Genomic DNA, 112,588 nt, shown 5'->3' with positions numbered 1-112,588 from the left:
CGACCACATCACTCACGACTAGAACAAACAAGGAAATCAGCACAGCCATGTCCAATTCAAATGAGTACCATTGAAAAAAGAGGAATAAGCACAAGAGCTGGATGATTTTTTTCAGCACATTGGCAATTGCGATCTTCCCCATTTTCTGCACACCCATAAAGTAGCCCCTGGCGATTGAAGTAAAGGCGACAACAGGAATTAAGCCGATGACAATCCCTTTAATAAACGGGTGGTATGTATCAAATACCGGAATAAACGGAAGCGCAATACTAGCGGCGACAGTAGAAAAAGCAGTAAAAATGGCTGTCATTCTGAAAGCGTGCCTCAGCATGCTTTCATGAAGCTTAGGATTTGACTCGGCAATGAATTTAGAAATGGATATCGGCAGTTCCAGGCTCGCGATGACAATAATTAAAAAGATCGTGGGCAAAATACTCATGTAAAGCCCCATCCCATGCTCGCCAAGCTCCCGCGCCAAAATCATATTGACGACAAATTCAAGGCATTCAGCGAAAAAGGCGGCAATGGATAAAAGAATGATCCCTTTCACAAATCGATTCATGATGTCTCTCCTTGTCTCTTGTACTACCAACATCATATGAGACAAGTTCAAAAATTATTTTATTTTTACTCTTTATATGAAAAAAAGCACAGCTGAGACAAATTGTCTCTTCTATGCTTAGACGGCAAAAACGTGTCTGCCGATTTTTTCTACGATTTTTCTTGAACGAATCCAATTATCTGACGCTGTTTTCGGATTATAAAAGAATATGGCATCTGTTTCTCTATTTTTTGAGGACAGCGCTTCTTCGGCAGCTTCAATCGATTCTTTATCAGGCTTTTGGTTAATGCTCCCGTTTGCGACCGGTTCAAAGGCGTTTTTCTGATAAATAACTCCTCTTATCGTATCAGGAAAACCTTTTTTCTCCGTTCTGTTCAGTACAACGCTTGCTACAGCGACCTTGCCTTTATATGATTCTCCTTTGGCCTCTGCGTGAACGAGACGGGACAGCAACTCTTTTTCAGACTGTGTATATGTTTCTTTCTCATCATTTGTTTTGTTCGGTTTATCTTTCTCTTTCTTTTCAGTGTGTGCTGATAGCTTAATCGGTTTTATTTTCTTGTCCTTATCAGCAGACAGTGAAGGGAAAGATTCATTCGTATTTCGATCTATATGTGTAAGCCATTTCGCTTCTTCATGTTTTGTCTTCTTTGCGCTCAGTAGTGAAGCTTGTGTATGCTCAATTTTGGCTGCAGGCATGAAACAAAGAAGAAAAACAGCCAGAGCAGTGAATTTCGTTGTCATACAGTTTCCTCCTTAAAGTGCTCCAAAAAACACTTCATAACCTTAACAAGAGATCCATTCATTTTCACGGAAAAAGATTTTCCAACTCTCCCAAGGAGGTATCAGGATGGAATAAAGAGGATGACTCACTGCTTAATGGCAAAAAAACAGTCTGAAATTCTATAAATATTGTCAAATTAAAACATGTTTATCCATCTTTGACACTTTACATTTTATTTACGCCTGTTACAGACAGCTGTAATAAAAGGCTTGTATTCTGTCATATATGATAAAAAGGCTTCTCACGTATGAGAAACCTTCAGCTTCTTGGCTGTTCTAAGTATTGAAAGATAACATCTCCGCCTTGCTGGGCAATTCCTCGGAAATGTTTAAAATCATCTTGTTTAGATAACACGGCCCTGAAATCAAGAAAATGCTCTTTCTGGACTCTCAGTTCGTTTATGGCGCCGGTGCGCAGCTGTTCAATCATTTCTGTTATTTCTTCGGGACGCAACAAAAATTCCCCCCTTTTCTTTCTATCGACGAAAATCAATATATCATCTTTATAGCGACAGAACAATTCATAAGGGAGATAAAACTCCTTATCGCTTTACTTCTCAATGAAAATACTGCAAAATACTTTCAAAAGGCATTATTATGTTTAAAGGAGAGGAAGCTTGTGAAAATCGCTAAGGTTGGGAATGTCATTGAATTTAAAAACGGATTAACCGGTGTTGTTGAAAAAGTAAATGAGAATTCTGTTATCGTTGATGTGACGATCATGGATAACTATCGGGATCTTGAGTTAGATTCATTGACAGTTGTTAATCATAAAAATTATAAGATCATCAGAGACTCCTATTAAAACCTCCTTATTTCCACATTTATTCAAAAACTGCAAGACGGACAATTTAACACCTTACATATGAAATTCGCTTTCTCAAAAGCTGCCGGCCGGCAGCTTTTTTACATAAAAAACACCGATCATGAATCGGCGTTTTTGTCTATTTCCGTTATTTCTATATAGAACTCGCTGACGGCCCCTGGTTCGTACAGGTTGGTCAATGATGTTGAATAATTTGTCATTTCCCCCCGGAAGGCAAGATCGCGTTCCGGAACCTCGACATTAAACGTTTTTTCATACAACAGGACAGCGATATCATGGTAAGTCTCACTCGTAACGTTTAAGGTAAATGCAATTTTTCGCTTCGGCTCGCTCTCCTCTTGATATGCAGCCATTTCTAACGTTACATTGTTTAACCGCAATGTCTTCACTTTATATCACTCCTTTATAGTCCATGCATCTTAGCATACCTTAGCGAATGTTTACAATGAATCTGTTCTTAACGGTTATATGAACCAATTCATTCGAAAAGACACCTTTACAAACATACGTTCGTTAAATTATAATAAAACAGACGAGCTGCCATCCAGCATCCCGTCTTTTCATTAGAAAGCGGCGAGTGGAATTCCCCCCGGATTCGCTCGTCTTTTTTATGTAAAAACCCCCTCATTTCTGCGTACCTTGGCGCCTTGAATTTCCCCATCCTTTAATGAGAGCGGTCAATCAATTCTCATCATGTTTTTTAGATAAACCAGCATCCATTCAGGAAGTATATGAGTGTATGCTTTTAAAGTTCTAGTTTGCGCTTCTATATCGATCCTGAACAATTCTGAATGAAATGCAATAATCCTGCTATTAAGGTACATGTGTATGACTTAAATCATGGAAGCAGAATAAATTCAACACATCCGTAATTACTTGAAATGCGTACTTAACATAAGTTTGAATGTGTATTTCAAGCCCAATGTAATGCCTCGTATAGAACATTTCGGGAGAAGGGCCTATGGAATGCCCTCACTGTTTTACCCGCACTCGTAATAAACTCCTTTCAGTATGTCCATTTAGAGATTCATTGCAATTATCTTCGAATTTTGTTCTGAACTATAAATCATTATATATTTTTAAACACTGTATTCCAGACTGACACATCTTCTTGTCCAAGACTCCAGCTGCCAAGACCTTTCAGATTATATTTTTGAGCGAGTTTTATTTTTGCTCTGAGTGACTGTTCATTTTCAAACCATAATGTATATGTTCCCGAAGGCAACGGCCCCTTGTTATCGTGATTGACAGTAAAAATAGCTTTTGGAGATTGACTCTTGGTGTCAAAAATAATTGTCCCGCTATGCCTTTTTACTAATGAGTCAACAAGGTAAAGGGGAATGGCCTGAGAGGCAGATTGGCCTTCCATCCAGCAGCGGCCATAGAATGGCAATCCTAAAACTAGTTTTTGAGGAGAGATTTTTTGGGTCAGAACATATTGAATGGACTTTTCCACCCATCCTACACTTGCGGTAGGCCCAGCAAGGCGGCTTTCATCATAGGCCATAACCATAAGATAATCTGCATATTTAGCTAAATACTCGTAATCATATGATCCGTGCCAGCCCTTCGTCCAACCAAAAGGATTTGCCGCCACTGCAACTGATATTTCTTTATGTCTAGGAATACTTTCCCTTACCAATCTAACAAAATCTGTAAATAGATTCCGATCTTTTTCTGTAAGGTTTTCTATATCGATATTAACTCCGTCCAAATCCAGTTCTTCTATTGCATGAGAAATTTGTTTAGCTAAAAGAACTCGGTTCATTAATGCAAATCGTCCCAAATCCTGATCCCAATGATTGCTTAGAAAAGGAACTACTTTTAATTTTCTTCTATGAAGAGCTTTAATCACATCGGGATTAGCTGAACGGAGAAGTAATGATCCATCTTTTCTGATATAGAAAAAATCAGGAGACACAACATTTAATACTCCGTTCGTTTGATCAACGTGTTGAATAAAATCCCATCCTAATCCAGAATAGAAATAGCTCATTTGAAACATCTCATAACCCCTTCATCCCCAAAAATATCAAGTTCCCCACAAATAAAAAAATGAGGATTGTCATTTCAATTTGATTCGCTTCCGAAACCTCAAAGATTACCTTTCTCTTATCTTTATAATTTGTCCAGGATAAATTCTGTCTGAAGAAAGCTTATTAAGATTCATAAGTTGTTGTACCGGAATTTTAAAGGATTTGGCAATCGTCCATAATGTATCGCCGGATTCCACATGATACACTTCGTATGTTACGGGAAATTCCATATAACGAGGCGTTCTTTTTACTTTATTCGCTTGATTTCTTATTTTAGGTATTTTCCCCTTCATTCATATTACTCTCCTTTAGAATAATTTGTTATTAATATTTCTAAACAGTTTCTCTCTAATCTTAATGATTTGTCCAGCATATATTTGATCTGATTTGAAATGATTAAGCTCCATGAGTTGCTGCAGGGAAACATTATACTTCCTGGCAATTATTGATAATGTTTCACCGGGAGTAACATGATGGATCACGTATTTTTCTTTGAGAACATCTACATAATGAATGGTTTCCCCTAAGTTTCTTATAATTCCTCTGCTTTTTAGCACCTCAAGCATTCTCTCGGCTCTATGCCGATAGGAATCATTCTTTACAGCCTTTTTACCGTTTATCTGAATCTTTTTTCTCTCGCTATCATGATTCAAATAGTATTTAACCTTTTCCAAAGTTTCTTTTGGGGAGGAAGAAACGATGAGATCGCGGCCAGGTTTGAATTTATCTCGAACTGCTGGTGTATCCGATGTCAATAAAAACCCCCCGGAACCAAGAATCTCATAGGTGCGTTGCGTAAGTTGGCTTTCACAGTTTTGCAAACCGATAACGACTTTTGCTGAACTGTAAACTTTATATGCTTCAGTATAATCAAGGTATCCATGGATCCAATTGGGGGGAATTTCTCTTCCTATATATTTACTCATTTTTTCCCAGTTTCTCCCCCAAAAATCAATGCGAATACCCTTCCGTATAAGAGGACGAATAAGCGTTTTTAAAGAGGACGAACGGAACACTTCCGGATGTTCTTCAAGAAAATTAGGGTAAGCATTAGCCACCACTGCTATATCACAACTGTATTTTGCTAATGGTTTAATCTGGTGATGTATACTTTCGTGAAATGCAAAGTCTAAGTGAGCTGCTTTAATCCCCATGCTTTCATAAGTTTTACACAGAGAAGGCGTAACCGTGAAAACAAAATCTGGTTTCATCTTCTTAATTAACGGGATAGTAAAGTTTTGAGTGTGCAGCGGGTCTTCAGTTGCCCAATAAACGAGAGGGATATTCACCTTTTTAGTAGCGTTGCGAATCCAGGCCTGCTTTTCCCTTGAATGCTCTGGTGTCCATCCCATAGATACTATTAGATCTGGTTTAAATTCGTCTATCATTTCAGTGATATTTTCCCGACTTACAGGACCGGAAATCATTACGGTATGTCCTGCTTCCCTAAACCCATTCGGTAAACCATAGAGCCACATGGGATGACTCTCAAGGAAAAGAATTTTCACACATTTCCATCCTCTCTTTCACTTTTTAATGTCTACTTTATTGGTATGTATATGTAATATAACTTGTCGCGGTACTAGTCTATAAAAAAACGTTCAGGTGTGAGATCACGTGATAGCTTGTGTGGGATGCCCCACAAAAAAAGAAAGCAACCTACAACATATTTTCCTATGTGGTTATTCAGGACATAAGGATTCCTTTAAATATTTTCAAAAGTATTAGAATACAAGGACAGGGATATTATTTTTTATTAAAAGTCAAGAGCCCCCGTTACTTTAAGTACATTTATTCACAAAGTAATCTTTTTTACAGGTCATTTAGTGGTAGCCCCAGGAAAATGCGAATTTACAACGTTAATCAAATTCAAACATAAAAAAGTCGAATTCCCTGTCCTTTAAGGAAAACGACTTTTTTATGCGACTTCTTCAAGTAAATCCCCATTAACCTTTTTTGGGGACTATTTGTAATCTCTGCGCAGTGAAATTATACCTGTGCTAGCCCGCCATCTACGAACAATTCAACACCCGTCAAGTAACTGCTTTCGTCTGAAGCAAGGAAAGATACAGCGTTTGCTACTTCTTCAGGTGTCCCAACTTTTCCAGCTGGAACAGTATTTCTGCTATTTTCCAGTACCTCTTCAAGTGCATCACCAAAAAGCTCATCGTAGGCAGGTGTAAGAATACCTCCTGGACTAACCACATTTACACGGATTTCAGTACCTTTTAGGTCAAGAATCCAGTTGCGAACTAGTGCTCTTAATGCTGCTTTAGATGCTCCATATACACTAAACGCTGGGTTGCCAATTGATCCAGCAGTAGAGCCCGTTACAATAATAGAACCTACTTTGTCCGGGAATAGTGATAATGCTTTTTGAACAGTAAAGATGGTTCCTTTAACGTTAATGTCGAACGTTCTATCAACCTGCTCTTCGGTAATTTCACCTAATGGAAGGAAGTTGCCGATGCCTGCATTAGCAAAAAGAATGTCCAACTTACCTTTTTCCTGCTTTATAATGTCATATAGTTTGTCTAAGTCTTCAAGCTTAGAAATATCACCTTGAACACCGGTTACGTTCTTGCCAATTTGGTTAACAGCTTTATCAAGTTCGTTTTGTCTACGTCCCGTGATATAAACATATGCACCTTCGTTTACAAATTTTTGTGCTGTAGCAAGACCAATCCCACTTGTTCCACCCGTTACAAGCGCTATTTTACCTTCAAATTTACCCATACTTAACACTCCTTTTGAATTAATTTTATTTTATGTCTAGTACCTTTAAGTACTTGAAGAACAACTTACAAGATATAGTATCCTTCAGTAAGCACATTATCGGAAGTACCCACTTTTTTGTGATATAGTAACTAAAAAGTAATAAATGTGGAATGGAGAGCTTTAGACATGAAAAAAAAATTTAGTTGTGGGTTTGAAGTGACAAAGGAAGTTATTGGCGGAAAATGGAAAGGCCTTGTATTATACTTTTTAATGAATGGACCAAAGAGAACGAGTGAATTAAACCGCATTATCCCAAATATAACTCAGAAAATGCTGATTCAAACACTTAGAGAGCTTGAAGCCAGTGGACTTGTGAGCAGAAAGATGTATAATCAAGTACCGCCGAAGGTTGAATATTCATCCACTGAACTTGGAGAATCTCTTAAACCTATCTTACAGGAGCTCTGTCAATGGGGAAGCCATTATGCGGAGCAAGAGTATGCAGAAGGTGAATATGAAATTGTACAACCAGAACAACTAAGTTAGGATTGATGTAGCTGCTGAAGTAAATGCTAAACAACTTCAATACCATCACCTAACAGATGAAGAACAGTCAGAAATAAATCAGATATTCAATTTTGAAAGTGAAGTTCTAATAAGAAGTGTCGATTATATTCAGGAGAACTTTGATGAAATTCAAAAAAGAGCTGTTTCAAATGTTAAAGAGAAGATTCAGAAACTTAGCCAAAAAATAATGAAGATATTGATAATAATATTTAATGCCTATGATCTCTAGATAGGCATTTTTTCTTTCGGATAAAAAAGAAAAGACGTACAAATTGTACGCCTTAATCTGCTTCTGTACTATCAATTTTTCACTGCATAAAAGTCACAGTTCAGGTTGCACCTCAGGTCACACTTTTTAATAAAATTTCCATGAGTAGAGCCATTTTCAGGTTTGACTTTTCCCACTTTTATTGAGCTTAGTGCGGGTCACACTCCGGTCACAATTCGCTGTGACTCGGTCACAATTCCGCTGAAAATTAGCACTGAATGTTCGGATTTTACTGTGACTCCACTTCGTTTCACACTCCGTATCACACAACGGAATAATTAACGATTATCAATCGTCTCCGGATACAAGTCATGATTCATCATGCGGTACTCGGCCATTTTCTCATATTTCGTGCCAGGTTTTCCGTAGTTTGTGTATGGATCGATGGAAATTCCGCCTCTTGGCGTGAATTTGCCCCATACTTCGATGTAGCGCGGGTCCATTAATTCAATCAAGTCATTCATGATGATATTCATGCAGTCCTCGTGGAAGTCACCATGGTTTCTGAAGCTGAATAGATACAGCTTTAATGATTTGCTTTCAACCATTTTTTCATCAGGAATGTAGCTGATGTAGATTGTCGCAAAGTCAGGCTGCCCTGTTTTAGGACATAAAGATGTGAATTCCGGACAATTGAATTTTACAAAGTAGTCACGGTTTACATGTTTATTAGGGAAGGATTCCAGCACGTCCGGTGCATATTCGAACAAATAATTTGTACCTTGGTTGCCTAGCAATGTTACACCTTCTAATTCTGATTCTTTTCTTGTCGTCATGTTCATCTTCCTTTCTATTATACTCCGCGTTTGTTGCCCCATAACAGGGTGTGCAGCTGCGGGAGCACTCTGACGAGATTCAGCTCCGCATCGACAGCTACCTTATCAACAAGCGCTTCATATTTTCCAAGCAAATGTGCAATCAGTGACTGATCATCTGTCGTATGCACGTCATCATTTCCGACTTGTAAATAAAACGGGATTCCCGGATACCGCTTGTGCACAGTTTTGGCAAATTCCAGATCTTCATCATTAAAGATGACAACCTTCAAGCTGACAGCATGCTGTCTATCATTCTCTTGAAGTGAAGTTAAAATGTGGTCAAGCTTTTGAAAGTTCGTTACCATTTTTGAGCTTGGCGGTTTTGGAGAAATTGTCAGGTCATCAATCAGCGTAAACCAATCCTGATAAACGGTCCCTTGAGTTTCAAGCGCTGCACGGATGTTATTTTCCTTCAGCAGTTCAATAAAAGCATCCAGCTGTTTTAACAGAGCCGGGTTACCGCCTGAGATCGTCACATGAGAAAACGCGTCTCCCCCAATGTCCTTAAGCTCCGCAAAAATCTCCTCCGCCGTCATCCAGCGAATATCTTTTTTAGCAGACCCGTCCCAAGTGAAAGCGGAGTCACACCAGCTGCAGGAATAATCGCAGCCGGCTGTCCGGACGAACATCGTTTTCTGTCCGATCACCATGCCTTCTCCTTGAATCGTCGGGCCGAAAATTTCTAATACAGGAATTCCTTTAGCCATTCAAACCACCCTTTTTCGGACGGTAGACACAGTAGCTTGTCGGTGTTTCACGGACAAACACCTGTACACAGGTCGGCTTATTCTCCAAAGTGTCTAAATAAGCCTGTACGTTATCATAAATCGTTTTCGCCACGACTTCAGTTGTCGGCAGCGAATACCGGTCGTCCTGAGAAAAATCTTCATGATCATTTAATAGCGTGTGATCATAGTTTCCGTGCACCAGTTTTTTGAGTACGCTGAAATTGACAAGAAAGCCTGAATCGTCAAGTTCGTCGCCGGCAACGGTTATATTTACGGTATACGTATGTCCGTGAACCCTGCTGCACGCTCCCGCACTTTCCCGAGGGATAAAATGAGCGGCTGAGATATGCATGTCCTTATTCAGTTCAAACGAATAAGGATGCTGGGCCTGCGGATAAATTTGAGATAACAATTTATGCACGCTCTCCTTTCATCATCATATATTCTTCATAACCTTTTGAACGAAGGTGACATGCCGGACATTCGCCGCAGCCGTCGGCGATGATGCCGTTATAGCATGTCAGCGTGTTGTTTTTCACAAAATCCAGCGCGCCAAGCTCATCTGCAAGCTTCCACGTTTCCGCCTTATTGAGCCACATGAGAGGCGTGTGGATCACAAACGGCTTCTCCATCGCCAGATTCACCGTTACATTGCAAGATTTCACGAATTCGTCACGGCAGTCAGGGTAACCGCTGAAGTCTGTCTCGCAAACTCCTGTAATAATGTGGCGCGCGCCAATTTGGTAAGCCAGGATAGACGCAAAGGATAAGAATACCAAATTGCGGCCTGGAACGAATGTGGATGGCAGTTCGCCGTCTTTTACTTCTATCTCAATATCATTTCTAGTCAGGGCATTCGGTGCAAGCTGATTTAAAAGTGACATATCAAGCAAATGATTTTTCACACCAAGCTTTTCCGCAATGGATTTTGCCACTTCAATTTCCTGCGAATGTCGCTGATTATAATGAAAAGTCACCGTTTCGACTTCTTCGAATTCTTTTAAGGCCCACAGTAAGCATGTTGTGCTGTCTTGGCCGCCGCTAAATACGACAATTGCTTTTTCTTTTTTCATGATTCCTCTCCTTCTCCGCAATAAAAACGCCGGCGAGAGACATCGCTACAGCTAATTCACGCAAAAAAACACCTTTTTTCGGAAGGTGCTCTAGAAAAACATAAAAAAGGCCGTATCCAAGGATACAGCTCGTCCTTAGTTTTTTATAGAGGGTGTAGCTAGAACCTCTCCCGCATATCGCACGGATTTTCTTCAATTTTTTCACTTCTGCTATCTTACCATAATGATGTTTTTCTTGACAATAAAAAAGTCAGTCCCCGGTTCCTAGATCAATTACCGCTCTATAGTGACGGTTCGTTTCATTATATATATTTATAAACTGCGCCGCCGAGGAGCTTTTTTGCAAAGCAAAGCGCCTATGAAGGCCAGGCTCACATAGCCAAACAAGGGATAAATCGTTGAAATAAGCCTGCCGTACCCTATTTGGCTCGTAATATAAGCCGTGATCATAATGGCCGCAAAGATATATTTGCTTTTCACTGGAAGAAAGCTTTGCACTTGTTTTTCTAATCCATATAGATTACCGATAACTGATGTGAACACTTCTCCGAAAATAATGAGTAAATAAATCAAATGGACAGAACGTGCAAAGAGATAAACCACTTGCGCCATCGGTATATCATATAAAAATACATCCGGAAGAGTCGACAAAGACAGAAAACTCGCGGACAGCACAATCGTCAGCATCGTCCCTCCGATTAAAGCGCCTTTTTTGATCACTTTCTCCGAGGACATTTCATTCGCCAGCGGAACCAAAACTGCTTGGGCAAGCGATAAATTCAAAGCCCCGTAAGAAACAGCTGATAACAGCCAATCCCAGCGATGCGGCCAGACCCACTGAGCTGCGTTTCGTGATTCGCTGAATATAAAAGAGTCGGCCACTACAATCATTGAAAAGAGGATTAAAAGGGGAACAACAAACACATTGACACCGAAAATGCCTTTTACTCCTCTAGTCATCACAATTAAGCTCAGACCGATTGTAATAAGCATCCCAATCTGAGCGGACATCCCCAATTGTTCCTCAAAAAGCGCCCCTGCTCCTGAAAGCATGACAGATGTAACTCCGAGGAGAACAAACAGCATAAATACATTGATAATCCGCCCAGCCGCCGCCCCGAACAAAAAGATGTTCATTTCTTGATATGACTTGGCATTGATTCGCTTTGAAATGATCATCAGCTTGGCGCCCAGAAACGTAAACATTCCGCCGCTGACGAGAATGCCGAATAAACCGAACCAGCCGAACTTCAGAAAAAACTCAACAATTTCTCTGCCAGTCGCAAATCCAGCTCCGACTACTGTGCCGACATACACAAAAGCAAGCTGACTTGCAGACCCTTTTGATTGTTCCATTTCTTCCCTCCGAACGAACCGCAGTTTTGTCCATATATGCCTTTTTATAACCTATGAGACAAGTTCCTTGAAAAGACGAAGAAAACATGTTTTACTTTGTAACAAATCAAAAATTTTTTGTGCATAAGACTTGAAAGTCAAAGATAGTCAGAGTATACTGTTAATCAAAGTTGGTCAAACAAACCGGCCTTTTTTAAAAATCAATTGGTCAAAGATGGTCAAATGTTCAGTCTACTTTGAGCATATTGGTTTGAATGCCGTTAAGTTTGCCGTATACTAATAGTCAAAGAAGGTCAAATTCAAATTAAATAGACCTTTTTATTCACTTTCATTGGTCAAAGAAGATCAAATTATTAAGGAGGTTTTGGCAAATGCGTTGTCAACATTGTCATCAAAACGAGGCGACGATTCGCCTTAACATGCAAATAAATTCCGTTCATAAACAGATGGTTCTTTGTGAAACTTGCTATAACGAACTGACCCGTAAACCTTCAATGAGTATGGGTCCTCAATCTTTCGGATTTCCGTTTGAACAGGCATTCCAGCCGAAAGAACACAGCGCAGCAAAACAAAGCGGAAAAAAAGGGTTGCTTGATGAGCTGGCTCAAAATATTACAAACGGTGCTAAAGCCGGTCTCATTGATCCCGTCATCGGCCGTGATGATGAAGTGGCGCGAGTGATCGAAATTCTAAACCGCCGCAACAAAAACAATCCGGTTCTTATTGGTGAGCCGGGTGTGGGGAAAACTGCCATCGCTGAAGGACTCGCTTTAAAAATTGCTGAAGGCGATGTTCCAAACAAACTGAAAAACAAAGAGCTATATTTGCTTGATGTTGCATCCCTTGTTGCAAACACAGGGATCAGAGGCCAATTTGAGGAGAGAATGAAACAGCTGATCACTGAGCTGAAGGAACGAAAAAATGTCATTCTGTTCATTGATGAAATTCACCTTCTCGTCGGCGCAGGCTCTGCAGAAGGATCAATGGACGCCGGCAACATTCTCAAACCGGCCCTAGCCAGAGGCGAACTGCAAGTCATTGGCGCGACAACACTGAAAGAATATCGTCAAATCGAAAAAGATGCCGCGCTGGAAAGACGTTTTCAGCCTGTCATGGTGCAGGAGCCTTCAATTGAACAGGCTATCCTCATTCTGCAAGGGATTAAAGACAAATACGAGGCGTACCATGGCGTAACATTCAGTGATGAAGCAATCAAAGCGTGTGTCACTTTATCATCCCGCTACATTCAGGACAGACACCTGCCGGATAAAGCAATTGATTTATTAGATGAAGCAGGTTCAAAAGCCAACCTGTTAATTGATGAACTGAATGATGAGGATGCCGCTGAACGCTTAACTGCAATTGAAGCCGAAAAAACAAAAGCCCTAGAAGAAGAAAATTACGAACTGGCGGCAAAACTCCGTGATGAAGAACTCGCATTGGAGAAAAAACTGAACAGCTCCTCCGCTCATACCGCTGTCACTGTGGAAGCTGAGCACATTCAGGAAATTGTTGAACAAAAAACAGGCATCCCTGTCGGCAAACTGCAGGCAGACGAACAAACGAAAATGAAAGAGCTTGAAGCAAAACTTCATGAACGCGTGATTGGACAAGAAGCCGCTGTTCAAAAAGTGGCAAAGGCGGTAAGACGAAGCCGCGCCGGTTTAAAATCCAAAAACAGACCAGTCGGCTCCTTCCTCTTCGTCGGTCCTACCGGCGTTGGGAAAACAGAGCTTTCTAAAACACTGGCAGATGAATTATTCGGCACAAAAGACGCTATTATCCGACTCGATATGAGCGAATACATGGAGAAACACGCCGTATCTAAAATTATCGGTTCACCGCCTGGATATGTCGGCCATGAGGAAGCTGGACAATTAACTGAGAAAGTGCGCCGCAATCCTTACAGCATTGTGTTGCTGGATGAGATTGAAAAAGCACACCCAGACGTTCAGCATATGTTCCTGCAAATTATGGAAGATGGCCGTCTGACAGACAGCCAAGGCAGAACTGTAAGCTTCAAAGACACAGTGATCATCATGACAAGTAATGCGGGTGCTGGTGAGAAACAAACGAAAGTCGGTTTCCAATCAGATGACAGTGTCATCGAAGAACAAACATTGATTGATTCACTGAGCATGTTCTTTAAACCTGAGTTCCTCAACCGTTTTGACAGCATTATTGAGTTCCGCTCATTGGAAAAAGAACATCTTGTCAAAATCGTCAGCCTTCTTCTTGGAGAACTTGAAGAAACATTGGCTGAACGGGGCATTAGCTTGAATGTGACAGATGAAGCGAAAGAAAAAATCGCTGAGCTGGGCTACCACCCTTCATTCGGTGCACGTCCGCTTAGAAGAACCATCCAAGAATGGGTTGAGGATGAAATGACCGATCTGCTGCTTGATAATGGCGAGATCACAAGTTTTCACGTGATTTTAGAAGATGATAAAATCAAAGTGCGAGCGAAATAACAATCAGCGGTTTCCTTTTAGGAAGCCGCTTTTTTTTATACTTTCATACTCTTGACTTAGAAATTACCGTCCCTTCTCCTGAAGCGCTACTTCCCTTCATCCTTTACACTTTTTTTAAGGAGGGATGGAACATGTTTATATACAGTGAATATGTATTTCTACTATTATATGAATACCATCTGAAGGACAGCTTGCAAGCAAGCTGCTAATTTCAGTAGACCCTCGGGCTTTTCAATTGGAGAGCCCGTTTTTGTTTATTTCTCCCTTCTATGCCTCTTCCTTGAATATTTCATGAACAAATTCACAATGTCCCTAAAGTTCCGGGCACCAAAACCGATATTAACCATAGACAAGCTAGTAAAAAAGGATTTGGTGAAAACTATGGATAAAACTTCGTTAATCGGTATTATTCTTGCTTTTGTGGCATTGAGCGTCGGGATGGTTCTGAAAGGCGTCAGTTTCAGCGCCCTTGCAAACCCCGCTGCCATTTTAATTATTATCGCCGGGACAATCTCAGCAGTCGTTATTGCGTTCCCAACAAAAGAAATTAAAAAAGTGCCTACGCTGTTTCGAGTGTTATTTAAGGAAAATAAACAGCTCACAATAGAGGAACTCATTCCTATGTTCTCTGAATGGGCTCAGCTTGCACGCCGCGAAGGTCTGCTTGCTTTAGAAGCAAGCATTGAGGATGTAGATGATGCTTTCTTGAAAAACGGGCTCAGCATGGCTGTTGACGGGCAAAGCGCGGAATTTATAAGAGATATTATGACAGAGGAAGTCGAAGCAATGGAGGACAGGCACCAAGCAGGAGCCGCTATTTTTACACAAGCAGGAACGTACGCTCCGACACTTGGAGTACTCGGCGCTGTAATCGGGCTGATTGCCGCTCTCTCTCATATGGATAACACAGATGAGCTTGGACACGCCATCAGTGCTGCCTTTGTTGCCACACTTCTCGGTATCTTTACAGGGTATGTGTTATGGCATCCTTTCGCAAATAAATTAAAACGAAAATCAAAACAGGAAGTAAAACTGCGTGAGGTCATGATTGAAGGTGTTTTATCCGTTTTAGAAGGACAAGCACCGAAAGTCATCGAACAAAAGCTTTTAATGTATCTTCCTGCGAAGGACCGCTTGAAATTTGCAGAACAAGGAGAGGCGCAAAATGGCGAGAAAAAAGAAGAAGAAGCATGAGGACGAGCACGTTGATGAATCATGGCTCGTTCCTTACGCCGACATCCTTACTCTTCTCCTGGCATTGTTTATTGTGCTGTACGCGAGCAGCTCGATTGACGCAGCTAAGTTTCAAATGCTCTCAAAATCATTTAATGAAGTTTTTACAGGCGGAACCGGTGTACTGGACTACTCCAGTGTCACTCCTCCTGAAAACGAGTCAGACGGCATCGATGAAGTGAAAAAGGAAAAAGAAGAGAAAGAGAAAAACAAGAAAGAAAAAGAAAAAGCAGCTGATCAAGAAGAACTTGAAAATGTGAAGAGCCAGGTGGAAAAGTTCATCAAAGATAAAAAGCTGGAACATCAGCTGGAGACGAAGATGACTAGTGAAGGCCTTCTGATTACGATTAAAGACAGCATCTTCTTTGATTCTGGAAAAGCGACCATCCGTAAGGAAGATGTGCCGCTTGCAAAAGAGATTTCAAATCTTCTTGTGATTAACCCGCCAAGAAATATCATTATCAGCGGACATACTGATAATATGCCAATTAAAAATTCTGAATTCCAATCAAACTGGCATTTAAGCGTCATGAGAGCGGTAAACTTTATGGGGCTCCTGATTGAAAACCCCAAGCTCGATGCAAAAGTGTTCAGCGCCAAGGGTTATGGCGAGTATAAACCGGTGGCTTCCAATAAAACTGCGGAAGGCCGAAGCAAAAACCGGCGGGTTGAAGTTCTCATTTTGCCAAGAGGCGCAGCGGAAACAAATGAAAAATAGCAAAAAAGGAAGCCTTGTGACATATCAGGCTTCCTTTTTTTACTTATTATGAAACTGTTTTGCGTTTAATCCTACTCTTTTTAACATTTCGGTGCACATCTCTACCTCTTCTTCGCTTAATACGCTGATCATTTCATCAATTTCAGCAGCGTGATCAGGGAAAATATCGTTCAAAAGACCGATGCCTTTTTCAGTAATTTGCGCAAATGTCACTCGTCTGTCTGTAGGAGACGCTTTCCGAATGAGAAGTTCTTTTTGCTCCAGCTTATCTACAACGTATGTGATGCTCCCGCTAGCCAAGAGAATTTTATCTCCTATCTGCTGCAGCGGCTGATCACCTTTATGGTACAAAAGCTCTAGCACAGCAAATTCAGTCGGATTCAGCCCATGCTTATGAATATGCTTATTCATATGATCGTTAATAGACCGATACGCGCGCGACAGCACGATAAATAACTTCAGTGATTTTTCTGTCATGTCTCAATCATCCTTTTAGAAACCGTTACAGAGAAACATTAATAAACAAAGACCAAAATGTCAATAAAAATCTTTCCAATATTTCTCTTCTTTTTTAAAATGTAAGCATGCCAACACCTTTTTCTAATTTTTTTGGTTATTTTTTCTTATTAAAGAAGAAGAAACAATGATATAATACCTCTAATCAGGTGTATGTTGGAGCGATGCAAATTGAAAATACTAAAAGGCGCCTGCGGGAGAGTCAAACTTTATATCATACTGGTCGTGATTCCGGCAATCGTCATCAGCTTTTTCGTATATGAAAAAGAAAAAGATACAATAGCTGCAGAACATAAACAAGAAGCAAGTGTCCTGCTAAACCTTCACCGCAACAAAATCAATTATTTAATCGGAGAAACAATGGCGAGAATGACCTCCTTGTCCATCGCCATCGACAGACCGGTTGATATAAAGAAAATGCAGTCAATTTTGGAAAAGACCTTTGATTCAGAGCCGAGATTTTCCGGTCTCTATTTTCTCAATGCCAAAGGAGACGTCACCGCAAGCACAACCGAATTAAAAACGAAAGTAAACCTGGCCGACAGATCTTTTTTTACAAAAGCAAAGGAAACTAAAAAGACAGTCATTTCAGATAGTTATTCGAGCAGAATTACTGGTCAGCCAATTTTCACAATTTGTGTGCCTGTTTTGGACTCAAAACGAAATGTGACAGATTATCTTGTCGCAGCTATTCAAATTGATTATTTGAAAAATCTCATTAACTTGCTGAGCCCTGATGTTTATATTGAAGTTGTGAACCAAGACGGGAAAATGATTTTTGCGAGCGGACAAGCCTCTCATGCAGAGGATCAGAAACCTGTCAGCGGATATCTGGATGATATCAGCTGGAATATGAAAGTCTATCCGAACCCGGTCACAATAGAAGAACTGTCGAAAAGCCTTGTGCTTCCGCTTTCATGTATTATTGTTCTGCTGAATATCCTTTTTATTCTCGTGCTGTATTATTTGCTGAAGCGGCAGACCCAGCTGGAGCGCTCAGAAAACGAGGCGCAAAAATTAGAGCTGATCGGGACGCTTGCTGCCAGCACAGCCCATGAAATCCGTAACCCCCTCACCGGGATAAGCGGCTTTATTCAGCTGTTGCAAAAGAAATATAAAGGTGAGGAAGATCAGCTTTACTTCTCCATTATCGAACAGGAGATCAAGCGCATCAATCAAATAGTGAGTGAGTTTCTCGTTCTCGGCAAGCCGACAGCTGAAAAATGGGAGCTGAACTCACTTCAGGACATTATCGGAGAAATTATGCCGATCATTTATTCTGAGGGCAATCTATACAATGTTGAAGTCGAATTACAGTATTTAACCGAGCAGCCCTTACTCGTAAAATGTACAAAAGATCATATTAAACAAGTGATTTTAAATGTAGCAAAAAATGGCCTCGAGTCAATGCCTGAAGGAGGCAAACTGACGATCTCCCTAGGAGCTTTAGATAAAAAAGCCATAATCAAAGTTGTGGATAACGGCGAAGGGATTTCTCAGGAAATGCTGGATCACATCTTCCTCCCCTTTGTTACTTCTAAAGAAAAAGGAACCGGTCTCGGCCTTGTTGTTTGTAAACGGATTGTGCTGATGTACGGAGGCTCTATTCATATTGAAAGTGAAGTTCGAAGAGGCACAGAGGTGACGATCACCCTCCCCGTATCCGCATCATAGCCCCCCTGACCATGTCAGGAGGGTTTTTTATCTTCGTGATCGGGCATTGCCATTCGATTTGCTTGCTGGTCTTCCAGAAAAAAGGATTTTGATGAAACGCAACAGCATTTTCAAAAGCAAAAAAAACATAAAAAATACTAAAAAACCCTTTATACCTTCCGTGGCATCTAAAAACTCCATATTCCCTCTACCCGTCACCTTTTGCTGAATCTCAATCGCAAATACGATGACAATGATGACTGTAACAGTATAGATAAAGGACAAGGCTGTCATACTCCATTTAGAAAGCCATGTAAACACAGCGTGAGTGACGCCGAAAAAGAATATGCCAAAAATGCCGATCACCCAAAAATGCATTTCTTTGTCAGTTAAATGAATGCCAAATATTCCGCATAAGGAAATAAAAGCATCATGAAATTGATTGACCATTTCGGTAATGAGAATCGCCAGTTCCTTCATTAGTTCCCTCTTTCATATGAATTTTTTCCAGAAAAAAAGAGCGCTTCCGAAAAGCTCTCTCTTTATATATGCATCTGATAGGCCGCTATTTATTTGCATCATATGCTGGCATAACATCTCTGCGGGGCCACAAGCCTAATTTCTTTACAAGGCCTTGAATCCCTTGGGAATGTTCGTTTTCTTGCATAAGCTGATGATATTCATTTATTAAACAATCCAGCTCCTGACTGTGCCTGATCGTGTCATGCCCTGTAAATCCCTGCTTTCTAGCGGCATCTATCATTAACTTTCTTTTTTCATCAATAGACACCAACAATCTTTCTTGTTCAGAAGAACCGCCCATTCACTTCACCCCTCGCCGCTAAGAAATAGGAAACAAGTTTGATTGGGTTATTGTGCATTATTACAGATTATACTTTATTTGTAAACATATTTTCATTAAATAAGTTAATTTTTCAGGTATAATAGATATATTGATAGGATTAGAAGAACAATACCCAGGTGAAGAATATCTTAAACACGCCGCCAGGCAGGAGGTATGCCCAATGAAGAAAAAGAAAGCAATAATGCTCGGAGCGGCAGGCGGAAAAGCGATTTTAAAGAGGAAAAACCGAAAAAAATGTATCCAGCACATCACTACTTTTTTTCAGATGCTTCGCGATTGGCGAAATGGCGACTACCCTCGTTCACAGGTTAAAACACTTTTGCTGTTAACTGCCGCAATCCTGTATATCGTCATGCCGCTCGATATCATTCCAGACGTAATCCTCGGTCTTGGGTTCATTGACGATGCAGCTGTTTTAGGTTTGATTTGGACACTGATTAAAAAAGAACTGTCACAGTATGAAAAGTGGCGTTTGCAATAAATATATAAAGCCCCGTTCGATGAACGGGGCTTTCTCATGCTTATTGATTCACGCTGTCTTTTTCATAAATCGGAACCCAGCCTTCAGTTGTGACAAAAATTCTCACCGCGACAACTTTGCGGTCCTCCTGAAGCGTGAAGTAATGGCGGATATTCTCAGGCACGGAGATTAAATCTCCAGGGTTTAAACGGACATCAAAAAACGTGCCGTCCTTGCCTTGAATGACAAAAATACCGTGTCCGCTTACAATAAAACGAACCTCATCGTCTGTATGGTGATGCTCTCTTTTAAAGTTTTCAAGCAGTTCATCAAGTTTCGGATTGCTGTCTGACAATGAAATAACATCCTGTGCTTTATAGCCGCGGCGGGTTGAGATATCTTTAATTTCAGTTTCGAAGGTATCAAGAATTTGCTGTTTTTCTTCTTCTGTCAGGTCATATTTCTCTGAGAGATGTTCCGGAAGCTTCGTGATATCCCATTGCTCATAAATAACCTCTTGACTGTCCAGAAAGCTTGCCACTTCCTCTTGATTTTCAATCGTTGTATTTGCCTCATCATGAATTCGAATTGTAGCCATTTCAATTCCTCCTTTTATTTAACCAGCTGATGCTGGAGTGTTTTCAATTTCAAATGGTAGCTGAACAAAAATTCATACGCTTCAAGCACTCTTTTTGCCTCAAATGTTGTTTTCCCCCAAGCCGTAATACCATGATTTCGGATCAGAACAGCTCCTGAATCTTCTGAAATCTCTTCCGCAAACAGTGCCGCAAGCGTCGGGATATGTGCCGGATTTTCTATAATCGGAACGGTCACTTCTGCGTTCTCTTCCCACAAGCCGAGTGCTTTTATAATTTCCTGGCCTTTGAATGTGATTTTCTTTTGGTCTCCGTATAACTCTGAAATCACATTATTGTTTACCGTATGGACATGCAGGCAGCATCCGGCATTGGTTTTATTGTACAAATGTGTATGCAAAAGCGTTTCTGCTGACGGTTTCAGAGAATGCCCGCTTTCAGCAGGCTCTCCGTTTTGATCGACCAGCAGAAAATCTTCAACCGTCTCTTTGCGTTTATCTTTTCCGCTTGCAGTGACGAGAAATGTTAAAGGCTCATCTGTAACCTTAATTGACAGATTACCGCTAGTAGCCGGAAACCAATCTCTCTCTGCCAATTCCCGTTTTACTTCAGCGAGCTCTCGCCAGCGTTCTTGTTTTGCAGCCATTCCTGTACCTCCTTTACATTCTCAATTTCCTTTCTGATCTCATAAAAATCTTGATACGGAAGATGATTGAGGTTTTGCTCCCGACATTCGTTTAATAAATAATCCCTTGCAAAGCATAGGTCAGACAGCTTTGCTGCCTCCACATCTGTAACCGAATCACCGATCATGATGATATATTGGTTCGGTTCAGAAAGTTCATGGATGACCGACGGCTTACAGCACCCGCATTGATTGCTGCATGTGCCCTTGCAGGAATGAGGCCAGTCAATATGGATATAGTCATTGTCAAATGAAGCATGGTTGCAATAAATGCGGTCTTTATCCACAATGCCTTCAAGCAAAGGATATACAAAAAAGTCCATTCCACCGCTTATGACATAAAACGGAATCTCGTGCTCATTGATAAATGCTACAAATTCCCGAAAGCCTTCCCTGATTTTTGCATCTTCCAATACAAAACTTGTAATCTCTTCTTTTAAACGGCTGGGCAGAAGGCCGAACATCCGCCCGACACCTTCCTTGATCGACAGCGTTTTGGAAAGTACGCCGTCTTTTAATGCCACCCACTCTGGGGGAGCAAATGTTTTCATGATATTTATAATGTTGTCGTTCATCGTGATTGTTCCGTCAAAATCACAAATAATAAAAGGTTTTCGAGTCGTCATACGGCTTCAACCTTTCCCCATTTATCTAGCGCAAGCTTAAGATCCTTGCATTGTTCGGCTTTTTCATCAATCGGCTGGGCCTCTAGGACCGCATCAATAATGGCTCTGAACGCTCGCCCCCCGCCTTGGGCACCGTTCGGATGTCCATGTACGCCTCCTCCGGCGTTAATAATGTGGTCTATGCCGAAATCACGCATTAATAGCGGAACCATGCCGGGATGAATGCCTGCTGACGGAACCGCAAATGTTTGGTTAAAAGCATCCTCTCTCACACATTCTTCATGAATCGCCAGTGCATCTGCTCTTGGAAGCGCAACCGAACCATATGGAGATGGAAAGAGGCTGAAGTCAGCACCGCAATATCGGTTTAATTTTCCTAGTAAAAGAGCGTGAGAAAAACCGTAAAACGGAGAAGACGTAAACGCTCCGCTCACTGCTGGATGCGCCATAATCGGAACTGGGATTTCAGGATCTTCCGCAAGGCCTTGCATAACGTCCAAGCCGTAAGCGAAGACATTAAACAAAAGCGCATCCGCTCCCAACTCGGCGGCGCGTCTCGCTTTGTCTTTCAGATCAGCCGTACGTCCGGTCAAATTCACCGCATACAGCGTTTTATGTCCAGTTTGTTCATACGTTTCTTTCAATATTTGCTTTCCTTCTGCAATTCTTGTTTCAAAAGGCGCTAGACCAGTCTCAAAGAAAATTTCATCGTCTTTAATCAAGTCAACTCCGCCAAGCGCCTGCTGCCGGAGCTGTTCTTTAATATCACTCAGGTCCCTTCCGATTACGCCTTTAAATATGCTCATTAACAGCGGTCTCTCAAACTCTCCCAGCAGCTTCCGGATGCCGTATACGCCAAACTTCGGTCCCGGCAGTGCACGCTTAAATGCTTCAGAGAAGTGAAGATCGATTAATTTGATTTTTCCGTCCAGGGACAGCTTGCCAAACACTGTTGTCAGCAAAGCCGGAATATCCTGAGAGAAATTGATTTCAGGATAGGCAATTGTGATGACCGCTTGTTTTTCTGATGCAGCAGTTCCCTCTCTCTCCTCAACTTTTATCACCCGCCCCTTGTGCTTTTGCATTTGCTCCTGTTTTACAAGGGGCAGATCAGTCCAGGAGCCTACTGTCAATCCTGTTGCGATTTGTTCTGCTTTCTTCTCTGTATCGGCTCCCGGTTCGGTCAGGAGATATGTCGCTAATAACTCACTCATGCCAGAGCTCCTTTCATTTTCATCCATATCAAAAAACCTCTTCAAACTGCAATCGCGTCTAAAGAGGTTTCGTTTCTCGTCCGAATCTTATCTCTCAGCCGCTAGCTGCAAGAATTAGCACCGTGCTTTATAAGTCGGTTGCCGGGCTTCATCGGGCTCGTCCCTCTGCCTGCTCTTGATAAGAAAATATAGATTTTATAAATTATTTTGAATTATCCCATCGTTATAAGGTCTTGTCAATGCTTTTTTGGGTAAACAGGTTCAGTTTGCCAATTCGATAAGCGGCTTCCTTAAGTCTTTCTTCACTTGTTAAAAGTCCGACTCTGACGTAGCCCTCGCCATATTCACCGAAGCCGTTTCCAGCCGCAACTGCCACATTCGCTTTTTCCAGCAAAAGATCTGAGAACTGCTCAGAAGTATAGCCTTCAGGCACAGGCAGCCATGCAAAAAAAGAACCTGCGGGAGCTGTTACATCCCAGCCGATTTCCCGGCATGCCGTGATCCAAGCGTTTCTCCTGCTCTCATACCTGGCATTTTGCTCTGCCACACACGTCTGATCGGCTAACAGTGCCTCTGCTGCAGCCTCCTGAGTCGCTCTGAAAAGACTGACAAACATATGGTCTTGATAAAGATTGATCGCTTCAATGACCGAAGCGTTTCCGACGGCAAAGCCAACCCGCCATCCTGCCATATTATACGTTTTTGACAGCGTGTAAATTTCAATTCCGATATCCTTCGCACCTTCAGTCTGCAAAAAGCTTAAAGGCTTGCAGCCGTCAAATCCGACAGCGCCGTAAGCAAAATCGTGAACGACGCAGATTCCGTTTTCAGTCGCAAAACGCACGGTATCTTCAAAGAACTCGGAAGTAGCAACAGCTCCGGTCGGATTATTCGGATAATTTAAATACATCAATTTCGCCTGTTTCCTTACTTCAGCGGTTATGCTGCTGTAATCAGGGAGAAACGCCCTGTCCTTTACGAGCGGCATCATTTCCATTTTTGCTTTTGCAAGTGTGACACCCGACCAGTAATCAGGATAACCCGGATCGGGAACTAAAATCGTATCACCGGGATTCAACAAGCATTGCGGGAGCTCGACTAGACCGGCTTTTCCGCCGAATAATATAGCGACTTCGGTTTCCGGATCCAGATCAATGCCGTATTCTCTTTTGTAAAATGCAGCAGCCGCTGACTTCAGACGGTATGAGCCGCGAAAAGACGAATATTTATGATTCTCAGGATCAGCGACAGCTCGTTTCATCTCCTCAACAATATGTTCAGGAGTCGGCTGATCTGGATTTCCCTGTCCCAGATTGATAACGTCATGTCCTTCTGCGAGCTTTCGGTTCACTTTCTGCACCAAAGAAGCGAAGAATTGTTTAGGCAATTCCTTCAATACATGAGACTGTTCAAATTTCATCTATTCTCTCCTTCTAAAAAAATCTTGAAATGATAGTCCATCATCATATATGGTTAAATGAAAAAAGTAAAGAAAAATTTGGGGTGTTAAAAAGATGAAATGGACGATATCTTGTCTTCAATTTGATATTTCATACGGAAAACCTTCGGAAAATATAAAAAAGGCTGAATTTTTCATCGAAAAAGAAAGCAAACATGCTGATGTTCTTGTTCTGCCTGAATTATGGACGACCGGATATGATCTGGCCAATCTTGATGAACTCGCTGATGAAGACGGCCGCTCCGCTCAGAGCTGGCTGAAGAAAACGGCAAAAAAACATGGTGTTCATATTGTCGCCGGATCGGTCGCTGTCAGGAAGAATTCTGATGTTTATAATACAATGTACATCGCGGATAAGGAAGGGCAAATCATTAAAGAGTACAGAAAAGCCCATCTTTTTCAGCTGATGGATGAGCATCTGTATTTATCAGCCGGTTCCGAAGACGGATACTTTGAGCTTGACGGCGTCAAAAGCTCTGGATTGATCTGTTACGATATCCGTTTTCCGGAATGGATCAGAAAACATACGACAAAAGGCGCCAACGTGCTGTTTATTTCTGCGGAATGGCCTCTTCCCCGCCTTGATCATTGGAAAAGCCTGCTTATTGCGCGAGCCATTGAAAACCAATGCTTTGTCGCAGCCTGCAATTGTACCGGTTCAAATCCGGATAATGAATTTGCAGGACATAGCCTGATTATTGATCCATGGGGGCGTGTACTTGCTGAAGGCGGCCGGGAAGAAGGCATAGTCCGAGCGGAAATCGACCTTCAAGAAAGCGCAGAAGTTCGGGAGAGCATTCCTGTTTTCGATGATATCAGAAAAGATTTATATTAAAAAATATATTGACAACTAACTAAATTACCTGTTACCATGTTCATCAACTGATAAATTAGAATTGTCAAACAAGTGAATATATTCTCTTATCGAGAGTTGGGCGAGGGATTTGGCCTTTTGACCCCAACAGCAACCGACCGTAATTCCATTGTGAAATGGGGCGCATCTTTTTCGCGCCGAGACGCTGGTCTCTTAAGGCACGGTGCTAATTCCATTCAGATCTGATCTGAGAGATAAGAGAGGCGGACATAGATGTTAAGCCTCCTTCTCTCTGAGAAGGAGGCTTTTTTACAGCCACATATTAATTAATTACATAATTGGAGGTTATGATGATGGGAGTCACAAAAACACCTTTATACGAAACGTTAAATGAAAGCTCCGCTGTGGCGTTGGCGGTGAAGCTTGGCCTATTTCCAAGCAAAAGCACGCTGACATGCCAGGAGATTGGAGACGGCAACTTAAATTACGTTTTTCATATTTATGATCAAGAACATGACAGAGCATTGATCATTAAACAGGCGGTTCCGTATGCAAAAGTGGTGGGAGAAAGCTGGCCGCTGACAATCGACCGTGCAAGAATCGAAAGCAGCGCTCTCATCCGTCAGGGCGAGCATGTGCCTCACCTGGTTCCAAGAGTGTTTTATTCTGATACGGAAATGGCGGTTACCGTCATGGAGGATCTCTCTCATCTCAAGATCGCAAGAAAAGGACTCATTGAGGGTGAAAACTATCCTCATCTGTCGCAGCACATCGGTGAATTTTTAGGAAAAACACTTTTCTACTCATCAGATTACGCGCTTGAACCTAAGGTGAAAAAACAGCTTGTTAAACAGTTTACAAATCCAGAGCTATGCGACATTACGGAAAGACTTGTTTTTACAGATCCTTTCTTCGACCATGACACAAATGATTTTGAAGAAGAGCTTCGTCCTTTTGTCGAAAAGCTTTGGAATAATGACAGCGTTAAAATCGAAGCCGCTAAGCTGAAAAAGTCATTTTTAACGTCTGCAGAAACGTTGATTCATGGTGATTTGCATACAGGAAGCATTTTCGCAAGTGAGCACGAAACAAAGGTGATTGATCCTGAGTTTGCTTTTTACGGACCGATCGGCTTTGATGTAGGGCAATTTATCGCCAACTTATTTTTGAACGCACTCAGCCGTGACGAGGCTGACAGAGAGCCGTTATATGAACATGTCAACCAGGTCTGGGAAACGTTTAAGGAGACGTTTAGTGAAGCCTGGCAGAAGGACAGTCTGGATGTTTACGCCAACATCGACGGTTACCTCACTGATACGCTCAGCCATATTTTTGAAGAAGCAATCGGATTTGCGGGCTGTGAGCTGATACGACGCACGATCGGCCTTGCCCATGTAGCTGACCTGGATACGATCGTGCCGTTTGATAAACGAATCGGCAGAAAACGCTTGGCGCTCGAAACCGGCACAGCCTTTATCGAAAAACGTTCGGAATTCAAAACGATAACAGATGTTATTGAATTATTTAAGTTACTTGTAAAGGAATGATCTATTCATGACCCATTCATTTGCTGTTCCACGTTCTGTTGAATGGAAAGAAACAGCTATTACCATTTTAAATCAGCAAAAGCTTCCTGATGAGACGGAATATTTGGAGCTGACGACGAAAGAGGATGTATTTGATGCGATTGTCACGCTCAAAGTAAGGGGCGCTCCGGCGATCGGCATTACAGCTGCCTTCGGACTGGCGCTTGCTGCCAAAGACATTGAAACAGACAATGTCACGGAATTCCGCCGCAGACTGGAAGACATCAAACAATATTTAAACAGCTCACGGCCTACCGCCATTAATTTGTCATGGGCGCTTGAGAGACTGAGTCATTCGGTCGAAAACGCGATTTCCGTAAATGAAGCAAAAACAAACCTTGTCCATGAAGCCATTCAGATTCAGGTCGAGGATGAGGAAACGTGCCGGTTGATCGGCCAAAACGCCCTGCAGCTTTTCAAAAAAGGCGACAGGATCATGACGATCTGCAATGCCGGCTCAATCGCGACAAGCCGCTATGGAACGGCGCTAGCTCCGTTTTACTTGGCCAAACAAAAAGATTTGGGATTACACATTTATGCCTGTGAAACAAGGCCTGTCCTGCAAGGTTCACGCCTTACTGCTTGGGAGCTGATGCAGGGGGGCATTGATGTCACTCTGATCACAGACAGCATGGCCGCCCATACGATGAAGGAAAAACAAATTTCCGCTGTTATCGTCGGAGCCGACCGAATTGCAAAGAACGGTGATACGGCAAATAAAATCGGCACATACGGTCTTGCTATTTTAGCAAACGCCTTTGATATTCCGTTTTTTGTCGCCGCACCTTTATCTACATTTGATACAAAGGTCAAATGCGGCGCTGATATCCCGATAGAGGAACGAGATCCCGAGGAAGTCAGGCAGATTTCCGGAGTTCGGACCGCTCCATCCAATGTGCCTGTCTTTAATCCCGCTTTCGACATTACACCTCATGATCTCATTTCAGGAATCATCACAGAAAAAGGGATTATGACCGGAAACTATGAAGAAGAGATTGAACAGCTGTTTAAAGGAGAAAAGGTGCATTAAAAAACCGCTGGACTTTGCTCATTTGGAGCCGAGTCAGCGGTTTTTTTGTTTCTTTTTGTTAACATTGATGATTTCATCTTTTTGAGCGCTTGATAAGATATGCAGTTTCACAAACAGTTCGGCAAAAACGGCAAGTTTCTCAGAGCGGCTCGGCTTCAATTGCTTTGTCCTCCTTTTTCATCAGACCAACTTTTTTAACTTAATAAAATGATATGTCGGCCGTGAAAAAAGGGAACGTGCCATATGTTTTATTTTTCTTTATAGGAGATTCGCTCGATGTTTAGCAAAAATGCTTTGATCTCCGTTTTGCTTCCGGCGTATCCTGTTAACGCACTGTTTTTGCCGATCACTCTGTGGCACGGGACAAAAATCGGCAGGTCGTTACGTTTATTAGCCTGCCCGACAGCGCGCACCGCTTTCGGACTGCCGACAGCAGCGGCAATATCCGCATAGCTTCGGGATTCGCCATATGGAATCCTCTCCAGCGCTTGCCACACTTTTTGCTGAAAAGGAGTGCCCTTTTGGCTGAGCGGCAGGGAGAATGTCTTCCTTTCGCCTGCGAAATATTCTTGAAGCTGTTGTTTCGCTTCTGCAAGATTAGGTGTTTCCTTATGCTCAGTATTCTGAACCGTTTCTTTCCAATCCACCCAATCTTCCTGACTGAGAAATAGACGAGTGATCCGGTCCTCCTCTTCGGCAATGATAAGTTCACCGAGCGGCGTTTCGGCTGTCGTATAGTAGTTCATTCATCATTCCTTCTTTCTTCAGCATTCTGTCTGACAGGAAGCGTAATATGGAAAACGGTGCCCTTCCCTTCTTCACTTTCTACCATAATCTCGCCTTGATGTTCTTCAATAATTTTATAGCTTACCATAAGCCCAAGTCCAGTTCCCCGTTCCTTTGTCGTATAAAACGGTTCACCAAGTCGCTTTAATTTATCTTCTGTCATTCCGATTCCCTCGTCTTTTAAGGAGATTAGAACATGATCTTGATCCAATGCCTTTATCGTTACAAAAATATTTCCGCCGTCAGGCATCACTTCGATGGCGTTTTTTAATATATTGATAAAAACCTGTTTCAGCTGATTCGGTTCACAGTAAATCGGGGGAATGTCGTCAATTAAATCAAGTTGCATTTGTACATTGCTGAGATTGGCTTGCGCATTTAGAAGGTCTATCGTGTCCCTCATAATTTGGGTAACATGTTTTTCCTCATACATAATGGCCTGGGGCTTGGCTAAAATCAAGAATTCGGTGATGATGGATTCGATGCGCTTTAGTTCTGAGGTGATCACGTTGAAGTAAAGGGCGTAGTCTCCCTCGACACTCCCTTTCAGAAGCTGAATGAAGCCTTTAAGAGCAGTCATCGGATTTCTGATTTCATGAGCAATGCCGGCTGCGAGTTCGCCGACAACATGAAGGGTATCTGATTTGCGCAGGCGCTCCTCCAATTCTTTTCGCTCTGTTACGTCTTTAAAGATAGCCAAGTTCATATTTTGAATAATATTCCGTTTAAATGAGAATTCGAGTTTTCTGTTATCACCGCTGCTCAGCAAAAATGGAATTTCGTTGTCCATTTCATCAAAATTAATCTGCCTTGCCGGTGATGCCAGATTTTCTATTTCATAAGCAGAAATAATATCTAACAGGCTGTGCTGTTTGATCTCTTCATGTGACAGGCCCAAAATATGGCTTGCTAACGGGTTGGCGTCAATGATCCTGTATTGATTGTCGAACAATACATTGCCGTCCATTGAGCCGTTGAACACTTTTCTGAATTTCAGCTCGCTTTCCCGAAGCTCCTTTTCCATCCGCTTTCTGTCGCTTACATTTCTTAAGATCGTCAAATGCTGATTTTCAAGGATTGTCCGTTTTGAAGTAAATTCAAGCTCTTTGAATTGCCCGTTCCCCATTTGAAACAGCAGCTCTTCTCTGATCTCTCCGTATTTTGCGTATTTCCTTTTCGTTATGCTGTATTTCTGCTGCGAGTCAACGAGAAAATCACACAGCTTTCTTTTCAACAGCAAATTCATCGGCAGCTCAAAAATTTTACAGGCTGATTGATTCGCTTTTACGATTCTTCCGTCATTCGACCAGATGATGATGGCGTCCATTGCATTTTCAAAGATTTCTCTGAAGCGCTCCTCACTTTTAAAGAGCTGCAGCTCCATAGACCGCTTCTCTGTGATATCCCTCATAATGGACATATAAAAACCGCTGATGATGTTTGATGTAATCGTGAATTCAAATAGTTTTTGAACTCCTGAACGAAGCTTGACAGGCAGCTCCCCCTTCGTTTTTCCCTTGCGGTTGAGCGCCTTCCAGATATTGTCGAAATCTTTTCGTGAGCCGCTGTCTATGAACTCATACAAAGATAAATGAGACAGCTCATTATGATTGATTTCAAAGCTTTTACAAAAGGACAAATTGGCATCAATAAAACCGCCATCTTTATCAAACAGGACGATTCCGTCAACTGCTCTGTCAAACAAGTCCTTAAAAAGCTGTTCATTCATAGAGAATTCCCGCTCCAGAATCTTCTTAGAAGATATGTCCCTCATGACAACAAAAAAGAAATCCTCGCCAATACCTCTTTTGGCCAGAAACTCTATGTATTTTGTTGCCCCGCAATCAAGCCTGATCGGAACCTCCTTCCACAGAAAGCCTTTTTTAAAAAACTTCTTTACGGAAAGATTCAGTTCATCCTTTGGGATGGAAAACAAAAAATCCAAGACAGAACGCTTTTTCAAATCTTCCGAGTCAACTTGAAGCATCCTTTCTGTTGCTTCATTTGCCTGAACAATCCGCATTTCGTTATCACAAATAAAAATAGCATCGAGCGTATTGTTGACAATCACTTGATGCTGATTCAATTCCTTTTTCAGTCGCGCGTTTTCTTCTTTGAGGCGATTCAGTTCCTCTCGCAGCTCCGAGTTTGTCTGGACACCAAGAGTTTCCATGCATGTACACTCCTTCTTCAAAACCTATCCCTCAATATTTCTACAAAATGCGGGAACTTCCTTCATTTGCCCTATAAATTTCAGAAAATTTCAGCGCCATTACATTACGAAGACATTTTCTACGATCCTTACCGTCACTTTACATCGACCTAACAATCAGCATTTTTTTAGATTCCTTTTTCATCTTTTATTTTAAAATATGTACCAGCAGGGAATAATCTCTTAGTGACTGATGAAAGAGAAGGTGATGCTATGAGTAAATCGCGGGACAGTTATTTCGATAACGCAAAATTTTTATTGATATTCCTTGTTGTATTCGGTCATATCCTTCGTTCCTTTATTAATGATAATCATTTTATGCTCTACCTCTACAAGTTCATTTACACATTCCATATGCCTGCATTTATTCTTGTATCCGGTTATTTCGCGAAAGGCTTTAAACGGGCGGGATATGTAAAAAAGCTGGCGGTCAAGCTGATTATTCCGTATTTGATTTTCCAAATCATTTATTCCGTCTTTTATTACATTATGCAAGATGAAAGCATGGCAAATGTGAACCCGATTGATCCGCAATGGTCGTTATGGTTTCTTGTAAGCTTATTCTTTTGGAACCTGCTCCTATATCCTTTTTCAAAGCTTTCAAAACAGTGGGCGCTGTTTGTCAGCTGCGGAATCGCCGTGCTGATCGGTTATCTGGACTTTGTCAGCAGCACGCTGAGCTTGTCACGGACATTCGTATTCTTACCGATGTTCCTTGTCGGTTTTTATTTAAATAAACATCATTTTGATTTATTGAGATCAAAACGCGGTAAACAAATTGCGCTCGGAGTGCTTGCCGCAGTATTCGTCATCTGCTGGGGCATCGATTTTGACTATTCTTTTCTGTTTGGTTCAAAACCGTATTCTTCATTTGGAGACGTTACCCTGGTAAGCGGACTATCCCGAATCGGCTGGTATGTACTCGCCTTTGGGGCAACCTTCAGCTTTTTAGCGCTTGTTCCGCAAAAACGGTATTTCTTTACCAAATGGGGAACCCGGACATTTTACGTGTATCTGCTTCACGGGTTTATTATTAAAACATTACGGCAGGTCGGGCTTGAGGATTGGCTTACTGACTATCAAAGCTTAGTGATCCTCTTGCTTTTAACAGCAGCCCTGACATCAGTCCTCTCCAGCAACTTTGTTAAGACAGTCGCTCAGCCCTTCATTGAGCTGAGGATGACCAGCTTATTGCAATTTGTCAGAGGAACGGGCAAAAATGCTTATTTAAAATAGAAAAAGCACCTCTTAAGCGGACGCCGCCTAAGAGGTCTTTTTTATTTTTGTTTTTTATTTTTGTTTTTTTTCTTTTTTCTTTTCAGGCTTGGTGACTTCCAGCGTTTCGATGATCTTCCCGGCATTGTAATCCCCAAGTTCACTTGAGAACTCTTCCTCCAGCACCTTTTTATTCATAGGCTTTTTATGATTTTGCATGTCTCTGCTATGACGGTTTTTCTTCACAACTACATGCCTCCCTGCTGGCCCTGTTTGGAATTGCGGTTTGCCCCTCTAAAATTGGGGTCGTCATGATATTGTGTCTTATATGAATTGGGGTCCATGCTCTCGGTAGGTGTATTGTTATTTTTAATGGCTTCATTCACTTCAGCTTTACGCTTCATACGAATCCTCCTCGCCAGTTTTCAGACATTTTAAGATGCAGGAGCGTAAATTGCACCTGTCGAAGTTAGGTTCTCCAACTGAACAGGAGGCACACATCTTTTTTTTGGCAATCAAAAAACACCGCAAAGTATGCGGTGTTTTGCCTATCCGATAATCACTCTTTCTTTCGGATAGTGATAGTTCGCTTCAATTTCCTTTCTTCCGATCAGATACAGGAAGGTTAGAATGCCGATTCGCCCGATAAACATGACAATCATAATGACGCATTTTCCAACACTGCTCAAATCTGCCGTAATTCCAAGCGACAGGCCGGTTGTACCGAATGCCGAGCACACTTCAAACAAAAGCTCCAGCAGGGAATGCTTTTCTGTAATGGTCAGCATGAGTGTCGCGCCAAAAACGAGCAGGATCGCCATCATCGTGACAACAAGCGACTTCATCAAGTCAGCAGGGTGAAGCTCCCGTTTGAATACCTTTACGGCCTTATTGCCGCGGGCAAAATGAAACAGCGCAAGAAGGTTCAAAGCAAAAGTCGTTGTCCGTATGCCTCCCCCGACTGAGCTTGGCGACGCTCCAATAAACATCAGCGCACAAATAAAAAAGAGTGTGGAATCTGATAATTGGCTGATATCGATTGTTGCCAGCCCCCCGCTTCGGGTTGCCGTTGATTGAAACAGGGACAAAAACAAAACATCATGCCATGATTTTCCTGCGAACGCATGGTTTGCTTCCAGGGCAAAGATGCCAATGGCTCCAAACAAGACAAGTGAGCCGAACGTAATCGTCGTGATCTTTGTAAAAAGCGTAAATGGATAACGCCGATGCTTTGAAAACAGGAAATCCTTTACTTCAACAAGCACGGGAAATCCAATCGCTCCAAATATAATTAAAAGCATTGTAATAAACTGCACAAAGTAATCGTGGCGAAATGGAATCATCGAATTACCGGTAATATCAAATCCGCCGTTTGTCGTTGCACTGATACTGGCAAAAAATCCGTGTAAATAGGCTTCCTGATAGGAGTCATAGTAGGTTAAGAAATATGTGCCGAGTATCAGCCCGCCAAAAAATTCAATCCACAAGATCAGAAACAGTACCTGCTTCATCAGATTGACAATTCCTGAAAACTGGGATTGGTTTTGATCAACCATAATCAGCTTCCGTTCTTTCAGCCCGATTCGTTTTCCCATGATCAGCCAAATGAACGTTCCGAGCGTCATAATTCCGATTCCGCCAAATTGCAAAACAAATGCTAATATAAAAATCCCTATTGTGCTGAATGTATCAGCTGTATCAACAACTGTCAGTCCCGTTACACTGACTGAACTGACAGCTGTAAAAAGCGCATCAATAAACGTCCAATCCGCCCCCGGTTTATGGGCCGCTGGCAAACTCAGCAATATAACGGCCACAGTAACTGCAAGAAAATAATATAATGCGATCAGCTGGGCCGGTGACAAGGCCTGTATCAATTTTCCAAACTTTAATCTCATGTAAAATCCTTCTGCCTCTCTTTTTAAGTACGGTAATTATTCTAAAGATATTAGGTCCATTTTTAAAGGCTTTTACGAAACATTTTCTTAACTTGCTTATTTTTTTATGATTTTAGTCAATGGATAAAATAAAAAACCTCTGAGAATTCTCTCAGAGGAACAATGTGTTTGTATTATTTAGCTTCCAGCCGTCTGATTCGCTCATCTAAATCAGGGTGAGTAGAGAAAAGCGAAGAGCGCTTCTTGCCATTAATCTTTAACGTTTGGACAGCTGTCTGATCGTCTTCCATAATCCGGGAAGAATAGCTTTTAAGCGTCCGCAGCGCATGAATCATCTTGTCCTTGCCGGCAAGATCCGCTCCTCCCCTGTCAGCATGGAATTCACGATGGCGTGAATACGCAAACACAACCAGGCTGCCAAGTATCGAAAAGACAATCTGAAAAATAATCATTGCAATAAAATGAACGATCGGCGCTAGATCTTCTTTGACAAAACGGCTTGCTATCCAAGCGGCGATACGCGATAAAAAGACGACAAAGGTATTAACGATACCTTGTAAAAGCGTCATTGTTACCATATCACCATTTGTGATATGCGCGACCTCGTGGGCAAGCACACCTTCAACCGCTGCGTCATCCATCTGCTCCAGCAGCCCTGACGATACTGCGACAAGTGAACGGCGTTTTGACGGTCCAGTCGCAAACGCGTTTACTTCAGGTGAACGGTAAATCCCGACTTCCGGCATTTTCGTTAAACCGGCAGAGCGGCTTAATCTGTGAACACGATCAACCAATTGCTGTTCCTCATAGCTGAGCGAGTGTTTTTTCGGATTCAGCACTCTGACGCCCATCATCGTCTTTGCCATCCATCTGGACATCGCAAGAGACGTAAAGGAACCGACAAATCCAACGACTAAACTGAACACAAGAAGCGCCATTGGATCGATACCGCCATCAGCTGTAAAATACGTCCCGACTCCTGTAACAGAGCTTAAAACAGACAAAACGATCCCGATTGTTGTAAGCACCAAAATATTCGTTAGAATAAACAGAAAAATTCTTTTCGCCATAACAACCTCCGTTATTTTAAGTTCAAAAGAACCCGTATATTTAAATTATAAAACATCCATTTGAAAATGCAAGGAATTCGACGTATGATGTTAATGTAATTTGCTGACGCTTGAACTTTGAATATATACATAGACCTATATCCGCGTCAAATTGTTTAAAGAGGTGAACAATGAACATTTTTAAACTCTCTCGAACCGATATGGTGCGGCTGCTCTATTCCCTAAAAGGACAAGGAGAACATAGCCCGCTCGACATTCTCGTCCAATCAGCGAACATGTCAGCAGAAAAAGCAGCCAATCATCTAGAAATTCCTGAATTTCTTACAAGATACGAACGAAAAAAACAGAAAAAAGAATACGGTCTTTCTACAAATGAAATCGTAGAGCTTGGCAACTTATGCGAGCTGACTTCGTTAAAGTCAACCGCGATTCAAAACTGGGTAAAGCGTGATATCAAAGATCTGATCGGACACCCTGAGCTGGGCAAAAAATACTCAGTTGAACAGGCAGTTATTCTTTTAATTGTACGTGATTTAAAATCCATTTATGACTTTGAACACATACGGGCTATTTTAAAAGTGGCCTTTAACACAATCTCAGACAGATCTGATGATGTCATCAGCCCGATTGCTTATTATGAAAGCTGCGCATATGTGCTTGATGCCATCCATCACCAAGATACTCCTTCTATGAAAGAATCCAATCTGCAGGAGATCGCCGAACAGGAGACAGAGCGTCTCCGTCACCGTTTTGAAGAACTGAATGACGGCCAATGGCTTAAAATCAGACAAATTATCGCCATTACAGTTCTCTCCATTTTGACGTTCCATATTCAGGCAACCGCACATAAAATGACAGCAGACATTCTATAGTCTGCGTCACCCCGGCTCAGAGGCCGGGGTTTTATTTTTCTCCACAACAATTGCCAGCATAAATAAACCCCGTATATTTCAAACTAAATACGCGTTAAGAATTTCTTTATCGAAAAAGGAGATGAAAAAGATGGCGAGCAGAAATAAACTCGTTGTTCCAGGGGTGGAGCAGGCACTAGACCAATTTAAACTCGAAGTGGCTCAAGAATTCGGTGTGAACCTTGGTTCTGATACAGTCGCACGCGCTAACGGCTCTGTAGGCGGAGAAATGACAAAGCGGCTGGTACAGCAAGCACAATCACAATTAAATGGCACAACTAAATAAATTCAGGTCTTTATTCGCCGGGGGCACTCGGCGAATCTTCATTTTGAGCTGAATTATTATCACTGCTGTAGCCGTTTGGATTACGTCGGTCTGAAGCGTTATCCCTTCTGGACGAAGAACGGTTCTTGCCTTGTTCACCATTGTTCCAGTCCCTGTGATATTGGCTTTGACCCTTGTCAGCGCCGTTATTTTCATTTCCTTTATCTTGAGGATCTTGTATTGGGGTTTGCTCATGGTCCCCATCTTTTTCGGTATTTGTATTTTCATCTGATTCCTTTATTTTTTTATCTTTGTCACTATCATCAATCTGGTCATCCGCTTTATCTTCTTTCTGGTCTCCGGAATCCGCATCATTCAGCTGTTCATTATCTCCTTGCTTGCTGTCCTGGGTGTCAGTTTGATCGTTGTTTTCATCCTCATTTTCATCACTCTTTTGATCCTCTTCCCCGGATGGTTTGCTGGAGTCATCTTTTAAATCTTTATTGTCATTCTTTTCATTTGATTTGATGTAGCTGCCTGTTGAGACGCCTTCTTTCTTCGCTTTTTCCCTCGTTTGCATATCTGACTCGAGAGATTCCATGCGGTATGTCGTTTTATATTTTTCAGTCACATCATTCAGCTGTTTTTTCACAGCCTTTTTATATGTATTGTCTTCTGTGTTTTCATAAACAGTGGAAATCAATATTTCTTTCGATTTCTTTACATACCCGTGTTCACTGCAGTCGGTTATAATATCGTCAATCACCTTTTTAAAATCAGTCTTCTCCCAATCATCTATATCATTCACGACTTTCTGTCCCTCATCGTTTAGAGGCGTCAGTTCAATCACTTCATAATCGCTGTTTAACGCCATTTCGACGCTTGGATTGATATCGATTGTCATATACGCATAGGCCTTATTATTAGAAAAAACGGGGAGAACTATAAAAATAAAGAGCATAATAGCAGTCATCGTAAAAATCCCCATTTTGAAAGGGCGCAGTTTAAAAAAATCAAAAAAGCTGGCCCTTCTGCCCATGCGTGTTTCACTCGGAAGCATGATTTCTTCTCCGATTTCATAGCTGTGTCGATCATTTTTGGCTTTTAAAAATTGTCCGTCAGGGGTCAGCAACGTGACGAATTTTTTATTTTTCTCTACTATAATCCCTCTTCTCATGAGTGCAGCACCCCTTTAAGATAATCTTTTAAATAAATATAATCACCCGTAATGATAATACACATCGCAATAATATATTTTCTGTTTCTCTCAATCGTTTTTCGGCTTACAGAGACAAGCTGTTCAAGCTGTTTGACCGGAAGCTGCTTCTTTGTATACAGGATAGCGGCCAATTCTTCATGTTCAACAAGCGTCATTGCCACCTTTATGGCGTTTTGCCTTGCATCCGTGTGCTTTGGAGAATTTTCAAGCAGTTCTTTAAACGATAAACCATAATCCTTGAGCTGCTTTTGAAAATAGAGGATTTCCTCCCGCCTCTGCTCCTGTTCAATCTGACGGCGGTATTCATCTATGGAAAGCTCGGCTTCAATCAGGCTTTGTGATGACTCCTGATCGTCTCCTTCCTGTAAATCGATATTTATATTTTGTGCGCTTCTGGCTTCTTTTCTAATGTAATCAATGACTTTTCTTTTTATAATAAGCTCAGCAAATGCGAGCAGAGAATTTCCTTTTTCAGGTGAATATTTTTCTATAGCTTCATTAAACGCGATCAGTCCAATACTGAACTCATCGTCTTTTTCATCTATATATCGTTTACAAACGGATGAAACCGTCTTTGCGATAAATGGCTTATATTGCTGTATTAATTCATTTTGCAGATCTTTATTGCCTTTTTGTATACTCTCAACAGCTTTTTCAAGTGTTTGCTTCTTTTTTCCCAATTTAAACAAAAGGCTAAGCACTGGTTTCACCTCAGTTCCTCCCTATAACTACTCATTAATGATAGCTAATTTGATAGGGATTCGCAAAGGAGAAAAAGAAATATTGATTTCCAATGTCTCAATTATGACAAACCATTCTGTCGTCCTATACATGATTTCGTGCCTTTCTAAAGAATTAAGGGGGTTTTATGCGTGTTTTTTGTAACAAAGATGTTATAAAAATGTTATTTTATTTCGCTTATGAAAACGCTTCAAACACAAAAAGACTCTGCTTTTAAGCAGAGTCTTTCAGATTACGCCCGTTCACGGGTGCTGTTTTTTTGTTCGTTTTGTGCGCCCTCCGGCTGTTTTTTCCCACCTGACATAAACCAGCCGCAAACCGCGATTGCTGCTAAGACACCCCAGAATATCAGTTTCCATGTTCCAGAATGGATAAAGTGCTCAGAAACAACCGCTATGTCGCGATGGGCAAGCGTATATAAAGCAAGCTTCACTCCGACCCAGCCGACAATCACAAAGGCTGCTGTTTCTAGGCTTGGACGTTCCTTTAATAACTTCACAAACATGGAAGCCGCAAACCGCATGATCACCAGTCCGATGATACCGCCGGCCAAAATGACGAGAAATTGTCCTCCGTCAAGTCCGCCGATCTTCGGGAGTGATGTCCCAGGAAGTGTAACCGCCAGCGCTACTGCTGCTAAGATGGAATCAACAGCAAACGCGATATCTGCCAGTTCAACTTTTAAAACAGTCGGCCAAAAACCGCTTTGCTTCGTCTCTTTATGTGTGTCTTCTTTCTTAAATACATATCTTTTCAATAAGTGGCTTGCTGAGATATACAGCAAATAGATCGCGCCAATCGCTTGAACCTGCCATACGTTGACCAAAAATGAAATGGCGAATAAAGAGCCAAATCGCAGAACAAAAGCCCCTGCCAATCCATAAAATAACGCTTTTTTTCTTTTTTCCTCCGGCAAATGTTTTACCATTACCGCCATAACCAGCGCGTTATCGGCGGCTAAAATCCCTTCCAGCCCGATCAAGACGAGAAGAACCCAACCATACTCTAATAATAATGCTGCATCCATAAATGATACCCTCCCAAAAAAGTTGTTTTCTTTCTCTTCATCCGATCTTATGCCGGCCGGACCATGCAAAAAAGACCTTTGCCGACATAAGGCAAAGGTCTTGCTAGACATGAATTCAGGCATGCCAACAAAGCCGATGGATACAATCCATGAAATGACGACTTTGTTTCCGGAATACATTCCGGACGCTACTCCCCTTTGGGATTTCAAGAAATATGATTTTATACGTCAATGATATGCGCAGCGCAATGATTTGTCAACGTTTATTTTTCAAAAATACAGATAATTGTTCGGAGTGCGTGCGTTTCTTCCTCTTTTTCATCAGTAAGTAGAGCAGGAAAAGCGCCAAAATGGCTATCCCGATCGGAAGCATATATTGATCAAGAATAGAGCCGACTTCCTTCCAATTTTCACCGAGCTTCACACCGAGATAAACATATACAAATGTAATCGGAAGCATAGCAATGAATGTATAAAGCGAAAACACCCAAACATTCATTTTTGCAATTCCGCACGGTATGGAAATCAATGTCCTGATGCCAGGCAAGAAACGGCCGCTGAAGGCGACAAAGCCTCCATGTTTTTTGAAAAATTCATCTGACTTATCAAGCGCTTCAGGTTTAATAAAGAGATACTTCCCAAAACGTTCAAGAAACGGCCTTCCTCCGTACCGGCCTATCCAATACAGCGTAAGCGGACCGGCCACTCCCCCAAGCGATCCTGCCAAAACAACGCCGGCAAGTGTCATATCGCCTTTAGATACCCAATAGCCCGCAAGCGGCAAGACGACTTCGGCCGGGATAAACTCAATACTGAGCGCTAGAAATATTCCAAAATAAGATAAGCTTTTAAATGCTTCTATCCATGACATAACCAGCTCTTCGATAGCCACCAACTCCCTTGTTTCATGTTTATGTATCATACATTTTTGTTTTTTTGGAAAACGTCAAGATGATTTTAACACATTTTTCACGGTCAGTTGAACTAAAAATAGATCTCCCTCGTATTTCTATCGTTTTGAAGGCTGAAACTCTGCGGTTAAGCAGCCGATAATAAAGAGAGTCAACAAGACTGGAACACACGATACGGGGGGAATCTCCATTTGGAAATACACGTTACATATAATACGACGCTCATATGTTTATCTTTTCTTATCGCCTGTACCGCCTCGTATATTTCCCTTGAACTTTCAAGGAAAGTCACCATCAATACAGGCTTAAAAAGTAAAATTTGGCTGATCGGCGGCTCACTTATTATGGGATTCGGTATTTGGTCAATGCATTTTGTAGGGATGATGGCGGTCCATATGGAAATGCCGATGGAATATGAATTCATGCCTTTAATGGCAGCCATTGGCGCATCTGTTTCGGGATCATTTGTGTCATTATATTTTGTCAGCCGGCACATTCTTACATATTACAGACTGCTTACCGGATCAGTTGTGCTTGGCGCATCTATTGCTTCTATGCACTATATCGGAATGTCTGCCATTTCCCGGGTAATGATTATTTACGAACCGATTTTATTTACAGCTTCAATTATCATTGCGATTGCAGCCTCTTTCGTCTCGTTAAAAATATTCTTTGACTTGGCCGTAAAAAAACATTCTGAGCATCTTATATTCTATAAAGTCGTCAGTTCAATTGTAATGGGCATTGGGATTTCGGGCATGCACTACACAGGGATGCTTGCGGCAACTTTCCATAAGGACATGGCTCCGCCCGGAAGCCATATGGAGGTGCAAACGTTTCATTGGTCAATTTTTGTTACTTTAATTATTTTTTGTATCCAAACGTTATTGTTATTCAGTTCCCATGCAGATCGAAAGTTTATTAAACAGAGCGAACGCATAAAGGATAACGAACAGCGATTTCAGTCTTTAATCGTCCACAATATTGATGCAATCTTTATTTTATCATTAGAAGGAGACATAATATCTTCCAATCACGCTGGTGAAGAATTGATCAGCAAATTTGGCTTCAGCATGCATGACTGGAGGAATTACACATCACAGAAGATTAAGCGCCTTTTTGAGCAAGTTAAAAAAGATAAACAAGCGATGAACAGCGATAGCGATCTTATCACTGAAAAAGGCCAGTTTCACTTAAATATTACGCTTATACCTGTTGAGGTCAATCAGGAACTAGACAGCATTTATGTCATTTGCAAAGACATGACGAAGCAGTACAAAGCAGAAAAAGAAATCCATAGAATGGCTCATTATGATTCGCTTACAGACTTACCTAACAGAAGGCATGCCATCTCTCATCTAACAAAGGTGCTGCATCGCGAGCATTCCTTGCATTATAACACCGTTGTATTCTTTCTCGACTTAAACCGGTTTAAAGTGATTAACGATGCATTAGGGCATAATGTCGGTGATCAACTGCTTCAGTTTGCAGCTAAACGCCTGTCATCTGTAGTCCCTGATAACGGATTTATCGCCCGTCTTGGCGGTGATGAATTTATTATTATATTGACAGACGCCAATACAGGAACAGGCGAAGCAGATGTTTTAGCAAGAAAAATTATCCAAAAATTCAAAAAACCTTTTAAAATTCAAGATCACATCCTTGTCACATCTGTCAGTATCGGGATTGCGATATCTCCAAAAGACGGGACTGATGGCCTTGAATTGATGAAAAAGGCTGATATGGCGATGTATGCGGCTAAAGAACGAAACAAAAGCAAATACAGATACTATTCTTTTTCAATTGGCAACAAAGAAACCGTCAAGCTTAACCAAGAGATGGTACTCAGAGAAGCAATCGAAAACGATAGATTTGTCTTGCATTATCAGCCGCAATTCAGTGTAAAAAAACAAAAAATGACAGGAGCAGAAGCACTGATACGCCTTGTGACACCAGACGGGCAACTGCGTCCGCCCGGAGAATTCATCGGTGTCGCAGAAGAAACGGGACTTATTATTGATATCGGAAAGTGGATTATAGATGAAGCATGCAAGCAGGCAAGGATTTGGCACGACAAAGGCTATGATCTTTCTGTCGCCATTAATATTTCCGCCAGACAGTTCCAATCCGAAGATCTGATTCCCCTCATCAAGGATACGCTTAATAAATACCAGCTTCCTCCGCAGCTTCTTGAAGTGGAGGTGACGGAAAGCATGACAATGGACAATCTCGATCACTCCAAAAAGGTTTTGTCATCCCTTACAGAATTAGGAATCAGAATCAGTATTGACGATTTCGGTACTGGTCACAGCTCCCTTAGCTATTTGAAGGACTTCCCGATTCACAGGCTGAAGATTGACAAATCATTTATTGACGATATTCAGACCCATCCTAAATCAGAGCAAATTACCGGAGCTATTATTGCCATGGGGCATCAGCTGTCTTTACAGGTGATTGCCGAAGGTGTGGAAAATGCAGCTCAAAAGCAGCTTCTATATGAAAAAGGCTGTGACCATTTGCAGGGCTTCTTTTTCAGCAGGCCAATACCTCCGGAACAATTCGAACAATTCATTATTGAACAGCCGTCGCAATAACAGCGCCGGCTTTTTTTCACCCATAAGTTACTACACATGAATCGTACTCCTTCTCTTCACACTAAAGAAAAAAAGGGGTTTATCGATATGCATACAATGTGGAAGGGATCGATCAGCTTCGGATTAGTAAACATCCCCATCAAGCTATATGCGGCCACAGAAGATAAAGATATTAAACTGCGCAGCCTCCATAAAGAGGATCACGCACCAATCAAATACGAGAAAGTTTGCACAAATTGCGAAAAAACTCTTAGTCCTGATGAAATTGTGAAGGGATATGAATATGTAAAAGGGAAATATGTAGTGCTGACAGACGAAGATTTAAAAAGCTTAAAACAGGAGCATGAGGAGAAAGCAGTTGAGATTGTTGACTTTGTTCAGCTTCAGGAAATTGATCCGATTTATTTTAACCGCTCCTACTTTGTCGGCCCCGGGGATAATGGGACAAAGGCCTATACCCTGCTGCGTGAGGCGCTGCGCTCAACCGGAAAGATCGGTATCGCCAATATGACAATCAGGTCAAAGCAGCAGCTGGCGATTCTCCGCGTTTATGAAAATTGTATCGTCATGGAGTCTATCCATTATCCGGATGAGGTCAGAAGCGCCGCTCATGTCCCAGGTGTACCTGATCAATCGAATGTAAACGATAAGGAACTGCAAACCGCTATCACTTTAATAGATGAACTGACTGCTGAGTTTGAGCCTAAGAAATATGAAGACACGTACCGACAGGCGCTGCTGCAAAGAGTCAACGACAAGCTAGAAAATAAAGAAACGGCCGTCACTCCTGATAAAGCGCCACCTCGTGAAGATGTCATTGACCTGGTAAGCGCTCTGCAAGCCAGCATTGACAGAACCAGAAGGCCGAACCGGGAGACACCGGCTGCCGCACCTGCACAAGCCGCTGAACCGAAAGGAGCCGGAGATAAAAAACAAAAAACAACTAGAAAAAAAGCCTCCGGCACGTCATAGCCCATGGCGTTTACCATGCAGCCGGTCTTAACTTCGTCACCGCCAATCGGAGCAGAATGGCGTTACGAAGTAAAATATGATGGGTACCGCTGTATTCTCCGCATCCATTCTTCAGGTGTGACCTTAACCAGCAGAAATGGTGTGGAGCTCAGCAGCACCTTCCCTGAAATCACACAATTCGCCAAAACTGCCTTTCAGCACATGGAAAAAGAGCTTCCGCTGACACTTGATGGTGAAATCGTATGTTTGGTGAATCCTTGTCGTGCAGATTTTGAACACCTTCAAGTGCGGGGGCGTTTGAAAAGGCCAGACAAGATTCAGGAATCGGCAAACGCGCGGCCGTGCTGCTTTCTCGCCTTTGATTTGTTAGAGCGAAGCGGAGAAGATGTAACGCTTCTTTCGTATTTGGACCGCAAAAAATCTCTGCGTGAACTCATATCCGCAGCAAAGCTTCCTGCATCTCCAGATCCTTACGCAAAAGAAACCATTCAATCCATTCCCTGTTATGATCATTTTGATCAACTCTGGGAGATGGTAATAAAATATGACGGAGAAGGAATTGTAGCGAAGAAAACAAACAGCAAATGGCTTGAAAAGAAGCGGTCGTCCGATTGGCTCAAATATAAAAACTTTAAACAAGCTTATGTTTGCATAACAGGGTTCAACCCTAACAACGGGTTTCTGACGGTATCTGTGTTAAAAAACGGGATAATGACACCGATTGCCTCTGTCTCGCACGGAATGCGCGATGAGGAAAAAAGCGCTATACGCGAGATTATGGAACAGCACGGACAGCAAACACCCTCAGGCGAATTTACGCTTGAACCTTCGATTTGTGCAGCTGTTCAATACTTAACAATTCTCCAAGGCACATTAAGAGAGGTATCGTTTATCGGTTTCGAATTCCAAATGGACTGGACCGAATGCACATATGCGCAAGTCATACGACACTCCAAACCGGTTCACCCAAAGCTCCAGTTCACAAGCCTGGATAAAATCATATTTGAAAAGAATAAAAAAACAAAAGAAGATTTTATTCAGTATATGATTGAAGTCAGTGACTATCTGCTCCCATTTCTGAAAAACCGGGCTGTCACCGTCATCCGCTATCCGCATGGATCTAGGAGCGAATCATTTTTCCAAAAAAACAAGCCGGACTATGCGCCGGATTTTGTTCAATCTTTCTATGATGGGAGCCATGAACATATTGTCTGTGAGGATATGTCTACATTGCTATGGCTTTGCAACCAGCTTGCTTTGGAGTTTCACGTTCCTTTTCAAACCATTAAAAGCAGGCGTCCGGCTGAGATTGTCATTGATTTAGACCCGCCTTCGCGAGATAACTTTCTTATGGCCGTGCAGGCCGCAAATGAACTGAAGCGGCTGTTGGATTCCTTTGGCATCACATCGTACCCGAAGCTGTCCGGCAACAAAGGCATCCAGCTTTATATTCCCTTGTCTCCCGAGGCATTTACGTATGAAGAAACACGCCACTTTACGCAGCTGATCGCAGAGTACTGCACCAATGCATTTCCCGAGCTATTTACCACTGAACGCTTGATTAAAAACAGACACGGCAAATTGTATCTTGATTATTTGCAGCATGCAGAAGGAAAAACGATTATCTGTCCTTATTCGACGAGAGGAAATGAGCTTGGGACTGTCGCAGCCCCTCTCTACTGGCATGAGGTGCAATCATCTTTAACACCCGCTCTGTTTACAATTGATACGGTCATCGATCGAATTAAAAAGCAGGGCTGCCCATTTTTTGATTTTTACCGCAACCCGCAAGACGAACCGCTTAGCGCCATATTACATCAGTTGAAGAAAAAGAGCTGACTAATGAAGTCAGCTCTTTCCGTGTTTAACTGTACTTTTTTTCTAACCGCTCTTTTTCCTGGCGCTGAAGCGGGCTCAGCTGCTCATTATACAAATCAATATCAATCGCGTATTTCGGCCGTCTTTTCACTTCAGAAAAAATCGTTCCAATATACTCTCCGATGATGCCAATTCCCATCAATTGCAGCCCGCCCAAAAACCAAATGGATATGATGAGAGACGCCCAGCCTGCATTCGTATGGCCGAGCAGCTTTTGAATAAACGCGCCAACCCCTGCCACAGCGCTGAGGAAAAACAAAACAAATCCTAAAAGCGTAAAGAATCGAATTGGTGCGACACTGAATGAAGTAATCCCGTTAAAAGCGAAGGATAGCATCTTTTTCAGCGGATATTTCGTTTTGCCGGCAAAGCGTTCCTTGCGGTCATACAAAACTTCGGCCGATTTAAAGCCGATCATGGGGACAATACCTCTTAAAAACAGATTCGCTTCCGGATAACGCTCAAGCTCTTCAAGGGACCTTTTATTCATTAAACGAAAATCAGCATGATTATAAATTAATTTAATCCCAAGCTTATTCATGAGACGATAAAACCCTAACGCGGTCGTGCGCTTGAAAAAGGTATCGGTTTTTCTGCTCCGGCGTACACCGTAAACGATCTCGCAGCCCTCATGATATTTCAGCAGAAAATCCCGGATCACAGAGATGTCGTCCTGAAGATCAGCATCGATCGAAATGACGCAGTCTGACCTATTCTTCGCTTTATGCAATCCGGCTAAAAGCGCTTTTTGGTGGCCGACATTGCAGGCTAATTTTAAGCCGGTAACCTTCTTGTTTCTTATGCTCTCCATAGCAATCAAAGCCCAAGTGCGGTCTTTGCTGCCATCATCGACAAACAGAATTTTACTGTCTTCAGCAATTAATTTTTCTTCAATTAAATCATCTACAACCTCTGTCAGCTGATGGCTTGTTTCTTGAAACACTTCCTCTTCATTGAAACACGGGACGACGATGGTTAATACTGGCTGTGACTGTTTCAATCGATATCCTCCTTATCTTGTTTCATATAAATAAATGCGCCAGGCGGAATCTTTATGGTCAAACGTCTTTACGAGCGCGAGATGGTTTTGTTCAGCATTCATGATCGGAACTGAAGAAAAAATGTACCGTCCGCCCATTTTTTTAAATACATCTGTATTTAATTGAAGGTTGTTGATCGTTTTCTTCGAGTTCTTTTTGAAATCATATCGTTTACCGAGTTCATCGACAAAAAGGTAGCAGCGGCTGCCCCATTCATCAAAGTATTGTTTCAGCCGAGAATTTTTTTCCAGCTCTTTTTCGATGATTTTCCTAAATTCATATTTATATGAAAGCGGATACAGATTGTTATACGTATCTAACGTATAAAACCCGTTATATTGGGCGATAGACGGATGGAGTCCGATGCTCGCCACCCTGTACGAATCCTGCGGACGTCCGATATATTCCTTAATCTCTTTGAATTGCTCCGATGCATAAAACTCCTTGAATGTCGGCGCGTTGTAATGAACGCCATACGTATATTCTTCATTAAAAGGCGCCAACACCATTAGCTGTGCAGTAACTGCGGCGTACACAAGCCATTTCCATCCTTTCCCCATCCGCCAAATGAGATATAAAGCAAGCGCAAAGCTCACGTATATAACAAGCGGCCGAAGAAAATGAAAACGGGCAAAATTAAATTCTGCTAAAAAGGCAAATTTCTGCTTTGGAACAGCCCAAATTTTGTTGAACCAAAACGCATACCATAATGACAATCCATAATTAAGCACACATAAAAACAGATAAACATTTTCTGGCTTTGTCCGATTTCGTTTAAACAGCAGAGCAGCAAATACGACCAGCAGGATCGGGAGGATGACAACGGTATGAACGGTCATCACATGATTATGGCCATAGACAAAGTTTTTTACGGATAGCCGAAGAGAATGCCAAACGTCATGCCTGGATGAGATAAATTCGATACGATGCATCGGCGCATGCTCAAACAGCATCGAATAGACAAGCCGATATTCAACGAAAAGATAGATACTCGTCATAAATGCAATACTGCCTAAGAACATCAAATTCCATCTTCTTTTTGTAATGGCATCATACAGCCAAAAACACGCCATCCCTGCCAGGAAAAAGAAGAAGCCTAGAACAAAGCTTGAGTATAGAGGGAGCAAGCCCAGCGTCAGCCACTCTCTCCATGAGATATCCCCTTTTCGGATATTTAAAAAAGCCCACAGTGCCAAAGGGTACCCAAGCGTACTCAGCATTCCCGAAGGCCAGAACGGTGTTAAGGCAAATGCAAGCGATACGCCAATTCGGATGAAAGCCGCTTTTGGTTCCGGGATTATATGTTTCTTCAGCAGCACATACATTCCAAAAAAAGCGACAACTCTTGTAACCGTCTGGCTTATTGCATAGGCGGTCATGGAAGAAAAGAAAGCATGGAGCCAAACAATTCCGCTCCACTCGGTGCCAAAGGCATCCCGGGGCAGCCCGTTAATGATTTGCGGAATGGCAGCGTCAACCTTGCCGACGATTTCTCCGCTATCGGCCAGAACCTTGTACCAAGCGATGTTGGAATCTAAATTATCGTGGACCCGGATATGGGCATCTTCCTTTAAAATAAAAAGCGGGGATACATACAATAAAAGAAGAAATAATGCGATCCAGAGATAATATGTTTCTTTTTTTTGTTGTCTCATCAATCGTAACATTGCTTACACATCCATTTGTTATTCTGACTCCGTCGGCATGTTCTGCCTCATGTGTCAAAATTTATTATCCCTTTTCCCTTCCAAATCATTCATCATATGACAATCCGTTTTTCAACCTGTCTCTACCCATTAATTCCCGCTATCCATAGGGCTTGATCACTTACTATACTGATAGAAGGGAGGGGATATATTTTGTTTACAATCTTACTTTCATTGGCCATACTCGTATTTGTGCCATTTCTATATAAAGCGAACCGCAATACAAAAGATGTGAAAGTCAACACCATTTCAATCGACCAAAAAGACGGCCTTCCAGCCAGAAAAAAATTAAATATCCTTCATTTATCAGATCTTCACTTGGAAAACATTTCAGTCTCACCTGAGGAGCTGTATCATTTAACAAAAGATCAGCCTGTGGACATCATTGCTCTTACCGGGGATTTTCTTGATCGGAAACGTAATATTCCGAAGCTGGCAGGTTACTTGAACGCCTTGCAAAAGCTGAAGCCTGCATATGGAATGTACGCGGTGTTCGGTAACCACGATTATGTATTGAAAGAAGAGGACTTTCGGAGATTGAAGCGAGTTTTAGAGGAAAACGGCTGTATCACGCTGCAAAATGAACATGTTCGAATCGAGACGGCTGCAGGGCCAGTCAATATTATCGGCATTGATGATTACAGTACGAATCGGAGTAATATCACCGGCTCTTATCAAAGTCTGGAAAATGGCTATCATCTTGTCTTAACACATGACCCAAATATTATTCTGGATATGAAAGATGTTCATTATGATTACCTGCTGTCAGGGCATTTTCACGGCGGGCAAATTCACTGGCCAAAACCGTATCATTTGATAAAAATGGGCAAGCTCGTACGAATGAACATGATTAAAGGCCTTCATTATCATCACGATAAACCATTTTATATCAGCGAAGGCTTGGGACAAACCGGCGTAAATATCCGTGTCGGAAGCCGCCCTGAAGTAACATTTCATCAGATTTAATCAAAAAAGACTGTGCTGACCGAGGCATCAGTCTTTTTTTTGATAGGTTTTCTGCAGCTTTTCTTTTGAGATAAACAAATAGGATGAATTCGGTAAATGCCGCAAGCTCACAGGCTTTGAAGTCAAATATAAAATCGGCACATGGGACACTTTTTTAAAGCATCTGTAAAAAGGGTTCACCGGGGTGATCACATCAAAGCCGAGCCTTTCCACACCTTTGTCAAGCATTGTAATCCCAATGATTCCTTTGATTTTCTCGCTTTTTTTATGATTGTTGATATAGTCAAGAAGAAGCGGCATCGATTGATATACTTTCTGATAAATAATGATTCCTTTTCTGACTGCGCTCTCAATGCTTTGCAGTTCTCTTATCAGCTTAATATTGTGCAGATGAATTTTAACGAGCACATCATTTTTTCTAATATGCGTTCCATCGCTAAGCACGACATGATGTCCTTTATACTTCGTCAGCCTGACTCGAAAGACGCTTTTACGATCTTTGTCAACCAAGGTCAGCCTTGAAAAAAAGAAATAAATCGGGTCAACCACTCTCCATATGGAAAGGAAACAGGTTTTCATCTTTTCACCTTCCTTATGATCAAAAACACCCTTATATTTTGTGAACGTTCTCCTCAAAATATAGTTGCCATATTTTTTTAGGAGGACTGTCATGAAAAACATTCTCATTTTTCCTTTTTTAAGCATTTCCACCGGCCATCATCATGTGGCTGATGCATTGCAGGCTGAATTAGAGTCTCAAGGGCTGGCAGCTGAAAAGATTGATATCTTTTCACATGCGTATAGACGGTTAGAAAAATTGTCCTCCGTGGCTTATTTAAAATGGATTCAATATTTCCCGAAAACGTACAGCGGCATTTACAGGCTCCTCGCCTGCGGAGAATTTCAGCATGACAAACGCTATTTCATGTACGAATGGCTGTTCACACAGCAAATGAGGCACATCCTCCAAGAAAAACAGCCTGATATCGCCTTCTGCACACATGCGCTGCCTTCTTATCTGCTGAACCGATTAAAGCCTGAATATCCGAATCTGACGGTTGTGAATGTATACACTGATTTTTTCGTGAATCAATTATGGGGACGGAAGAACATTGATTACCATTTTGTTCCGAGCACGGAAGTAAAGAAGCAGCTAATATCAGAGGGGATCGATCAGAACAACATATACTTGACCGGCATTCCAGTTCACCGAAATTTTGAAATGGAATCAGCAGATACCTTGCAGCACCACCCGCCATATACCATCATCATCACAGGGGGCAGCATGGGGGTCGGTGGGATTTTAAAATGGGTGCAGGAACTGTCGCCAGGCGGAAAGATCTTATACAAAATATTATGCGGCAGAAACGAAAAGCTCTACTCCTATGTCAAAAGTTTACACCACCCCTTGATTGAGGCGATTCCTTACCTTCACAGCAAAGCAGAGATGAACCGTTTGTACGAACAGGCGACAGGCATCATGACTAAACCCGGAGGCGTGACCATCAGTGAATGCTTACAGAAACGGCTTCCGGTATTTATTTATCATGCACTGCCGGGACAGGAGGAAATGAATTTAAACCTTCTACATGAAAGGAAGCTCGTCACAGATATGAGAAACTGGGACATGCAGAAAGCAGAAGAGTATATCGCGGCATTTTTTCAATCGAACGAACAGATGAAGGAGTATAAAAAACACGTCAATGGATACCTTGGCGAAATGTCTGATAGGAAGATTGAAGATGTTTTAAAAAGAATCATATGGAAACAAAAAAACACTCTCCTGAAATAGAGAGTGTAGAATAGTTAACGAAACAGCAAATGCTGGCTGTGTATGCCTGCTTTCTTGAGCAGGACGATCAGCTGGTCCTGTTCATCAGGCGAAAGGCCTGAAAACGCTCTCGCAATACGCAGTGCATGAATCGGATAAATTTTATCCAAATACTCATTTCCCTTGTCAGTTAAATGTGCGTAAACAGAGCGTTTATCTTTCGGGTCCTGCTCCCTTACTAAAAACCCGTTTCTTTCTAGTTTGTCAATAACATATGTGACGTTTCCGCTTACAAGCAGAAGTCTCGACCCAATTTGCTGTAATTTTTGCGGGCCTCTTGTGTACAGGAGCTCCAGTACAGCAAATTCAGTGGGATTAAAACCGTGCTCTTTGCTATCACGGATACTATGTTCGGACACACTTTTGAAAGCCCTTGCAAAAACTCTGTACAAATTCATCGCACGCTCAACTTCTTCTTCGTTAAACGATAATCTCATCATATCTACCTCGTATATAGGATTTTTATAAAAAAATAATGAAAACCCTTACATATAATAAGAGTTCAGTCCCTTACTATACGTATTCGCTATAATTCGAGAAATTCCTTCTAAAAGCAAAAAAATCCTTATACATTATCTTGTATAAGGATAATTTTTATGATTTGTAATGCTTCGAAAGAAATAAGCGTATTCTTTCCGAAGCTCAGAAATCGTCATTTTGTTCATGACCTCTTTATTATAAACCCCAATCTGATAGAGTTTTTCAGAATAATGGCGTCGTTCTTTTTCTAAAGCGGATTTCAATAAATTACTCATAGCGTCCTCCTTCATTTTGAGGTATCCTATACAAAAGATACTCTTTTTAAATGAACGTGGTATGAATCTAATGTAAAGAATTTATGTTTACGAAGATTTTCGGTATTGTCCGTTTTGAACCGATCTTAATAATTGAAAAGCCTGTTCTCCGGCAAGCTGCATAAACGTCTCCAGCATTTCATCACGCTTGATATCCAACTCTATAATTTCTTTTGCCAGTGAGACCGCCTTTTCTTCCTCCATGATTATCCTTCCTCCTCGTTTGATTCGTTACATAAAGGATAAAACGCGCTTGGGTGTTACGCATTATTCTTGTTAATTTTTCTTCCGTATTTTTTCAAAAATCTTCTATTTGATGTTAGAAAATATGACAAGCGTCAGGTTTTTTCTCTTTGTTTTTTATATACTATTATCAAAAGACATCCAGGGGTGGAAAAATGACCACAGAAGATCATTCTTATAAAGACAAAAAAGTGATTTCAATCGGAATTGTGAGTGAATTGACAGGATTGTCCGTAAGACAGATCAGGTATTATGAGGAACGAAAGCTCATTTACCCGCAGCGTTCTTCAAGGGGGACAAGAAAATACTCCTTTGCCGATGTGGAGCGGCTGATGGATATCGCCAATAAGCGTGAAGACGGCGTACAGACGGCAGAGATTTTAAAGGATATGCGCAAAAAAGAACAGATGTTAAAAAACGATCCGCAAGTGCGGAAAAAAATGCTGGAGGGGCAGCTTAATGCTCACTTTCGGTACAAAAACCGTTAAATAATAAAAGTCCGGCTCGCAGTTGAGACGGACTTTTTACGTTTATAATGAGTGAATGAATGCAGTGGCAATGCCAAAGTAGATTAATAAAGATAAAATATCGTTTAACGTTGTAATCAGCGGTCCAGAAGCAATCGCCGGGTCCACTTTCAGTTTGTGCAAAATAATAGGGATAATCGTTCCTGACATCGTGCCGATGATTAAGGTTAAGAACAGCGAAGAGGCGACAACAAATCCCAAAAGCGCATTCCCCTGCCATATGATGGAGACAATCGCAATCAGCACAGAACAAACCGCTCCGATAAAAATACTTGTTCTGAACTCCCGGAAGATCAGGCGCACAATCGTTTTTTTGTTCATTTCTTCTTTAGACAAACCTCTGATGACAACCGCAAGAGATTGTGTTCCCGTATTTCCTGTCATCCCTGACACCATCGGCATGAAAAACGCAAGCGCTACAACCTGCTTCAGCGCATCTTCAAAATAGCTGATAATGCTTCCTGAAATCAGTCCGATAAACAAGAGTAAGATTAGCCATGGCAGGCGCCGGTATGCCGCCACGTAAGCTTTTGTGTCAAAGGTGATGTCTTTACCGGAAGCGGCAAATTTTTCGTAATCCTCATCAGCTTCACGAATAACGACGTCGATAATATCATCGACTGTCACAATGCCGACAAGCACGTTGTTTTCTTCTACAACCGGTATTGCCAAAAAATCGTAACGTTCAATCAGGCGGGCAACTTCTTCCTGGTCCTGAAGAGCATCTGCTGATATGACGCGGGTAAACATTAAATCCTGCACCTTTTCTTCAGGTTCACCCAGAATCAAATCGCGGTAGGAAAGAACCCCAACCAGCTGTTTGCTTTCATTAATAACATATAAGTAGTTGATCGATTCAGCTATTTCAGCGAAGCTTTTCAGTTTGACGACCGCGTCTTTTACCGTGTAATGCTGAGGAATCCACACATACCGGTTTGTCATCATGCGTCCCGCTGAATCAGCCGGGTAATTCATTAAGAGCTGTACAGCTTTTGACTCTGACGCTTCCATGCTGGACAAAAGCTGTTCCTTCAGTTCTTCGTCCATTTCTTCAAGCAATTGAGCGAGGTCATCGTTGTCCATTTTGTTCATCGCCAGTGTTGCTTTTGTTTTTCCGACTTTATTTAAGACGACAAGCTGAAATTCGCGTTCCAGCTCCCCGATCATATCAGTGATATCGTCTACAGTTAAATAAGATAAATAGCGGGCGCGGTGTTTTTCCGGCATTTCTTTAAAAATAAATGCCATGTCATAGGGCTGAAGCTCATCAATAACACTTCTGAAATCCCTGATTTTCCCGTCTCGCAGTAAAATAATGATGCGTAAAATGAGTTCGTCATAGGTCATGTTTTGAACCATCGGGACTCGTACCTCCTCTACGGAGACGTGCCGGCCTCGCCAGAAGGTGCGGCAGTTCGTCTCCTCATCGTGTAATCAATTGTCTTGCTGTCATAGTATATGGGTACTTCTTCAGATTGACTCGAATGGGGAGAATCCATACTCCGCACCTCCTTTGATTGGTTTCGTTTTAAAGGCATAAAAAAAGCCTTCGGGATTGAAGGTGAAAGAAGCACGGCAAAAAAAAGCGTGCGGGCGCCTTCAATCGTAGAGCTTTAGCACTGTATGGCATAGGACAAGCATCCAGCTGCATTAAAAATCACCTTATGTCGATGATTTCTGTTGACCCATTGGCGTCTTTGGACATTTTTGGGCAGCAGCGTATCTCCATACAGGAGCCTCACCTAACGAAGTTCCTAATTGAATTGACACACTGAGATTACAGAAAAAAACAAGCTGTGTCAACTCAAAAAAGTAATAAATACGCTTACATCACAATTACGGAACAAAACAAGGGCCTAAGCCCTTATTCTGTTGTTTGTGTCTCGTCATCTTCAGAAAGCAAATGATACGTTTCATGAAGAAATAAGGCATACTCTCCTTCCTTCGTCGGATGAGGGACATATTCAGCCTGATTGATGTATTGCTCCTCTTTCTTTTCCATGCGTTTCGCCTCCTTTTCTACTTAGATTGTCCAAAAGAAGGTTTCTTATCATGAAAAACCCCCGCTGCAGCGGGGGTTTTGATTAGTCATCTATCTCCTGTTTGATAATGCGTCCATCTTTTGCGGAAATTTCAAATTCTGTCTCAGTTCCTTGTTTCGTTTGGATTTCCATTTCATAGATGTAAGCACCGTCATCTTCGTCAAGCTTACTTTCTGTTACGGTTCCGCCTGTTTGCTTTAAAGCAATTTCTTCAGCTTCTTCTTTGGTTATGGCGACTTGTTCTGCTTTCTCCTTTAGCGGGTCATTAAGCGCTTGTTTTGTATGAATATCTACATAAACGTCGTAGTCTTCACCTTCTTTTTCAATCTCCACTTCATAGACTTCTTTGCCGTTGTAAAGGTCTCTGTCAATGTCTTCTACTGTGCCGTCAACAACTGTTTTAGCAATTGCTTCTGCTTCTTGTTCAGTGAGTGCACCCGTCTTAGAAGAAGCCTGTCTGTTTTCATTGTTTTCTTTGGCAAACGCGTTGTAGCTGAATCCTCCGGCCGCTAGGCACCCTGCTAAAAGACCGACCATCCATTTTTTCTTGAGCATTTGTGAGTCCTCCTTTGTTTTGTATGAGTACAGTTTACACACTCAACATGAAAGGAAAACGAGAGCAAGATGAGAATTTGATGAGAAACCGTCAGTCTTCATACACAATGTTAGCTACCTTTCCTGTGTAGGCATTGATTTTCACTGTCGCTTCCTTATTATCAGGAAGATCAACGTCTACTTCAAAGATGAGAGTGCCCTCACTTTCTTCGAGATCTGCGTCATCCGCTGTTCCGCCCGTTTTTCGCTCTGCAATTGTTTTGGCTTCTTTTTTCGTAATCGGCGTTTTTTGTTGATCTTTGCTGCTGATTTGATCGGCAGACAAGACTGTTTTTGCCTGCATGTCTACCTTCACTTCGTATGTTTTCCCGTCTTCTTTTTGTATGGTATAAGTGGCAACTTGACTTTGCCGTGTTTGTTTTTTGACCGTTCCCGGCACCCGCTCAAGCGCGAGATGCTCGGCTTCTTTTTCTGTCATGGCAGATGGATTCACTGCTTTTACTCTATTCATTGAAAGAATGTCAGCCGATATTGCGTCTGCTTTTACAAAGTAAGTTCCCTTTGGATTTTCAAGGGTTATATCATATGTTTTTTTATCCTTTGATTGTGTTGCTTTCGTGACCTTGCCTTCATAAGAGGCTTCGACTTTTTTTACGACAGTCTCCTTTGACAATACGTTCTCATGGGTTTGCCGAATGATGAGAAACGTACAGATGATGACAACTAAAATGGCTGCTGCAGCAAAAGATACTGTTTTTATTGTTTTAGTCATCGGCCTCCCCCATTCTGTTCGCTGAATTGCATGGTGACAGCTGTTCCTTGTCCCGGCTTGCTTTTGACAGACAGCTCAATGCCATGCTCATCAGCGATTTGCTTGGCAATGGAAAGGCCTAAACCTGTTCCGCCTGTTTTTCTGTTTCGTGCCTCATCTGCCCGGTAGAACCGTTCGAACAAATGCGGGATATGCTCCTCAGGTATTCCGATGCCTTCATCCCTCACTGATAGAAATGGCCGTCCATTCCTCGTTCCGGCTGACATCTCAATAGGCTTTTCACTATACTTTATTGCATTATCAAGCAAAATGGTCAACAGCTGCTTGATGCGTTCTTCATCTGCCTTTACAAGCAGGCTCTCTTTATCTGTTTCAAGCAATATGTCACGCTGATAAACGGACTGGAGCGTTTGCATAACCGCGCGCGCCGCTTTAATCAGATCGATTGTTTTCAGATCAACCTCGAGTCCTTGATGGCTTTTGGCCAGCGCCAAAAGCTGATTGGTCAGTTTTTTCATATGCACCGCTTCTGAGTGAATGGCTTCTATCGACTCCTCAAGCACCTCCGGCTTTTTTGCACCCCACCGCTTCATCAGGCTGCTGTAGCTTTCTATAATAGTGAGCGGGGTTTTCAATTCGTGTGAAGCATCTTGAATAAATTGCTGCTGTTTATCATAGTGCTCCTTCAGCATCATTGCCATTTCATTAAATGTCAGCCCCATTTGATACAATTCATCGTTGGACTGTCCTTCTAAAGAAATCGTTTTAAATTCTTTGTCTCGCTGTATGTCTTTCATTGTGATCATTAAACGTCTGATCGGATTGATGATTCGGCGGGCTAGCAAGCTGCCTGCAAAAAAAGAAGCAATGCAGACAGCAGCACTTGCAGCGATTAAGATGATTTTCAGCAGAAACAGACTCTCTTCTGTGTTCTCCAATCTTTCAACCAGCTGAAGAGACACGACTTGTCCATCGGTCCAAATCACCGGAACAGCAGCCTCGGCAAACAGCTTGCCGTCAGGTTTCCTCACATCTGCCGTTTCGCCGCTATGAAAAGAGAGAGGAAAATCTTTATAGGCTTTTTCTTTTGTGATCGTCATAACGGCTTTTTGATCACCATTCACTACACGCACCATGCCATTTGCCGGAAGATAGGCCTGCAGCATATCCTGCAAAGCCACTCCTTCTGTTTCAGCGGCACGCAGCGCTTCGGCAATGTTATCCGTCTCATCAGCAAGCCGGGCCGCATCCTTTGATGTCAGCGCAGACGAAAAAATGAGATATACTGCGGTATGAACCAAAATTAATAAAATCAACAGTGATATCGAAGTGTATAGATGAATCTTGGTCTTCAGCTTCATCGTTTACCCCTTAATGGCATAGCCGACCCCGCGAATCGTATGGATCAGCTGTTTTTCGTAAGGATAGTCCAGTTTTTTTCTGATGTATCTTATGTAGACGTCCACGACATTTGTATCACCGATATAATCAAATCCCCATACTGAGCTTAGAATTTGCTCCCGTGTCAGCACTTGCTGCGGATGCTTTAGCATATAGACGAGCAGATCAAATTCCCGCGGCGTTAATTCCACCTCTTTGTCTCCGCGTCTCACTTCACGGGTTTTTTCGTTCACCCGCAAATCGTCATATGTAAGAAAGGTGCCGATATCTTCAGTTTTTGTTCCATTTTGCCGCAGCGCCGCCCTGATTCTCGCAAGCAATTCCTCGATTTCAAACGGCTTGGTGACATAGTCATTTGCACCGATGTCCAGACCTGTTACCTTATCAGGAATACTGTCTCGCGCCGTTAATAATATGACCGGTGTCTGCGAATCCGTTTTTCTCAAGCGGCGCAGCACTTCCAGTCCGCTAAGCCCCGGAAGCATGACATCAAGAAGCACCAAGGAATACCCGCCTTCCGCTGCCGCATCAAGACCTTCTGTGCCATTGTGTTTGATCGTGACGCTGTATCCTTCATATTCCAATTCAAGCTGAAGAACCCTGGCGATTTTTTCTTCATCTTCCACAATTAATATGTGTCCTTTTTCCAAATTTGATCATCCTCTCCCGTCCCTATATGAAAAAAATGATTTCGTTGTTTACAAAATGATTCTTATCATCTATTATGATGTCAAAATAAAAAATTGTATACGGAAAGCACTAGGGGTGCTGTTTTGGCTGAGATAAAGCGCGGAAGAAACGCGCTTTGATCCCTTATGACCCGATCTGGATAATACCAGCGTGGGGAAGTGCAGGTTGACCGAATGGTGTATTTTTTTGTGCGCTTAATCGATCTATGACTGCATATTCCCTTAGGATATGCAGTTTTTTATTTTACCAAAAAAACAGGAGGTCGGAGAAATGGAGCATATTTGCGGTACAAGCAAAATCGCCGGTTTTCGCTTCTCTTTATATCCGATGACGGATGATTTTATCAGTGTGATCAAGTCTGCGCTGAAAAAAACAGATACATCCAAGGTATGGACGAAAACCGACCATATCAGCACGGTGTTACGCGGATCGATTGATCATGTATTCGATGCTGCAAAAGCCATTTACCTTCATGCAGCAAACAGCGAACAACACATCGTCATGAACGGCACGTTTTCCATTGGATGCCCGGGTGACACACAGGGGGATACATATCTTTCCAAAGGTGATAAGCGTGTCAATGATGATGCTGTCCGAGGCTTGAAGGCGGAAGCGCCGTGCCAATTTGCCCTTTATCCAATGAACGAGCCGGATTATATGGGATTGATTATGAAGGCTGTCGACATTGCAAAAGCCCAAGGCACTTTCGTACAGAGTGTCCATTACGCGAGCGAGCTTGACGGGGATGCGCATGACGTATTCAGCACATTGGAAGCCGTTTTCCGCATGGCCGAGCAGCAAACAAACCATATCACCATGACTGTGAATCTTTCGGCTAACAGTCCATCAAGAAAAAACAGAAAGCAGGGATAAAATGAAAAGCTGGAAAGTAAAAGAAATTGTCATCATGTCGGTTATCAGTATCGTATTTGCCGTTGTTTATTTATTATTTACACATTTCGGAAACGTGCTTGCAGGTATGTTTGGGCCAATCGCCTATGAACCGATTTACGGCATTTGGTTTATCGTTTCTGTGATCGCCGCGTACATGATTCGAAAACCGGGTGCGGCGCTCGTTTCTGAAATCATTGCCGCTCTCGTTGAGTGCCTGCTGGGAAATCCGTCTGGCCCGATGGTCATCGTCATTGGCATTGTTCAAGGACTCGGGGCTGAGGCTGTGTTTCTTGCAACACGCTGGAAAGCATACTCTCTCCCTGTCCTTATGCTGGCCGGTATGGGGTCTTCAGTAGCCAGCTTTATCTATGATCTCTTTGTTTCTGGCTATGCAGCCTATTCACCAGGTTATCTGCTCATTATGCTTGTGATCCGCCTCATTTCCGGCGCGCTTTTGGCGGGGCTTCTCGGAAAAGCTGTCAGCGACTCTCTCGCTTATACAGGTGTGTTAAACGGAATGGCACTCGGAAAGGAACTGAAAAAGAAACGGAAGCGGGCGTCAGAACATGCAAGCCTTTGATGAGCTTCTGACGGTTGAGCAGCTCAGCTTCTCTTATGAAGAAGACGAGAAACCGGTTTTTCAAGGCATTTCGTTTGAGCTTCAAAAAGGAGAATGTGTTTTATTATTAGGACCGAGCGGATGCGGCAAAAGCTCGCTCGCCCTTTGTTTAAACGGTCTATATCCGGAGGCTTGCGACGGCATTCAGTCCGGACATGTATTTCTATTTCAAAAGCCGGTCACAGATGCTGAAACCTCCGAAACGATTGCTCAGCATGCCGGGGTCGTTTTTCAGGATCCTGATCAGCAGTTCTGCATGCTGACGGTGGAGGACGAAATAGCGTTCGGGCTGGAAAATCTGCAAATTCCAAAAGAAGAAATGACAGAGAAAATCAACGCCGTATTAGAAAAATTACGCATTATCCATTTAAAAGAAAAAATGATCTCAACCCTTTCAGGAGGACAAAAGCAGAAAGTGGCTCTCGCCTGTATTTTGGCGATGGAGCCTGAGCTTATTATTTTAGATGAGCCGACCTCTCTTTTAGACCCTTTCTCAGCGCGGGAGTTCGTTCATCTGATGAAGGATCTTCAGCGGGAAAAAGGTTTCAGCCTCCTCGTCATTGAGCACCAGCTTGATGAATGGGCGCCTTGGATTGATAGAACGATCGTGCTCGACAAATCAGGCAAAAAGGCGCTGGATGGCCTGACAAAAAATCTATTTCAGCATGAAGCGGAGACACTAAAGAAATTGGGCATCGCCATTCCAAAGGTCTGTCATCTGCAGGAAAAGCTGAGTATGCCGTTTACTTTATCAAAAGAGATGCTGTTCAAAGAGCCTATTCCTGCCGGGCATGCAAAAAAGAAGGAAGCTTCTTCTGGGGAGAGTGTGCTTGAAGTCAGCAGCCTTTCGTTCGCGAGAGGACAGCAGGCGATTTTCAAAGACATCAGCTTTTCGTTGCGTGAAGGCTCTTTAACGGCGCTTGTCGGTCCGAACGGAACTGGAAAATCGACGCTCCTATCAGTTCTGGCTCGTCTCATGAAACCGCAAAGCGGCAAAATCCTTCTCTATGATCAGCCGCTGCAGAAATATAAAGAAAAAGAATTGCGTAAACGGATGGGATTTGTTTTTCAAAACCCCGAGCATCAATTCGTCACCGATACGGTGTATGACGAGCTTCTGTTCGGCCAGAAAGCAAATGCTGAAACTGAGAAAAAAGCGCAACATCTGCTGCAGCGTTTTGGTCTTGCGCATTTGGCTGATCATCATCCGTTTGCGATCAGCCAAGGGCAAAAACGGCGACTGAGCGTTGCTACTATGCTCATGCATGACGTAAAGGTTTTATTATTAGACGAACCAACCTTTGGCCAGGACGCCCGCACAGCGGCTGAATGCATGGAAATGATTCAGCGTATCAAGGCAGAGGGAACCGCTGTCCTTATGATTACACACGATATGGAGCTAGTCTCTTCGTATGCTGACAGCGTGCTTGTGCTTCACGATACAGGCCTGGCCTTTGACGGATCTCCAGCGCAGTTGTTTTCTCAAGAAACAGGGCTTGTCCAAAAAGCAAAGCTCACCCTTCCCCTTCTATATGAATGGATGGCATTTCAAGAGGAGGTGCGTGATGAAGCAGCCGTTACATCTCATTAATCCGACTGTGAAAGCGGCGGCGGTTTTTTGTTGTGTCGTCATGCTGTCGTTTATTTACAACCCTTACACTCCGGCATGTTTTTATATCATCATCGTTGCGGGCGTTTTACTGGCGGCCGGAATCCCATTGAAAAAATGGTTGTTGTTTACGATTCCGTTTTTGATTTTAGCATTCGGGTGCGTGTGGACAGCCGCAGTTTTTGGAAAGGTGCCGACAACACCGGATAATTTTTTGTTTCAAGCAGGCCCTATCTCCATTAACAGCGATAATGTGTCTGTCGGCATCTCTCTCGGGTTTCGTATTTTATGCTTTTCCGCCTTATCGATGATGTTTGTTTTTACAACCGATCCGATTTTATTTGTGCTGAGCCTTGTCCAGCAGTGCAGGCTCTCACCAAAGCTCGCGTACGGTGTCATTGCAGGCTTTCGCTTTCTTCCGCTGTTAAAGGATGAGGTCCAGCTGATTCAGCAGGCTCATAAAATCAGAGGAGGAGCGGCGGAGAGCGGCATCATGAATAAAATCAGTGCGTTAAAACGATATACCATACCGCTATTGGCAAGCGCCATCAGAAAAGCGGAACGGACAGCGCTTGCGATGGAATCGAAAGGATTTACAGGAAGCAGAAACCGGACATACTACAGGATATTGAGCGTGAACCGGCGCGACTGGGTGTTCTTTTGCCTCGTCCTCTTATTATTCGCGGGATCCTTTCTCGTATCTTTATGTTTCGCATCATAAAAAATCCGCTATCACAGATAGCGGATTTTTTTATTGATGATAGTTTAATGCTTGGGCAAGGTTGGTTTTAATGGTAATATTCGAAAAGTCAATCCCCAGCTGTACAGCAGTTTGCGCAATTTCAGGCCTGATTCCTGACAGGGTTGACCGGACACCGATCAGATTAAGCGCCTCAATCAATTTAAAGATCTGGTGCGCCACCATCGTATCCACCACAACAACACCTGACAGATCGATTAACAGATGCTCCACACGCCTTTTCGCACAAGCTTGAAGCGTGTTTTCCAGAATAAACTTCGCCCGTTCGGTATCAATGTCACCGACAAGCGGCAGCAGAGCTGTTGATTTGCTCAGGGTAATGACAGGTGAGCTTAATTCCAATATCATTTCTCTTTGGGCGTTTAATTGCTGCTTGGCATTCATTTCAGCGTGATCAACGAATGTATAAATGGTGAAATCAAATACTTTTACAATCAAATCTGCCCATTTTTGCTTCTCTCCCGGTTCAAACGCTGATTCATTTTCTTCTGCGAACTTCTCAAAATACTTCGTATATAATCTCCTGTTTCTCATAAACTCCCGAATGACATACTGAACCGGTGTGTCGAGATGTTTTTGATCGTTGGTCAGCTCAATGACCCACTCTTGAAACTCTTCGAGAAATTGTTTTTCCGGTAAAACATACATGTAATTCAGATGCCGGTAAAACTCTCTGTCCTGCTCTTTCAATTCTTCCGTTACTGTTGCATTATGTAGGGCGTAAAGCGAATTCGGATCACTTTCCTCCATCGTTTCAATCCATTCCTCGGCCATTTGTTCCACATGCTCTGAAAAAAATGCATATAATTTTTCATTCAGTTTCATGACACTGCTCCTTTCCCCAACACTATTATAACTTGACTTACAGTTGAATCCCAGTCATACATGTTGAAGCCATCCAATATTTTGAAGATTACTAATTCTTTGGTGTGTATCCTATTTTTTCAAAATGCTTCAAATGGCTCTGTCCGAGCGCTTGCTTTTTCCATATAATATGAGGCAACACCCTTGAATCCACTTGCAAGCATAAAAAAGGAGGGCTTTTTTATGAATGGTGAAATCCGCTTGATCCCGTATGTGACGAATGAGCAGATCATGGATGTAAACGAGCTTCCTGAGGGCATTAAAGTGATTAAGGCGCCAGAAATGTGGGCAAAAGGGGTAAAAGGCAAAAACATTAAAGTTGCTGTATTAGACACGGGCTGCGACACAAGCCACCCTGATTTAAAAAATCAAATCATCGGCGGAAAGAACTTCACGGATGACGACGGCGGCAAGGAAGATGCGATTTCCGACTACAACGGACACGGCACACACGTCGCCGGAACGATTGCAGCTAATGATTCAAACGGAGGCATTGCCGGAGTCGCGCCTGAGGCAAGCCTATTGATTGTGAAGGTTCTTGGCGGCGAGAACGGCAGCGGACAATACGAATGGATAATCAACGGCATCAATTACGCGGTGGAACAGAAAGTCGACATCATCTCAATGTCCCTTGGAGGGCCAAGCGATGTGCCAGAGCTGGAAGAAGCAGTGAAAAACGCAGTCAAAAACGGAGTGCTTGTCGTTTGTGCAGCGGGAAATGAGGGTGACGGCGACGAACGCACAGAAGAGCTTTCCTACCCCGCAGCTTATAACGAAGTCATTGCAGTTGGATCTGTTTCAGTAGCGCGAGAATTATCAGAATTTTCTAACGCAAATAAAGAGATTGACCTTGTGGCACCAGGAGAAAATATCTTATCCACCCTTCCCAACAAGAAGTACGGTAAGCTGACCGGCACTTCAATGGCTGCCCCTCATGTCAGCGGAGCGCTTGCTTTAATCAAAAGCTATGAAGAAGAATCATTTCAAAGAAAGCTTTCTGAATCTGAAGTTTTCGCACAGCTAATCCGCAGGACACTTCCTCTTGAAATTGCAAAAACGCTGGCAGGCAATGGATTCCTGTATTTAACAGCTCCTGATGAGCTCGCAGAAAAAGCAGAGCAATCACATTTGTTGACCCTATAAGATTATTTTTCTTATATAATATACACCACATCATATAAATAAAAATTTCAAATTCTATGTTGACAATGAATTTGAATTACTGTTAAGATTACCAACAAATGATTCAACTTTTCAAAAAATTAATAACATTTTCTCTTATCGAGAGTTGGGCGAGGGATTGGCCTTTTGACCCCAACAGCAACCGACCGTAATACCATTGTGAAATGGGGCGCACTGCTTTTCGCGCCGAGACTGATGTCTCATAAGGCACGGTGCTAATTCCATCAGATTGAATCTGAGAGATGAGAGAGGCAGTGTTTTACGCAGAAAAGCCTCTTTCTCTCATGGGAAAGAGGCTTTTTGTTGTGAGAAAACCTCTTAGGAGCCTGTATCCGCGGGTTAACGAGAGTGTTTTACATATAAAGGAGGAGAAACAATGACAACCATCAAAACATCGAATTTAGGATTTCCGAGAATCGGACTGAACCGGGAATGGAAAAAAGCACTTGAAGCGTATTGGAAAGGCAGTACTGATAAAGATACGTTTTTGAAGCAAATCGACGAACTTTTTTTATCCGCAGTAAAAACACAAATTGACCAACAGATTGATGTTGTGCCTGTTTCTGATTTCACACAGTATGACCATGTACTCGACACAGCAGTCAGCTTCAACTGGATCCCGAAACGTTTCAGACATTTGACTGATGCTACCGATACATACTTCGCTATCGCCCGCGGAATCAAAGACGCCGTATCTAGTGAAATGACAAAATGGTTTAATACAAATTACCATTACATCGTTCCGGAATATGACGAGAGCATTGAGTTCCGTCTGACAAGAAACAAACAACTCGAAGATTATCGCCGGATCAAACAGGAATACGGTGTGGAAACAAAGCCTGTGGTTGTCGGCCCTTATACGTTCGTTACGCTTGCTAAAGGCTATGAACCGTCTGAAGCAAAAGCGATCCAAAAACGCCTTGTGCCATTATATGTACAGCTTTTGAAAGAGCTTGAAGAAGAAGGCGTAAAATGGGTTCAAATCGATGAGCCGGCGCTCGTTACCGCCTCTAGTGAAGATGTCCGCGGTGCAAAAGAATTATTTGAAAGCATTACAAGTGAGCTTTCATCCTTGAATGTGCTTTTGCAGACGTATTTTGATTCTGTTGATGCTTATGAAGAGCTGATTTCTTACCCGGTTCAGGGAATTGGCCTTGATTTCGTTCACGACAAAGGCAGAAACCTGGAACAGCTTAAAACACATGGCTTTCCGACAGACAAAGTGCTGGCAGCCGGCGTTATCGACGGACGCAACATTTGGAAAGCGGACCTTGAAGAGCGTCTCGATGCCGTTCTTGATATTCTCAGCATTGCAAAAGTTGATGAACTGTGGATTCAGCCTTCCAGCAGCCTGCTGCATGTTCCAGTAGCGAAACACCCTGATGAGCATTTGGAAAAAGACCTATTGAACGGATTATCCTACGCAAAAGAAAAGCTGGCCGAGCTGACAGCTTTGAAAGAAGGCTTAGTATCAGGAAAAGCGGCGATCAGCGAAGAGATTCAGCAGGCTAAGGCTGATATCCAGGCGCTTAAGCAGTTTGCAACAGGCGCCAATTCTGAACAAAAGAAAGAGCTTGAGCAATTAACTGATAAAGACTTCAAGCGCCCGATTCCGTTTGAAGAACGTTTAGCCCTGCAAAATGAATCTCTCGGCCTTCCGCTTTTGCCGACGACAACGATCGGCAGCTTCCCGCAGTCTGCTGAAGTGCGGAGCGCACGCCAAAAATGGCGGAAAGCTGAGTGGTCCGATGAACAGTATCAAAACTTTATCAATGCGGAAACAAAAAGATGGATTGATATTCAGGAAGAATTGGAGCTTGATGTCCTTGTTCACGGCGAATTTGAACGGACAGACATGGTCGAATACTTTGGTGAAAAGCTGGCCGGTTTCGCCTTCACTAAATATGCCTGGGTTCAATCATACGGCTCACGCTGTGTCCGCCCGCCAGTCATTTACGGAGATGTTGAATTTATTGAACCGATGACAGTGAAAGACACAGTCTACGCACAGTCATTGACTTCCAAGCATGTAAAAGGAATGCTGACGGGCCCGGTTACAATCTTAAACTGGTCTTTCCCTCGAAACGACATCTCGAGGAAAGAAATCGCCTTCCAAATCGGGCTTGCCCTTCGCAAAGAAGTTAAAGCGCTTGAAGACGCAGGCATTCAAATCATTCAAGTCGATGAACCAGCGCTGCGTGAAGGCCTTCCATTAAAAACCCGCGATTGGGATGAGTATTTGACTTGGGCGGCAGAAGCTTTCAGATTAACCACTTCTTCCGTGAAAAACGAGACACAAATTCATACACATATGTGCTACAGCAACTTCGAAGATATCGTTGATACAATCAATGATCTTGATGCCGATGTGATTACAATCGAACATAGCAGAAGCCACGGAGGATTTTTAGATTACTTAAAAAACCACCCGTATTTGAAAGGGCTTGGCCTTGGTGTATATGACATTCACAGCCCTCGTGTGCCGTCAACTGAAGAAATGTACAATATTATCGTTGATGCGCTTGCCGTCTGTCCGACTGACCGCTTCTGGGTAAATCCAGACTGCGGATTGAAAACAAGACAGCAGGAAGAAACGGTTGCAGCATTGAAAAACATGGTTGAAGCTGCAAAACAGGCAAGAGCACAGCAGACACAGCTAGTATAATTTGAAAAAACCATCTGCATTTGGCAGATGGTTTTTTTCTATAATACAGCCACAATAGTTTCTTATTTTAGCAAATCCCCCAAATACTTTGTTTATTTTGCACTTTTTTAAGAATGTTCTTTGCATTCTTTTCGGCTATACTAATAACACTCTATTGACAGGAGGGATTGGGATGAATCATGAAACGTTCTTAAAACGGGCTGTCACTCTCGCATGTGAAGGAGTGAATGCAGGAATCGGCGGGCCTTTTGGAGCCGTTATCGTGAAAGACGGAGCCATTATTGCAGAGGGAAACAACAACGTCACAACAAGCAATGATCCGACTGCCCACGCGGAAGTCACAGCTATTCGGAAAGCCTGTAAGGTGCTAGGAGCCTACCAGCTTGATGACTGCATTTTGTATACGAGCTGTGAACCATGCCCAATGTGCTTGGGCGCCATCTACTGGGCCCGGCCTAAAGCCGTTTTCTATGCAGCTGAGCACACAGACGCTGCCGAAGCCGGGTTTGATGATTCATTCATTTATAAAGAAATTGATAAACCTGCTGAAGAAAGAACGATCCCCTTTTATCAAGTGACACTAACAGAGCATTTATCCCCGTTTCAAGCATGGCGGAACTTCGCCAATAAGAAAGAATATTAAAAATTAAAAGGATCAGGCATGCGCGGCCTGGTCCTTGTTATTTCTCCAAGTAGCGCTATGCCCTGTGCAAATACAAAACAGCAATCATGCGCGCCGGAATTCAGCTTGGCAGACACCGAGCCAGTCGCCCGCTCCATCTGTAACTTTTGCAGGCTTTAAACGCTGTGATCGCTTCTCTGACGTTTTATCAATAATCTGTGCCCACTCCTACCCCGTTCCGCGTCAATTCATAATGGATATAAGTCTAAATCATTTATTAGAAATGTCTCAGACCTCGAAAAGATCACACCCGCTCCGACACCAAAAAACATCCTGAGAACACTCAGGATGCCGGTCATTATTTTAATTCTAGTTTTACATCAACATTTCCTCTGGTTGCCTTTGAGTAAGGACAGAATTCATGAGCGGCGTTGACAAGCTCTTGTGCCTTTTCCCGATCTAAATCTTTCGTGTTCACAACAAGTGTGACACCGATTTTAAACCCGCCGTCGCTCTCATCCTTCATGAGGCTGACCTGCCCTTCAATCTCCGAATCAATTTCGATATTCTGCTCTTTGGCTACGTGTTCGAGCGCGCCGCCGAAGCATGCAGCATACCCTGCCGCAAAGAGCTGTTCCGGATTTGTGCCGGTTTGTCCTTCTTTTTTGGCATTTGGCATGACAATATCAAAATCAAGAACACCGTCATCTGATGTAATATGTCCTGCTCGTCCGCCTCGCGCGGTTACTTTTGCTGTAAATAGTGCCATATTTCCCAACCTCCTTATTTGTATCTAGTTGTTATATTTCCCTTTCTGATCTTTTTAAACATGCTATGTTTGCCGAGAATAGGAAAAGTGAGGTTTTTCAGATACAATAGAATCGAATGACAAAAAAGAGTTGGTGAACAAAATGGAAAATAAATTTGATCATATGAAATTGGAGAATCAGCTTTGTTTTTTGCTATATGCGAGTTCGCGGGAAATGACAAAGCAATACAAGCCGCTGCTTGATAAGCTGAATATAACATACCCTCAATATTTGGCTTTGCTTTTGTTATGGGAACATGAAACGCTTACTGTCAAAAAAATGGGCGAACAGCTGTATTTAGATTCAGGAACGCTCACTCCGATGCTTAAACGAATGGAACAACAGGGTTTGATTACGAGAAAAAGATCTGAAGAGGATGAGCGGTCCGTGTTGATCAGCCTGACAGAGGACGGAGCGTTATTAAAAGAAAAAGCGGTTGACATTCCAGAGACAATTCTGGGGCTCTCAAAGCAGTCTGGGGAGGATCTCAAACAGTTAAAATCCGCTCTATATACATTGCTGGAAACACTTCATCAAAAAAATTGAGGATGCCTTGTACAGGCATCCTCTTTTTATTTATTCAGCAACTTCAAGTGTCACATCAATATTTCCGGAGGTTGCTTTTGAATACGGGCAGACGCCGTGCGCTTTTTTCACAAGCGCCTCCAATTCTGATGCACTGACTCCTTCTCCTTTTACTTGCAGCGTCACACCCAGCTTATAGCCCTGGTCCGCTTCATCCTTTAACAGGCTAACATTCGCTGTAACCTCTGTCTCTACTTTTACCCGTTCTGTTCTTGCGACAAGCTGCAGGGCGCTGTCAAAGCAAGCTGCATAACCTGCTGCAAACAGCTGCTCTGGATTTGTCGCTTTTTCTAATTTCTTGGCTCTCGGTGTCCCCGGCATTGCGACATCAAGCTCAAGAACGCGGTCTGATGAAATGACCTTTCCTTCTCTTCCTCCTACCGCTGAAACAGTTGCTGTAAATAATGGCTGACTCATTTTTCATTCCCCCAATACATTTTATACAATTAAATTGTACAAAATTAAATTTGAAATGTCAATTTTTCTCGTATAAAAAAGCTTATCTCGTAATGAGATAAGCTTTTTCATTGAACATTGCCCCGCTATTCACGGATTTGCCCAGTTCCTTTAATGATGTATTTTGTAGAAGTCAGTGCAGGAAGCCCCATCGGTCCTCTTGCATGAAGCTTTTGCGTACTGATGCCGATTTCGGCTCCGTAGCCGAATTCAAAGCCGTCGGTAAAGCGGGTTGACGCGTTATGATAGACCGCGGCAGCATCGACAGCCGTTTGAAAATATGCCGCGTTTTTGTCATTTTCAGTTAAAATCGCTTCTGAATGATTGGTGCCGTATTGTTGGATATGCTTCACAGCTTCTTGGACGTTTTCAACCGTCTTTACACTGAGGACAGGCGCTAAAAATTCGGTTTCCCAATCTTCTTTTGATGCTTGTTTGCTTGAAGGATGAAGTTCACACACCAATTCATCACCCCGAATTTCAACTCCCGCGTTTTCCAGCTGGTCCAGCAATTCTTTCCCGTGCTGTCTTGCCCAAGCCTTGTGAATCAGCAATGATTCAATCGCGTTGCATACGGAAGGGCGTTGCGTTTTGGCATTTACGACAACCTTTTCTGCCATTTGCGGTTTGGCTGTTTCGTCAATGAATATGTGGCAGTTTCCTGCTCCCGTTTCTAATACAGGAACTGTTGATTCTCTCACAACGAGATCAATCAGTTTCTTGCCTCCGCGCGGAATCAATACGTCTAAGCCATCATTTAACGTAAAGAGCTCTTTTGCTGTCTCTCTGCTCGTATCCTCAATCAGCTGCACAGCGTGAATCGGAAGCGCTGATTGCTCAAGTGCTCTGTGAATGACACTGACGAGCGCTTTGTTGCTGTGGATGGCTGAGGAGCTTCCCCGCAGCACAACCGCGTTCCCTGTCTTCAGGCAAAGGGTAGCCGCATCAACTGTGACGTTTGGCCTCGCCTCATAAATCATTCCTACGACACCGAGCGGCACACGGATTTTTTCAATAAACAGGCCGTTTTCTTTTTCAATCGTTTCAAGAGAGTCGCCGATTGGGTCCGCTAAGTCGATTAAGAGCTCCACCGCGTCCGCGATATCGCGTATCCGTTTCTCATCCAGTGTGAGACGGTCAATGATGTCCGGTGTTAAACCATTCTCTTTTCCGTTCTCAATGTCTTTTGCATTCTCCGCCAAGAGAAAATCAAGTTCTTTGCGGAGTCCGTTTGCAATGAGGCTGAGCGCCTCATCCTTTTCGGCTGTTGTTTTCATGATCATTTCGGCTGCTGCTTCTTTCGCCAGCTTCGCTTTTACAGAAACTTCACTCATTTTTCCGCCTCCTAGTCGTTTACATTGACCCAGTCATTCCTATGAATAACCTCAAACGTTTTCTCAAAATCAAGTTCGTCACTGCGTTTTCCTTTGGCTTCCATAATCTCCTCAGAGGAGTAATGGGTTTGGCCTTTGCCGATCACGCCGCCCGGTCCCCTGACTTCCACGACCGCCCCTTTCGGAAAGCTTCCGTTCACACCCACAACGCCAGCGGGCAAAAGGCTGCTTCCATTATGGATCATCGCCTCCTCGGCACCCGCATCAATGATAATTTCTCCCGATATCGGCGAGTGGAACTGAATCCACTGCCTTGTGTTGTTAACCGAAGATAGTTCTTTGTCTCCGATATAAGTGCCGTCTCCCCTGCCGTCCAAAATGTCCGCAAGTTTTTGCTCTCCGCTGCCAGTTCCAATGAATACTTTCACTCCCAGAGACAGCGCGGTTTGTGCGGCTAACAGCTTTGATTTCATTCCGCCGGTGCCGACCTTTGATCCAGCTGAACCTGCATATCCAAGCAATTCAGGCGTGATCTCCGGCAAATAATCAAATCGTTTCGCCTCAGGATTTTCATTTGGATTGGCATCATACAGTCCGTTAATGTCGGTGAGAATCATGAGCTGGTCCGCGTGAATCAATCCGCTGACTAACGCAGAAAGCATATCATTATCTCCGAATGTCAATTCTTCAACAGACGTAGAATCGTTCTCGTTGATAATCGGAATGACGCCGCGTTCCAATAATTCCATTATCGTAGCATACGCGTTTCGGTACCGTTCTCTTTTCGAAAAATCATTTCTCGTTAAAAGGATTTGTCCCGGAGTCAGTGAGTATTGTTTAAATTGATTCATATATTGCTGCATTAACAGTGTTTGTCCGACCGCGGCCGCCGCCTGTTTTCCTTTGATGGTAACGGGACGGGATGGATAACCGAGGCTGGAAAACCCCGCCGCTACGGCACCCGAGGTAATCAGAATCATTTCATGCCCCGCTTTTTTTAACACGGAAATCGCCTGAACATGCTCTCTGATTTTTGCCTCATCAATGCTTCCTTTGCTATTCGTGAGCGAACTGCTTCCTATTTTCACTACTATTCTTTGTTTTTTCATTTATTCTCCTCCGCGGCTCTTCTACAATAAAAAAACCCATTTCATCCTGATTCATAAGGACGAAATGGGTTTCCGTGGTACCACCTTGATTGAACGCGCTTGTGCACGCTCCGCTCTCCTGTAACGCCAGGTTATGCGCCTAGGTTTTCCCCCTAGGACTCCAAGGCAGGTTCGGCAGGTTTCATGCGGCAAAATGTTTCAGCGATTCATTTTGCTCTCTGTCACAGAAAGGTCTGCTTACTAATCCTCTTCAACGCTCAATGATTTTTTTATATTATGCAAAGAAAAAAGACACTTGTCAAGGTTTTTTGTCATCAAAAATAGCCCGCTTTGCGCGGGCCTCTTGCAGTCTAGTTAAAGACGATTGTTTTATTTTCATGAACGATGACACGGTCTTCCAAATGCCATTTCACAGCACGGGCAAGCACGCTGCGTTCAATTGTTCTTCCGATGTTTTTCAGCGCTTCCGCATTATCGCGGTGGTCCACACGCTCAATATCCTGTTCAATGATCGGCCCTTCATCAAGATCGTTTGTCACATAATGAGATGTCGCACCGATCAGTTTCACGCCGCGCTCGTAGGCCCGTTTGTACGGATTCGCACCGATAAAAGCTGGCAGGAATGAATGGTGGATATTGATGATGCGATTCGGATGAGCCGAAACAAAATCAGGAGTTAGAATCTGCATATAGCGTGCGAGAACGATGACATCAACATCGTACTGCTCCAGCAGTTCAAGCTGCTTCTTTTCGACTTCCGCTCTGATGTCTTTGTTCGCTTTCATATAGTGGAATGGAATGTTCAGGCGCTCAACCAGCTCTCTCGCTTCCTCATGGTTACTGATGACAACAGCGATCTCCGCCATCAGGTTGCCGGTTTGCCATTCCCAAATCAGCTCATGCAGGCAATGAAGCTCCTTTGAAACAAAAATGGCGACACGCTTCAATTCACTTGCCAAAGTTAAGCTCCATGTCATGTCGAATTTATCCGCTACAGAGGCAAACGCCGCCTGAAGTGATGTTTTTTTCTCACGAATGCCTGCGCAGTCGAATTCGATTCTCAGGAAGAACCGGCCGCCTTCAGGGTCTGTCGTATATTGATTTGATTCTATAATATTGGCACCGTGTTCAAATAAAAACGCGGAAACTGCAGAGACGATACCCGGCTGATCGGGGCAGCTGACCAAGAGCCGCCCTTTATCCTCATTTCCGTCACGGTATTCGTCCAACCGCTGAGTCATATATGATTTCATGAATAATCCCTCTTATCTTTGTAAGTCTAAACTATTTATCCATTATACTGAAGATTTGATAAAAATCAATTTATGACAGAATTTTTAAACCAACTGCTGAGCATAAAATCAACGCGATAAAGAAGATCCGTTTGGCGTCTTTCTGCTCCTTGTAAAAGAGGATGCCGATAAGCGCCCCGCCGGCGGTGCCAATTCCTGTCCAGACCGCGTAAGCCGTTCCCATCGGAATGGTTTCCATTGCGTACGACAGCAAGGAAAATGAAGCGGCAAAACCAACAATGATCAACAGCACCCATTTCACGCTTTTTTCTTTCGCATATTGATTCATAAGGGCCACGCCGGCCATTTCTAAACAGCCCGCGCACAGTAAACTGATCCAGTGCAGCATTATGCCTCGCCTCCTTTTTCCTCTGTCTCATCCTGTGTCACAAGCTTCAACCCGATTACACCGATTAAGAGCACGCCAATTAACAATAGCTTCGGCCATCCAACCGGTTCATGAAAGAGAACGATTTCACTAAGTACTGTTCCCGCTGTGCCGAGCCCGGTAAAGACGGCATACACGGTACCAACAGGCAGACTGTGAGTCGCCTTCATTAGAAGGTAAAAGCTGAATATGATGCCGATGGCAGTGCCGCTCCATGTTAAGGCTGAGTCAGCGTGCTTTAAGCCTATCACCCAAACAACCTCGAAAACAGCGGCAAGCACGACCAATCCCCATTTCATTTTGAGTCATTCCTTTCTATCTATTAGGATTCTCCGAAAACAAAAAAACCCCGGACAGTCGTCTCACATGAGATTGACTCTCCCGGGCTTTTTTCCCTCCGTGTGCATACGCGCTTCTATTTACGCGTATGTGTTTTCTCTCGGACCAGTCCATGTCAATTGACATGCGGAACCCTAGAAAACTTTACATGATATCATGATACTAAACTCAGCTCTATCTTTCAATTGTAAGATTTTCTTTCATATACCGCGATCGGTTTATTCCATTTTCTGATCGTTTTGCTGTAATGCATGCCGATTTTCTCCGCTACCCGTATGGACGCTTTGTTACCTGGATCAATCAAAGCCGTCATTTTGCCGAACTGCCGCTCGTTAAAGCCATAGTCCAGACAGGCCCGAGCCGCTTCTTGCGCATAGCCGTTCCCCCAGTGGCGGCGGGCAAACATATAGCCAATTTCCATTACGGTTTGATTTTCGATCTGCTGGGGAACGATGCCGCATTGCCCCAAAAACTCCCCTGTCCGCTTATCTTCGGCGATCCACAGACTAACGCCGTACCCTTTTTCATTTCGTTGGTTCCAATTGACCCACTCGCGGGTTTGCCTCTTATCTTTTAAACCGGAATAATATTTCATGACGTCAGGATCATTAAAAAGCAGCCCAAACAAAGTGGCTTGATCCCGATCTTCCATACAGCGCAAACGAATTCGATCAGTCACAAGCTTCGTTTTAGCGTTCATATTTCGCCACATCCTGCTTCCATTCTGTTTTGAGAGCTTCAATATGTGCCTGATGATAGCGGTTATGATCTGCCATATGCCAAATTCCCCATCGTATCGTCGCGGTGTCACCTTCAAAAGAAAGCGGCTGGTTCAAAGCATTTTCAGTTAAAGTGAAGCATACCGATTTCAACTCCTCTACTACATGCTGATGTCTTTTCAGGAGTTCATCTAAGTCTGGCTGATTCACCGGTTCAGGCAGCCGTCCGCTTTCATCTGTCATCGGGCCGTATGCCTGTTCAATATGGTCCGGTATCCGATTTTCCTTGATACGCCAGACCCATCTGATATCAACATTTGTGATATGGTGCAAAAGCTGAGCCGTGCTGTTTTTTGTTTGGCAGCGCCCCTTATAGTAAAGTTCACTGTGTGTCATATGGCTTACGATGGAAGCCAGACGGAGACTGTTTTGTTCCACTGCGGAATACAGCAAACTGACCGTTGGCGCCATGTCGTTTCTTATGGATAAGTCCTTCATGTTCAGTTCCCCTCCTAACTAGGTACATTTGACACCAAACAAAAATTCCCTTTAAAAAAGAAAAAAGCTCTCATTACAAGAGAGAGCCATCTTAATTGTTATTTCCCGGTTTATATAAGTAAGGATCATGCTGCGGTTCATTAGCGGTATTTAAATCAAGGGATATATCACCGCGTGCATTCATCGTGCCAAGGGTAATCGAAGACAGCAGTTTGGGGCTGTACCCTTTTTCCTCAAGCTTCTCAAACAGCCAAGATCGGTTTTTTTGGAGATATTTCAAATTATGATCAAGGATTTCGCCATCCAGTATGAGCGGAATCGGGATAAAATTCCGTTCAGCTTCCATATTCAAATCCCGCACCTGCACCGCTCTCGCTTCCTCTTTCGGGATGACGCTTACTTCTCCCGTTTCTTCAATGATAGCAAGATCAATGTCAGCCGGGTCGGCATAGCCCTTTTCCCTCAGCTTTCCAAGCAGCTCATTAACAGTCAGCCTTTCTTTACGAAGGCCGCGTTCATCAATATCCCCGTTTCGGATTAGGACAGTCGGGCTCACGACCAGGAGCCATCGCCATTTATTAGATAAAGAGAGCTTGCTCATGATAAGATAAAGCACCAAAAAAGCACCCGCATAATAAATTGACATCGGCAGCTTGGATGTAAGGATCGGCTCACTGATAATGGTTCCGATTGCGAAGGTCAAAAGCAGATCAAAATTGTTCATTTGTGACACAGCTTTTTTACCGGCAAGCCGAAACAAAATATATGCAATCGAAAATACGATAACTGGCTTCAGTAAAAATACCCATACCATCCATAACACCGATCTTTACCTCCATCCGCTGGTCATATTGAGCCTATTGTGCCCCGTGGCAGGCCCGCTATGCATCAGTGTCTAAATAGGCGAACGTGCACATCGCCTGAACATAACATAATAGAAAGTGACACCGATTGGAGGCGCAATACGCAATATGAAAAATCAGAAGTCGAATACCCATTGGCCCTTTGATCTGCCATTGGCTCCCCAACCCGCGGGCTACCAGCAGCAAACAATCGACAGGCTGGCCGGTTTGGAGCTAAGGATGGAACAACTAATTAGAGCGATTGAGGTAAACAATGAATTACTGAGAACAATGCAAGAACAGCAAAACCGTGTATGCACAAATGGCGGCGGGTCTGTGATTGTCCGGATGTAGAAACCGGCGCTTGTCTACCTTCTTATATCTCAATAAAAAACTCTTCTCTGAAAGGAGAAGAGTTTCATGTATGTGTTCAAACGGACTGCGCCAAACTTAATTGCGGGCCGAATAGCTCGTAATGGATAGATTCCGGCGCTGATCCGAGCTCTGATACAAGCTTATGCATTGCCGTAATAAACGACGGTGAACCGCAAATATAGTAATCCGCATCTGTGTTGGCAATCAGTTCTTTGAGGAATTGCTGATCAATCTGTCCTTCATGAAAATGCAGATCACCTGCACGGTCTTCCTCTGTCGGCTCGCGATACACAAATGCTGTTTTAACAGAAGAATGTTTTGCTGCTTCTTCTACTTCATGGCGCAATGCATGATATTCACTGTTTTTCGCCGCATGAATGAACAGAATTTGCCGTTCAGGCTGTTTGGAAACAGATGTTTTAAGCATGCTGATCATTGGTGTAATGCCAACTCCGGCACTGATCAAAACGAGATCTTTTTGTGATGCATGATCTAAAACAAAGTCCCCTGCCGGTGCGCTGATCTCTATTGAATCTCCCTCCTGCAGCCCATCGTGTAAGTAAGAAGACACGACACCATCTTTCTTCACTGAAATTCGATAATAGTCTTTTCCCGGCATATCAGACAGGCTGTACTGGCGGATATGCGTATATTCAGAATCAGGAATCCGCACTTTGATGCTGATATATTGCCCTGCTTGGAATTCAGGTAACGGCTTGCCGTCTTCCGGTTTCAAATAGAAGGATGTAATTTCTTTGCTTTCCCGCTCTTTTTTTGCGATAATGAATGGCTTATACTCCTTCCAGCCGCCGGCTTGCTCTTCAGCCTGTTCATACATGTCTTTTTCAATTCCGATGAACGCGTCAGCAATGACTCCGTACGCTTTTTCCCATGCCTGCATAATGTCAGGAGTTGCAGCGTCTCCCAATACATCTTTAATCGCAATCAGCAAATATTTACCGACGATTGGGTAGTGCTCAGGCTTAATTCCGATACTGCGGTGCTTGTGGCCGATTTGTTTGACAACCGGAATGATGTTTCCTAATTGGTCAATGTTTGCCGCAGCTGCAATAACGGCATTTGCCAGTGCAGTTCGCTGTGTTTTTTTCTTTTGGTTTGTTTGATTAAAAATGTTCAAAAGCTCTGGATGGTCTTGAAACATCCGATCGTAAAAACGGCCAGTGATTGTTTCTCCATGCTGTTGCAATACAGGTACAGTGCTTTTAATAATTTCGATTGTTTTGTTATCTAACATTTTATAAACAATCCTTTCAAAAAGATGTATTCAGAATATATCTTTAAAATACATGATCTTACGAATAAAAGATATATCTAAAATGAATCTTTAATAAAGTTGTCACAAAATTATCAATTTAACATGACATTTGTTGCTTTTTTATAGAATCCCCTAGCAAAAATGGACTAACCATTGTAATAATCACCATTGAAAAGTACAAAAAAAAACCCAAAACAACTTATGTTTTGGGTTTAACGTTCACCAAGGCTTATCAGTTCCGAGCGCATTTGCAAGCGCCTGGCTGTGTTTCTTGCGGTTCTTACGTTCATTAGCGCGCTGTACAGCTGTATTATGCAGCATGATTTCTTCTTCTGTTTCCGGTACAACCCTCGGTACAGGCACCGGCTTGCCATTTGAATCTAATGCGACAAATGTCAAAAAGGATGTGGCAGCGAGTTCCCGTTCGCCAGTCATCAAATGTTCCTTAATAACTTTCACAAATACTTCCATAGAAGATGTGCCGACCCATGTCACATATGACTCTAGGCAGACAGAATCCTTTTGCCCGATCGGCTTTAAAAAATCTACAGAATCCATTGAAGCTGTTACCGTTTCACGTCTGCAATGGCGCGCCGCTGAAATAGAGGCAATGTCGTCTATGTAGCTCATTAATTTTCCGCCAAACAGCGTATTATGGTTGTTCGTGTCAAGCGGGAACACCCTGCTGGTTTTCACAACCTTTGACTCTTTACAAAATCTTGTTTCCGGTGTTTCCATACCTTTCTCCCCTTTGATGTCTGATCTTTTAGCTAAATGCACTTATATTCTCCTATTAAACAATATTCTCTTCCATTTGTCTAAAATTTAAAATGGTTTAATGATTTTCATGATGAGGGAATAATAAATGTATTCTTCACACTTTAGGAGGAAAAACAAATGGACGTATCCATCCCGAAATCTCAGCACAAAACGGTATGCCGAACGGAATACGGCACACTTCAGAAAGTGATCTTATGCAAACCTGAGCACATGACCATAAAAGATGTTATAAACGAAACACAAAAACATTTTGAAGATGACAATATTCATGTAAAAACCGCTAACGACCAGCACAGCCGCTTAGTGGAGGCACTTAGGTCACACAACGTTGAGGTCATCCTTTTACCCGTTCGCGACGGGCTCCCAGAGCAGGTTTTTACTAGGGACATAGGATTTGTCATCGGAGAAAAAGCCTTTCTGTCAAGCATGACTGAACCGATTCGCCAAGGAGAAGAAGCCGTTATAAAAGATTTTTTTCACAGCCAAGGTATCTCTTACACCCGCATGCTTGATACGAGTATTGAAGGCGGAGACGTCATTATCGATGATGACATTGTCTATGTCGGAATCAGCCAGCGCACCGACATTTCAGCTATCGGCCAGCTGGAAGAGGCACTTCCTGAATATACGATCGTTCCAGTGAAGCTTCATGAAAAATTTTTGCATTTGGACTGCGTATTTAACATTGTATCTGAAAGCGAAGCGTTAATTTATCCACAGGCCATTGAGCCAGATGCAGCCGATATGCTGGCAAAACGTTATGATCTTATTGAGGTGCCCGAGGACGAACAATTTACGCTTGGCACCAACATCCTTTCAATCGGAAAAAAAACGATCATCAGTCTCCCTGGCAACCGCCATGTCAATCAACAGCTATCGAAAAGAGGCTATCACATTATCGAAATTGACCTGTCAGAAATTATTAAATCAGGCGGCTCCTTCAGGTGCTGCACAATGCCGCTGATTCGAGGCGAATGAAGAATCTTCCCCTTTTTCATGTTTTGAACAGCTTATTTTATCAAGATACGTTAATATAGAGGTGACATCATTTTTAAGGGGGAAATCGCATGACAAAATACATAGGATATGTCGGGACGTATACAAAAGGCGGAAGCGAAGGAATTTATTCATTTGAGCTTGATACTGAGAAAAAAGCACTCAGCGAGCCAAAGCTGGCCGCTAAGCTGGGCAACCCGACATATGTGGCGCCGAATAAAAACAACACCATCCTTTATTCCATCGAAAAAGCAGACGGCCAAGGCGGAGTTGCTGCCTATCAAATCGATAAAAACAGCGGCGAATTGACATTTCTGAATCATCAGTTAATTGATGGCCCTTCGCCATGCCACGTAAGCATTGATGATCAAAATCAATTCGTCCTGACTGCCAATTATCACAGCGGGAAGGTACACGTTTTTCCGGTTCAGGAAGACGGCAGCTTGCAATCACCTGTTTCAGAGGCCGCTCACACAGGAAAAGGGCCGCACGAAAGACAAGAAAAACCGCATACACACTACGCGGGGTTCACACCTGAACACAATTATGTGGTAGCGGTTGATTTAGGTATAGATAAGCTGTACACCTATAAGCTGAAAGACGGCGTGTTGACTGAATCCGGAAGCCATTCCTTCGCTCCCGGTGCAGGACCTCGCCATATCGCTTTTCATCCGAAAGAAAAATACGCTTATGTCATGACAGAATTAAGCAATGAAGTGATTGCGCTTGAATACAACCCGACAGCCGGCGAATTTAGAGAAATCCAAGTCGTTTCTGCCATCCCTGATGATTTTACAGATAACAGCCAGGGAAGCGCAATTCATGTCACGCAGGACGGACGTTTTGTTTATGTCGCAAACCGCGGCCATGACAGTATCGCCGTATTTGAAGTGAATCAATATTCAGGAGAGCTGGCTTTCGTAGAAAGAGTGTCGACAGAAGGAAACTGGCCTCGTGACTTTGTACTTGACCCAACGGAAGGGTTCCTCGTTGCTTCAAATGAAGAAACAGGCAACCTTGTCTTGTTTGAAAGAGACAAAGAAACCGGCCGATTGACACTCCTCCCATCAACGGTTTCTGTCCCTTACCCGGTTTGTGTAAAGTTTTTACATCAAGTATAAAACAAATGGAGTGGCTCTAGTAAAAAGGAGCCACTCTTTTTATTTATCTCACTTTTTCCTTCGTTTCAGCATTTCGATACAAATGGCAAGCGACAAAACGGCCGGGTTCAATTTCTTGAAGCTGGGGACGAGATTCTCCACATTCAGGCATCGCCTCCGGACAGCGGGTACGAAACACGCAGCCGCTTGGCGGATTGACCGGGCTCGCCAGCTCTCCTTTTAAGAGAATACGCTCACGCTTGTCCTCCAATTCAGGATCTGGAATCGGAATCGAGGACAAAAGCGCCTTTGTATAGGGATGGAGCGGTTCACGATACAAGGTGCCGCTCTCTGTAATTTCCATCATGTGTCCTAAGTACATAACACCGATCCTGTCACTGATATGCTTCACCATCGAAAGATCATGGGCAATGAATAAAAACGTAAGCCCTTTCTCTTTTTGAAGCCGCTTCAGCAGGTTGACCACCTGCGCTTGAACAGAGACATCAAGTGCAGAAATCGGTTCGTCCGCCACGATAAATTCAGGATTCAGCGACAGTGCTCTCGCAATCCCGATTCTTTGCCTTTGCCCGCCGCTGAATTCATGCGGATAACGGCTGCCAAAATCGGGGTGAAGCCCAACTGCCTCAAGCAGCTCGTCCACGACGAGAAGCCGCGCTTTATGGGTATTGTAGAGATTGTGAATCTCCATCGGCTCCAAAATAATTTCTCGAACGGTCATGCGCGGGTTAAGTGAAGCATAAGGGTCCTGAAAAATCATCTGCAGTTTGCGGTTGAAGGCAAACTGCTCTTTTTCACTCAGTGCATGAAGATTTGTGCCGCGGTATGTCACGCTTCCTTCTGTCGGCTGATAAAGGCGCATCAGCACTCTCCCCAAGGTTGATTTCCCGCACCCTGATTCCCCGACTAGCCCGAACGTTTCTCCTTCACGAATCTGAAAGGTGACCCCGTCGACGGCTTTGACTGTCCGCTTTTTCCCTGCGTCAAAATGCATTTTCAGCTGGCTGACCTCTAATAAAGGCAGTGGCGTCATTTGTCTCCCTCCTTATTCTGAAAAACAGCGGCGCACCGCACAAAGTTCTTTTTCATAGGTTGTGTCTTTTAATGTAATGATTTCGATTGATTTTCCTGTCTTTGGAGAATGAAGCATTTTCCCGCCGCCAACGGAGAGACCGACGTGATGAATCGCTCCTTTTCCTTCCTCATAAGCAAAAAACAGCAGGTCACCGGCTTTCATATCATCAAGCGGGACACCCTTCCCCGCCTTAGCCTGATCTCCCGCATCACGGGGGATGCTGTATCCATTTGCCTTAAATATACTGTACATAAATCCGGAGCAATCAAACCCAAACCCGCTGATCCCTCCCCACAGGTAGGGAAGGCCAAGGAAAAACGCACCCGTTTGAATGATGTCTTCAGCAGTCCCTTTCTGTTGGCTGACAGGCACTGCATCACTTTGCTTCACAAACCTTTCTCCCAAAACGGTCGAAACCTTAAAATATCCGTTTTCTTTTGCAATGAAGGGGAGAACCGTCAAAAAGCTTAATTCGATCTCCTTTTCCCCATTGCTTCTGTACAAAAAGGCAGCAGGTTTGCTGATCATCACATCGTGTTGTGAATGGATGGGCATAGATTTTGCCAGCTGGTACTTTTTCATCCAACCCGGGTATCCGCGCGGATCCTTTCGGGATGGCTGGCTAGGCACGATCACAGAAACCCATTCCCCCTGTTCCGCCGTCACAAGTACCTTTTCGCCAAAGAGAACCTGAGTTTGGATTACATTGTCTGTACATAATCCAAGCCGTTCATCATACGTCATGCGCTCCAGCCAGTCTCTGATCCTTACAGTCGGTTGAAGCATGAATTGATCAGACGGACGCGGTGAATCAGGCGCTGTCCAGATGTTGGCCACTGCTGATATGACAGTGTGCATCATTGCTCTTTTCCCCCTTTCAAAAGCGCAGTCCCGGTGATTCCGAGGCCCGGTTTGCCAGGCATCGAAATCGTGCTGCCGCTATATGTTATGCCGCCTTTGAATACATCTGTTTTCAGCATCAGCGGCGCGTCAAAATCAAAGCGTGTGATGTTTCTCTTGCTTGCCGCAAAATGCGCCGCGGCCGTAATGCCCAGCTTCGTTTCGATCATGCTGCCGACCATACACTCCACCCCGCAGGCCTCCGCCATGGCATTAATTTTCTCTGCTCCGCTGATGCCGCCCGCTTTCATCAATTTAATATTGATCAAGTCTGCGCTCCGGGTTTGCAGAACTTCGAACGCCTGGCGCGGTGTAAAAACACTTTCATCAGCCATAATCGGCGTATCTGTTGCATCTGTCACCTTTTTAAGCCCAGCGAGATCATCTTTATGGACAGGCTGCTCGACAAGCTCAATGCCTAGACCCGCATCCTCCATTTTCCGAATGGCAGTTACCGCTTCCTTCGGCGTCCACCCCTGATTAGCGTCTAAACGCAGTTTCACAGCTGATCCGACACGTTTTCTGATTTCCTGGATACGGGCAATATCTGTTGCAATATCATCTTTTCCGACCTTTATTTTCAGCGTTTGAAAGCCTTGTTTGAGATAATTCTCGGCATCAGCTGCCATCTCTTCAGGTGAGTTGACACTGACGGTATAATCTGTTTCCAGCGTATCTCGATATCCGCCAAGCATTTGATAAAGCGGCAGCCCGCACATCTGCGCCCAGCCGTCGTATAGCGCCATTTCTACAGCAGCCTTCGCGCTCATATTTCCTGTAAGAAGATGCTGGATGTCGTGCAGAATGGCCTCACAGCCGGACAGGCTTTTTCCAAGCAATGCCGGCTTCAACACATGGTGGATGGCACTTTCAATGCTATCCATGCTGTCTCCTGTAATCACTAACGTCGGGGGTGCTTCTCCCCATCCGACTGCACCGCTGTCATAAGTAATCCTTACTATGACTGATTCAGCCGTATACACAGTGCGAAGCGCGGTTTTAAACGGCTTTGTCAGCGGGACAGCGATTCGGCTTGTTTCGATTCGAATGATTTTCATGTCTTCAGCGCCCCTTCTGAAACGCCTGCCTCTATTACGACTGTTTTTTCTGCTGTATTCATAGCAGCTTTCGCACCGATCGGAACGGCAATACTTGGCGAGCAGTGGCCGATTTTAAATCCTCTCAGAGCAGGCCTGCCCGCAGAAATAATATAGTCTTCCAGCACCTGCTCAAGCGAGAGAGACTTCTCTCGCTTCACCGGGACACAATTGTGAAAATCACAAACTAGAATTCCCGCAGCGTCCGTCAGCTTCCCCGCCATTTTCAGCTGATTCAGCATCCGGTCGATTTGATAAGGCTCCTCGTCAATATCTTCAATAAACAGAAGCTTTCCTCTCGTATCAATTTCAAATGGCGTGCCCAGTGTAGACGTCAGCAAAGACAGATTTCCCCCGACAAGCTCGCCTTCCGCTTTTCCAGGAACAAGCGTGGTCAGCGGAGAAAGCTCTTCTGTATAGGTGAATTCCGTCTCCTGGAAGAGCTGCTTATATGACGCTTTTGTCAGCGGGTGAACGTCGTCAAGGCCAATATCCGAGCTGAGCATTGGGCCATGGAAGGTGACAAGACCTGTGTTTTGATGAATGGCAGTATGTAAAAACGTAATATCGCTGTATCCCCAAAAGATTTTAGGGTGTTTGCGGATCAAGCTGAAATCAATGCCCGCGGCGATACGTCCTGTCCCAAAACCCCCGCATGCGCACAACACTGCTTTTACCTCCTCGTCTCTGAACATCTCATGGAGATCTGCCAGCCGCTCATCATCCTGTCCCGCTAAATAGCCGTGCTGGTTTTTCAGCGCCTTGCCCAGCTTTACCTGAAGACCGAGCTCTTCTAAAAATAAAAGCGCGGTGTCAAGCTTTTTTGGATCCGGCGGACTTGCGGGCGCGATCACTCCGACTGTATCACCCTTTTTCAGCGCTTTCGGCTTGTAATTCAACGAAAACACTCCTTTCATTTGCTCTGCACCCTACGTATACGTGCAAGAAAGAGAAAAAATACCGCTCCTTCGCATAAAGAAGCAGTATTTCCTCAATCACCGCCATCAGTTTTTATCTGCCCATTTTAAATCGATATAGCCGACAGGGTGACGGACAATTCCTTTTACTTGTTCATTTTGCAGGTGAACCTGATTATAAAAATAAACCGGAATGATCGGCGCTTCATTGATGAGCAGCTCTTCAGCTTGATGCATAAGAGAGAACCGTGTTTTTTCATCGGCTTCATTTTTCGCCTGTTTGATCAGCTGATCGTATTCTTTATTGGCCCAGCCTGTGCGGTTCATCGAATTTCCCGTTTGAAAGGCTTCCAGAAAACTGATAGGGTCCGCGTAATCAGGCAAAAATGAGCTTTGAGAGAATTGGAATTTCAGCGCTTTTTGATCCTCTAAAAATACGTTCCATTCCATATTGGCCAGCTTTACATCGACTCCAAGGCTATTTTTCAATTTTTGCTGAATAGCTTCGGCAATCTTTTTATGCTCCGGCTTTGTGCTGTAAGTAAGCGTGATCGCAGGAAGCTTATTATAGTTTTCTTCCTTCATGCCCTTTTCGAGCAGCTGCTTCGCTTTGCTTTCGTTAGGCTTGATCAGGTCTCCGCCTGCTTCACGGAAATCTTTGCCGTCAGGCTGCGTAAACCCAGGCGATACAAAGGCGCGCGCCGGTTTTTCATTATTTTTCGTGACATACTTTACAATTTCCTCTTGATCCACAGCCATCGCAAAGGCTTTTCTGATGTTTTCATTTTGAAACGGCTCCATGTTGACATTAAATCGATAGAAATAGAGACCCGCCTGGTCAACAATATTGACGTTATCCTGATCAAGCAGCTGATCACTCAACTCAGCAGGGACATAAGCGGTATCAAGTTCCCCTGATTGAAACATCTGGTAATCTGTATTTCTGTCACTGACCATCGCCCATTTCACCTTATCAAGTTTCACTGTATCTTTATCCCAATACGTGTCGCTTTTCTCCATTGTGATGCTGTCATCATGCTTCCATTCCGTCAGCTTAAACGGGCCGTTTCCGACAAATGTATCCGCCTCAGCAAACCACTTTGGATTGTCTTTATCGACCTTTTCATTTACCGGAAAATACGCGGGATTGGACACAACGCTCAGGAAATATTTTTGCGGTGCTTCCAGTGTAACTTCAAGGGTTCGATCATCCTTTGCCGTCACCTTCACATCGTCTTTTTTCCCTTTCCCGCTGTTATATGCTTCGCCGCCTTCAATAAAATAACCTAGGAATGCCGATGAAGCGCCTTTTTTCGGATCAAGCATCCGCTTCCACGCGTATTCGAAGTCTCCGGCTGTTACAGGATCTCCGTTTGTCCATTTCGCATTTTCCCGAATCGTAAATGTGTAAGTTTTATTATCTTTCGAAACAGACCATTTCTCCGCCATTGCCGGCTCGGGCTCATGATCTTTGCCAAGACGCGTCAGCCCCTCCATGATGTTATTTAACGGCTGCCATGACACATTATTAAAGCCGATCGGCGGATCGAATGAAGTCGGTTCATTTTCATTATTTACATACAGCACCTTTTCTCCGCTGGTTTTTGCCTTATCATGACTGCCTTCTTTTCCGGCCTGTTCATTTGCTGTGCACCCCATCAGCGCAAACGAAAGTCCTAATGCAAGACCCATGCCCCATAGTTTTTTCACTCGTTTCATCCTCTTCCCCCTTTTCATGTTCAATCCTTCGCATCCCCTGACAGCACCGCATGCTCTGCTCGTTGATCCTGCAGCCAGCAGTTGACGGTGTGCGAGTCAGATCTGATCGTCTGGCCCGGGTACACCCTGTCACACACAACCATCCTGTTCGGACAGCGGGCGGCAAACGGGCAGCCCGGCGGAGGCGAAAATAAATCCGGCGGCGTTCCGTCGATTGGGATCAGCTCAGCGCCATCTAAATCCAGCCGCGGAACTGAAGCCAGCAGTCCTTTTGTATAAGGGTGCTGCGGCTGATAAAAAATATCTTTTCTCGTGCCGATTTCCGCGATTTTCCCGGCATACATGACTGCGACTCTGTCAGCTACCTGGGCAACGACCCCTAAATCATGTGTAATCAGAATGACAGACACATTCGTTTTTCTCTGAATCTCTTTAAACAGCTCTAAAATCTGTGCCTGAATGGTTACATCTAGGGCGGTGGTCGGTTCATCCGCAATTAAGATGTCAGGCTCGCAAATCAGCGCCATCGCAATGACAATCCGCTGTCTCATGCCGCCGCTGAATTGGTGGGGATATTGCTTTAGGCGCTCTTCGGGATCTGGAATACCAACCAATGACAGCATGGAAAGCACCTCTTTCCGTGCCGCTTTTTTGCTCATTTTTTTGTGGCGCAATAGCGCTTCCCCCAGCTGGTCGCCGACAGTCAGCGTAGGGTTTAACGCCGTCATCGGGTCTTGAAAAATCATAGAAATGTCGGCTCCCCTGATACCTCTCATTTCTTTGTCAGAGAGACGGCAAAGGTCTTTGTTTTTAAATAGAATGCTGCCGTCTGTCACCTTCGCCGAATAAGGCGGAAGCAGGCCCATGATGCTTTGGGAGGTAACGCTTTTGCCGCAGCCGGATTCGCCGACGATCGCAAAGGTTTCTCCTTGATACAAATCAAAGCTCACCCCTCTGACCGCCTGAACCGTCCCGCCGTAAGTCGTAAAAGACACGTGCAGATTTTGGACTGACAGAACTTTTTCCATACAGCTACCTCCTCAGCTTAGGGTCAAGCGCATCCTGCAATCCGTCCCCCAGCACATTAAACGCGTACATCGTCAGAGATATGAAAAAGGCCGGAAAAAACAGGCGCCACCAATGCCCAGATAAAATCGTAGGCAGGCCGTCATTCGCCATCACGCCCCAACTTGCAAACGGAGCCTGTATGCCGAGGCCGAGAAAGCTTAAAAATGATTCTGCGAATATGGCGGCAGGTACGGTTAATGTCATTTGTACGATGATCGCTCCCATAGTATTCGGCAGCAAATTCTTTCGGATGATGCGAAAGGTTTTCGCGCCAAAGGTTTTCGAGGCGAGTACATATTCATAATTTTTAATCTGAAGCACCTGGCCTCTTACAATTCTCGCCATGCCGACCCACCCGGTCACAGTCAGCGCCACAATAATAGTGCCCAGTCCCGGTCCCATGAGCACCATCAGCAAAATGACAACAAGCAGGTACGGCAGGCCGTACAGCACTTCGATAATCCGCATCATAATGCTGTCAATCCTGCCGCCTTTATAGCCGGCAACGCCTCCGTAAATGACACCGATCAAAAAATCAATCAGTGCTGCCATCACGCCGACAAACAACGAGATTCTCGCGCCATACCATGTTCGGGTAAACACATCCCGGCCGAGTTCATCGGTGCCGAACCAATGATCGGCTGAGGGCGGAAGATTTTGTTCTGTCAGCGATTGGCGTACGACACTATGGGGCGATAAAAAGGGCCCGATAACTGCCATGACAAAAAGAAATAAAAGAATAAAGAGTCCGGCCATCGCTAATTTATTTTTTTTCAGCCTCCTCCAGGCATCCTGCGTGTATGATAAACTCGGCCGCTTGACCGAATCGGCTTCCCGATTTTTTTCCTGATTCGAGACAAACCACTCATCAGGCACCTGATTGTGCTGTTCTGGCTGGCGTTCATCCGTTTGTACAGGGAGATTCACACGCTTCACCCTTTCTTATGCAGTTTAATGCGCGGGTCTAAGAGACCGTAGGCCAAATCGACCAAAAACAGCATGATAATCAGAATGACGCTGTAAAAAACGGTCGTTCCCATAATCACGGGATAGTCCCGCTGATTAATGCTTTCAACAAAATATTTTCCCATTCCCGGAATGGCAAAGATTTTTTCAATGACAAAGCTTCCTGTTAAGATGCTGGCGACGAGTGTGCCCAGGACGGTAATGACGGGCATGAGTGCATTTCTGAGTGCGTGTTTTACGATAATTTTGAACGGAGAAAGCCCTTTTGCTTTTGCTGTGCGGATATAATCCTGTGTCAGAACTTCAACCATGCTCGAGCGTGTCAGCCTGGCAATGATCGCCATTGGCCCTACAGCAAGCGCTGCGGTCGGAAGCACCATATGAATCGGGCTCGTCCATGTCGCAGCGGGAAATAGTTTGAGATTGACAGCAAATTGCTGAATGAGCAATGTTGCCAGAATAAAATTCGGGATGGAGATGCCGAGTACTGCAAGACTCATCGCGGCGTAGTCCAAAAAGCCATTGCGGCGGAGTGCAGCGATTACGCCCAGCACCAGCCCAGAAATCACAGCAATGACAATCGCTGTCATCCCAAGCTCAAAGGAAACGGGAAATCCGCGTTCCAGCATATCATTTACGCTGTCCGACGGTTTTTTAATTGAAGGTCCGAAATCGAATGTAATGATGGATTTTAAGTAGAAAATGTATTGGAAAATGAGAGGATCGTCTAAGTGATAGTAGGCTTCGAGATTTTTTTGAACGGCTTCATTTGTGCCTCTCTCCTCGTTAAAAGGAGATCCGGGAATGACCTTCATGAGAACAAAAGTCAGGGTGGTAATCACCAAAATCGTAGCTGCCATTGCCCAAAAACGCTTTATCATGTATCGCGCCAAAGCCTAAAACACCCCTTTAGCAGAATGATGTCCGCATCGCAAGCTCAGTCATGACAAGCATCGCCTGATAGGCTTCAAGCATGTCCTTCGCCTGAAATTGAACGGTTGTAGTTCCCGTCTTGATTTCCGTTCCCGGCATCAGATTCGCCCATTCTGCTTGGCCATAATTGGCGAATTCAATGCTCAGAACCGGCCTGTCAGGCGGGGTGAGCGGCTTGACTTTGTCCTTGTTTTGCAGGGCAAACGCAGTTTTTTCTGTCAACAGCCGTCCGGCTTTCGCAGGGGACAAGCACTTCACTGCGGATCTTGAAATGGTTTGTTTGACTGCGGCTGTCGTCACGTTCGGGATAAGCTCTTCCGCTTCCTTCGCCGCCCGGTCATCCCCGGCTACCATTAATACCGGGACATCATAATAACCGGCAACGTATGCATTTAATCCAAGCTCACCGACAGGCCGATCGTTTATGTAAAAATGACGGACGCCGAAAATCATGCTGTGTGACATGACACCAGGAGTCGAGGCTCTCGCATGATAACCGAGAAACAAAGCGCCTGTAAACGTATCATCCAGTCCCTCCACCATTGAAAATGGTTTGACGTCACCAGAAATCAAGTCTGCTTCAGGGTGAAGCTTTTCAACCATCAGATTATTCATCTTCGAATGACTGTCATTGACCAGCACCTCGGTACACCCGCTGTTAAACGCTTCAGCAATACAGTAGTTTGCTTCTTCAGTCATGATAAGCCGTCCGCGTTCATAATTCCGCTTGCCGGAATCCACAAAGGTATCGTCCGGAAGACCCGAAATACCTTCCATATCTACTGACATGTACAATTTCATAACGCTCCTCCTTTTTTACTAAATTATGAATATTCTAACAAATTATATTAAAAAAAGAGGAAAAATGCAATATAACTGGGGAAAATCTCAACCACTCAGTGATAAAAAAAGAATCCTCTTTCAAGGATTCATATCTGTTTACCAACCTGTTCTGTAAGCAGTTCATATTTTTTCAGGGTTCTTTCAAACACCTCATCAAAAACGTCCGGCACAGAGGCGCGTATCACCTCAGCTCCCTCTCCCGTTATTCCGCCTTTGGTTGCGACACGTTCCAGCGTCTCCTCGAAAGACATATTTTTTTCGATCAGCATCTTGCCAGTTCCGTATAGCGAATGAATCAGAAAATCAAAGGCTTCTTCTTTGGACAGACTGCTGTTTCTGACGGCAGACAGTGCCAGTTCTTCGAAGATTGCAGCTATGAATCCCGGTGCCGAGCTCGTTAAATTGCTGGCCGCATCAACATTCGATTCTTTGATTTCTCGTACACGGCTGAAAACCGATAACAATTCATTCAGATGCTCTTTCTTCTCCGCAGCCAGTGCTTCACTGTGAACGACAAGTGAGATGCCAGCTTCTGCTTCGGACGTAATGGCAGGAATAACACGTGAGATACCCGCTTCTGTTTCTGCCTCCAAAAGACGCAGCGGCACACCGGCAGCTATGGATACGATGTGAGTATTTCTGTTCACATACGGGTGCAGACGGCGCATTGTTTCGATGACATGGAGCGGCGGGACGCATATCAAAATCAATTGGCACGTATTTGCCCAATTCTCCAACGGATCAGCCGATACGTTTGGATAATCTGACATGAGTGCCCGCAGCCGCTCCCCCTTCGTTCTCGTCTCAATAAATAGCTCATTCTCTTTTATTTGTTCATGTTTCAACAGCTGTCTGGCGATCATATCCGCCATGCTGCCATATCCAATCAATCCAATCTGTTCCATCGACTCAGTCCTTTCATATACAATATGAAGTGTACCGTTTTCCGCACTTTTTCACAATTTCCCATAATCTTTTCATTTTTATCCCACAGTTTTTGTTTATGATAAACTCAAGTCATAAACCTATCAATATAAATAGACATGTGAAAATAGAGAAACGGAGTGAACATGATGGATAACTATCGTGATGAAAACAGAACGAAAGGTAATGAGAATGAGGTCTTTTTAACGAAAGAGAACGATCAGAGCACCTCCTACTCGGCCCGCAATGTCATTCATGATCAGGAGAAGAAAAAACGAGGATTCGGATGGTTCAGACCGTTGCTTGGCGGAGTGATCGGCGGCAGTCTTGCCCTTGGCATTTACACGTTTACACCGCTTGGCGACCATGATTCTCAGGACACTGCAAAACAATCATCCAGCCAGCAGCAAACGCAATCTGTTACAGCAACAAGCACCTCCTCTGAATCTAAAAAAAGCTCATCAAGCTCAAGCAGCTCATCTGCATTCAAGAGCGAGGACTCTTCTAAAATCTCAGATATGGTAGAAGACCTTTCACCAGCGATTGTCGGCATTACAAATCTTCAGGCACAATCAAACAGCTCTTTGTTCGGCTCTAGTTCTTCTAATTCCAGCGAAGATACAGAAAGCGGTTCAGGGTCAGGTGTCATTTTCAAAAAAGAGAATGGCAAGGCTTATATCATTACAAATAACCATGTCGTAGAAGGGGCATCATCACTGAAGGTATCTTTATATGACGGCACTGAGGTTACTGCAAAGCTGGTAGGCAGTGACTCGTTAACTGATTTAGCCGTCCTCCAAATCAGTGATGACCACGTCACAAAAGTGGCAAACTTCGGTGATTCATCTGATCTCAGAACAGGCGAGACCGTTATTGCGATTGGGGATCCGCTTGGAAAAGATCTGTCCCGCACAGTAACACAAGGAATTGTTAGCGGCGTGGACAGAACGGTTTCAATGTCTACATCAGCCGGCGAAACGAGCATTAACGTCATTCAGACAGACGCAGCAATTAATCCAGGTAACAGCGGCGGTCCTTTGTTAAATACAGACGGCAAAATTGTCGGCATTAACAGTATGAAAATCAGTGAGGATGATGTTGAGGGCATCGGATTTGCCATTCCAAGCAATGACGTAAAACCGATTGCTGAAGAACTGCTCTCTAAAGGACAAATTGAACGTCCATATATCGGTGTCAGCATGCTTGATCTGGAACAAGTGCCGCAAAATTACCAAGAAGGCACACTCGGCCTGTTCGGCAGCCAGCTGAATAAAGGTGTTTACATCCGTGAGGTCGCTTCAGGCTCTCCTGCTGAAAAGGCCGGATTAAAAGCGGAGGATATTATCATCGGCCTAAAAGGTAAAGAAATTGATACAGGCAGTGAATTGCGCAATATCTTATATAAAGACGCAAAGATCGGTGATACCGTTGAAGTGAAAATTCTCCGAAACGGCAAAGAAATGACGAAAAAAATTAAACTTGATCAAAAAGAAGAGAAAACTTCGTAAAACATAATGCCTCAGGCCGCAAAAGCGGTCTGAGGCTTTTTATTAGATAAAAGACCTAATTGTTCTATGAAACTTTCTGACGAGATATCCGTATATCATACAGATTGACATCATTCTCATCAGATGCTAGAAACATCGTTTGCCAGGAGGCATGAACATGAAAACCGTGGGACTGAGTATGATCTGCGCAGGATTGGCTTTTCTTTTAACTGAGCTTTCTTCTCTCTGAATCGACGTTGACGTGGGGAATTGTATTGGGTACCAGTATTCTATTAAACATAACTGGTATGGCTTTAATCATGCGTTTCTTAAAAGCCCCCCCAATCTAACAGCTGACATGCAGCAAAGCCGATGACGAAATCTTTAAGTTTTGCTGTTTTTATTTCAGCATGACTGAACCGCAGTACAAGCTCACAATCTCTTCTTTACCCAATTTCCATATATCTATCAGCATCTTTTGCTTTAGATCGTGCGCAGAGCATAAAAACCCCCTGTCCGTAACGGACAGGGGGTTTAAGGTTATGACATATGCTGGTCTCTATAGAGTCTTTTATTTTCAATTCCATACGATTTTTGGACGATGTAAAGCGGCCTGTCTTTGGCTTCATCGTAGATTCTGCCGATATATTCGCCGATCACGCCCAAAATCAGAAGGACAATGCCGCTGAACAGGAGCTGGATCACAATAAGTGATGACCAGCCGGTAATCGTGCTGTCTGTGAATAGCTTCAGATACAGCACGATAAACATATACAGAAATCCAGCACCTGACATTAAAATCCCCGCATAGCTTGCCAGCTTCAGCGGTTTATGTGAAAATGTCGTGATGCCGTCCATTGACAGCTTCAGCATTTTCTTGAGCGGGTACTTTGTTTCTCCGGCGAGCCTTTCATCACGTACATACTCGACCGCTGTCTGTTTAAAGCCCACCCAGCTGACTAGCCCTCTGACAAATGGATTTTTTTCTTTTAATCTCTTCATTTCATCACAGACTTTTCTGTCCATGAGACGAAAATCCCCCGTATCAATCGGGATATCAATATCTGTCATACCGCTGAGAAGCCGGTAAAACATAGCCGCGGTTTGTTTTTTGAAAAAGGTTTCCCCTTTTCGTTTAGTCCGCACGGCGTACACGACCTCATAGCCTTCCTTCCACTTTTCAATCATATCTAAAATCAGTTCAGGAGGGTCCTGCAAATCGGCGTCAATGACGACGATTGCATTCCCCTGTGCATAATCCATACCCGCTGTAATGGCGATCTGGTGTCCAAAATTCCTTGAAAAATCAATAATTTTCACTCTCGGATCGATCAGGCTGTGCTCTCTTAAAATCTCAATACTGCGGTCTTTGCTGCCATCGTTGACAAAAAGCAGCTCGTAGTTTTCCTTCGTTTGATCCATGACCTCTTTTAAGCGCTGATAGGTTTCATGAATGACAAGCTCTTCATTATACACAGGTACAACAATTGAATATTGAATATGTCTGCTCATGTTTTTGCCTCCTATTCATCAGCATGTAGTTCGTATAATGTTGCTGACTGATTCATTCCGCCAGGTCCGCCCATTTTTCCGTTTTTACCTGAAGCCTTGCTGCTTGATGTATCAGCTGAATCAGTATTTTCTGTTTTTTGATCAGCACTTGATTGCCATTTTTCTGATGCTACTTCTTTTCCATTTTTCTCAACCCATTCAACAATGTCATTGTTTCCGCCTCTTCCCATTCCAGAAGCCAAGAAGTATTTCACTTTTCCTTCTTTTACAAGTTTTTTGAATTGAGTCAGTGTGATCGCCGGGTCAGAACCGCTGTATCCGCCAATAGCCATGACAGCTTTTTTCGTTTTAATGATATATGGTGCCGCTGTGTTCGAATCGGTTGTGGCGAATAAGTATTCAGCTCCGGAGTTATTCTCCTCTAGATATTTGATCAGTTTTTCATTTACAGTCGCATCAGACATTCCCATGCCTTTTCCGCTCATTGATGCGAGCTGAGGGCCTGTTTCAGGCAGTGAGCTGTTGCCTCCGTACAGAAGCGGTGTACTTGCCCAATAAATCGGCATCACCAGCAATGCGAGGAGAGCTGCAAGTGAAACATAATAACTGAACGGTTTTTGGCGCTGTTTTAACAACAGCAAAGCAATCGCTGACAACACGCCGATAACACCTACACCGATGCTCCAGCCTGCACTGATTTGATCGTTGTAGTTTCTGAGAATAAACAATTCAAATCCAGTTGTCGCAATAATTGCTCCCGGCAAAAGCCATGCTTTCCAGCCTGTCTGATTGCGGTACAGATGAACAAGAGCAACCCACCCCGCACCGACAAGAGCCGCAATCGGCGGTGCCAGCATGATGAGATAATAATGATGGAAAAATTCTGCGACACTGAAGAATCCGGCAATCGGTACAAGCCACGCAACCCAGAACACCGTTTCCTTCTGCTCTATAGATAATCTTCTTCTTTCTCTTGCGCCAGCGATCAGTAAGCCTGCGATTCCAAATATCGCAAATGGCAGAAGCCAGCTGATTTGATCAGATAACTCTTGTTGGAAAAGCCGCAGTGGACCAGGTGTTCCCGTTCCAAACATCCCTGAACCTGATTGCATTTTCGAACCGGTTCCTGTACCGCCTTTCCCTCCGTCTCCGCCGGGTCCGCCTTGGCCGCCATCTCCGCCGCTTGGAGGGCCTCCTTGACCGCCGCTTGGCATTTCTCCTCCGCTTGGCATTTGGCCATTGGATGGAGGTGCCGTCATATTGCCATTTGAGGATTTACCATCATTTGATGAGCTGCTGCTTGATGACTGATTAGGCGGTGCTTGAGTGTTATCAGAAGAAGACATTTCTTTTGAAGCGTCTTTGTTTGGCGCACCCTGGACGCCGCCTGAATTTTGGCCTGTCAGCCGCTGAATCCCGTTATATCCGAAAGCCAATTCCAAAACAGAGTTGGTTTGGCTGCTTCCGATATAAGGCCGCTTGCTTGCAGGGATATTGTCGACAATGAGCGGCCACGATAACGAAACGGCTGCTAATACGGCTAACGCACTTACCAGCGAAATGATTTTTTTCTTCACCGCGGCATTTGCCGCAATCAAATAGAACAATAGGAAGGCCGGTAAAATCATGTAAGCCTGCAGCATTTTTGTATTGAAACCTACTCCAACAACGAAAAACGCCGCTAACAGCCAGATCAGCTTTCCTGTTCTGATCGCTTTAAAGAGAAGCCATGTAGCAAGCAATAAGAAAAATACCAGTAATGCATCAACATTGTTTGTACGTGCTACAGCTACAGCTATCGGCGTACATGCCATTACAAATGAGGCAATACGCGCCGCCGTTTTTCCGAATGTCGGCTTTATCAGCAAGTACATAAGAAGGACTGAACCTACACCCGCCAATGCCTGAGGCAGAATGACGCTCCACCCGTGCATACCGAATATCAGTGCGCTGATCGTTTGGATTTGGTATGTAACAGGCGGTTTATCCACTGTTATAAAGCCGGCAGCATCGAACGAAGCATAAAAGAAATTATGAAAGCTTTGCATCATACTTGTAACTGCCGCGGTGTAATAAGGATTCACCGTGTCGTCCTTCCAAATGTTATAGATATTTAAGAATGCAGATGCGAGCAAAATGAGGAGGAGGACGATATCCAGCTCGCGTTTTTTCTTTTCCACTTATTTTTCACTCCTTTTTGTCTAACTTTGAAATAGTGTAACAAGCAAATATGAATAAACTATTAATAAACAAAGACAATATTTTTGCCGAGGTCATTTCATGCCAATCACCCATATTTGCAAAGGGTTTTAAGCCATTTCTCCCAATAAGCATCTGATATTTCCTCCCTAATAAGGCATGCTGTTTAGGTCAAAATTAATTATGGTAATAAAAAAAGCCTTCCGGCACGCCGGAAGGCAAATGAATCACAATTTACTGGATCGGTTTCAATTTTGCTTCAATTTCAGCTCTTCGATGCTCAAGATACGGCGGAAGAGCGATCGTTTGGCCAAGCTCATCAAGATTTTCATCTACCATAAAGCCCGGTCCGTCTGTTGATAACTCGAATAAAATGCCGTTTGGTTCTCTGAAATACAGCGCCTTGAAATAGTAGCGCTCCACAATGCCTGAATTGCTAAAGCCTTCGCGGCTGATGATCCGGTGCCACCCGGCAAGTTCTTCTTCATCTCTTACCCGAAATGCGACGTGGTGGACACTTCCTTTGCCTTGACGCTCGCGCGGAAGATCGTTTCTTTCTATTAAATGGATTTCCGTTGCAGCACCACCTTCTCCTGATTCCAAAATAACGGCGGTTCCTTGCCCTTCGACTGGTTCACGGCTGATTTCTGTAAATCCAAGAATATTCGTCAATACGTGTAAGGTTGGTTCAGCATATGGCACAGTCAGTTCAACCGGCCCTAACCCGCGAATCGAAAATTCTTCCGGTATGCCGCTCTGTTTAACAGGCAGGCCATATCCTTTTCCTTCCTCATCAGCAGTCAGCACAAGTCGCTGCCCTTCATGATCTTGAAATGCCAATATGTCACGTCCGGCTCTTTTGGAAATGCCGCTGTGCGTCACTTGCTGCTCTTCAAAACGTTCTTTCCAGTAATGCAGGGCTTCTGTGCTTGGGACGCGCAAACCAATAGAAGAAATACTGTTTGTTCCCGCATGAAACGGTGCAATGCGGGGAATCTCGAAAAACGTCAGCTCAGTTCCCGGGTTTGCCACTTCATCTCCGTAGAACAGATGGTACATTGTCGGTTCATCCTGATTGACGGATTTTTTGACGAGCTTTAATCCTAATACTTTCTTATAGAAATCCAAGTTTTTTTGTGCGTCGGCCGTTAATGCCGATACGTGGTGAATGCCGTTAACTTTCATATGCTGTCCCTCCAGGTTATTTTATCTCGATTTCGAGATATCATATCATAATTGTATATTTATTGTTCTAATAACAAAGTATTTTATTCGCATGAGAAAGTCAACATATCAGCTTCACCGAAGGTTCGTTCATTTTCTGAATTCTCATCTCCCCTCTGTACTGGCTAAAATCCTAATACAGAAAACACGAACTTTACAAATAAAAATCATGAAGTTTATTCGCTTATAGATTGTTAAAACAGGTGTTTCCACAGTTTTATCTGCTGTACACAAAGCAAATTTCTAAAATCAGAAAATTTATTTTATTTCACTTTTCTAAAATAGGGTTTACAATATGAAAAAATAGATTCTTCAACATGAAGCTTCAACATCATAGGAGGTTAAGGACATGCATACTGAAGACAACGGTTTGAAAAAAGAGATAGGCCTCTTGTTTGCCCTTACTCTTGTCATCGGAACCATTATCGGTTCTGGTGTTTTTATGAAGCCCGGCGCTGTGCTTGCTTATTCAGGTGATTCAAAAACGGCGCTTTTCGCCTGGCTGTTAGGCGGTATTTTAACACTTGCGGGCGGTTTGACAATCGCGGAAATCGGAACGCAGATTCCAAAAACCGGCGGGCTTTATGCGTACCTTGAAGAAGTGTACGGCGAGTTTTGGGGATTTTTGTGCGGCTGGGTGCAGATTATCATTTACGGTCCAGCGATTATCGGCGCGCTGGGTTTATATTTTGGATCTTTAATGGCGAATCTTTTCGGCTGGGGATCTGGACTATCAAAAGTCATTGGAATCATAGCAGTTCTCTTTTTATGCGTCATTAATATTATTGGTACAAAATATGGTGGTTTTGTCCAAACGCTGACAACGATCGGAAAACTGATTCCGATTGCCTGCATCATCATCTTTGGTCTTTGGAAAGGCGATCAGCACATCTTCACAGCAGTAAACGAAAGCATTTCCGATATGAACTTCGGAGCAGCCATTTTGGCTACACTGTTTGCTTACGACGGATGGATTCTTCTGGCCGCTCTCGGCGGAGAAATGAAAAATCCCGAAAAGCTGCTGCCGCGTGCAATGACGGGCGGGTTATTAATTGTAACGGCGATCTATATTTTCATTAATTTTGCATTGCTCCACATCCTGTCAGCGAACGAAATTGTCACGCTTGGTGAAAATGCGACAAGCACCGCGGCAACCATGCTGTTCGGGTCAATTGGCGGAAAGCTGATCAGTGTAGGGATTATCGTCAGCATCTTTGGGTGCTTAAATGGAAAGGTGCTTTCTTTCCCGCGTGTTTCATTTGCAATGGCGGAACGCAAACAGCTTCCTTTTGCTGAAAAACTGTCACATGTACACCCGTCGTTCCGCACACCATGGATTGCGATTTCTTTTCAAATTGCTTTGGCTTTGATTATGATGCTGATCAGCAACCCTGATAAGCTCTCAGAAATCTCCATTTTCATGATCTACATCTTTTATGTGATGGCCTTTTTTGCAGTGTTTATTCTCCGCAAGCGAGCAAAGGGAAAAAAGCGCGCCTACAGTGTTCCGCTTTATCCATTTATGCCAATTCTGGCAATCGCGGGCTCCTTCTTTGTGCTAGGCAGCACACTCATTACAGATACAATGAGCTGCGGATTATCCATCCTCATCGGCCTTGCCGGACTGCCTGTTTATTACGGGATGAAAAAACGAAAAGCAAGCTGATAAAACGGTTCCCTTGTTTAGGGAACCGTTTTTTGGTGAAACAGAAGATAAAAGTTGACAGGAAAAACACAACTTTTGATATACTTTTTACGTTAAGCAGAAAGTTTTTGCAAACTTGGGTCGTTTTTTTAAAGCGAAGTAGGTCAAAATAAGGAGACACGATTTATCAAAAAAGTCAAGATACGTTTTTTTCGACTTTACCTGTTTTTTTTCGACAAAAGGCTATATAATAATTTGATGTGTGCATTGTTCATTCAAACTATGGAGGGTTTTTAATGATAAGAAGAAAAAAAGATAAGTTCTCACTCCTTTTAACAGAAATTGCAAAGAACATAGACGAAACTGCAGAATATTTTGTGAATTTTAAGGTCACTAACCAAACGACTCTTAAAGAATTTGCAGATACGTTAAAGGAATATGAAACAAAAGGTGACAATCATGTTCATGTCATGATTAAAGAGCTTAACAAAGCGTTCATCACTCCTATTGAGCGCGAAGATATCCTTCAGCTGACAAACAGCTTGGATGATGTGCTTGACGGAATCGAACATTTCTCTGCCATGATGGAGATTTTCTCAATTACTTCATCAGACGAGCATATCGATAAATTCAGCGGATACATCAGAGAATGCGCGAAAGAGATTTTGATTACGATCGAGCTGCTGGCAGAAAATCGCTTAAAGGATATTCAGCCTCACGCAATCAAAATAAAAGAGTATGAGCACAGCTGTGACAACTTGCACAGAAAATCATTAAAGAATCTTTTCGGAAATGAAACAGACCCAATCAAAGTCATTCAATATCGTGAAATTTACGAAACGCTTGAAGAAATCGCCGACTCTTGTCAAAGTGTTGCCAATAATCTTGAAACCATCATTATGAAAAACGCGTAACGAGGGGTAAAAATGGATATTCTATTAATATTAACGATACTAATAGTCATTTGTGCTCTGGCGTTTGATTTCATCAACGGGTTTCATGATACGGCAAACGCAATTGCGACTTCAGTATCAACAAAAGCGTTGAAACCGCGCCATGCCATTATATTGGCGGCTGTGATGAACTTTATCGGAGCAATGACGTTTACAGGTGTTGCCAAAACCATTACGAAAGACATCGTAGATCCTTATACGCTGGAAAATGGCTCTGTTGTCATTTTGGCTGCGCTACTCGCTGCAATTGCCTGGAACCTTATCACATGGTACTACGGTATCCCAAGCAGCTCATCCCATGCCATCATCGGCGCTATTGCCGGTGCAGCCATTGCGGCAGCCGGATTTACAGCGTTAAACTATAAGGGCTTCATTAAAATCATTGAAGCACTGATTCTATCACCAATTATTGCCTTTGTCCTTGGTTTTATTCTTTATAGCATCGTTAAGCTGATTTTCAAAGACAGCAACTTGGCGAAAACGAATAAGCAATTCCGCAGAGTGCAGATTGTAACAGCTGCCCTGCAATCGTATACACACGGAACAAACGATGCGCAAAAAGCAATGGGAATTATCACAATGGCTCTCATCACAGCGAATTTACATACTTCTGCTAATGATATTCCTACCTGGGTGCAATTCGCCTGCGCGACAGCCATGGGTCTCGGAACATCAATCGGCGGCTGGAAAATCATCAAAACCGTTGGCGGAAAGATCATGAAAATCCGTCCGGTAAACGGTGTTTCCGCTGACTTAACCGGAGCAGCCATTATTTTCGGCGCCACGTTTATTCATTTGCCGGTCAGTACAACCCACGTCATTTCTTCATCAATTCTTGGCGTCGGTGCGTCCCACCGCGTAAAAGGCGTAAACTGGGGTACGGCCAAGCGAATGCTCATTACATGGGTCATCACGCTTCCGATTTCAGCGACACTTGGTGCCATCGCCTACTTTATTTTAAATATGATATTTTAACGTCACACCGCTTCTGTCAAAGGAGCGGTTTTTTTGATGGAACAGGAAAACCATCCGGATCTCTCGAATACAATAAGCAGAACCTATTTCAGATGTGAGGGATTCGAATATGGTTTTATTCTTTCAGATCATGGTCTGGTGCATCGTGGCCGGACTGGGGTTATACGTGTATGCCACGTGGCGTTTCGAAGCGAAGGTCAAAGAAAAAATATCCGCCATCCGGAAAACTTGGTATTTGCTGTTTGTTCTGGGCGCTATGGTATACTGGACATATGAGCCCACTTCCCTATTTACCCACTGGGAACGGTATCTCATTGTCGCAGTCAGTTTTGCTTTGATTGATGCTTTTATCTTCTTAAGTGCATACGTCAAAAAACTGGCCGGCAGCGAGCTTGAAACAGACACAAGAGAAATTCTTGAAGAAAACAACGAAATGCTCCACATATACCTTAATCGGCTGAAAACATACCAATACCTATTGAAAAACGAACCGATCCATGTTTATTATGGAAGTATAGATGCTTATGCTGAAGGCATTGATAAGCTGCTGAAAACCTATGCTGATAAAATGAACTTAACGGCCTCTCTTTGCCACTATTCGACACAGGCTGATAAAGACCGGTTAACCGAGCATATGGATGATCCGGCAGATGTACAAACACGTCTCGATCGAAAGGATGTTTATTACGACCAATACGGAAAAGTGGTTCTCATCCCTTTTACCATCGAGACACAGAACTATGTCATCAAGCTGACGTCTGACAGCATTGTCACGGAATTTGATTATTTGCTATTTACGTCATTAACGAGCATATATGATTTGGTGCTGCCAATTGAGGAGGAAGGTGAAGGATAATGGAACGTGCGTTTCAAAACAGATGCGAGCCCAGAGCGGCGAAGCCGTTTAAAATCCTGAAAAAACGTTCAACCACCAGTGTCGCAAGCTATCAAGTCAGTCCGCATACAGCAAGAATCTTCAAAGAAAACGAACGGCTGATTGACGAGTATAAACGAAAAAAAGCATGATCACACTAAAAGGACAAGGGAAAACAGCTCTTGTCCTTATTCCTTTTATTAAAGGGTGACATATAATAAATACAAACAGAGGATAATGTCAGGTGATATAGTGAAAAAATTGGTGAGGCGTGTGAAGTTTGTTGATTACGGAAGGTTTGGGCTTTCCGGGTACTCGCTTCGGGTGAGGGAGCGCAGTGCTGGAATTATTAAAAAGTTGAAGAAGAAAAAATAAATCCCGGAGCAGCTCCGGGATTTTTGTGGTCTGTGATCAGCTTAATTGCGCTGCGATCTTCGCTTTCGTCGCAGGTCCGTAAATACCGTCGGCAGTCAGGCCGTTAACAGACTGAAAACGCGCGACTGCGTCAGCTGTTTTCGGGCCGTAAATGCCGTCAATTCCGTTGTTGACAGCGCCTTTATCTGGGTAAAAATACAGAGCCGCAAGTGCTCGTTGCACCTGAAAGACGTGTTCTCCTGAGGTATAAGGTGTTGTCAATTGAATGATACCATCAGGGAGCGGATAGAGCTCGGGTTCTTCAGTGGACGATGGAGCACTTACAATTAATACTTGACCAACGCGAATAAGATTCGGGTCTTCGATATTGTTCCACTCTTGCAGCTGAGCAACCGTAACACCAAATGCTCTCGCTATGGATGTGAGCGTGTCGCCCTGTTTCACGACGTAAGTTTGGCTGCCGCCTCCCCCAATTCCTGCTTTGAACGAATCCCACGTATCTAACAATTTTCGCGGACATTCCTTCCCTGACCAATACTTATGAGGGACGACATTGGCGAGACTGATATTTTGTTCAGCCATTAATGTTTTGATGAGCCACTGGGCATTTGCTGTTGCTTTTTCAAAATCGCCATCGGCATTTTCGCAAATTTCAATTCCGATAGAAGCCCGGTTGCCGCTGCCATTTCCGTCTCCCGCATGCCAGCCGTTTTCATTCAAAGGCAGATGCTGATAAATTTCTGTATCATCAACTGTAAAATGCCAGCTTGTCGTCGTATCAGGATTTTTCAAATAGCGGGCATGCGCTGCAGCATCTGCCCCTACTGCGGTATTCGCTGTATTGTGCACCGTAATGTAGAGCGGCGTCATTGCGTAGCCTGGACGGTTATTTGCGCCAACCGGAATAAAGTCTTGAATAATGTTAACCATTTTCATCTCTCCTTATTTCGTCAGATTATTGTCCCTTAACAAGTCGCGCTGTTTTTTTCCTTTTTCTGTTATATAGTTGTTTTTAAACCAAGCGGCAAGTGTCGTTCCAATTGTAAATGCAATGGAACCGGCTGAATAAAGGGCGTCAGCGAGCTGATTGACCTGCTCCTCCTGAATGTCCAATGGTGATTTGCCGAGCATCAGCATGGTCTGGTTGATTAAAGCAATTAAAAGAAGCACCGTCCTGATGACCGTGCCCTTGTCAAACGTGTTCATGAAAATCCCCCTTTAATGCTGCAGCAGGCTGTACATAATGGCGATGGCTCCGCCAATGATGCCTGTAGACACTGCTGTAATGATGGCACCTGTGATGGTGCGTTTAATCCACGTGGTGTTTTCTTCAATTTTGTTTAATTTTTCGTTCAGCGTCATGATTTGCTGGTCTTGCCGGTCAGACACGCGTTCTAATGCAGAAACCCTCTGCTCAAGTGCTTTGTGCTCGCCTTTCATGTCTGCTAAATCTTGCTGAAACACATTCACATCTGTCTCTTGCTGCATCTCTCACTCCTCCTTCACATGCAGATCACCTCCCTTCCGAGGGCCGAGACTGTTATGAAACCGCGGTCCCTTTTACCGAAAGAGTACCGCCGGTGATACTGATAATCTCCATGATAATCTCCTTAAACCCTTTAATATCAAAGGCCCATGCCTCGGCTTTTCCTAATGTACTGGAGGCAGTGGTAGCATCATCAGTTTTCACGCCTCTGATCGGCAGTTTCTGTCCTGACACCGATTTGCCCCAAAATTTGACTTCGCTCATTTCTGCTGTGCCGTAGACTTCAACGAGTAAATGCACGGCACCGTCAACAGGTAAGGCAGTCCCCTCGCCGGCGGACTCTGCATTTTCATGAAAGACAAAGTCAAATGTTTTGCGAGCCTCGACTTTCAGCCGTCCATCGTGTGTTTGATTCTCCGCAAAGTCAATCTGTAAAGGCGTTTTTCCATTGACACGCACATCCATCTCACCCGCACCGACTGATTGGTATAATACAAACTCGGATTGCTGAAGATTCCCGTTCACATAGCGGAAGCGGTAATAGCGTTTAGAAAGATATACCCAGTCCGTCGCTGTCAGGACACCTGCTGCGACATTAACTGCTGCTGTCGTTGTCCAAACATTGTTGTTGTCGCTTTCTTCTATAAAGAGCGTACCTTCACGATCTGCATACGCCCAGCCCTTCACTTTCGAAATCAGAACTGCGCCAAGCCTGTCCTGCCCGAGCTGACTATATGCCTCAGTCGCCTTTAAGGAAGCATTTGTTAAAATCTCCGCTACGCCTGACAAATTCGAAACAGGTGTCACAAAATCATTTTTTCCTCCTCGATAGGGCTTTACAGCGCCGGCTTTTCCAGTCCTATCGAGAGGAAATTCATATTGATACTTCACCATCTTCATCCTCCTTTGATCTAAAAACAGGCAAAATAAAAAAGCCTTACTACATGGCTTTACCGGTAATTTCTTTATACTGGTCAGCTGTGATCAGCTTTTTGTTCACACCCTCTGCCAGATCCTCAATTGAACAGTCTTTATATGCTAATGCTTGTTTTACCATATCTGCTGTCGCCCACTCATAATAGAGGGCAAGCACCCAATAATTCATTCAGAGTAATCTCCTTTCAAAGAAAGTAGTGAAAGCTTAATACCTGCCAGCTCGCTTCCCAAAGTTTTGTTCAGCTCTTCAAGCTGCTTACGTGCCAACTTTTCCTGCGACAACTCCTGAGCGAGAAGCTCCACCTGATCGGGCGGCTCATACGGCGGGTTTTTTTGTGACTCCTCCCACCAGGATTCTAGTTCTGCCTGAGTCGGTAACGGCGCCCGGAGATTCCATTTCTCAATGTATGAACCGTTCCCGTCATTACGCAATTCAAAATCCTTTCTCGATACTGCGTTTGGATACTTGTACATAATGGCATCATATAAGATCATAAAGGTACCTCCTAAACTCTCGGATAATTTCTTCCGCCAAGCTCCAGAACATCAAAATAATTGAGAACTCCATTCGAATCTGTAACATATCGTGTTACATCCCCGGAATAACCAACATAAACATAAATTTCAACATAATCTCCTGCATCAAGCGGAACTGTAACAGATCCAGTAACAGTTGCATTAAACTCATTATCACTGTTATTGGAAGGGGTAGGCATTCTAAATTGATTCATTAATTTATACTTTGTGCCGTTCACATAAACATATAATTCAAAATTGGAGTATCGCTCAGTATTCTCTATATATAAACTTGCACCGACTAAGTGCATTCCTGCATGACTGGCTACAAACCTATTATTTTTCGTATCAAACAATTTATGACTATCTTTTATAATACGGTTAAATTTAATTTTGTTATTTTCTCCTTTAATCAGAGCTTGACGCCCAGTAGTCCCAATATTAGCGTGAGCAAATCCTGATATCTTTTGCCATGCAGTCCAGCCTGAATCTGACCACCAATGGCGGATCCAAGTCCCTACATGATCATAACTTCCACTAGTTGTGTCTGCATTTCCATAGAAATACTGAGTAAAGCGATAATTACTATGCTTTTCATTTTTTACAAATCCATAAGTGAGCGGGTATCCTGTAGTGTTATTGGCCCCAATGTCCATAAAAGTGATTCCGTATTTGTAATCATTTCCGCTTATTCTCGCATCTTGGATTGCATTTGATCCTGTTAGAACAGTTAATTTTTGATTTGTATAATTTGTTTCAACATAGTTTTTAGCATCAGCTAAAGCTTTATCTGCTTTACTTTGTGAACCTTCCGATGTTTCCAATATATACCAATCGGTATAATCAGTACCATTAACAGCTACCCTTGTATAAAGTGTTTTCGTAGAGATGCTAAACCAATCTTGACGTGTAGCCCATTTATTTGCAGAAGGGTAGATAATTAATAAACCTGTTCTGTTATCATTTAGCGGAAATTGATTTTGCAATACTGGATTTGCATTCATGTAATTAGTGTCTAAACGATAAGTGCCAGGCGGAAGATTTAAATCATTTGCATCGGTTATTGAATTTAATGGTCTAGTAATAAAGGCCGTGCTGTTAGTATAATCTTTTGATTGGTTCAAAGCAGTATCAGCTTTTTTTTGCGCACCATCAGGTGTCTCCTGCTTAACATTCTCAACATTTCCGAGACCCACTTGTTGTTTAGTAACTGAATGTGGATTAGTTTTATCATTTTTATGAATATCTAATTCTGATTGAACTCTATCTATAAAATCTGTTGTTGCAATTTGTTTCCATCCTCTAAATTCTCCATCAGTGTGAACCATTCCAATCCACATCATGCTTCCCCAACTTTGGTAAGCTACTATTGTTTTCCTTCCTGAACCGCCTTCTACAATATCGTAGTTATACCAAGTTGCATCGCCTTCCACCGGGTTGTTTACAACTGACTGACCAACTGCACAATAAAACCCAGAAGATAATGTAAGAATATCTGTACCGTCTTGGAGTTGTATTCTTTTACCATCGTCTCCAGTAAGTTTAATTAGTTGGGCAGCATTCCATTTGTTTCTTTCCCCTTCAGATACATGAACTTTAGTATTGCTTAAATGAGCATCAAAATCTGCTTGTGAGGCTTGTTTCACATTTTCGACATTCCCAAGTCCAACTTGTGCTTTTGTTACTTGGTTAGGATTATCTCTTCGTGCAGCAAAACTATCTGTATAGGCTTTTGCGTTGGCTTCGGCTTGATCTGCCTTATTTTGAGCTTCACCTGGAGTTTCTTTTGCGTTCCAGTTTTCACGCTCTGTCGATGTAACATGCCGCACCTGATCTTGCTCATGCTTGTCAAAATCCTTCTTCGCCGCCTGCTGCACATTATCCACGTTCCCCAGCCCGATTTGCGCCTTTGTTGTGTTGTGGGGGTTGTTCATGTCGTTTTTGTGAGCAGCCAGATCGGTGTGGGCGTCTTTTATTCCTTTTTCCCAACGGTTGACGTCATCTTCGTTGATTGGGTCGTCCGGAAGCCAGTCTGTTTTTTCTTCGTATGCCATGTTTACACCACCTCAAAGGTAAATCTGAAATCGAGTGTTCTGTTTTCGCTGACGTCCAGGTCAGTCTTTCTCTCTGTGATCACATTGCCCAGCTCGTCAAAAATTTGTACCGTTTCGATATGCTTGATGTCTTCCTCACGTTTTGTCAGAACGGTGACGGTCGCACCGTCAATGGTGAGCTCTACTATTTCTGTTTTTTGGCCGTTGAGCAGCACGTGATCGATTCTGCTTTTTAGATCAGCCGCTGTGCGTTCTCTGTATATGGTTGAAATCAAGTTAAGACCACCTCATTATTGTTAAGAGTGACAGAATAACCGACCTTGAGCTCACTGGCTGTTCGGTATCTGCGATGATTCAGGATGACTGTGTCTTTGATTTGCAGCGTCTCGTTCAATCCGCCTCTGAGCGTATACGCCAAATGAGCGGGCTTCATGTTTTCTATCGCTTCGATCAGCTCATTCATGTGCTGGAGGTCATCAACATTGATATCGACGTTAAATCGGTATTCGCCGGGAAGCAGGCGGACCTGTGCAGACGGGTTTTTCAAGAAACGGTTTACCGCCTGCTCAATGGCCCTGTATGTGATTGGCGGGATGTTCGACATTTTGGAAATGAGTCTCAATCGTCTGATCTCATCAGTGTCACCTGATTCCCGCGGTACGTTTAAAATCTTTTCCCAGCGGCTGAGCCCCCATGTCGCCGTCGGTACGAATAACTGATCCGTCAGATCAAATATGCTGTCATTTTGTTTATCAAACTCAGGCGCTTCCGCTTTCAGCAGCTCAGCCATTTCTTTAAGGCTGGTAAGAAACGGCGGCAGATACGCTGTCATGTCATCTTGTTTGCTCAATGATCTTCACCTGCCCAAGCTTAGGAATTTCCACGTCGCTCAGCACCAGATTTTCAGACGTGCCGTTGATTTGAATATTGGAGTAGTCACTGACTGATGGTGAATTATAGACGATATTGTTAATTTGAGAAAGGCGGATGACGTTATCTTCAAAAGCCATTTTCTTAAAGAGATTTAAAACGCCTTCCTCAATTTCTGACTTCACTTCATCAATTGAGTGATTGATCTCAGGCAGCACTTCGGCAGAAATCTCAACTTCTTTCCAGACCGCGCTCTCCACTGTGACAACGGCTCCGATTGGCGCCTGTCCCTCTCCCTGTCCTGGTTCAGGGTCGATATAATCTTTCACTTTTTGAATTAAAATATGAGAAGCGGGCTCAAGATTCGCATTGGTGACGACAATTTTGACAGTGCCTTCACCGTTCCAAAGCGGGAAGATCTTTGCCTTTCCCACACCGTCCACTTCCTCAGCCCACTCTTTATAATGCATTTTATTGGCACTGACGGCCTCACGCCGAACCCTTGTAAAATACCGTTCTCGCAAGCTGTCATCTCCCTCTTCCTCGCGCCCCGGAATCAGGATTTCTTTGACAATGGCCGTTTCTAAACCGGGAATGGTATCCAATGACAGTAAATTGCGTCCGGTCAGATTGGCGTTTCCCGCTTCACCAGGTGTTTCACAGATGAGCGTCCCGTCTGCCGTATATTGAAAATAAAGATTATCCACGTAAAAGCGGGAGCCGACAGGAATAGTAACTCCAGATGTAAACTCTCCCGCTCTGACCGCCTTTGTCGCGGCTGTCCGTTCAATTCCCGCTTCCGCTGCACGCCTGTCTAAAAATTCGCCTTGTGCGGTATCAGAAAAAACGAGCTCAAGCACAGTATCCAGCCATATATAAGACTTCGCAAGCTCGGCCGCCGCCGGGGCTAACGCATTATAAATGACGCTGCCTTCTCTTGTGTCAATATCTGCGGAAATGCTGTTCAGCATACGCTCCATAATCGCTTCAAAAGTCTGATCTTCAAACATCTTCGCCAATCACCTCCTCAATCTCAAGCGTTCCTTCATCCGTCTCCACCACGAAGGACACATGAAACGCATCGCCTTGTTTTTCAATCTCAAAATCTGTTACAGCCGATATCCGGTCATCATAAACCAGCGCCTCTTCTATCAGCCTCGGAATCTCCATCTTTTTATAGGCATCAGTCGTCTCATGATCTGTCAGCACGTCCGGAAGCTCATTACCGACATTATGGCTATATACGGAATACGCATAGCGTTCTGTCTGTAAGGCGATATACACGAACTGCCTGATCGCTTCAAGCCCTGTAATCAGCTCATTCGTAATTCTTCCGTTTTCAAAATCTATTTTATACGTTTGCGAGGTTTCAATGACTTCGCTCTCATCTTCAAAATCCTCAAACTCCACTTCTGGTGTCAGGGCCATGATGCCCACTCCTTTTACATGCTAAATAAAAACCCCTTCGTACTGAAGCGGTTTTGTCTATACCTTATCTAAAATAAAAAACGATTGCCCGCCAGTCAGAGCCGCGGTCATGAGGCGATCCCCCGGTTCGAGTGCATCGTCTCCTCCGGACTGCATTCGTTTTGGGATAATGATGGCGTCTTCCGGTATGATCAGTTTGCTGTTTTCTTTTAATTTGATTTCCACAGGAGAAACTGAAACGACTTCAGCCGGGAGCAGTTCTACCGGAGACTCAGCGTCAATTGCGCCGACCGCCAAATGTTTTATAACCTCACTTAATCTCATCAGAAAACTCCTTCCGGCATCGTATTCTTTTCGACAACATCAATAGTCATCGTATGTTTCGTTCCTTTAAATTCATGCCGGTCCGTATCTACCCAATAGGTTTTCTTGATACCGGCCTCCGGAATCGAAATATAGACGGGCAAGCCGCTCTGCACTTCCGGGATGCCCACTGCCTGAATATTTTTCAGTTCTTTTTTCACGCCCTTTTTTTCAGCAAGGCGTACATCTGCCCGCTGCTGAAGCTGTGCCTGGTTGATGTCATCTGTGACCGTTTCTGTATATTGAAGCACACCGTATTTATTTAAGCCTGAACTGTCCTTAGCAGAGGCTTTATATGTCTTATTGTCCTTTTGCCGGCGAAGCACCACCCGAGTAGCAGTGTCGTTTATAGAAGTGCTGTATTGGTAGCCTGTGATATTGACGCCCGTTTCAAGCACCCATACCTCTGACGGATCTGGCCAAGCGCGCAGACCGAGCTTTCCTTTTTCCGAATACAGCTGGTAATGTCGTCCTGTCTGGCTTTTCGTCTGTTTCAGCGCTTTTAATATGATGTCATACAATGTCGTATCATTTTTAATGACAAGACTTTTGATCGTATGGCCTGTGTTCGCGATCGAGGTTGTCGGTATCTGGAAGTCACTAGCAATCCTTCTGATGATCTGGTCGGCCCGCTGATTGGAAAACACGTACATATCCTGGTTTTTGACCAGGTACTGCAGCATGTCATAAGCGCTGAAGGCAAGCGTATGCTCGTCCGGGGTTCTTGCAAAAACAATGCCCCGAAACAGCTCTTTTCCCTTCCATTTAAACAAGACCGTATCTCCTTCTGAGACACTGTAATACGTCTGGTCGCCCTGTTTGGTGACGATGGTCGCTTCAATGGAGCGCGGCGCCTGATAACGGTGGCCTTCAAGCGATACGCTTTCAGCAACCAGCTCAAGCCACTCTGTGTCTTTAATGACGAACAGTTCTATCATCATACATCACCTGTTTCATTGCGGTATCTTTAATTTTTGGCCGGGAAAAATCCAGTGGCCCGGCTGCCTGATGTTCCGTTTGCTTCGTTTGATCATTGCTGTTTTATTGGCGTTCCAAATTTTGCGCCATTGAGTGCTGTTCCCGTAAAATCTGCCTGCAATGTCCCATAGCGTGTCTCCCTTTTTCACTGTGTACGTCTTCGGCGCAGCCTTCGACGGACGTTTTGCCTTTGTTTTTTTCTTCTGCTTGATTTTCCGCGGGGAAGCGGTTTTGTATTCTTTTAATTGAATATCAAAGGTGCGATCACCTATATCCTGCTGGCCTTCGCTATAGGAAAAACCTTCAATACTGCATGTTAAATTCACTTTAGTTCCCGTAATCAAAAACTGAACCGGTTTTTTGGCCTTCATCCATTTTTCAATTTTTGTTATCGCATTTTCCGGCGACGGGAAGGTTTGATATTCAGCTATTGGGCTGTATTTCTTCGGAAAAAACGAAGAGAACGAAATTTCTTTCGCGCCTTGTTCGTCAATAAATGTAAGGTCACCGAACTTGGCTACTTTAACCGTCTCATTCTGAACCGTATTTGAAATATTCAGCTGGTCGGGAAGAACGGGGAGCCGCAACTTGTCCTTCCCTTGTGAAATCCAAAATTCATATACGGATTTAGTCAAATGCAACGACTCCCTTCGTTCCAATATTGATATCCTTTTGCAGTTCATCTATAAGCGCCTGCTTTATTTTCGCTGCAAGGGTTTCAGCGTCCTGTCCATTATGGAAGTGCTGGTCTCCGTTAAACTCAATCTTTATTTCTTTCGTTCCGGCTGTTTGTATCGTTTGCCGTGTACCGGATGTAACTGCTGAAACTTGACCTGAAGAAAGCTCAGATTGCTCGGATTGAGACGGATCTGTCACTTCCATTCCCAGAGCTTGCGCAGCTCTCTGAAGGAGGTAGCGGCCGCGGATGCCTCGCTCCTCCGGAATGATCCATTCCCGCTTGTTTCCTTCACCGACACGTGCAATTTGTTCTTTCGTAATCAGTCCGCCGTTGGCATAACCAACGTACGGACCGCCATGATTCAAGCTTTTAATCCCCGGCACATTATTGATTGACCCATATCTGCTTTTAATGTAGCCGATCGCAGCAGCTGCATTGTGAATCGGGTTTCTAATGTTACCCATGCCCGGCGCTTTGTGATCATTAAAGGTACTTGGGATCGTCTGCATCAGCCCCTGTGACGGATGCCCTGCTTTTGCGTTGCTGTCCCACAAGTTAATTGCATTCGGATTGCCTCCGGACTCATGCTGCGCAATCGTCATGAGTCCCGGAAGCCAGCTTATCGGTGTCTTGGTGGCCATGAGAGCAGCCATAATCCATTGTTTTACGTTCCCGCCCATGGCTCCCATTCCGGAATAGGCAGCCGCCAGTGATCCAGCTTGTTTTTCAGCATATTTCTTTACATCTACTGAGCCAAGTCCTTTGACAACACCAATTGAAGCAAAACGCCCCAAGCTCATCATGACACGGGAAGGTGAATGAATATCTAGCTCCTCACGGAAAGCCTGCTCCACTCTCTTGGCCATATCCTTTGCTGCTTGTTTTACTTCACTGGATTTAGAATTCATACCTGTCACAAAGTTTCCGATCAAACCGGAGCCCCAGCTGTTCGATGTGTCTTTTGAACGCAGGAACGGTTTGTCAACATGTGTACTCACATACTGTGCAGTCCCTGTTTGGGTTGAGTTTTGTCCTTGCGCAAAGCCTTTGACCGTACCTGTCCCCCATGATGACGATTTATTTACAGTAGCTTGGTACGGCGTTTTAACTTTTGATTGCAAAAAGCCGTCCGTTCCGGTTGCAGTGCCGTTTTGGCCCTTGGCATACCCGCTTACCATTTGTTTACCGTAATTTGGTGAAGCAGAAATCATTTGTGTAAATGGCGTATTGATGTTTTTCTTTTTCCAGTCTTCCATTTTGACCGGCTGATTGCTGATGCCTTTACCAAAGCCCTCTGAAAATTGCTGTCCGAGGTCTGAAGCTTGGCCGTTAAGGCTAGATGTATTAATAGAAGATGGCATTGAAGCAGATTGGCTGCCAACAGTGTTTAGAGCTGTCCCACCTGAAAGTGTAGAGGCTGATGCCATATCATCGACCACATGCATGCCCAATTTCGATGCGGCTTGCGCTAACAGCATTTTGCCGCGGCCGCGATTGTTGTCGACTGGAATGACAAATTCCTTACCTGCCT

At 43.5% G+C, this 112,588-nt stretch carries 124 protein-coding genes, 8 riboswitches and 1 other annotated feature (2 of these 133 cut by a window edge); of the genes, 37 read left to right on the top strand and 87 right to left on the bottom strand.

Features of this window, described 5'->3' with window-relative positions:
* From ykvU to M1D65_RS07460, 3 genes are all read right to left on the bottom strand, one after another.
* Positions 1-562, bottom strand: partial view of a sporulation protein YkvU gene (gene ykvU, locus M1D65_RS07470; protein WP_014476640.1) — the start only. The gene continues 776 nt to the left of window position 1, outside the view; only the first 562 of its 1,338 coding nucleotides appear in the window; the start codon lies at positions 560-562; the stop codon falls past the left edge of the window.
* A 117-nt stretch (positions 563-679) separates the two neighbouring features.
* Positions 680-1,306, bottom strand: coding sequence for a cell wall hydrolase (locus tag M1D65_RS07465; protein WP_015252205.1), 627 nt, complete (start codon positions 1,304-1,306; stop codon positions 680-682).
* A 298-nt stretch (positions 1,307-1,604) separates the two neighbouring features.
* Positions 1,605-1,799 (bottom strand): hypothetical protein, encoded by a 195-nt coding sequence (locus M1D65_RS07460; RefSeq protein WP_003218622.1) that lies wholly within the window; start codon positions 1,797-1,799, stop codon positions 1,605-1,607.
* A 165-nt stretch (positions 1,800-1,964) separates the two neighbouring features.
* Between M1D65_RS07460 and M1D65_RS07455 the strand changes: the two genes are divergently transcribed.
* Positions 1,965-2,150: a YkvS family protein gene (locus tag M1D65_RS07455; protein ID WP_003232446.1), complete on the top strand. Its 186-nt coding sequence runs from the start codon at positions 1,965-1,967 to the stop codon at positions 2,148-2,150.
* 119 nt (positions 2,151-2,269) lie between these two features.
* Here M1D65_RS07455 and M1D65_RS07450 read toward each other — a convergent pair whose 3' ends face one another.
* From M1D65_RS07450 to M1D65_RS07430, 5 genes are all read right to left on the bottom strand, one after another.
* Positions 2,270-2,560, bottom strand: a complete 291-nt coding sequence (locus M1D65_RS07450) for a YkvR family protein (RefSeq protein WP_003245399.1) — start codon at positions 2,558-2,560, stop codon at positions 2,270-2,272.
* 680 nt (positions 2,561-3,240) lie between these two features.
* Positions 3,241-4,176 (bottom strand): glycosyl hydrolase family 18 protein, encoded by a 936-nt coding sequence (locus M1D65_RS07445; RefSeq protein ID WP_064671321.1) that lies wholly within the window; start codon positions 4,174-4,176, stop codon positions 3,241-3,243.
* Positions 4,177-4,272: 96 nt separating this feature from the next.
* Positions 4,273-4,500 carry a LysM peptidoglycan-binding domain-containing protein gene (locus M1D65_RS07440; RefSeq protein WP_017695061.1) on the bottom strand — a complete coding sequence of 76 codons (228 nt, stop codon included), beginning with the start codon at positions 4,498-4,500 and terminating at the stop codon, positions 4,273-4,275.
* A 15-nt stretch (positions 4,501-4,515) separates the two neighbouring features.
* The gene (ykvP, locus tag M1D65_RS07435) at positions 4,516-5,715 is read right to left on the bottom strand and encodes a spore protein YkvP (protein WP_029317720.1); all 1,200 of its coding nucleotides are present in this window, start codon (positions 5,713-5,715) and stop codon (positions 4,516-4,518) included.
* A gap of 481 nt (positions 5,716-6,196) precedes the next feature.
* Positions 6,197-6,943 (bottom strand): SDR family NAD(P)-dependent oxidoreductase, encoded by a 747-nt coding sequence (locus tag M1D65_RS07430; RefSeq protein ID WP_003245309.1) that lies wholly within the window; start codon positions 6,941-6,943, stop codon positions 6,197-6,199.
* A gap of 168 nt (positions 6,944-7,111) precedes the next feature.
* Here M1D65_RS07430 and M1D65_RS07425 point away from each other — a divergent pair, with 168 nt between their 5' ends.
* Positions 7,112-7,471: a winged helix-turn-helix transcriptional regulator gene (locus tag M1D65_RS07425; RefSeq protein WP_161621542.1), complete on the top strand. Its 360-nt coding sequence runs from the start codon at positions 7,112-7,114 to the stop codon at positions 7,469-7,471.
* Between the two features lie 567 nt (positions 7,472-8,038).
* Here M1D65_RS07425 and queF read toward each other — a convergent pair.
* The 5 genes from queF to M1D65_RS07400 form a co-directional block, all read right to left on the bottom strand.
* Positions 8,039-8,536: a preQ(1) synthase gene (gene queF, locus M1D65_RS07420; RefSeq protein ID WP_003218613.1), complete on the bottom strand. Its 498-nt coding sequence runs from the start codon at positions 8,534-8,536 to the stop codon at positions 8,039-8,041.
* A gap of 17 nt (positions 8,537-8,553) precedes the next feature.
* Positions 8,554-9,285 (bottom strand): 7-carboxy-7-deazaguanine synthase QueE, encoded by a 732-nt coding sequence (gene queE, locus M1D65_RS07415; RefSeq protein WP_003232460.1) that lies wholly within the window; start codon positions 9,283-9,285, stop codon positions 8,554-8,556.
* On the bottom strand, positions 9,278-9,727 hold the full coding sequence (queD, locus tag M1D65_RS07410; protein ID WP_003232462.1) for a 6-carboxytetrahydropterin synthase QueD: 450 nt from the start codon (positions 9,725-9,727) through the stop codon (positions 9,278-9,280). Before queD ends, queE begins: the two co-directional genes overlap by 8 nt.
* Positions 9,720-10,379, bottom strand: coding sequence for a 7-cyano-7-deazaguanine synthase QueC (queC, locus tag M1D65_RS07405; protein ID WP_032725593.1), 660 nt, complete (start codon positions 10,377-10,379; stop codon positions 9,720-9,722). The genes queD and queC overlap by 8 nt, the downstream gene beginning before the upstream one ends.
* A 129-nt stretch (positions 10,380-10,508) precedes the next feature.
* A riboswitch (PreQ1 riboswitch) is annotated at positions 10,509-10,553 on the bottom strand.
* A gap of 138 nt (positions 10,554-10,691) precedes the next feature.
* On the bottom strand, positions 10,692-11,735 hold the full coding sequence (locus M1D65_RS07400) for a YkvI family membrane protein (protein WP_076457776.1): 1,044 nt from the start codon (positions 11,733-11,735) through the stop codon (positions 10,692-10,694).
* A 371-nt stretch (positions 11,736-12,106) separates the two neighbouring features.
* On the opposite strand from M1D65_RS07400, the gene clpE reads away from it, so the two are divergent.
* The 3 genes from clpE to motB all read left to right on the top strand — a co-directional run bounded on the left by clpE (position 12,107) and on the right by motB (position 16,157).
* Positions 12,107-14,206, top strand: coding sequence for an ATP-dependent protease ATP-binding subunit ClpE (clpE, locus tag M1D65_RS07395; RefSeq protein ID WP_172861659.1), 2,100 nt, complete (start codon positions 12,107-12,109; stop codon positions 14,204-14,206).
* 381 nt (positions 14,207-14,587) lie between these two features.
* Positions 14,588-15,400, top strand: a complete 813-nt coding sequence (gene motA / locus M1D65_RS07390; RefSeq protein ID WP_003244739.1) for a flagellar motor stator protein MotA — start codon at positions 14,588-14,590, stop codon at positions 15,398-15,400.
* The gene (gene motB / locus M1D65_RS07385; protein WP_003232473.1) at positions 15,372-16,157 is read left to right on the top strand and encodes a flagellar motor protein MotB; all 786 of its coding nucleotides are present in this window, start codon (positions 15,372-15,374) and stop codon (positions 16,155-16,157) included. Before motA ends, motB begins: the two co-directional genes overlap by 29 nt.
* A 39-nt stretch (positions 16,158-16,196) precedes the next feature.
* Here the strand turns inward: motB and mhqR are convergent, their stop codons facing one another.
* Positions 16,197-16,634 carry a MarR family transcriptional regulator MhqR gene (gene mhqR / locus M1D65_RS07380; RefSeq protein ID WP_003232475.1) on the bottom strand — a complete coding sequence of 146 codons (438 nt, stop codon included), beginning with the start codon at positions 16,632-16,634 and terminating at the stop codon, positions 16,197-16,199.
* 192 nt (positions 16,635-16,826) lie between these two features.
* Between mhqR and kinD the strand changes: the two genes are divergently transcribed.
* Positions 16,827-18,347 (top strand): sporulation kinase KinD, encoded by a 1,521-nt coding sequence (gene kinD, locus M1D65_RS07375; protein WP_015252216.1) that lies wholly within the window; start codon positions 16,827-16,829, stop codon positions 18,345-18,347.
* 27 nt (positions 18,348-18,374) lie between these two features.
* On the opposite strand, the gene M1D65_RS07370 is transcribed toward kinD, so the two are convergent.
* Positions 18,375-18,806, bottom strand: coding sequence for a hypothetical protein (locus tag M1D65_RS07370; RefSeq protein ID WP_003245685.1), 432 nt, complete (start codon positions 18,804-18,806; stop codon positions 18,375-18,377).
* Between the two features lie 85 nt (positions 18,807-18,891).
* Positions 18,892-19,149 (bottom strand): aspartyl-phosphate phosphatase Spo0E, encoded by a 258-nt coding sequence (spo0E, locus tag M1D65_RS07365; RefSeq protein WP_003218598.1) that lies wholly within the window; start codon positions 19,147-19,149, stop codon positions 18,892-18,894.
* Between the two features lie 202 nt (positions 19,150-19,351).
* Between spo0E and M1D65_RS07360 the strand changes: the two genes are divergently transcribed.
* Positions 19,352-19,672: a YkvA family protein gene (locus M1D65_RS07360; protein WP_003232481.1), complete on the top strand. Its 321-nt coding sequence runs from the start codon at positions 19,352-19,354 to the stop codon at positions 19,670-19,672.
* A 40-nt stretch (positions 19,673-19,712) separates the two neighbouring features.
* On the opposite strand, the gene mtnD is transcribed toward M1D65_RS07360, so the two are convergent.
* The 5 genes from mtnD to mtnE form a co-directional block, all read right to left on the bottom strand.
* Positions 19,713-20,249, bottom strand: coding sequence for an acireductone dioxygenase (gene mtnD, locus M1D65_RS07355; protein WP_003232483.1), 537 nt, complete (start codon positions 20,247-20,249; stop codon positions 19,713-19,715).
* 14 nt (positions 20,250-20,263) lie between these two features.
* Positions 20,264-20,893 carry a methylthioribulose 1-phosphate dehydratase gene (locus tag M1D65_RS07350; RefSeq protein WP_456270827.1) on the bottom strand — a complete coding sequence of 210 codons (630 nt, stop codon included), beginning with the start codon at positions 20,891-20,893 and terminating at the stop codon, positions 20,264-20,266.
* Positions 20,851-21,558: a 2-hydroxy-3-keto-5-methylthiopentenyl-1-phosphate phosphatase gene (gene mtnX, locus M1D65_RS07345; RefSeq protein ID WP_014479627.1), complete on the bottom strand. Its 708-nt coding sequence runs from the start codon at positions 21,556-21,558 to the stop codon at positions 20,851-20,853. Before mtnX ends, M1D65_RS07350 begins: the two co-directional genes overlap by 43 nt.
* Positions 21,555-22,772, bottom strand: a complete 1,218-nt coding sequence (gene mtnW / locus M1D65_RS07340) for a 2,3-diketo-5-methylthiopentyl-1-phosphate enolase (protein ID WP_015483161.1) — start codon at positions 22,770-22,772, stop codon at positions 21,555-21,557. Before mtnW ends, mtnX begins: the two co-directional genes overlap by 4 nt.
* An 84-nt stretch (positions 22,773-22,856) precedes the next feature.
* A riboswitch (SAM riboswitch) is annotated at positions 22,857-22,957 on the bottom strand.
* A 38-nt stretch (positions 22,958-22,995) separates the two neighbouring features.
* Complete coding sequence (mtnE, locus tag M1D65_RS07335; RefSeq protein ID WP_456270826.1) at positions 22,996-24,192, bottom strand: methionine-glutamine aminotransferase; 1,197 nt, start codon at positions 24,190-24,192, stop codon at positions 22,996-22,998.
* Positions 24,193-24,286: 94 nt separating this feature from the next.
* Between mtnE and M1D65_RS07330 the strand changes: the two genes are divergently transcribed.
* From M1D65_RS07330 to mtnA, 3 genes are all read left to right on the top strand, one after another.
* On the top strand, positions 24,287-25,066 hold the full coding sequence (locus tag M1D65_RS07330) for a carbon-nitrogen family hydrolase (RefSeq protein ID WP_003232495.1): 780 nt from the start codon (positions 24,287-24,289) through the stop codon (positions 25,064-25,066).
* An 83-nt stretch (positions 25,067-25,149) separates the two neighbouring features.
* Positions 25,150-25,306, top strand: a riboswitch (SAM riboswitch).
* Between the two features lie 92 nt (positions 25,307-25,398).
* Positions 25,399-26,592 carry an S-methyl-5-thioribose kinase gene (gene mtnK / locus M1D65_RS07325; RefSeq protein ID WP_032725589.1) on the top strand — a complete coding sequence of 398 codons (1,194 nt, stop codon included), beginning with the start codon at positions 25,399-25,401 and terminating at the stop codon, positions 26,590-26,592.
* Positions 26,593-26,599: 7 nt separating this feature from the next.
* Complete coding sequence (gene mtnA, locus M1D65_RS07320; RefSeq protein WP_003232498.1) at positions 26,600-27,661, top strand: S-methyl-5-thioribose-1-phosphate isomerase; 1,062 nt, start codon at positions 26,600-26,602, stop codon at positions 27,659-27,661.
* A 33-nt stretch (positions 27,662-27,694) separates the two neighbouring features.
* Here the strand turns inward: mtnA and M1D65_RS07315 are convergent, their stop codons facing one another.
* The 3 genes from M1D65_RS07315 to kinE form a co-directional block, all read right to left on the bottom strand.
* On the bottom strand, positions 27,695-27,820 hold the full coding sequence (locus M1D65_RS07315; RefSeq protein ID WP_003232500.1) for a hypothetical protein: 126 nt from the start codon (positions 27,818-27,820) through the stop codon (positions 27,695-27,697).
* A gap of 89 nt (positions 27,821-27,909) precedes the next feature.
* Complete coding sequence (gene ogt / locus M1D65_RS07310; protein WP_003232502.1) at positions 27,910-28,407, bottom strand: methylated-DNA--protein-cysteine methyltransferase; 498 nt, start codon at positions 28,405-28,407, stop codon at positions 27,910-27,912.
* Complete coding sequence (kinE, locus tag M1D65_RS07305) at positions 28,404-30,620, bottom strand: sporulation two-component system sensor histidine kinase KinE (protein WP_064671317.1); 2,217 nt, start codon at positions 30,618-30,620, stop codon at positions 28,404-28,406. Before kinE ends, ogt begins: the two co-directional genes overlap by 4 nt.
* Before the next feature lie 252 nt (positions 30,621-30,872).
* On the opposite strand from kinE, the gene M1D65_RS07300 reads away from it, so the two are divergent.
* Positions 30,873-31,895, top strand: coding sequence for an acyltransferase family protein (locus M1D65_RS07300; RefSeq protein ID WP_003245573.1), 1,023 nt, complete (start codon positions 30,873-30,875; stop codon positions 31,893-31,895).
* Between the two features lie 54 nt (positions 31,896-31,949).
* On the opposite strand, the gene M1D65_RS07295 is transcribed toward M1D65_RS07300, so the two are convergent.
* From M1D65_RS07295 to htpX, 4 genes are all read right to left on the bottom strand, one after another.
* Complete coding sequence (locus tag M1D65_RS07295; protein WP_166853401.1) at positions 31,950-32,120, bottom strand: hypothetical protein; 171 nt, start codon at positions 32,118-32,120, stop codon at positions 31,950-31,952.
* 2 nt (positions 32,121-32,122) lie between these two features.
* Complete coding sequence (locus M1D65_RS07290; RefSeq protein WP_003232510.1) at positions 32,123-32,278, bottom strand: hypothetical protein; 156 nt, start codon at positions 32,276-32,278, stop codon at positions 32,123-32,125.
* A gap of 144 nt (positions 32,279-32,422) precedes the next feature.
* Complete coding sequence (ktrD, locus tag M1D65_RS07285) at positions 32,423-33,772, bottom strand: Ktr system potassium transporter KtrD (RefSeq protein WP_064671315.1); 1,350 nt, start codon at positions 33,770-33,772, stop codon at positions 32,423-32,425.
* 173 nt (positions 33,773-33,945) lie between these two features.
* Positions 33,946-34,842, bottom strand: coding sequence for a protease HtpX (gene htpX / locus M1D65_RS07280; protein WP_003232513.1), 897 nt, complete (start codon positions 34,840-34,842; stop codon positions 33,946-33,948).
* A 170-nt stretch (positions 34,843-35,012) separates the two neighbouring features.
* Here htpX and htpK point away from each other — a divergent pair, with 170 nt between their 5' ends.
* Both htpK and sspD read left to right on the top strand, forming a co-directional pair.
* Positions 35,013-35,714, top strand: a complete 702-nt coding sequence (gene htpK / locus M1D65_RS07275; protein WP_021479421.1) for a transcriptional regulator HtpK — start codon at positions 35,013-35,015, stop codon at positions 35,712-35,714.
* A 130-nt stretch (positions 35,715-35,844) separates the two neighbouring features.
* A complete protein-coding gene (gene sspD, locus M1D65_RS07270) occupies positions 35,845-36,039 on the top strand; it encodes an acid-soluble spore protein SspD (RefSeq protein ID WP_003218568.1) in 195 nt (64 codons plus the stop codon).
* 10 nt (positions 36,040-36,049) lie between these two features.
* Here sspD and rsgI read toward each other — a convergent pair whose 3' ends face one another.
* From rsgI to M1D65_RS07250, 4 genes are all read right to left on the bottom strand, one after another.
* Positions 36,050-37,195, bottom strand: a complete 1,146-nt coding sequence (rsgI, locus tag M1D65_RS07265; RefSeq protein ID WP_032725586.1) for an anti-sigma-I factor RsgI — start codon at positions 37,193-37,195, stop codon at positions 36,050-36,052.
* Entirely contained in the window at positions 37,192-37,947 is a 756-nt protein-coding gene (sigI, locus tag M1D65_RS07260) for an RNA polymerase sigma factor SigI (protein WP_003245855.1), read from the bottom strand. The genes rsgI and sigI overlap by 4 nt, the downstream gene beginning before the upstream one ends.
* Before the next feature lie 263 nt (positions 37,948-38,210).
* Entirely contained in the window at positions 38,211-39,005 is a 795-nt protein-coding gene (locus tag M1D65_RS07255; RefSeq protein ID WP_003245669.1) for a TerC family protein, read from the bottom strand.
* 105 nt (positions 39,006-39,110) lie between these two features.
* Positions 39,111-39,214: riboswitch (yybP-ykoY riboswitch) on the bottom strand.
* Between the two features lie 47 nt (positions 39,215-39,261).
* A complete protein-coding gene (locus M1D65_RS07250; protein ID WP_026113618.1) occupies positions 39,262-39,927 on the bottom strand; it encodes a DedA family protein in 666 nt (221 codons plus the stop codon).
* Positions 39,928-40,107: 180 nt separating this feature from the next.
* Between M1D65_RS07250 and M1D65_RS07245 the strand changes: the two genes are divergently transcribed.
* The 3 genes from M1D65_RS07245 to M1D65_RS07235 all read left to right on the top strand — a co-directional run bounded on the left by M1D65_RS07245 (position 40,108) and on the right by M1D65_RS07235 (position 45,321).
* Positions 40,108-42,510: an EAL domain-containing protein gene (locus M1D65_RS07245; RefSeq protein ID WP_456270825.1), complete on the top strand. Its 2,403-nt coding sequence runs from the start codon at positions 40,108-40,110 to the stop codon at positions 42,508-42,510.
* 87 nt (positions 42,511-42,597) lie between these two features.
* Complete coding sequence (gene ku, locus M1D65_RS07240; RefSeq protein ID WP_015715774.1) at positions 42,598-43,482, top strand: non-homologous end joining protein Ku; 885 nt, start codon at positions 42,598-42,600, stop codon at positions 43,480-43,482.
* Between the two features lie 3 nt (positions 43,483-43,485).
* On the top strand, positions 43,486-45,321 hold the full coding sequence (locus M1D65_RS07235; protein ID WP_032725584.1) for a DNA ligase D: 1,836 nt from the start codon (positions 43,486-43,488) through the stop codon (positions 45,319-45,321).
* A gap of 25 nt (positions 45,322-45,346) precedes the next feature.
* Here the strand turns inward: M1D65_RS07235 and M1D65_RS07230 are convergent, their stop codons facing one another.
* Positions 45,347-46,360 (bottom strand): glycosyltransferase family 2 protein, encoded by a 1,014-nt coding sequence (locus M1D65_RS07230; RefSeq protein WP_032725583.1) that lies wholly within the window; start codon positions 46,358-46,360, stop codon positions 45,347-45,349.
* Between the two features lie 12 nt (positions 46,361-46,372).
* On the bottom strand, positions 46,373-48,067 hold the full coding sequence (locus tag M1D65_RS07225) for a DUF6044 family protein (protein ID WP_032725582.1): 1,695 nt from the start codon (positions 48,065-48,067) through the stop codon (positions 46,373-46,375).
* 192 nt (positions 48,068-48,259) lie between these two features.
* Between M1D65_RS07225 and M1D65_RS07220 the strand changes: the two genes are divergently transcribed.
* Positions 48,260-49,072, top strand: a complete 813-nt coding sequence (locus M1D65_RS07220; RefSeq protein ID WP_032725581.1) for a metallophosphoesterase — start codon at positions 48,260-48,262, stop codon at positions 49,070-49,072.
* A gap of 27 nt (positions 49,073-49,099) precedes the next feature.
* Here M1D65_RS07220 and M1D65_RS07215 read toward each other — a convergent pair whose 3' ends face one another.
* Positions 49,100-49,651, bottom strand: coding sequence for a YkoP family protein (locus tag M1D65_RS07215; RefSeq protein ID WP_031314982.1), 552 nt, complete (start codon positions 49,649-49,651; stop codon positions 49,100-49,102).
* A gap of 91 nt (positions 49,652-49,742) precedes the next feature.
* Between M1D65_RS07215 and M1D65_RS07210 the strand changes: the two genes are divergently transcribed.
* Positions 49,743-50,864 (top strand): MGDG synthase family glycosyltransferase, encoded by a 1,122-nt coding sequence (locus M1D65_RS07210; RefSeq protein WP_032725579.1) that lies wholly within the window; start codon positions 49,743-49,745, stop codon positions 50,862-50,864.
* Positions 50,865-50,878: 14 nt separating this feature from the next.
* On the opposite strand, the gene M1D65_RS07205 is transcribed toward M1D65_RS07210, so the two are convergent.
* From M1D65_RS07205 to M1D65_RS07195, 3 genes are all read right to left on the bottom strand, one after another.
* The gene (locus tag M1D65_RS07205) at positions 50,879-51,343 is read right to left on the bottom strand and encodes a MarR family winged helix-turn-helix transcriptional regulator (protein ID WP_003232536.1); all 465 of its coding nucleotides are present in this window, start codon (positions 51,341-51,343) and stop codon (positions 50,879-50,881) included.
* A 132-nt stretch (positions 51,344-51,475) separates the two neighbouring features.
* Positions 51,476-51,658 carry a stress response protein YkoL gene (gene ykoL / locus M1D65_RS07200; RefSeq protein WP_003245766.1) on the bottom strand — a complete coding sequence of 61 codons (183 nt, stop codon included), beginning with the start codon at positions 51,656-51,658 and terminating at the stop codon, positions 51,476-51,478.
* A gap of 87 nt (positions 51,659-51,745) precedes the next feature.
* The gene (locus tag M1D65_RS07195; RefSeq protein ID WP_003232538.1) at positions 51,746-51,901 is read right to left on the bottom strand and encodes a hypothetical protein; all 156 of its coding nucleotides are present in this window, start codon (positions 51,899-51,901) and stop codon (positions 51,746-51,748) included.
* A 194-nt stretch (positions 51,902-52,095) separates the two neighbouring features.
* Between M1D65_RS07195 and tnrA the strand changes: the two genes are divergently transcribed.
* Positions 52,096-52,428, top strand: a complete 333-nt coding sequence (gene tnrA, locus M1D65_RS07190; protein WP_003232541.1) for a MerR family transcriptional regulator TnrA — start codon at positions 52,096-52,098, stop codon at positions 52,426-52,428.
* 42 nt (positions 52,429-52,470) lie between these two features.
* Here tnrA and mgtE read toward each other — a convergent pair whose 3' ends face one another.
* The 7 genes from mgtE to ykoG all read right to left on the bottom strand — a co-directional run bounded on the left by mgtE (position 52,471) and on the right by ykoG (position 57,887).
* Entirely contained in the window at positions 52,471-53,826 is a 1,356-nt protein-coding gene (gene mgtE / locus M1D65_RS07185) for a magnesium transporter (RefSeq protein ID WP_003232543.1), read from the bottom strand.
* A gap of 17 nt (positions 53,827-53,843) precedes the next feature.
* Positions 53,844-53,966: a hypothetical protein gene (locus M1D65_RS07180; RefSeq protein ID WP_009967087.1), complete on the bottom strand. Its 123-nt coding sequence runs from the start codon at positions 53,964-53,966 to the stop codon at positions 53,844-53,846.
* Positions 53,967-54,058: 92 nt separating this feature from the next.
* Positions 54,059-54,224: riboswitch (M-box (ykoK) riboswitch) on the bottom strand.
* Positions 54,225-54,331: 107 nt separating this feature from the next.
* Entirely contained in the window at positions 54,332-54,469 is a 138-nt protein-coding gene (locus tag M1D65_RS07175) for a transcriptional regulator SplA domain-containing protein (protein WP_003218541.1), read from the bottom strand.
* A gap of 82 nt (positions 54,470-54,551) precedes the next feature.
* The gene (locus tag M1D65_RS07170) at positions 54,552-55,064 is read right to left on the bottom strand and encodes a PepSY domain-containing protein (RefSeq protein WP_077670673.1); all 513 of its coding nucleotides are present in this window, start codon (positions 55,062-55,064) and stop codon (positions 54,552-54,554) included.
* 91 nt (positions 55,065-55,155) lie between these two features.
* On the bottom strand, positions 55,156-55,836 hold the full coding sequence (locus M1D65_RS07165; RefSeq protein WP_003244905.1) for a PepSY domain-containing protein: 681 nt from the start codon (positions 55,834-55,836) through the stop codon (positions 55,156-55,158).
* Positions 55,833-57,197, bottom strand: a complete 1,365-nt coding sequence (gene ykoH / locus M1D65_RS07160) for a two-component system sensor histidine kinase YkoH (RefSeq protein ID WP_446015037.1) — start codon at positions 57,195-57,197, stop codon at positions 55,833-55,835. The genes M1D65_RS07165 and ykoH overlap by 4 nt, the downstream gene beginning before the upstream one ends.
* A gap of 3 nt (positions 57,198-57,200) precedes the next feature.
* Positions 57,201-57,887 carry a two-component system response regulator YkoG gene (ykoG, locus tag M1D65_RS07155; protein ID WP_003232551.1) on the bottom strand — a complete coding sequence of 229 codons (687 nt, stop codon included), beginning with the start codon at positions 57,885-57,887 and terminating at the stop codon, positions 57,201-57,203.
* Between the two features lie 101 nt (positions 57,888-57,988).
* Positions 57,989-58,101, top strand: a riboswitch (TPP riboswitch).
* A 96-nt stretch (positions 58,102-58,197) separates the two neighbouring features.
* Between ykoG and thiU the strand changes: the two genes are divergently transcribed.
* From thiU to thiX, 4 genes are read left to right on the top strand one after another with little or no spacing between them, the layout of a single operon-like run.
* Positions 58,198-58,800, top strand: coding sequence for an HMP/thiamine ABC transporter substrate-binding protein ThiU (gene thiU, locus M1D65_RS07150; RefSeq protein WP_072174122.1), 603 nt, complete (start codon positions 58,198-58,200; stop codon positions 58,798-58,800).
* 1 nt (position 58,801) lies between these two features.
* Entirely contained in the window at positions 58,802-59,401 is a 600-nt protein-coding gene (locus tag M1D65_RS07145; RefSeq protein WP_003232554.1) for an ECF transporter S component, read from the top strand.
* A complete protein-coding gene (locus M1D65_RS07140) occupies positions 59,388-61,031 on the top strand; it encodes an ABC transporter ATP-binding protein (protein ID WP_446015039.1) in 1,644 nt (547 codons plus the stop codon). The genes M1D65_RS07145 and M1D65_RS07140 overlap by 14 nt, the downstream gene beginning before the upstream one ends.
* Positions 61,006-61,770, top strand: coding sequence for an HMP/thiamine ABC transporter permease ThiX (gene thiX / locus M1D65_RS07135; protein ID WP_446015041.1), 765 nt, complete (start codon positions 61,006-61,008; stop codon positions 61,768-61,770). The genes M1D65_RS07140 and thiX overlap by 26 nt, the downstream gene beginning before the upstream one ends.
* Before the next feature lie 30 nt (positions 61,771-61,800).
* Here thiX and rsbRB read toward each other — a convergent pair whose 3' ends face one another.
* The gene (rsbRB, locus tag M1D65_RS07130) at positions 61,801-62,634 is read right to left on the bottom strand and encodes an RsbT co-antagonist RsbRB (RefSeq protein ID WP_003232560.1); all 834 of its coding nucleotides are present in this window, start codon (positions 62,632-62,634) and stop codon (positions 61,801-61,803) included.
* Positions 62,635-62,856: 222 nt separating this feature from the next.
* On the opposite strand from rsbRB, the gene isp reads away from it, so the two are divergent.
* From isp to guaD, 3 genes are all read left to right on the top strand, one after another.
* Positions 62,857-63,816: a serine protease Isp gene (gene isp / locus M1D65_RS07125; RefSeq protein ID WP_014476592.1), complete on the top strand. Its 960-nt coding sequence runs from the start codon at positions 62,857-62,859 to the stop codon at positions 63,814-63,816.
* Positions 63,817-63,948: 132 nt separating this feature from the next.
* Positions 63,949-64,104, top strand: a riboswitch (SAM riboswitch).
* 127 nt (positions 64,105-64,231) lie between these two features.
* Positions 64,232-66,520 (top strand): 5-methyltetrahydropteroyltriglutamate--homocysteine S-methyltransferase, encoded by a 2,289-nt coding sequence (gene metE / locus M1D65_RS07120; protein ID WP_456270824.1) that lies wholly within the window; start codon positions 64,232-64,234, stop codon positions 66,518-66,520.
* 172 nt (positions 66,521-66,692) lie between these two features.
* The gene (gene guaD, locus M1D65_RS07115) at positions 66,693-67,163 is read left to right on the top strand and encodes a guanine deaminase (protein ID WP_064671306.1); all 471 of its coding nucleotides are present in this window, start codon (positions 66,693-66,695) and stop codon (positions 67,161-67,163) included.
* Positions 67,164-67,500: 337 nt separating this feature from the next.
* Here guaD and M1D65_RS07110 read toward each other — a convergent pair whose 3' ends face one another.
* Positions 67,501-67,911, bottom strand: coding sequence for an organic hydroperoxide resistance protein (locus tag M1D65_RS07110; RefSeq protein ID WP_003232570.1), 411 nt, complete (start codon positions 67,909-67,911; stop codon positions 67,501-67,503).
* 142 nt (positions 67,912-68,053) lie between these two features.
* Here M1D65_RS07110 and ohrR point away from each other — a divergent pair, with 142 nt between their 5' ends.
* Positions 68,054-68,497, top strand: coding sequence for an organic hydroperoxide resistance transcriptional regulator OhrR (ohrR, locus tag M1D65_RS07105; RefSeq protein ID WP_014476587.1), 444 nt, complete (start codon positions 68,054-68,056; stop codon positions 68,495-68,497).
* A gap of 30 nt (positions 68,498-68,527) precedes the next feature.
* Here the strand turns inward: ohrR and M1D65_RS07100 are convergent, their stop codons facing one another.
* From M1D65_RS07100 to M1D65_RS07060, 9 genes are all read right to left on the bottom strand, one after another.
* Positions 68,528-68,953, bottom strand: a complete 426-nt coding sequence (locus tag M1D65_RS07100; protein ID WP_003232574.1) for an organic hydroperoxide resistance protein — start codon at positions 68,951-68,953, stop codon at positions 68,528-68,530.
* Positions 68,954-69,078: 125 nt separating this feature from the next.
* The gene (proA, locus tag M1D65_RS07095; protein ID WP_014476586.1) at positions 69,079-70,326 is read right to left on the bottom strand and encodes a glutamate-5-semialdehyde dehydrogenase; all 1,248 of its coding nucleotides are present in this window, start codon (positions 70,324-70,326) and stop codon (positions 69,079-69,081) included.
* Between the two features lie 11 nt (positions 70,327-70,337).
* Positions 70,338-71,435 (bottom strand): glutamate 5-kinase, encoded by a 1,098-nt coding sequence (gene proB / locus M1D65_RS07090; protein ID WP_017695098.1) that lies wholly within the window; start codon positions 71,433-71,435, stop codon positions 70,338-70,340.
* Between the two features lie 52 nt (positions 71,436-71,487).
* Positions 71,488-71,698 (bottom strand) — a binding site (T-box leader).
* A gap of 87 nt (positions 71,699-71,785) precedes the next feature.
* Positions 71,786-72,688, bottom strand: coding sequence for a formyltetrahydrofolate deformylase (purU, locus tag M1D65_RS07085; protein ID WP_041850915.1), 903 nt, complete (start codon positions 72,686-72,688; stop codon positions 71,786-71,788).
* Positions 72,689-72,758: 70 nt separating this feature from the next.
* Positions 72,759-73,076, bottom strand: coding sequence for a multidrug efflux SMR transporter subunit YkkD (gene ykkD, locus M1D65_RS07080; protein WP_015252242.1), 318 nt, complete (start codon positions 73,074-73,076; stop codon positions 72,759-72,761).
* Positions 73,076-73,414, bottom strand: a complete 339-nt coding sequence (gene ykkC, locus M1D65_RS07075; protein WP_003232583.1) for a multidrug efflux SMR transporter subunit YkkC — start codon at positions 73,412-73,414, stop codon at positions 73,076-73,078. The genes ykkD and ykkC overlap by 1 nt, the downstream gene beginning before the upstream one ends.
* Before the next feature lie 77 nt (positions 73,415-73,491).
* A riboswitch (guanidine-I (ykkC/yxkD leader) is annotated at positions 73,492-73,603 on the bottom strand.
* Between the two features lie 32 nt (positions 73,604-73,635).
* Positions 73,636-74,154, bottom strand: a complete 519-nt coding sequence (locus M1D65_RS07070; RefSeq protein WP_021479443.1) for a GNAT family N-acetyltransferase — start codon at positions 74,152-74,154, stop codon at positions 73,636-73,638.
* Positions 74,144-74,671 (bottom strand): DinB family protein, encoded by a 528-nt coding sequence (locus tag M1D65_RS07065; protein ID WP_064671303.1) that lies wholly within the window; start codon positions 74,669-74,671, stop codon positions 74,144-74,146. Before M1D65_RS07065 ends, M1D65_RS07070 begins: the two co-directional genes overlap by 11 nt.
* A gap of 91 nt (positions 74,672-74,762) precedes the next feature.
* A complete protein-coding gene (locus M1D65_RS07060; protein ID WP_015715759.1) occupies positions 74,763-75,494 on the bottom strand; it encodes a DUF421 domain-containing protein in 732 nt (243 codons plus the stop codon).
* Positions 75,495-75,642: 148 nt separating this feature from the next.
* On the opposite strand from M1D65_RS07060, the gene M1D65_RS07055 reads away from it, so the two are divergent.
* The gene (locus M1D65_RS07055) at positions 75,643-75,867 is read left to right on the top strand and encodes a hypothetical protein (protein ID WP_032725555.1); all 225 of its coding nucleotides are present in this window, start codon (positions 75,643-75,645) and stop codon (positions 75,865-75,867) included.
* 76 nt (positions 75,868-75,943) lie between these two features.
* Here M1D65_RS07055 and hmpA read toward each other — a convergent pair whose 3' ends face one another.
* Together hmpA and M1D65_RS07045 are read right to left on the bottom strand one after the other, a co-directional pair.
* On the bottom strand, positions 75,944-77,143 hold the full coding sequence (gene hmpA / locus M1D65_RS07050; protein WP_041850917.1) for an NO-inducible flavohemoprotein: 1,200 nt from the start codon (positions 77,141-77,143) through the stop codon (positions 75,944-75,946).
* Positions 77,144-77,383: 240 nt separating this feature from the next.
* Positions 77,384-77,902: an acyl-CoA thioesterase gene (locus M1D65_RS07045; protein WP_003232595.1), complete on the bottom strand. Its 519-nt coding sequence runs from the start codon at positions 77,900-77,902 to the stop codon at positions 77,384-77,386.
* A gap of 159 nt (positions 77,903-78,061) precedes the next feature.
* Between M1D65_RS07045 and M1D65_RS07040 the strand changes: the two genes are divergently transcribed.
* Positions 78,062-78,922: a dimethylarginine dimethylaminohydrolase family protein gene (locus M1D65_RS07040; protein ID WP_041850918.1), complete on the top strand. Its 861-nt coding sequence runs from the start codon at positions 78,062-78,064 to the stop codon at positions 78,920-78,922.
* Between the two features lie 89 nt (positions 78,923-79,011).
* The gene (gene pgl, locus M1D65_RS07035) at positions 79,012-80,061 is read left to right on the top strand and encodes a 6-phosphogluconolactonase (RefSeq protein ID WP_038829049.1); all 1,050 of its coding nucleotides are present in this window, start codon (positions 79,012-79,014) and stop codon (positions 80,059-80,061) included.
* Between the two features lie 43 nt (positions 80,062-80,104).
* Here the strand turns inward: pgl and M1D65_RS07030 are convergent, their stop codons facing one another.
* The 10 genes from M1D65_RS07030 to proG form a co-directional block, all read right to left on the bottom strand.
* The gene (locus M1D65_RS07030; RefSeq protein WP_041850919.1) at positions 80,105-81,094 is read right to left on the bottom strand and encodes an ABC transporter ATP-binding protein; all 990 of its coding nucleotides are present in this window, start codon (positions 81,092-81,094) and stop codon (positions 80,105-80,107) included.
* 12 nt (positions 81,095-81,106) lie between these two features.
* Complete coding sequence (eepC, locus tag M1D65_RS07025) at positions 81,107-81,997, bottom strand: gamma-D-glutamyl-L-lysine dipeptidyl-peptidase (RefSeq protein WP_041850920.1); 891 nt, start codon at positions 81,995-81,997, stop codon at positions 81,107-81,109.
* A complete protein-coding gene (ykfB, locus tag M1D65_RS07020) occupies positions 81,994-83,094 on the bottom strand; it encodes an L-Ala-D/L-Glu epimerase (RefSeq protein ID WP_038829053.1) in 1,101 nt (366 codons plus the stop codon). Before ykfB ends, eepC begins: the two co-directional genes overlap by 4 nt.
* Entirely contained in the window at positions 83,091-84,050 is a 960-nt protein-coding gene (locus M1D65_RS07015) for a S66 peptidase family protein (RefSeq protein WP_049139772.1), read from the bottom strand. The genes ykfB and M1D65_RS07015 overlap by 4 nt, the downstream gene beginning before the upstream one ends.
* 87 nt (positions 84,051-84,137) lie before the next feature.
* The gene (dppE, locus tag M1D65_RS07010) at positions 84,138-85,787 is read right to left on the bottom strand and encodes a dipeptide ABC transporter substrate-binding protein DppE (protein WP_072174130.1); all 1,650 of its coding nucleotides are present in this window, start codon (positions 85,785-85,787) and stop codon (positions 84,138-84,140) included.
* Between the two features lie 2 nt (positions 85,788-85,789).
* A complete protein-coding gene (gene dppD, locus M1D65_RS07005) occupies positions 85,790-86,797 on the bottom strand; it encodes a dipeptide ABC transporter ATP-binding subunit DppD (protein ID WP_015715751.1) in 1,008 nt (335 codons plus the stop codon).
* Positions 86,798-86,801: 4 nt separating this feature from the next.
* Positions 86,802-87,764 carry a dipeptide ABC transporter permease DppC gene (gene dppC, locus M1D65_RS07000; protein WP_014476568.1) on the bottom strand — a complete coding sequence of 321 codons (963 nt, stop codon included), beginning with the start codon at positions 87,762-87,764 and terminating at the stop codon, positions 86,802-86,804.
* 5 nt (positions 87,765-87,769) lie between these two features.
* Positions 87,770-88,696, bottom strand: coding sequence for a dipeptide ABC transporter permease DppB (dppB, locus tag M1D65_RS06995; protein ID WP_003245446.1), 927 nt, complete (start codon positions 88,694-88,696; stop codon positions 87,770-87,772).
* Positions 88,697-88,712: 16 nt separating this feature from the next.
* Positions 88,713-89,537 carry a D-aminopeptidase DppA gene (gene dppA / locus M1D65_RS06990; RefSeq protein ID WP_014479576.1) on the bottom strand — a complete coding sequence of 275 codons (825 nt, stop codon included), beginning with the start codon at positions 89,535-89,537 and terminating at the stop codon, positions 88,713-88,715.
* 128 nt (positions 89,538-89,665) lie between these two features.
* Positions 89,666-90,484 (bottom strand): pyrroline-5-carboxylate reductase ProG, encoded by an 819-nt coding sequence (gene proG, locus M1D65_RS06985; RefSeq protein WP_015715750.1) that lies wholly within the window; start codon positions 90,482-90,484, stop codon positions 89,666-89,668.
* Positions 90,485-90,652: 168 nt separating this feature from the next.
* On the opposite strand from proG, the gene htrA reads away from it, so the two are divergent.
* Positions 90,653-92,011 carry a serine protease HtrA gene (gene htrA, locus M1D65_RS06980; protein ID WP_015715749.1) on the top strand — a complete coding sequence of 453 codons (1,359 nt, stop codon included), beginning with the start codon at positions 90,653-90,655 and terminating at the stop codon, positions 92,009-92,011.
* Between the two features lie 519 nt (positions 92,012-92,530).
* Here htrA and M1D65_RS06975 read toward each other — a convergent pair.
* From M1D65_RS06975 to M1D65_RS06960, 4 genes are all read right to left on the bottom strand, one after another.
* Complete coding sequence (locus M1D65_RS06975; protein ID WP_015715747.1) at positions 92,531-93,502, bottom strand: glycosyltransferase family 2 protein; 972 nt, start codon at positions 93,500-93,502, stop codon at positions 92,531-92,533.
* A gap of 11 nt (positions 93,503-93,513) precedes the next feature.
* Entirely contained in the window at positions 93,514-95,682 is a 2,169-nt protein-coding gene (locus M1D65_RS06970) for a glycosyltransferase family 39 protein (RefSeq protein ID WP_456270823.1), read from the bottom strand.
* A gap of 7 nt (positions 95,683-95,689) precedes the next feature.
* Positions 95,690-95,836, bottom strand: a complete 147-nt coding sequence (locus M1D65_RS06965; RefSeq protein WP_154818083.1) for a hypothetical protein — start codon at positions 95,834-95,836, stop codon at positions 95,690-95,692.
* Positions 95,837-95,935: 99 nt separating this feature from the next.
* Positions 95,936-96,886, bottom strand: coding sequence for a ring-cleaving dioxygenase (locus tag M1D65_RS06960; protein WP_456270822.1), 951 nt, complete (start codon positions 96,884-96,886; stop codon positions 95,936-95,938).
* 388 nt (positions 96,887-97,274) lie between these two features.
* On the opposite strand from M1D65_RS06960, the gene steT reads away from it, so the two are divergent.
* From steT to spoIISC, 6 genes are all read left to right on the top strand, one after another.
* The gene (gene steT / locus M1D65_RS06955; RefSeq protein ID WP_257986574.1) at positions 97,275-98,591 is read left to right on the top strand and encodes a serine/threonine exchanger; all 1,317 of its coding nucleotides are present in this window, start codon (positions 97,275-97,277) and stop codon (positions 98,589-98,591) included.
* A gap of 275 nt (positions 98,592-98,866) precedes the next feature.
* Positions 98,867-99,484, top strand: a complete 618-nt coding sequence (locus M1D65_RS06950) for a DUF47 domain-containing protein (protein ID WP_003218470.1) — start codon at positions 98,867-98,869, stop codon at positions 99,482-99,484.
* Between the two features lie 12 nt (positions 99,485-99,496).
* Entirely contained in the window at positions 99,497-100,498 is a 1,002-nt protein-coding gene (locus tag M1D65_RS06945; protein ID WP_021479458.1) for an inorganic phosphate transporter, read from the top strand.
* 109 nt (positions 100,499-100,607) lie between these two features.
* Positions 100,608-101,354: a toxin-antitoxin-antitoxin system toxin SpoIISA gene (gene spoIISA / locus M1D65_RS06940; RefSeq protein ID WP_276353714.1), complete on the top strand. Its 747-nt coding sequence runs from the start codon at positions 100,608-100,610 to the stop codon at positions 101,352-101,354.
* A complete protein-coding gene (gene spoIISB, locus M1D65_RS06935) occupies positions 101,354-101,524 on the top strand; it encodes a three component toxin-antitoxin-antitoxin system antitoxin SpoIISB (protein WP_003232646.1) in 171 nt (56 codons plus the stop codon). The genes spoIISA and spoIISB overlap by 1 nt, the downstream gene beginning before the upstream one ends.
* Before the next feature lie 85 nt (positions 101,525-101,609).
* The gene (gene spoIISC, locus M1D65_RS06930; RefSeq protein WP_276353716.1) at positions 101,610-101,747 is read left to right on the top strand and encodes a three component toxin-antitoxin-antitoxin system antitoxin SpoIISC; all 138 of its coding nucleotides are present in this window, start codon (positions 101,610-101,612) and stop codon (positions 101,745-101,747) included.
* 36 nt (positions 101,748-101,783) lie between these two features.
* On the opposite strand, the gene M1D65_RS06925 is transcribed toward spoIISC, so the two are convergent.
* The 15 genes in view from M1D65_RS06925 to M1D65_RS06855 are tightly spaced (at most 57 nt apart) and all read right to left on the bottom strand, a layout consistent with a single transcriptional unit that may run on beyond the window.
* Positions 101,784-102,677, bottom strand: coding sequence for an N-acetylmuramoyl-L-alanine amidase (locus M1D65_RS06925; protein ID WP_015715742.1), 894 nt, complete (start codon positions 102,675-102,677; stop codon positions 101,784-101,786).
* Between the two features lie 12 nt (positions 102,678-102,689).
* On the bottom strand, positions 102,690-102,953 hold the full coding sequence (locus tag M1D65_RS06920) for a phage holin (protein ID WP_014479566.1): 264 nt from the start codon (positions 102,951-102,953) through the stop codon (positions 102,690-102,692).
* A gap of 12 nt (positions 102,954-102,965) precedes the next feature.
* Complete coding sequence (locus M1D65_RS06915; protein WP_276353719.1) at positions 102,966-103,235, bottom strand: hemolysin XhlA family protein; 270 nt, start codon at positions 103,233-103,235, stop codon at positions 102,966-102,968.
* A gap of 52 nt (positions 103,236-103,287) precedes the next feature.
* A complete protein-coding gene (gene xepA / locus M1D65_RS06910; protein WP_276353721.1) occupies positions 103,288-104,127 on the bottom strand; it encodes a phage-like element PBSX protein XepA in 840 nt (279 codons plus the stop codon).
* 46 nt (positions 104,128-104,173) lie between these two features.
* Positions 104,174-104,338, bottom strand: coding sequence for an XkdX family protein (locus tag M1D65_RS06905; protein ID WP_014479563.1), 165 nt, complete (start codon positions 104,336-104,338; stop codon positions 104,174-104,176).
* On the bottom strand, positions 104,335-104,664 hold the full coding sequence (locus M1D65_RS06900; RefSeq protein WP_032725528.1) for an XkdW family protein: 330 nt from the start codon (positions 104,662-104,664) through the stop codon (positions 104,335-104,337). The genes M1D65_RS06905 and M1D65_RS06900 overlap by 4 nt, the downstream gene beginning before the upstream one ends.
* Before the next feature lie 11 nt (positions 104,665-104,675).
* Positions 104,676-106,739, bottom strand: coding sequence for a terminase (locus M1D65_RS06895; protein WP_276353723.1), 2,064 nt, complete (start codon positions 106,737-106,739; stop codon positions 104,676-104,678).
* 2 nt (positions 106,740-106,741) lie between these two features.
* Positions 106,742-107,014 (bottom strand): hypothetical protein, encoded by a 273-nt coding sequence (locus M1D65_RS06890; protein WP_010330427.1) that lies wholly within the window; start codon positions 107,012-107,014, stop codon positions 106,742-106,744.
* A complete protein-coding gene (locus M1D65_RS06885; protein WP_015483131.1) occupies positions 107,011-107,589 on the bottom strand; it encodes a YmfQ family protein in 579 nt (192 codons plus the stop codon). Before M1D65_RS06885 ends, M1D65_RS06890 begins: the two co-directional genes overlap by 4 nt.
* The gene (locus M1D65_RS06880; RefSeq protein ID WP_041351213.1) at positions 107,573-108,619 is read right to left on the bottom strand and encodes a baseplate J/gp47 family protein; all 1,047 of its coding nucleotides are present in this window, start codon (positions 108,617-108,619) and stop codon (positions 107,573-107,575) included. The genes M1D65_RS06885 and M1D65_RS06880 overlap by 17 nt, the downstream gene beginning before the upstream one ends.
* On the bottom strand, positions 108,612-109,037 hold the full coding sequence (locus tag M1D65_RS06875; protein WP_064671288.1) for a DUF2634 domain-containing protein: 426 nt from the start codon (positions 109,035-109,037) through the stop codon (positions 108,612-108,614). Before M1D65_RS06875 ends, M1D65_RS06880 begins: the two co-directional genes overlap by 8 nt.
* Before the next feature lie 57 nt (positions 109,038-109,094).
* Positions 109,095-109,361 (bottom strand): DUF2577 family protein, encoded by a 267-nt coding sequence (locus M1D65_RS06870; RefSeq protein ID WP_064671287.1) that lies wholly within the window; start codon positions 109,359-109,361, stop codon positions 109,095-109,097.
* On the bottom strand, positions 109,361-110,338 hold the full coding sequence (locus tag M1D65_RS06865; protein ID WP_064671286.1) for an XkdQ/YqbQ family protein: 978 nt from the start codon (positions 110,336-110,338) through the stop codon (positions 109,361-109,363). Before M1D65_RS06865 ends, M1D65_RS06870 begins: the two co-directional genes overlap by 1 nt.
* A 15-nt stretch (positions 110,339-110,353) precedes the next feature.
* Entirely contained in the window at positions 110,354-111,013 is a 660-nt protein-coding gene (locus tag M1D65_RS06860) for a LysM peptidoglycan-binding domain-containing protein (protein WP_033884962.1), read from the bottom strand.
* Positions 111,006-112,588, bottom strand: the final stretch of a protein-coding gene (locus M1D65_RS06855) for a transglycosylase SLT domain-containing protein (protein ID WP_064671285.1). The gene runs 2,296 nt beyond the window's last position; only the last 1,583 of its 3,879 coding nucleotides appear in the window; its start codon lies off the right edge, out of view; it ends in the stop codon at positions 111,006-111,008. Before M1D65_RS06855 ends, M1D65_RS06860 begins: the two co-directional genes overlap by 8 nt.

It is taken from the genome of Bacillus sp. JZ39 (assembly GCF_053903145.1).
This window is presented reverse-complemented; position numbering and strand designations above follow the sequence as displayed.

Excerpts from the sequence above, each read along its gene's own strand:
- M1D65_RS07465 (WP_015252205.1), bottom strand. The coding sequence starts at position 1,306 with ATGACAACGAAATTCACTGCTCTGGCTGTTTTTCTTCTTTGTTTCATG.
- M1D65_RS07445 (WP_064671321.1), bottom strand. The coding sequence starts at position 4,176 with ATGTTTCAAATGAGCTATTTCTATTCTGGATTAGGATGGGATTTTATT.
- M1D65_RS07440 (WP_017695061.1), bottom strand. The coding sequence starts at position 4,500 with ATGAAGGGGAAAATACCTAAAATAAGAAATCAAGCGAATAAAGTAAAA.
- M1D65_RS07430 (WP_003245309.1), bottom strand. The coding sequence starts at position 6,943 with ATGGGTAAATTTGAAGGTAAAATAGCGCTTGTAACGGGTGGAACAAGT.
- M1D65_RS07425 (WP_161621542.1), top strand. The coding sequence starts at position 7,112 with ATGAAAAAAAAATTTAGTTGTGGGTTTGAAGTGACAAAGGAAGTTATT.
- queF (WP_003218613.1), bottom strand. The coding sequence starts at position 8,536 with ATGACGACAAGAAAAGAATCAGAATTAGAAGGTGTAACATTGCTAGGC.
- queE (WP_003232460.1), bottom strand. The coding sequence starts at position 9,285 with ATGGCTAAAGGAATTCCTGTATTAGAAATTTTCGGCCCGACGATTCAA.
- queC (WP_032725593.1), bottom strand. The coding sequence starts at position 10,379 with ATGAAAAAAGAAAAAGCAATTGTCGTATTTAGCGGCGGCCAAGACAGC.
- M1D65_RS07400 (WP_076457776.1), bottom strand. The coding sequence starts at position 11,735 with ATGGAACAATCAAAAGGGTCTGCAAGTCAGCTTGCTTTTGTGTATGTC.
- clpE (WP_172861659.1), top strand. The coding sequence starts at position 12,107 with ATGCGTTGTCAACATTGTCATCAAAACGAGGCGACGATTCGCCTTAAC.
- motA (WP_003244739.1), top strand. The coding sequence starts at position 14,588 with ATGGATAAAACTTCGTTAATCGGTATTATTCTTGCTTTTGTGGCATTG.
- motB (WP_003232473.1), top strand. The coding sequence starts at position 15,372 with ATGGCGAGAAAAAAGAAGAAGAAGCATGAGGACGAGCACGTTGATGAA.
- mhqR (WP_003232475.1), bottom strand. The coding sequence starts at position 16,634 with ATGACAGAAAAATCACTGAAGTTATTTATCGTGCTGTCGCGCGCGTAT.
- kinD (WP_015252216.1), top strand. The coding sequence starts at position 16,827 with ATGTTGGAGCGATGCAAATTGAAAATACTAAAAGGCGCCTGCGGGAGA.
- M1D65_RS07370 (WP_003245685.1), bottom strand. The coding sequence starts at position 18,806 with ATGAAGGAACTGGCGATTCTCATTACCGAAATGGTCAATCAATTTCAT.
- spo0E (WP_003218598.1), bottom strand. The coding sequence starts at position 19,149 with ATGGGCGGTTCTTCTGAACAAGAAAGATTGTTGGTGTCTATTGATGAA.
- M1D65_RS07360 (WP_003232481.1), top strand. The coding sequence starts at position 19,352 with ATGAAGAAAAAGAAAGCAATAATGCTCGGAGCGGCAGGCGGAAAAGCG.
- mtnD (WP_003232483.1), bottom strand. The coding sequence starts at position 20,249 with ATGGCTACAATTCGAATTCATGATGAGGCAAATACAACGATTGAAAAT.
- M1D65_RS07350 (WP_456270827.1), bottom strand. The coding sequence starts at position 20,893 with ATGGCTGCAAAACAAGAACGCTGGCGAGAGCTCGCTGAAGTAAAACGG.
- mtnX (WP_014479627.1), bottom strand. The coding sequence starts at position 21,558 with ATGACGACTCGAAAACCTTTTATTATTTGTGATTTTGACGGAACAATC.
- mtnW (WP_015483161.1), bottom strand. The coding sequence starts at position 22,772 with ATGAGTGAGTTATTAGCGACATATCTCCTGACCGAACCGGGAGCCGAT.
- mtnE (WP_456270826.1), bottom strand. The coding sequence starts at position 24,192 with ATGAAATTTGAACAGTCTCATGTATTGAAGGAATTGCCTAAACAATTC.
- M1D65_RS07330 (WP_003232495.1), top strand. The coding sequence starts at position 24,287 with ATGAAATGGACGATATCTTGTCTTCAATTTGATATTTCATACGGAAAA.
- mtnK (WP_032725589.1), top strand. The coding sequence starts at position 25,399 with ATGGGAGTCACAAAAACACCTTTATACGAAACGTTAAATGAAAGCTCC.
- mtnA (WP_003232498.1), top strand. The coding sequence starts at position 26,600 with ATGACCCATTCATTTGCTGTTCCACGTTCTGTTGAATGGAAAGAAACA.
- ogt (WP_003232502.1), bottom strand. The coding sequence starts at position 28,407 with ATGAACTACTATACGACAGCCGAAACGCCGCTCGGTGAACTTATCATT.
- kinE (WP_064671317.1), bottom strand. The coding sequence starts at position 30,620 with ATGGAAACTCTTGGTGTCCAGACAAACTCGGAGCTGCGAGAGGAACTG.
- M1D65_RS07300 (WP_003245573.1), top strand. The coding sequence starts at position 30,873 with ATGAGTAAATCGCGGGACAGTTATTTCGATAACGCAAAATTTTTATTG.
- M1D65_RS07290 (WP_003232510.1), bottom strand. The coding sequence starts at position 32,278 with ATGAAGCGTAAAGCTGAAGTGAATGAAGCCATTAAAAATAACAATACA.
- ktrD (WP_064671315.1), bottom strand. The coding sequence starts at position 33,772 with ATGAGATTAAAGTTTGGAAAATTGATACAGGCCTTGTCACCGGCCCAG.
- htpX (WP_003232513.1), bottom strand. The coding sequence starts at position 34,842 with ATGGCGAAAAGAATTTTTCTGTTTATTCTAACGAATATTTTGGTGCTT.
- htpK (WP_021479421.1), top strand. The coding sequence starts at position 35,013 with ATGAACATTTTTAAACTCTCTCGAACCGATATGGTGCGGCTGCTCTAT.
- sspD (WP_003218568.1), top strand. The coding sequence starts at position 35,845 with ATGGCGAGCAGAAATAAACTCGTTGTTCCAGGGGTGGAGCAGGCACTA.
- rsgI (WP_032725586.1), bottom strand. The coding sequence starts at position 37,195 with ATGAGAAGAGGGATTATAGTAGAGAAAAATAAAAAATTCGTCACGTTG.
- M1D65_RS07255 (WP_003245669.1), bottom strand. The coding sequence starts at position 39,005 with ATGGATGCAGCATTATTATTAGAGTATGGTTGGGTTCTTCTCGTCTTG.
- M1D65_RS07250 (WP_026113618.1), bottom strand. The coding sequence starts at position 39,927 with ATGATACATAAACATGAAACAAGGGAGTTGGTGGCTATCGAAGAGCTG.
- ku (WP_015715774.1), top strand. The coding sequence starts at position 42,598 with ATGCATACAATGTGGAAGGGATCGATCAGCTTCGGATTAGTAAACATC.
- M1D65_RS07235 (WP_032725584.1), top strand. The coding sequence starts at position 43,486 with ATGGCGTTTACCATGCAGCCGGTCTTAACTTCGTCACCGCCAATCGGA.
- M1D65_RS07225 (WP_032725582.1), bottom strand. The coding sequence starts at position 48,067 with ATGTTACGATTGATGAGACAACAAAAAAAAGAAACATATTATCTCTGG.
- M1D65_RS07215 (WP_031314982.1), bottom strand. The coding sequence starts at position 49,651 with ATGAAAACCTGTTTCCTTTCCATATGGAGAGTGGTTGACCCGATTTAT.
- M1D65_RS07210 (WP_032725579.1), top strand. The coding sequence starts at position 49,743 with ATGAAAAACATTCTCATTTTTCCTTTTTTAAGCATTTCCACCGGCCAT.
- M1D65_RS07205 (WP_003232536.1), bottom strand. The coding sequence starts at position 51,343 with ATGATGAGATTATCGTTTAACGAAGAAGAAGTTGAGCGTGCGATGAAT.
- ykoL (WP_003245766.1), bottom strand. The coding sequence starts at position 51,658 with ATGAGTAATTTATTGAAATCCGCTTTAGAAAAAGAACGACGCCATTAT.
- M1D65_RS07195 (WP_003232538.1), bottom strand. The coding sequence starts at position 51,901 with ATGGAGGAAGAAAAGGCGGTCTCACTGGCAAAAGAAATTATAGAGTTG.
- tnrA (WP_003232541.1), top strand. The coding sequence starts at position 52,096 with ATGACCACAGAAGATCATTCTTATAAAGACAAAAAAGTGATTTCAATC.
- mgtE (WP_003232543.1), bottom strand. The coding sequence starts at position 53,826 with ATGGTTCAAAACATGACCTATGACGAACTCATTTTACGCATCATTATT.
- M1D65_RS07180 (WP_009967087.1), bottom strand. The coding sequence starts at position 53,966 with ATGGATTCTCCCCATTCGAGTCAATCTGAAGAAGTACCCATATACTAT.
- M1D65_RS07175 (WP_003218541.1), bottom strand. The coding sequence starts at position 54,469 with ATGGAAAAGAAAGAGGAGCAATACATCAATCAGGCTGAATATGTCCCT.
- M1D65_RS07170 (WP_077670673.1), bottom strand. The coding sequence starts at position 55,064 with ATGCTCAAGAAAAAATGGATGGTCGGTCTTTTAGCAGGGTGCCTAGCG.
- M1D65_RS07165 (WP_003244905.1), bottom strand. The coding sequence starts at position 55,836 with ATGACTAAAACAATAAAAACAGTATCTTTTGCTGCAGCAGCCATTTTA.
- ykoH (WP_446015037.1), bottom strand. The coding sequence starts at position 57,197 with ATGAAGCTGAAGACCAAGATTCATCTATACACTTCGATATCACTGTTG.
- thiU (WP_072174122.1), top strand. The coding sequence starts at position 58,198 with ATGGAGCATATTTGCGGTACAAGCAAAATCGCCGGTTTTCGCTTCTCT.
- M1D65_RS07145 (WP_003232554.1), top strand. The coding sequence starts at position 58,802 with ATGAAAAGCTGGAAAGTAAAAGAAATTGTCATCATGTCGGTTATCAGT.
- M1D65_RS07140 (WP_446015039.1), top strand. The coding sequence starts at position 59,388 with ATGCAAGCCTTTGATGAGCTTCTGACGGTTGAGCAGCTCAGCTTCTCT.
- thiX (WP_446015041.1), top strand. The coding sequence starts at position 61,006 with ATGAAGCAGCCGTTACATCTCATTAATCCGACTGTGAAAGCGGCGGCG.
- rsbRB (WP_003232560.1), bottom strand. The coding sequence starts at position 62,634 with ATGAAACTGAATGAAAAATTATATGCATTTTTTTCAGAGCATGTGGAA.
- isp (WP_014476592.1), top strand. The coding sequence starts at position 62,857 with ATGAATGGTGAAATCCGCTTGATCCCGTATGTGACGAATGAGCAGATC.
- metE (WP_456270824.1), top strand. The coding sequence starts at position 64,232 with ATGACAACCATCAAAACATCGAATTTAGGATTTCCGAGAATCGGACTG.
- guaD (WP_064671306.1), top strand. The coding sequence starts at position 66,693 with ATGAATCATGAAACGTTCTTAAAACGGGCTGTCACTCTCGCATGTGAA.
- M1D65_RS07110 (WP_003232570.1), bottom strand. The coding sequence starts at position 67,911 with ATGGCACTATTTACAGCAAAAGTAACCGCGCGAGGCGGACGAGCAGGA.
- ohrR (WP_014476587.1), top strand. The coding sequence starts at position 68,054 with ATGGAAAATAAATTTGATCATATGAAATTGGAGAATCAGCTTTGTTTT.
- M1D65_RS07100 (WP_003232574.1), bottom strand. The coding sequence starts at position 68,953 with ATGAGTCAGCCATTATTTACAGCAACTGTTTCAGCGGTAGGAGGAAGA.
- proA (WP_014476586.1), bottom strand. The coding sequence starts at position 70,326 with ATGAGTGAAGTTTCTGTAAAAGCGAAGCTGGCGAAAGAAGCAGCAGCC.
- proB (WP_017695098.1), bottom strand. The coding sequence starts at position 71,435 with ATGAAAAAACAAAGAATAGTAGTGAAAATAGGAAGCAGTTCGCTCACG.
- purU (WP_041850915.1), bottom strand. The coding sequence starts at position 72,688 with ATGAAATCATATATGACTCAGCGGTTGGACGAATACCGTGACGGAAAT.
- ykkD (WP_015252242.1), bottom strand. The coding sequence starts at position 73,076 with ATGCTGCACTGGATCAGTTTACTGTGCGCGGGCTGTTTAGAAATGGCC.
- ykkC (WP_003232583.1), bottom strand. The coding sequence starts at position 73,414 with ATGAAATGGGGATTGGTCGTGCTTGCCGCTGTTTTCGAGGTTGTTTGG.
- M1D65_RS07070 (WP_021479443.1), bottom strand. The coding sequence starts at position 74,154 with ATGAACGCTAAAACGAAGCTTGTGACTGATCGAATTCGTTTGCGCTGT.
- M1D65_RS07065 (WP_064671303.1), bottom strand. The coding sequence starts at position 74,671 with ATGAAGGACTTATCCATAAGAAACGACATGGCGCCAACGGTCAGTTTG.
- M1D65_RS07055 (WP_032725555.1), top strand. The coding sequence starts at position 75,643 with ATGAAAAATCAGAAGTCGAATACCCATTGGCCCTTTGATCTGCCATTG.
- hmpA (WP_041850917.1), bottom strand. The coding sequence starts at position 77,143 with ATGTTAGATAACAAAACAATCGAAATTATTAAAAGCACTGTACCTGTA.
- M1D65_RS07045 (WP_003232595.1), bottom strand. The coding sequence starts at position 77,902 with ATGGAAACACCGGAAACAAGATTTTGTAAAGAGTCAAAGGTTGTGAAA.
- M1D65_RS07040 (WP_041850918.1), top strand. The coding sequence starts at position 78,062 with ATGGACGTATCCATCCCGAAATCTCAGCACAAAACGGTATGCCGAACG.
- pgl (WP_038829049.1), top strand. The coding sequence starts at position 79,012 with ATGACAAAATACATAGGATATGTCGGGACGTATACAAAAGGCGGAAGC.
- M1D65_RS07030 (WP_041850919.1), bottom strand. The coding sequence starts at position 81,094 with ATGACGCCACTGCCTTTATTAGAGGTCAGCCAGCTGAAAATGCATTTT.
- eepC (WP_041850920.1), bottom strand. The coding sequence starts at position 81,997 with ATGATGCACACTGTCATATCAGCAGTGGCCAACATCTGGACAGCGCCT.
- ykfB (WP_038829053.1), bottom strand. The coding sequence starts at position 83,094 with ATGAAAATCATTCGAATCGAAACAAGCCGAATCGCTGTCCCGCTGACA.
- M1D65_RS07015 (WP_049139772.1), bottom strand. The coding sequence starts at position 84,050 with ATGAAAGGAGTGTTTTCGTTGAATTACAAGCCGAAAGCGCTGAAAAAG.
- dppE (WP_072174130.1), bottom strand. The coding sequence starts at position 85,787 with ATGAAAAGGGGGAAGAGGATGAAACGAGTGAAAAAACTATGGGGCATG.
- dppD (WP_015715751.1), bottom strand. The coding sequence starts at position 86,797 with ATGGAAAAAGTTCTGTCAGTCCAAAATCTGCACGTGTCTTTTACGACT.
- dppA (WP_014479576.1), bottom strand. The coding sequence starts at position 89,537 with ATGAAATTGTACATGTCAGTAGATATGGAAGGTATTTCGGGTCTTCCG.
- proG (WP_015715750.1), bottom strand. The coding sequence starts at position 90,484 with ATGGAACAGATTGGATTGATTGGATATGGCAGCATGGCGGATATGATC.
- htrA (WP_015715749.1), top strand. The coding sequence starts at position 90,653 with ATGGATAACTATCGTGATGAAAACAGAACGAAAGGTAATGAGAATGAG.
- M1D65_RS06975 (WP_015715747.1), bottom strand. The coding sequence starts at position 93,502 with ATGAGCAGACATATTCAATATTCAATTGTTGTACCTGTGTATAATGAA.
- M1D65_RS06965 (WP_154818083.1), bottom strand. The coding sequence starts at position 95,836 with ATGCTTATTGGGAGAAATGGCTTAAAACCCTTTGCAAATATGGGTGAT.
- M1D65_RS06960 (WP_456270822.1), bottom strand. The coding sequence starts at position 96,886 with ATGAAAGTTAACGGCATTCACCACGTATCGGCATTAACGGCCGACGCA.
- steT (WP_257986574.1), top strand. The coding sequence starts at position 97,275 with ATGCATACTGAAGACAACGGTTTGAAAAAAGAGATAGGCCTCTTGTTT.
- M1D65_RS06950 (WP_003218470.1), top strand. The coding sequence starts at position 98,867 with ATGATAAGAAGAAAAAAAGATAAGTTCTCACTCCTTTTAACAGAAATT.
- M1D65_RS06945 (WP_021479458.1), top strand. The coding sequence starts at position 99,497 with ATGGATATTCTATTAATATTAACGATACTAATAGTCATTTGTGCTCTG.
- spoIISA (WP_276353714.1), top strand. The coding sequence starts at position 100,608 with ATGGTTTTATTCTTTCAGATCATGGTCTGGTGCATCGTGGCCGGACTG.
- spoIISB (WP_003232646.1), top strand. The coding sequence starts at position 101,354 with ATGGAACGTGCGTTTCAAAACAGATGCGAGCCCAGAGCGGCGAAGCCG.
- spoIISC (WP_276353716.1), top strand. The coding sequence starts at position 101,610 with ATGTCAGGTGATATAGTGAAAAAATTGGTGAGGCGTGTGAAGTTTGTT.
- M1D65_RS06925 (WP_015715742.1), bottom strand. The coding sequence starts at position 102,677 with ATGGTTAACATTATTCAAGACTTTATTCCGGTTGGCGCAAATAACCGT.
- M1D65_RS06920 (WP_014479566.1), bottom strand. The coding sequence starts at position 102,953 with ATGAACACGTTTGACAAGGGCACGGTCATCAGGACGGTGCTTCTTTTA.
- M1D65_RS06915 (WP_276353719.1), bottom strand. The coding sequence starts at position 103,235 with ATGCAGCAAGAGACAGATGTGAATGTGTTTCAGCAAGATTTAGCAGAC.
- xepA (WP_276353721.1), bottom strand. The coding sequence starts at position 104,127 with ATGGTGAAGTATCAATATGAATTTCCTCTCGATAGGACTGGAAAAGCC.
- M1D65_RS06905 (WP_014479563.1), bottom strand. The coding sequence starts at position 104,338 with ATGAATTATTGGGTGCTTGCCCTCTATTATGAGTGGGCGACAGCAGAT.
- M1D65_RS06900 (WP_032725528.1), bottom strand. The coding sequence starts at position 104,664 with ATGATCTTATATGATGCCATTATGTACAAGTATCCAAACGCAGTATCG.
- M1D65_RS06895 (WP_276353723.1), bottom strand. The coding sequence starts at position 106,739 with ATGGCATACGAAGAAAAAACAGACTGGCTTCCGGACGACCCAATCAAC.
- M1D65_RS06880 (WP_041351213.1), bottom strand. The coding sequence starts at position 108,619 with ATGTTTGAAGATCAGACTTTTGAAGCGATTATGGAGCGTATGCTGAAC.
- M1D65_RS06875 (WP_064671288.1), bottom strand. The coding sequence starts at position 109,037 with ATGGCCCTGACACCAGAAGTGGAGTTTGAGGATTTTGAAGATGAGAGC.
- M1D65_RS06870 (WP_064671287.1), bottom strand. The coding sequence starts at position 109,361 with ATGAGATTAAGTGAGGTTATAAAACATTTGGCGGTCGGCGCAATTGAC.
- M1D65_RS06865 (WP_064671286.1), bottom strand. The coding sequence starts at position 110,338 with ATGATAGAACTGTTCGTCATTAAAGACACAGAGTGGCTTGAGCTGGTT.